At 74.6% G+C, this 111933-nt stretch carries 98 protein-coding genes and 2 riboswitches (1 of these 100 only partly in view); of the genes, 54 read left to right on the top strand and 44 right to left on the bottom strand.

Annotated elements, in window-relative coordinates; genetic code table 11:
* Positions 1–1644: the 3' portion of a transglycosylase domain-containing protein gene (locus tag ACIA8Q_RS14600; protein WP_396317240.1), read on the top strand. Its footprint begins 345 nt before the window's first position; 1644 of the gene's 1989 nt are visible here — the last part of the coding sequence; the start codon falls outside the window, past its left edge; the stop codon is at positions 1642–1644.
* A 111-nt stretch (positions 1645–1755) separates the two neighbouring features.
* Here ACIA8Q_RS14600 and ACIA8Q_RS14595 read toward each other — a convergent pair whose 3' ends face one another.
* On the bottom strand, positions 1756–3042 hold the full coding sequence (locus ACIA8Q_RS14595) for a hypothetical protein (RefSeq protein ID WP_396317239.1): 1287 nt from the start codon (positions 3040–3042) through the stop codon (positions 1756–1758).
* A 382-nt stretch (positions 3043–3424) separates the two neighbouring features.
* Between ACIA8Q_RS14595 and ACIA8Q_RS14590 the strand changes: the two genes are divergently transcribed.
* The 5 genes from ACIA8Q_RS14590 to ACIA8Q_RS14570 are packed head-to-tail and all read left to right on the top strand — an operon-like array spanning position 3425 to position 9311.
* Entirely contained in the window at positions 3425–4768 is a 1344-nt protein-coding gene (locus tag ACIA8Q_RS14590) for an extracellular solute-binding protein (protein WP_360214856.1), read from the top strand.
* Positions 4765–5709 carry a sugar ABC transporter permease gene (locus tag ACIA8Q_RS14585; RefSeq protein ID WP_360214853.1) on the top strand — a complete coding sequence of 315 codons (945 nt, stop codon included), beginning with the start codon at positions 4765–4767 and terminating at the stop codon, positions 5707–5709. Before ACIA8Q_RS14590 ends, ACIA8Q_RS14585 begins: the two co-directional genes overlap by 4 nt.
* Entirely contained in the window at positions 5706–6533 is an 828-nt protein-coding gene (locus ACIA8Q_RS14580) for a carbohydrate ABC transporter permease (protein ID WP_360214850.1), read from the top strand. The genes ACIA8Q_RS14585 and ACIA8Q_RS14580 overlap by 4 nt, the downstream gene beginning before the upstream one ends.
* Positions 6534–6535: 2 nt before the next feature.
* Positions 6536–8254: a glycoside hydrolase family 36 protein gene (locus tag ACIA8Q_RS14575; protein WP_396317238.1), complete on the top strand. Its 1719-nt coding sequence runs from the start codon at positions 6536–6538 to the stop codon at positions 8252–8254.
* 37 nt (positions 8255–8291) lie between these two features.
* Complete coding sequence (locus ACIA8Q_RS14570; RefSeq protein WP_360214844.1) at positions 8292–9311, top strand: LacI family DNA-binding transcriptional regulator; 1020 nt, start codon at positions 8292–8294, stop codon at positions 9309–9311.
* 16 nt (positions 9312–9327) lie between these two features.
* Here the strand turns inward: ACIA8Q_RS14570 and ACIA8Q_RS14565 are convergent, their stop codons facing one another.
* Positions 9328–10218, bottom strand: coding sequence for a DeoR/GlpR family DNA-binding transcription regulator (locus tag ACIA8Q_RS14565; protein ID WP_360214841.1), 891 nt, complete (start codon positions 10216–10218; stop codon positions 9328–9330).
* A 154-nt stretch (positions 10219–10372) separates the two neighbouring features.
* Between ACIA8Q_RS14565 and galT the strand changes: the two genes are divergently transcribed.
* Positions 10373–11473: a galactose-1-phosphate uridylyltransferase gene (gene galT, locus ACIA8Q_RS14560; protein WP_360214838.1), complete on the top strand. Its 1101-nt coding sequence runs from the start codon at positions 10373–10375 to the stop codon at positions 11471–11473.
* Between the two features lie 32 nt (positions 11474–11505).
* The gene (galK, locus tag ACIA8Q_RS14555; protein ID WP_396317272.1) at positions 11506–12681 is read left to right on the top strand and encodes a galactokinase; all 1176 of its coding nucleotides are present in this window, start codon (positions 11506–11508) and stop codon (positions 12679–12681) included.
* An 83-nt stretch (positions 12682–12764) separates the two neighbouring features.
* Here the strand turns inward: galK and ACIA8Q_RS14550 are convergent, their stop codons facing one another.
* Positions 12765–13427, bottom strand: coding sequence for an NAD(P)-binding domain-containing protein (locus ACIA8Q_RS14550; RefSeq protein WP_360214835.1), 663 nt, complete (start codon positions 13425–13427; stop codon positions 12765–12767).
* Between the two features lie 167 nt (positions 13428–13594).
* Between ACIA8Q_RS14550 and ACIA8Q_RS14545 the strand changes: the two genes are divergently transcribed.
* Together ACIA8Q_RS14545 and ACIA8Q_RS14540 are read left to right on the top strand one after the other, a co-directional pair.
* Complete coding sequence (locus tag ACIA8Q_RS14545) at positions 13595–14482, top strand: helix-turn-helix transcriptional regulator (protein WP_360214832.1); 888 nt, start codon at positions 13595–13597, stop codon at positions 14480–14482.
* A 165-nt stretch (positions 14483–14647) separates the two neighbouring features.
* Positions 14648–15967 (top strand): cytochrome P450, encoded by a 1320-nt coding sequence (locus ACIA8Q_RS14540; RefSeq protein ID WP_360214829.1) that lies wholly within the window; start codon positions 14648–14650, stop codon positions 15965–15967.
* Between the two features lie 81 nt (positions 15968–16048).
* On the opposite strand, the gene ACIA8Q_RS14535 is transcribed toward ACIA8Q_RS14540, so the two are convergent.
* Positions 16049–16462 (bottom strand): Fur family transcriptional regulator, encoded by a 414-nt coding sequence (locus tag ACIA8Q_RS14535; RefSeq protein ID WP_360214826.1) that lies wholly within the window; start codon positions 16460–16462, stop codon positions 16049–16051.
* A 188-nt stretch (positions 16463–16650) separates the two neighbouring features.
* Here ACIA8Q_RS14535 and katG point away from each other — a divergent pair, with 188 nt between their 5' ends.
* Positions 16651–18867: a catalase/peroxidase HPI gene (gene katG, locus ACIA8Q_RS14530; RefSeq protein WP_360214823.1), complete on the top strand. Its 2217-nt coding sequence runs from the start codon at positions 16651–16653 to the stop codon at positions 18865–18867.
* Positions 18868–19075: 208 nt separating this feature from the next.
* Here the strand turns inward: katG and ACIA8Q_RS14525 are convergent, their stop codons facing one another.
* On the bottom strand, positions 19076–19672 hold the full coding sequence (locus tag ACIA8Q_RS14525; protein ID WP_360214820.1) for a hypothetical protein: 597 nt from the start codon (positions 19670–19672) through the stop codon (positions 19076–19078).
* Positions 19673–20319: 647 nt separating this feature from the next.
* Here ACIA8Q_RS14525 and ACIA8Q_RS14520 point away from each other — a divergent pair.
* Positions 20320–22329: an ABC transporter ATP-binding protein gene (locus tag ACIA8Q_RS14520; protein WP_360214817.1), complete on the top strand. Its 2010-nt coding sequence runs from the start codon at positions 20320–20322 to the stop codon at positions 22327–22329.
* A gap of 14 nt (positions 22330–22343) precedes the next feature.
* On the top strand, positions 22344–22814 hold the full coding sequence (locus ACIA8Q_RS14515; RefSeq protein WP_360214814.1) for a DUF5990 family protein: 471 nt from the start codon (positions 22344–22346) through the stop codon (positions 22812–22814).
* A 136-nt stretch (positions 22815–22950) separates the two neighbouring features.
* Here the strand turns inward: ACIA8Q_RS14515 and ACIA8Q_RS14510 are convergent, their stop codons facing one another.
* Entirely contained in the window at positions 22951–25266 is a 2316-nt protein-coding gene (locus tag ACIA8Q_RS14510) for a M9 family metallopeptidase (RefSeq protein WP_360214811.1), read from the bottom strand.
* Between the two features lie 370 nt (positions 25267–25636).
* Here ACIA8Q_RS14510 and ACIA8Q_RS14505 point away from each other — a divergent pair, with 370 nt between their 5' ends.
* Together ACIA8Q_RS14505 and ACIA8Q_RS14500 are read left to right on the top strand one after the other, a co-directional pair.
* Positions 25637–26239, top strand: a complete 603-nt coding sequence (locus ACIA8Q_RS14505; RefSeq protein ID WP_360214808.1) for a superoxide dismutase — start codon at positions 25637–25639, stop codon at positions 26237–26239.
* A 211-nt stretch (positions 26240–26450) separates the two neighbouring features.
* Positions 26451–27296: a polysaccharide deacetylase family protein gene (locus ACIA8Q_RS14500; RefSeq protein WP_396317237.1), complete on the top strand. Its 846-nt coding sequence runs from the start codon at positions 26451–26453 to the stop codon at positions 27294–27296.
* Between the two features lie 109 nt (positions 27297–27405).
* Here the strand turns inward: ACIA8Q_RS14500 and ACIA8Q_RS14495 are convergent, their stop codons facing one another.
* Positions 27406–28587 (bottom strand): methyltransferase domain-containing protein, encoded by a 1182-nt coding sequence (locus ACIA8Q_RS14495; RefSeq protein WP_360214802.1) that lies wholly within the window; start codon positions 28585–28587, stop codon positions 27406–27408.
* Positions 28584–28757, bottom strand: coding sequence for a hypothetical protein (locus ACIA8Q_RS14490; RefSeq protein WP_360214799.1), 174 nt, complete (start codon positions 28755–28757; stop codon positions 28584–28586). Before ACIA8Q_RS14490 ends, ACIA8Q_RS14495 begins: the two co-directional genes overlap by 4 nt.
* A gap of 314 nt (positions 28758–29071) precedes the next feature.
* On the opposite strand from ACIA8Q_RS14490, the gene ACIA8Q_RS14485 reads away from it, so the two are divergent.
* Positions 29072–29923, top strand: a complete 852-nt coding sequence (locus ACIA8Q_RS14485; RefSeq protein ID WP_360214796.1) for a helix-turn-helix transcriptional regulator — start codon at positions 29072–29074, stop codon at positions 29921–29923.
* A 13-nt stretch (positions 29924–29936) separates the two neighbouring features.
* The gene (gene cyaB / locus ACIA8Q_RS14480) at positions 29937–30506 is read left to right on the top strand and encodes a class IV adenylate cyclase (RefSeq protein WP_396317236.1); all 570 of its coding nucleotides are present in this window, start codon (positions 29937–29939) and stop codon (positions 30504–30506) included.
* 97 nt (positions 30507–30603) lie between these two features.
* Here the strand turns inward: cyaB and ACIA8Q_RS14475 are convergent, their stop codons facing one another.
* From ACIA8Q_RS14475 to ACIA8Q_RS14460, 4 genes are read right to left on the bottom strand one after another with little or no spacing between them, the layout of a single operon-like run.
* A complete protein-coding gene (locus ACIA8Q_RS14475; protein ID WP_360214791.1) occupies positions 30604–31035 on the bottom strand; it encodes an SRPBCC family protein in 432 nt (143 codons plus the stop codon).
* A 3-nt stretch (positions 31036–31038) separates the two neighbouring features.
* On the bottom strand, positions 31039–32043 hold the full coding sequence (gene meaB / locus ACIA8Q_RS14470; protein WP_387899862.1) for a methylmalonyl Co-A mutase-associated GTPase MeaB: 1005 nt from the start codon (positions 32041–32043) through the stop codon (positions 31039–31041).
* Positions 32044–32055: 12 nt separating this feature from the next.
* Positions 32056–34263: a methylmalonyl-CoA mutase gene (gene scpA / locus ACIA8Q_RS14465; RefSeq protein ID WP_387899860.1), complete on the bottom strand. Its 2208-nt coding sequence runs from the start codon at positions 34261–34263 to the stop codon at positions 32056–32058.
* Positions 34260–36137: a methylmalonyl-CoA mutase subunit beta gene (locus tag ACIA8Q_RS14460; protein ID WP_360214782.1), complete on the bottom strand. Its 1878-nt coding sequence runs from the start codon at positions 36135–36137 to the stop codon at positions 34260–34262. Before ACIA8Q_RS14460 ends, scpA begins: the two co-directional genes overlap by 4 nt.
* Before the next feature lie 337 nt (positions 36138–36474).
* Here ACIA8Q_RS14460 and ACIA8Q_RS14455 point away from each other — a divergent pair, with 337 nt between their 5' ends.
* Positions 36475–37545 (top strand): NlpC/P60 family protein, encoded by a 1071-nt coding sequence (locus ACIA8Q_RS14455; protein WP_387899857.1) that lies wholly within the window; start codon positions 36475–36477, stop codon positions 37543–37545.
* Positions 37546–37653: 108 nt separating this feature from the next.
* Here the strand turns inward: ACIA8Q_RS14455 and ACIA8Q_RS14450 are convergent, their stop codons facing one another.
* The 4 genes from ACIA8Q_RS14450 to ACIA8Q_RS14435 all read right to left on the bottom strand — a co-directional run bounded on the left by ACIA8Q_RS14450 (position 37654) and on the right by ACIA8Q_RS14435 (position 42628).
* Positions 37654–38553 (bottom strand): M56 family metallopeptidase, encoded by a 900-nt coding sequence (locus ACIA8Q_RS14450; protein WP_360214776.1) that lies wholly within the window; start codon positions 38551–38553, stop codon positions 37654–37656.
* Positions 38550–38918, bottom strand: coding sequence for a BlaI/MecI/CopY family transcriptional regulator (locus ACIA8Q_RS14445; protein WP_360214927.1), 369 nt, complete (start codon positions 38916–38918; stop codon positions 38550–38552). Before ACIA8Q_RS14445 ends, ACIA8Q_RS14450 begins: the two co-directional genes overlap by 4 nt.
* A 186-nt stretch (positions 38919–39104) precedes the next feature.
* Complete coding sequence (locus tag ACIA8Q_RS14440) at positions 39105–41870, bottom strand: FtsX-like permease family protein (RefSeq protein ID WP_360214773.1); 2766 nt, start codon at positions 41868–41870, stop codon at positions 39105–39107.
* Positions 41867–42628, bottom strand: a complete 762-nt coding sequence (locus ACIA8Q_RS14435; RefSeq protein WP_387899851.1) for an ABC transporter ATP-binding protein — start codon at positions 42626–42628, stop codon at positions 41867–41869. Before ACIA8Q_RS14435 ends, ACIA8Q_RS14440 begins: the two co-directional genes overlap by 4 nt.
* A gap of 167 nt (positions 42629–42795) precedes the next feature.
* Positions 42796–42972, top strand: a riboswitch (M-box (ykoK) riboswitch).
* A gap of 355 nt (positions 42973–43327) precedes the next feature.
* Here ACIA8Q_RS14435 and ACIA8Q_RS14430 point away from each other — a divergent pair.
* From ACIA8Q_RS14430 to ACIA8Q_RS14420, 3 genes are all read left to right on the top strand, one after another.
* The gene (locus ACIA8Q_RS14430) at positions 43328–45001 is read left to right on the top strand and encodes an NRAMP family divalent metal transporter (protein ID WP_360214767.1); all 1674 of its coding nucleotides are present in this window, start codon (positions 43328–43330) and stop codon (positions 44999–45001) included.
* Between the two features lie 69 nt (positions 45002–45070).
* Positions 45071–45805, top strand: a complete 735-nt coding sequence (locus tag ACIA8Q_RS14425) for an MgtC/SapB family protein (protein WP_360214764.1) — start codon at positions 45071–45073, stop codon at positions 45803–45805.
* Between the two features lie 271 nt (positions 45806–46076).
* Positions 46077–46757: a YoaK family protein gene (locus ACIA8Q_RS14420; RefSeq protein WP_360208137.1), complete on the top strand. Its 681-nt coding sequence runs from the start codon at positions 46077–46079 to the stop codon at positions 46755–46757.
* Positions 46758–46819: 62 nt separating this feature from the next.
* On the opposite strand, the gene ACIA8Q_RS14415 is transcribed toward ACIA8Q_RS14420, so the two are convergent.
* A complete protein-coding gene (locus ACIA8Q_RS14415; RefSeq protein WP_360208135.1) occupies positions 46820–47479 on the bottom strand; it encodes a hypothetical protein in 660 nt (219 codons plus the stop codon).
* 433 nt (positions 47480–47912) lie between these two features.
* On the opposite strand from ACIA8Q_RS14415, the gene ACIA8Q_RS14410 reads away from it, so the two are divergent.
* From ACIA8Q_RS14410 to ACIA8Q_RS14400, 3 genes are read left to right on the top strand one after another with little or no spacing between them, the layout of a single operon-like run.
* Positions 47913–48437 carry a PadR family transcriptional regulator gene (locus ACIA8Q_RS14410; RefSeq protein WP_360208132.1) on the top strand — a complete coding sequence of 175 codons (525 nt, stop codon included), beginning with the start codon at positions 47913–47915 and terminating at the stop codon, positions 48435–48437.
* A complete protein-coding gene (locus ACIA8Q_RS14405) occupies positions 48434–49120 on the top strand; it encodes an ABC transporter ATP-binding protein (RefSeq protein ID WP_360208129.1) in 687 nt (228 codons plus the stop codon). Before ACIA8Q_RS14410 ends, ACIA8Q_RS14405 begins: the two co-directional genes overlap by 4 nt.
* A complete protein-coding gene (locus tag ACIA8Q_RS14400) occupies positions 49117–51351 on the top strand; it encodes an FtsX-like permease family protein (protein ID WP_360208126.1) in 2235 nt (744 codons plus the stop codon). Before ACIA8Q_RS14405 ends, ACIA8Q_RS14400 begins: the two co-directional genes overlap by 4 nt.
* 141 nt (positions 51352–51492) lie before the next feature.
* Here the strand turns inward: ACIA8Q_RS14400 and ACIA8Q_RS14395 are convergent, their stop codons facing one another.
* Together ACIA8Q_RS14395 and ACIA8Q_RS14390 are read right to left on the bottom strand one after the other, a co-directional pair.
* Complete coding sequence (locus ACIA8Q_RS14395) at positions 51493–51942, bottom strand: NUDIX domain-containing protein (protein WP_360208124.1); 450 nt, start codon at positions 51940–51942, stop codon at positions 51493–51495.
* Between the two features lie 20 nt (positions 51943–51962).
* A complete protein-coding gene (locus ACIA8Q_RS14390; RefSeq protein ID WP_387899845.1) occupies positions 51963–53471 on the bottom strand; it encodes an SDR family NAD(P)-dependent oxidoreductase in 1509 nt (502 codons plus the stop codon).
* Between the two features lie 279 nt (positions 53472–53750).
* On the opposite strand from ACIA8Q_RS14390, the gene ACIA8Q_RS14385 reads away from it, so the two are divergent.
* Complete coding sequence (locus ACIA8Q_RS14385; protein ID WP_360208121.1) at positions 53751–55190, top strand: GuaB1 family IMP dehydrogenase-related protein; 1440 nt, start codon at positions 53751–53753, stop codon at positions 55188–55190.
* A 103-nt stretch (positions 55191–55293) separates the two neighbouring features.
* On the opposite strand, the gene ACIA8Q_RS14380 is transcribed toward ACIA8Q_RS14385, so the two are convergent.
* Positions 55294–55683 carry a DUF3224 domain-containing protein gene (locus ACIA8Q_RS14380; RefSeq protein WP_360208119.1) on the bottom strand — a complete coding sequence of 130 codons (390 nt, stop codon included), beginning with the start codon at positions 55681–55683 and terminating at the stop codon, positions 55294–55296.
* A 98-nt stretch (positions 55684–55781) separates the two neighbouring features.
* Entirely contained in the window at positions 55782–56870 is a 1089-nt protein-coding gene (locus tag ACIA8Q_RS14375; RefSeq protein WP_360208117.1) for a PP2C family protein-serine/threonine phosphatase, read from the bottom strand.
* 132 nt (positions 56871–57002) lie between these two features.
* Between ACIA8Q_RS14375 and ACIA8Q_RS14370 the strand changes: the two genes are divergently transcribed.
* The 3 genes from ACIA8Q_RS14370 to ACIA8Q_RS14360 all read left to right on the top strand — a co-directional run bounded on the left by ACIA8Q_RS14370 (position 57003) and on the right by ACIA8Q_RS14360 (position 59904).
* Positions 57003–57962, top strand: a complete 960-nt coding sequence (locus ACIA8Q_RS14370) for a pseudouridine synthase (protein WP_396317235.1) — start codon at positions 57003–57005, stop codon at positions 57960–57962.
* 113 nt (positions 57963–58075) lie between these two features.
* The gene (locus ACIA8Q_RS14365; RefSeq protein ID WP_360208112.1) at positions 58076–58840 is read left to right on the top strand and encodes an SDR family NAD(P)-dependent oxidoreductase; all 765 of its coding nucleotides are present in this window, start codon (positions 58076–58078) and stop codon (positions 58838–58840) included.
* A complete protein-coding gene (locus ACIA8Q_RS14360; RefSeq protein ID WP_360208109.1) occupies positions 58837–59904 on the top strand; it encodes an S-adenosylmethionine:tRNA ribosyltransferase-isomerase in 1068 nt (355 codons plus the stop codon). The genes ACIA8Q_RS14365 and ACIA8Q_RS14360 overlap by 4 nt, the downstream gene beginning before the upstream one ends.
* Before the next feature lie 4 nt (positions 59905–59908).
* On the opposite strand, the gene ACIA8Q_RS14355 is transcribed toward ACIA8Q_RS14360, so the two are convergent.
* The 6 genes from ACIA8Q_RS14355 to ACIA8Q_RS14330 form a co-directional block, all read right to left on the bottom strand.
* Entirely contained in the window at positions 59909–60313 is a 405-nt protein-coding gene (locus ACIA8Q_RS14355) for a nuclear transport factor 2 family protein (RefSeq protein ID WP_360208107.1), read from the bottom strand.
* A gap of 198 nt (positions 60314–60511) precedes the next feature.
* Positions 60512–64192 (bottom strand): SpoIIE family protein phosphatase, encoded by a 3681-nt coding sequence (locus ACIA8Q_RS14350; protein ID WP_360208104.1) that lies wholly within the window; start codon positions 64190–64192, stop codon positions 60512–60514.
* 690 nt (positions 64193–64882) lie between these two features.
* Entirely contained in the window at positions 64883–66058 is a 1176-nt protein-coding gene (locus ACIA8Q_RS14345; protein WP_360208101.1) for an alpha/beta hydrolase, read from the bottom strand.
* A gap of 213 nt (positions 66059–66271) precedes the next feature.
* Positions 66272–67342, bottom strand: a complete 1071-nt coding sequence (locus ACIA8Q_RS14340) for a serine hydrolase domain-containing protein (RefSeq protein ID WP_360208098.1) — start codon at positions 67340–67342, stop codon at positions 66272–66274.
* Positions 67343–67645: 303 nt separating this feature from the next.
* Positions 67646–68737 (bottom strand): glycoside hydrolase family 19 protein, encoded by a 1092-nt coding sequence (locus ACIA8Q_RS14335; RefSeq protein ID WP_360208095.1) that lies wholly within the window; start codon positions 68735–68737, stop codon positions 67646–67648.
* A 333-nt stretch (positions 68738–69070) separates the two neighbouring features.
* A complete protein-coding gene (locus tag ACIA8Q_RS14330) occupies positions 69071–69496 on the bottom strand; it encodes an HIT family protein (protein WP_360208092.1) in 426 nt (141 codons plus the stop codon).
* A 169-nt stretch (positions 69497–69665) separates the two neighbouring features.
* Between ACIA8Q_RS14330 and ACIA8Q_RS14325 the strand changes: the two genes are divergently transcribed.
* Positions 69666–69854: a DUF1508 domain-containing protein gene (locus tag ACIA8Q_RS14325; RefSeq protein ID WP_360208089.1), complete on the top strand. Its 189-nt coding sequence runs from the start codon at positions 69666–69668 to the stop codon at positions 69852–69854.
* A gap of 214 nt (positions 69855–70068) precedes the next feature.
* Here ACIA8Q_RS14325 and ACIA8Q_RS14320 read toward each other — a convergent pair whose 3' ends face one another.
* Positions 70069–70764, bottom strand: coding sequence for an MSMEG_1061 family FMN-dependent PPOX-type flavoprotein (locus tag ACIA8Q_RS14320; RefSeq protein WP_360208086.1), 696 nt, complete (start codon positions 70762–70764; stop codon positions 70069–70071).
* Positions 70765–70930: 166 nt separating this feature from the next.
* Between ACIA8Q_RS14320 and ACIA8Q_RS14315 the strand changes: the two genes are divergently transcribed.
* Positions 70931–71245 carry an antibiotic biosynthesis monooxygenase gene (locus tag ACIA8Q_RS14315; RefSeq protein ID WP_360208083.1) on the top strand — a complete coding sequence of 105 codons (315 nt, stop codon included), beginning with the start codon at positions 70931–70933 and terminating at the stop codon, positions 71243–71245.
* Between the two features lie 144 nt (positions 71246–71389).
* Here ACIA8Q_RS14315 and ACIA8Q_RS14310 read toward each other — a convergent pair whose 3' ends face one another.
* Entirely contained in the window at positions 71390–71638 is a 249-nt protein-coding gene (locus tag ACIA8Q_RS14310; RefSeq protein ID WP_360208080.1) for an SCO4226 family nickel-binding protein, read from the bottom strand.
* 304 nt (positions 71639–71942) lie between these two features.
* Positions 71943–72070: riboswitch (FMN riboswitch) on the top strand.
* Positions 72071–72279: 209 nt separating this feature from the next.
* Between ACIA8Q_RS14310 and ACIA8Q_RS14305 the strand changes: the two genes are divergently transcribed.
* The 10 genes from ACIA8Q_RS14305 (at position 72280) to ACIA8Q_RS14260 (ending at position 81089) form a co-directional block, all read left to right on the top strand.
* Positions 72280–72942 carry a riboflavin synthase gene (locus tag ACIA8Q_RS14305; RefSeq protein WP_360208077.1) on the top strand — a complete coding sequence of 221 codons (663 nt, stop codon included), beginning with the start codon at positions 72280–72282 and terminating at the stop codon, positions 72940–72942.
* A 56-nt stretch (positions 72943–72998) separates the two neighbouring features.
* Entirely contained in the window at positions 72999–73586 is a 588-nt protein-coding gene (locus tag ACIA8Q_RS14300) for a nicotinamide mononucleotide transporter family protein (RefSeq protein WP_360208150.1), read from the top strand.
* Entirely contained in the window at positions 73583–74842 is a 1260-nt protein-coding gene (locus tag ACIA8Q_RS14295) for a bifunctional 3,4-dihydroxy-2-butanone-4-phosphate synthase/GTP cyclohydrolase II (protein ID WP_360208075.1), read from the top strand. Before ACIA8Q_RS14300 ends, ACIA8Q_RS14295 begins: the two co-directional genes overlap by 4 nt.
* 62 nt (positions 74843–74904) lie before the next feature.
* On the top strand, positions 74905–75378 hold the full coding sequence (gene ribH / locus ACIA8Q_RS14290) for a 6,7-dimethyl-8-ribityllumazine synthase (protein WP_360208072.1): 474 nt from the start codon (positions 74905–74907) through the stop codon (positions 75376–75378).
* Between the two features lie 159 nt (positions 75379–75537).
* Positions 75538–75810, top strand: coding sequence for a phosphoribosyl-ATP diphosphatase (locus ACIA8Q_RS14285; protein ID WP_030242547.1), 273 nt, complete (start codon positions 75538–75540; stop codon positions 75808–75810).
* 51 nt (positions 75811–75861) lie between these two features.
* The gene (gene hisG, locus ACIA8Q_RS14280) at positions 75862–76710 is read left to right on the top strand and encodes an ATP phosphoribosyltransferase (protein WP_360208070.1); all 849 of its coding nucleotides are present in this window, start codon (positions 75862–75864) and stop codon (positions 76708–76710) included.
* A 144-nt stretch (positions 76711–76854) separates the two neighbouring features.
* Positions 76855–77292, top strand: a complete 438-nt coding sequence (locus ACIA8Q_RS14275; protein WP_360208067.1) for a PH domain-containing protein — start codon at positions 76855–76857, stop codon at positions 77290–77292.
* 326 nt (positions 77293–77618) lie between these two features.
* Positions 77619–78962: a hemolysin family protein gene (locus ACIA8Q_RS14270; protein WP_360208064.1), complete on the top strand. Its 1344-nt coding sequence runs from the start codon at positions 77619–77621 to the stop codon at positions 78960–78962.
* Positions 78959–80005 carry a hemolysin family protein gene (locus ACIA8Q_RS14265; protein WP_360208062.1) on the top strand — a complete coding sequence of 349 codons (1047 nt, stop codon included), beginning with the start codon at positions 78959–78961 and terminating at the stop codon, positions 80003–80005. Before ACIA8Q_RS14270 ends, ACIA8Q_RS14265 begins: the two co-directional genes overlap by 4 nt.
* A gap of 97 nt (positions 80006–80102) precedes the next feature.
* Complete coding sequence (locus ACIA8Q_RS14260; protein ID WP_396317234.1) at positions 80103–81089, top strand: NAD-dependent epimerase/dehydratase family protein; 987 nt, start codon at positions 80103–80105, stop codon at positions 81087–81089.
* A gap of 121 nt (positions 81090–81210) precedes the next feature.
* Here the strand turns inward: ACIA8Q_RS14260 and ACIA8Q_RS14255 are convergent, their stop codons facing one another.
* Positions 81211–83238: an AAA family ATPase gene (locus ACIA8Q_RS14255; protein ID WP_396317271.1), complete on the bottom strand. Its 2028-nt coding sequence runs from the start codon at positions 83236–83238 to the stop codon at positions 81211–81213.
* Positions 83239–83646: 408 nt separating this feature from the next.
* Positions 83647–84225, bottom strand: coding sequence for a hypothetical protein (locus ACIA8Q_RS14250; RefSeq protein WP_360208146.1), 579 nt, complete (start codon positions 84223–84225; stop codon positions 83647–83649).
* Positions 84226–84490: 265 nt separating this feature from the next.
* On the opposite strand from ACIA8Q_RS14250, the gene ACIA8Q_RS14245 reads away from it, so the two are divergent.
* Complete coding sequence (locus ACIA8Q_RS14245; RefSeq protein ID WP_360208056.1) at positions 84491–85654, top strand: acyl-CoA dehydrogenase family protein; 1164 nt, start codon at positions 84491–84493, stop codon at positions 85652–85654.
* A 226-nt stretch (positions 85655–85880) separates the two neighbouring features.
* Here ACIA8Q_RS14245 and ACIA8Q_RS14240 read toward each other — a convergent pair whose 3' ends face one another.
* Complete coding sequence (locus ACIA8Q_RS14240) at positions 85881–86333, bottom strand: hypothetical protein (RefSeq protein ID WP_360208054.1); 453 nt, start codon at positions 86331–86333, stop codon at positions 85881–85883.
* 297 nt (positions 86334–86630) lie between these two features.
* Between ACIA8Q_RS14240 and ACIA8Q_RS14235 the strand changes: the two genes are divergently transcribed.
* The 5 genes from ACIA8Q_RS14235 (at position 86631) to fxsA (ending at position 91679) form a co-directional block, all read left to right on the top strand.
* Positions 86631–87071 (top strand): Lrp/AsnC family transcriptional regulator, encoded by a 441-nt coding sequence (locus ACIA8Q_RS14235; protein WP_030243361.1) that lies wholly within the window; start codon positions 86631–86633, stop codon positions 87069–87071.
* 31 nt (positions 87072–87102) lie between these two features.
* Positions 87103–88743 carry an amidohydrolase gene (locus tag ACIA8Q_RS14230; protein WP_396317233.1) on the top strand — a complete coding sequence of 547 codons (1641 nt, stop codon included), beginning with the start codon at positions 87103–87105 and terminating at the stop codon, positions 88741–88743.
* 48 nt (positions 88744–88791) lie between these two features.
* Positions 88792–89250 carry an N-acetyltransferase gene (locus ACIA8Q_RS14225; RefSeq protein WP_396317232.1) on the top strand — a complete coding sequence of 153 codons (459 nt, stop codon included), beginning with the start codon at positions 88792–88794 and terminating at the stop codon, positions 89248–89250.
* 154 nt (positions 89251–89404) lie between these two features.
* Positions 89405–91045 carry an apolipoprotein N-acyltransferase gene (lnt, locus tag ACIA8Q_RS14220; protein ID WP_387899811.1) on the top strand — a complete coding sequence of 547 codons (1641 nt, stop codon included), beginning with the start codon at positions 89405–89407 and terminating at the stop codon, positions 91043–91045.
* Between the two features lie 55 nt (positions 91046–91100).
* Positions 91101–91679: an FxsA family membrane protein gene (fxsA, locus tag ACIA8Q_RS14215; RefSeq protein ID WP_360208045.1), complete on the top strand. Its 579-nt coding sequence runs from the start codon at positions 91101–91103 to the stop codon at positions 91677–91679.
* 165 nt (positions 91680–91844) lie between these two features.
* Here fxsA and ACIA8Q_RS14210 read toward each other — a convergent pair whose 3' ends face one another.
* The 3 genes from ACIA8Q_RS14210 to ACIA8Q_RS14200 form a co-directional block, all read right to left on the bottom strand.
* Positions 91845–92219 (bottom strand): RNA polymerase-binding protein RbpA, encoded by a 375-nt coding sequence (locus ACIA8Q_RS14210; RefSeq protein WP_355365562.1) that lies wholly within the window; start codon positions 92217–92219, stop codon positions 91845–91847.
* Positions 92220–92495: 276 nt separating this feature from the next.
* The gene (locus ACIA8Q_RS14205; protein ID WP_387899809.1) at positions 92496–94112 is read right to left on the bottom strand and encodes a hypothetical protein; all 1617 of its coding nucleotides are present in this window, start codon (positions 94110–94112) and stop codon (positions 92496–92498) included.
* Positions 94113–94227: 115 nt separating this feature from the next.
* Positions 94228–94422, bottom strand: coding sequence for a hypothetical protein (locus ACIA8Q_RS14200; protein WP_360208039.1), 195 nt, complete (start codon positions 94420–94422; stop codon positions 94228–94230).
* Positions 94423–94806: 384 nt separating this feature from the next.
* Between ACIA8Q_RS14200 and ACIA8Q_RS14195 the strand changes: the two genes are divergently transcribed.
* From ACIA8Q_RS14195 to ACIA8Q_RS14185, 3 genes are read left to right on the top strand one after another with little or no spacing between them, the layout of a single operon-like run.
* Entirely contained in the window at positions 94807–95220 is a 414-nt protein-coding gene (locus ACIA8Q_RS14195) for an ankyrin repeat domain-containing protein (RefSeq protein WP_360208036.1), read from the top strand.
* Positions 95221–95244: 24 nt separating this feature from the next.
* Positions 95245–95757 (top strand): GNAT family N-acetyltransferase, encoded by a 513-nt coding sequence (locus ACIA8Q_RS14190; RefSeq protein ID WP_360208033.1) that lies wholly within the window; start codon positions 95245–95247, stop codon positions 95755–95757.
* A gap of 48 nt (positions 95758–95805) precedes the next feature.
* Positions 95806–96900 carry a serine hydrolase domain-containing protein gene (locus ACIA8Q_RS14185; protein WP_396317231.1) on the top strand — a complete coding sequence of 365 codons (1095 nt, stop codon included), beginning with the start codon at positions 95806–95808 and terminating at the stop codon, positions 96898–96900.
* Positions 96901–96928: 28 nt separating this feature from the next.
* Here ACIA8Q_RS14185 and ACIA8Q_RS14180 read toward each other — a convergent pair whose 3' ends face one another.
* The 3 genes from ACIA8Q_RS14180 to ACIA8Q_RS14170 form a co-directional block, all read right to left on the bottom strand.
* A complete protein-coding gene (locus tag ACIA8Q_RS14180) occupies positions 96929–97576 on the bottom strand; it encodes a vitamin K epoxide reductase family protein (protein ID WP_387899804.1) in 648 nt (215 codons plus the stop codon).
* 85 nt (positions 97577–97661) lie between these two features.
* Positions 97662–98480, bottom strand: a complete 819-nt coding sequence (locus ACIA8Q_RS14175) for a DsbA family protein (protein ID WP_387899803.1) — start codon at positions 98478–98480, stop codon at positions 97662–97664.
* A 137-nt stretch (positions 98481–98617) separates the two neighbouring features.
* The gene (locus tag ACIA8Q_RS14170; RefSeq protein WP_360208023.1) at positions 98618–99292 is read right to left on the bottom strand and encodes a hypothetical protein; all 675 of its coding nucleotides are present in this window, start codon (positions 99290–99292) and stop codon (positions 98618–98620) included.
* Positions 99293–99676: 384 nt separating this feature from the next.
* On the opposite strand from ACIA8Q_RS14170, the gene ACIA8Q_RS14165 reads away from it, so the two are divergent.
* Positions 99677–100564, top strand: a complete 888-nt coding sequence (locus ACIA8Q_RS14165) for a CHAD domain-containing protein (RefSeq protein WP_360208020.1) — start codon at positions 99677–99679, stop codon at positions 100562–100564.
* A gap of 172 nt (positions 100565–100736) precedes the next feature.
* Here ACIA8Q_RS14165 and ACIA8Q_RS14160 read toward each other — a convergent pair whose 3' ends face one another.
* Positions 100737–101522: a uracil-DNA glycosylase gene (locus ACIA8Q_RS14160; protein ID WP_396317230.1), complete on the bottom strand. Its 786-nt coding sequence runs from the start codon at positions 101520–101522 to the stop codon at positions 100737–100739.
* 148 nt (positions 101523–101670) lie between these two features.
* Here ACIA8Q_RS14160 and ACIA8Q_RS14155 point away from each other — a divergent pair, with 148 nt between their 5' ends.
* Both ACIA8Q_RS14155 and ACIA8Q_RS14150 read left to right on the top strand, forming a co-directional pair.
* Positions 101671–102660, top strand: a complete 990-nt coding sequence (locus ACIA8Q_RS14155; RefSeq protein WP_360208017.1) for a slipin family protein — start codon at positions 101671–101673, stop codon at positions 102658–102660.
* A 75-nt stretch (positions 102661–102735) separates the two neighbouring features.
* Entirely contained in the window at positions 102736–103191 is a 456-nt protein-coding gene (locus tag ACIA8Q_RS14150; protein ID WP_360208014.1) for a CBS domain-containing protein, read from the top strand.
* A gap of 43 nt (positions 103192–103234) precedes the next feature.
* Here ACIA8Q_RS14150 and ACIA8Q_RS14145 read toward each other — a convergent pair whose 3' ends face one another.
* Both ACIA8Q_RS14145 and ACIA8Q_RS14140 read right to left on the bottom strand, forming a co-directional pair.
* On the bottom strand, positions 103235–103645 hold the full coding sequence (locus tag ACIA8Q_RS14145; RefSeq protein ID WP_387899795.1) for a PaaI family thioesterase: 411 nt from the start codon (positions 103643–103645) through the stop codon (positions 103235–103237).
* 54 nt (positions 103646–103699) lie between these two features.
* On the bottom strand, positions 103700–106621 hold the full coding sequence (locus ACIA8Q_RS14140; protein WP_396317229.1) for an FAD-binding and (Fe-S)-binding domain-containing protein: 2922 nt from the start codon (positions 106619–106621) through the stop codon (positions 103700–103702).
* Positions 106622–106741: 120 nt separating this feature from the next.
* Between ACIA8Q_RS14140 and ACIA8Q_RS14135 the strand changes: the two genes are divergently transcribed.
* Complete coding sequence (locus ACIA8Q_RS14135) at positions 106742–107365, top strand: HIT family protein (RefSeq protein WP_396317228.1); 624 nt, start codon at positions 106742–106744, stop codon at positions 107363–107365.
* A gap of 98 nt (positions 107366–107463) precedes the next feature.
* Here the strand turns inward: ACIA8Q_RS14135 and ACIA8Q_RS14130 are convergent, their stop codons facing one another.
* The 3 genes from ACIA8Q_RS14130 to ACIA8Q_RS14120 all read right to left on the bottom strand — a co-directional run bounded on the left by ACIA8Q_RS14130 (position 107464) and on the right by ACIA8Q_RS14120 (position 110869).
* The gene (locus ACIA8Q_RS14130) at positions 107464–108477 is read right to left on the bottom strand and encodes a glycosyltransferase (protein ID WP_360208005.1); all 1014 of its coding nucleotides are present in this window, start codon (positions 108475–108477) and stop codon (positions 107464–107466) included.
* 239 nt (positions 108478–108716) lie between these two features.
* On the bottom strand, positions 108717–109400 hold the full coding sequence (locus ACIA8Q_RS14125; protein ID WP_396317227.1) for a transglycosylase SLT domain-containing protein: 684 nt from the start codon (positions 109398–109400) through the stop codon (positions 108717–108719).
* Between the two features lie 608 nt (positions 109401–110008).
* A complete protein-coding gene (locus ACIA8Q_RS14120; protein WP_360207999.1) occupies positions 110009–110869 on the bottom strand; it encodes an EI24 domain-containing protein in 861 nt (286 codons plus the stop codon).
* A 141-nt stretch (positions 110870–111010) separates the two neighbouring features.
* Between ACIA8Q_RS14120 and ACIA8Q_RS14115 the strand changes: the two genes are divergently transcribed.
* Entirely contained in the window at positions 111011–111811 is an 801-nt protein-coding gene (locus tag ACIA8Q_RS14115; RefSeq protein WP_360207997.1) for a serine protease, read from the top strand.
* Positions 111812–111933 lie beyond the last annotated feature (122 nt).

The raw sequence follows: 111933 nt of genomic DNA, 5'->3' as shown, positions 1-111933 counted from the left end.
ACCTTCTACGAGGATCCGGGGATCTCGCTCACCGGCATCGGCCGCGCGGTCGTGCAGATGGTCTCGGGCGGCGACACCCAGGGCGGCTCGACGATCACCCAGCAGTACGTCAAGAACATCTACCTGAACCAGCGCCAGGACGTGTCCCGCAAGGCGCGCGAGATGGTCATCGCGATCAAGCTGGACCACCGGATGAGCAAGCAGGACATCCTGGCCGGGTACCTGAACACCAGCTGGTTCGGGCGCGGCAGTTACGGCATCGAGCGGGCCGCGGCCGCGTACTACGGCAAGGACGTCTCGGAGCTCGATCCGAGCGAGGGGGCGTTCCTGGCCGCCGTGCTGAACGGGGCCGGGCAGTTCGATCCGGCGATCGGCGCGGACAACCGCCGCCGGGCCGAGGACAGGTGGTCCTGGATCCTGGACCGGATGGTCGAGGTCGGCCGGCTCTCCGCCGCCGAACGCGCCCGGTACACGGTCTTCCCCGAGCCGAGGCCGCAGCCGAGGGCGGCGGGGCTGAGCGGCCAGATCGGCTACCTGGTGGACATGGCCAGGAGCTACGCGGAGAGCCACGCCGACATCACCGCGGCCCAGTTCGACCTCGGCGGCCACCAGGTCTTCACCACTTTCGAGAAGCCGCGGGTCGATGCCCTGGCCGCGGCCGTGCAGGACGCCACCAGCGGCGTCGACCCCGGCCGCCGGGAGGCCGACCGGCTGCTGCGGGTCGGTGCTGCCTCGGTGGCCCTGGACGGGAGGATGGTCGCGCTGTACGGCGGCCCCGACTACCTCAAGCAGGGCTTCGACAACGCCAACGCCACGACGGTGCCGGTGGGTTCGGCCTTCACGCCGCTGGTGTACGCGGCGGGGCTCAGCCAGGGCGTGCAGCGCCGCCGGGGCGGCGCCCGCACCCCGGTGCTGCCCACGACGACCTACGACGGCGACAACGGCGTCAAGGTGATGACCCCGGAGGGGCCGTACTGGGGCAGCGACGGCAAGATCGTGAGGACCGTGAACGAGGGCGGCCGGGACTGGGGCACGGTGACCCTCAGGAACGCGGTGGAGCAGTCCGTCGACGGGCCGCTGGTGCAGCTCGGGATGGACGTCGGCCTGGAGCAGGTGCAGCGCACCGCCGTTGACCTGGGCCTGCTGCCGGGCAGCATGGGGGACTTGGTGCCGGCCTTCGCGGCCGGGAACTCCACCCCGAGCGCGATCCGGACCGCGGGCGCCTACACCGCCTTCGCCGGGGGCGGCAGCCGGACGGACCCGTACTCGGTGCTGCGGATCACCCGCAACGGCGAACCGCTCGCGCTGCGCCTGCCGGCGCCGGTGCGGGCGCTGCCCGCGGCCGCCGCGGGGGAGGTGGACGCGGCGCTCAAGGGCGCGGTGCGCACCGGGAGCGCCCGCCCGGCGGCGGAGGCCGGGCCCGACCTGGCCGGGAAGCCCGGCACCACGCCGGACCGCACCGCCGGGTGGTGGGTCGGTTACGACGGGCGGACGTCCACGGCGGTGACGGTCTTCCGGGCGGACCTGAAGGACATGAAGCTGCTCTCCCTGGAGGGGGTGGGCGGTGCCGCCCCGGACACCCCGGACTCCGTGCTGCCGGGCCGGATCTGGACCTCGTACACCAGGGCGACCGGCGGCCGGTAGGGCGGTGGTGACCGGCCGCGGCGGGCGGCGGTCCGGTGGCGCCCCCGCCGTCGCAGGCCCGTCGCGGGCCGTGGTGGCCGTGGCGCCGGCACCACGGCCACCACAGCGGGGTCAGCGGGTCGGCCGTGACCAGTCCCCGGGCTGCCCCGGGTCCAGCCGGCGCAGCTTGTCGAGCACCTTGGGGTCCTGGGCGTCCAGCCAGTCGGCGACCTCGCGGAAGGAGACGCAGCGGACGCCGTCGCGTCTGCAGACGCTCCTCATCACGTCCTCGACGGCCTGCATGTAGATGCCGCCGTTCCAGGTCTCGAAGTGGTTCCCGATGAAGAGCGGGGCCCGGCTGCCGTTGTAGACCCGTTCGAAGCCGCTGAGGTAGCTGTCCCTGGTCTCCTTCTCCCAGGCGGCGTACTTCCTGGGGTCGCCCTCGGAGGTGTTCCCGGACTGGCCGGCGAGGAAGTTGAAGTCCATCGAGAGGCCCTGGGCCGACCGGCCTGGGTAGGGCAGCAGCTGGAGCGGGAAGTTCCAGAGGCCCTCCTTCTTTCCGGGCCAGACCTGGAACTCGCCCGGTGAGCTGGCGTCGTACCGGAAACCCATGGCCTTCTCGGCCGGGAGCAGCGCCTGCTGACCCTCCAGGCAGGGGGCCCGGCCGCCGACGAGCTCCTTGGTGTAGTCGAAGGGCAGCGCCGGGAGGTTCTTGAGGCCGGTGTTGGTCTTCCAGTGGGTGACGAAGGAGACGGCCTGGTCGAGCTCGCTCCGCCACTCCTCGGTGGTCCAGTCCTTTCCGCCCTTGGCGTTGCAGAAGTGCCCGTTGAAGTGCGTGCCGATCTCGTTGCCCTCCTGCCAGGCGAGGCGCAGTTGCTCCAGGGTGTCCTTGATGTGGCCGTCGGTGGCGAAGTCGATGGAGGCGGTGCCGGGGTCGTGCCGCGGCGGGTGGTACAGGGTGCGCTTGGCCTTCGGCAGGGTGTAGATGCCGCTGAGGAAGAAGGTCATCCGGGCGTTGTTCTCCGCACCGAGCCTGCGGAAGCGGGAGAACAGGTGGTCGTCGCCCTCCAGGGCGCCGTCCCAGGAGAAGACCACGAACTGCGGGGGCTTCTCGCCGGGTTTCAGCTTCTCGGGCTTGAGCGGCCCGGGCTGGGGGCCGGTGTCGGAGGTGGAGCCGTCGCCGAGCACCCTGACCCGGCCGTCCCAGGCCGGTGTGGGGGCGGGTGGCCCGGACGGCGTGGCCGCTGCGGCCCCGGCGCCCCCGGCCGGGCCGTCCGCGGCAGAGGTTTCGGCCCCGGCGGTCTCGGCGGCCCCTGCCTCGGCGGGTCTGTCCTGCGGGCCGGAGCCGTCCGCGGCCAGGGAGAGGGCCGCGAGGACCCCCACCGCCAGCAGGGCGGCCACGCCACGGGCGGTCCGCACACTGTCCTCCGCTTCCCCGACGCCGCGGTCCCGAGTTCCTGCACCACGGGTTTGACGCTGCGTCAGCTGTAGTTCGAATACGTCGACCTGTCACTGATGAAGATCACCTGGGGCCTCGTTCGGGTTGTCAGGGGATTCGCCGGGGTCGGAGCGGGCGGATAACGGAACGGTTTCGGAGCCGGTTCTCCGCGTGCCGGGGTCTTGACGGCGCGGGGAGGGTGGGCGTTTGCTGTGACCCGCCCGTTCGAACCTGTTTGGTTCTGGTTTCTTTTGTGTGTTTGAACGTTCAAATCGAACCCGGGCTTCCGCGATGCCCTGAGCGGCCCCACCCATCCCCCTTCACTCCGCCCCCACCTCGTGCCACCCCGTCGAGAGGAATGCAATGTCACACCTTTCCCGTCGCGACCTGCTCCGCGCCTCGGGCGCGGGCCTGCTGGCCCTGGCCGCCGGCGGCACGCTCGCGGCCTGCGGCGACTCCGGCTCGGGCGGCGGCTCCGGCGGGGACGCCGAGACCGGCACGATCACCGTCTGGTCCTGGGCCACGGCCGCCGCCGCCCTGCGCGGGGTCGTCCCGGCCTTCGAGAAGGACAACCCGGGCATCAAGGTCGACGTCCAGGACATCGGCAACCCCGCCATCTGGGACAAGATCACCGTCGGCCTCGCGGCCGGCGGCCAGGGCCTCGGCGACGTCCTGCACATCGGCTGCGACTACCTCCCGGGATACCTGGAGAAGTTCCCCGGCGGCCTCGCCGACCTCTCCGCGTTCGGCGCCGACGCCCATCGCGACAAGTTCGCCAAGGGCCTGTGGCCGGTCGTCAGCGGCAAGGACGGCCACGCCTACGCGCTGCCCTGGGAGGTCAACCCGCTCGGCTTCTTCTACCGCAAGGACTACTTCGACAAGGCCGGCGTCGACCCGGCCACCCTCGCCACCTGGGACGACCTGATCGCGATCGCCGACCGGTTCAAGGCCGCCAACCCCGGCATCTCGCTGATCGGCATCAACAAGGCCGCCAACCCCAGCCCCGACCTGGACTTCCTGCAGTCCCTGATGCAGCTCCAGGGCGCCTTCTACTTCGACCTCCAGGGCAAGGTCACCCTCGGCTCCGAGCCCGACGTCCGCGCCCTGGCCACCCTCAAGCGCCTCGACGACGCGGGGCTGGTCGCCGACGCCCCCGGCGACCAGGGCTGGTCCACCCTGATGAAGGCCGGCAAGCTCGCCATCGCCCCGATGCCCGCCTGGGCCGCGCACTACCTGGAGACCAAGTTCGCCGACCAGAGCGGCAACTGGCGCCTCGCCAAGCCCCCGGCCGTCACCGCCGGCGGGAAGCGCACCGCCCTGGTCAACTCCACCCACCTGGCCGTCGCCGGCTCCAGCCCGCGCCGCCGCGCCGCCTGGAAGTTCGTCGAGTACGCGCTCACCCGCCCCGCCTCCGTCAACAGCATGTTCGACGCCGGCGGCGTCTTCCCCGCCCTCACCGAGGCCTACGGCGACCCGATGTACGCCAAGCCCAGCGCGTACTTCGGCGGCCAGCCGGTCCTGCGGACCTTCGCCGAGCTCGCCACCGACGGCGGCGACCCGACCAACTACTCCGGGGACTACGCCCGCGCCCTCAAGCTCGCCAGCGACGCCCAGACCAAGGTCTTCCTCAAGGGCGGCGACCCGGCGGCCGTCCTCCAGGACGCCGCCAAGCAGCTCGCCCAGCAGACCGGACGCGGCATCGCATGACCACCGCCACCCGACCCGCCGTCCCGACCCGGCCCGGCGCCCCGGCCGGGCCGGCCGCCGAGCGGGCCCACCGCCGGGCCCGGCGGCGGCGCACCGCCCTGCCGTACCTCCTGCTCGCCCCCGCCCTGATCGCCTTCGGGCTGTTCAAGGCCTACCCGATCGTCGACTCGCTGCTGCTGTCGTTCACCACCGGATCCGGCGCCGCCACCCGCGGCGCCGGCCTGGCCAACTACCGTCGGCTGCTGGACGACCCGCTGTTCTGGACGGCGCTGGGCAACACCGCGCAGATCCTCGTCGTCCAGGTGCCGCTGATGCTCGGGCTGGCCCTGCTGATGGCCGTCGGCATCAACTCCGTCCTGGTCCGCTGGCGGGCCGTCTGGCGGCTCGGCGTCTTCATGCCGGCCGTCACCGGCCTGGTCGCCACCGGCGTGATGTTCGCCTTCCTGCTCAACACCGACCACGGCGCGGTCAACTGGCTGCTGGACGCCGTCGGCCTGCCCACCGTCGACTGGCTCGGGCAGCCGTTCTGGGCCCGGATGTCCGTCGTCCTGGTGCTCACCTGGCACTACACCGGGTACAACGCGGTGATCTACCTGGCCGGCCTGCAGGGCATCCCCAGGGAGCTGTACGAGGCCGCGATGGTCGACGGCGCGGGCCCCGTCCGGCGCTTCACCGCCATCACCGTCCCGGCGCTGCGCCCGGTGCTGCTGTTCACCGTCGTGCTGTCCACCATCGGCACGCTCCAGCTCTTCGACGAGCCCTACGTGCTGACCGGCGGCGGGCCGGACAACGCGAGCCTGACCGTCTCCATGTACCTGTACCAGAACGGCTTCCGGTACTTCGACTTCGGCTACGCCTCCGCCATCGCCTACGCGCTCACCCTGCTGGTGTCGGTGCTCGGCGCGGTCCAGATGCGCCTGATGGGAGAGCGCGACAAGTGAAGTCCACGAAACTGCGGGGCTGGCCGCTGACCTTCCTGCTGGCGGGCGTCACCGGCCTGTCCGTCGGCCCGTTCTACTGGCTGGTGATCGCCACCACCCGCAAGGACTCCGAGATCTTCGACTGGCCGCCCAAGCTGCTGCCCGGCGGGGCCCTCGGCGACAACCTCGAACGCCTCCAGCACAAGATCGGCCTGCTCCGGGTCGTCGGCAACTCGCTGCTGGTCGCCGGCGTGCAGACCGCCGGTGCGCTGGTCGTCGCGCTGCTGGCCGGCTACGCCTTCGCCAAGTTCCGCTTCCGCGGGCGGAGCCTGCTCTTCGGGCTGCTGCTCTCCACCCTCGTGGTGCCCGAACAGGTCATGCTGGTCCCGCTGTTCAAGATGATGATGAGCTTCGGCCTGCTCGACTCCTACCAGGCGATCATCCTGCCCGGGCTCTGCGTGCCGTTCGCGATCTTCCTGATGCGGCAGTCCCTCACCAGCCTGCCCGACGAACTGCTGGACGCCGCCCGGGTCGACGGCGCGGGCGAGCTGCGGGTCCTGTGGAGCGTCGTCGTCCCGGTCATGCGGCCGGTGCTGGCGGCTCTGTCGATCTTCCTGTTCCTCGGCTCCTGGAACCAGTTCGTCTGGCCGCTGATCGCGCTGCGCAGCCCGGAGATGCACACCCTCCCGGTGGCCATCGCGACGCTCTACGGCAACAAGAGCACCACCGACTACGGCGCGATCCTCTCCGGCACCGCGCTGTCCACCCTGCCGATGATGGTCCTCTTCCTGGTCCTCCAGCGGCAGTTCATCTCCGGCCTGCTGGCCGGCGCCACGAAAGGCTGAGCATGACCGAGATCTGGGAACCGCACGCCCCCGCCGCGGCCGGCGGCCTGCGTCCGCTGCCCGCCCAGGGCCTGGACCTGCGGGTCAGCGGCGCGGCGACGGCCCGCGAGGTGGGCGACGGCATCCTCGAGGTGACCGCCGAGGGCGAGGGCGAGGTCCGGATCGAGTGGCGCCTGCCGTGCGTCGACGCCACCGCCTTCTGGACCCCGGAGCCGCGCGGCACCGGCTGGCTGCCCGCCGCCTGGAGCGCCCCGCGCCGCACCAGCCTGGCCAACGGCGCGCCGATCGCCGCCCTGATCGGCACCGGCGACGTGGCGCTCTGCGCCTTCGCCGCCGAGCGTGCCGACGTCCTGGCCGGCGCCGGAGTGCTCGAGGAGACCGGCGAGTTCCGGTTCTGGGCCCAGGCCGCCGGCCGGCTCACCGTCCGCATCGACACCTCGCGCCGCCACTTCGCCCGCTGCCTGGCCGGCCTCGCCGCCTGGTGGTGGACCGGCCGCGAGGCCGACATCCCGCCGGCCGCCCGCCGCCCCGCCTACTCCACCTGGTACTCGATGCACCAGGACGTCTCGCCGGAGGCGGTGGAGACGCAGGCCGCGCTCGGCAAGGAGCTCGGCATGGACGTCATCATCGTCGACGACGGGTGGATGACCGCCGACCGCACCCGCGGCTACGCGCACTGCGGGGACTGGGAGCCGGTCTCGCTGCCCGACACCGCCGCCCACGTGCGGCGCGTCCACGACCTCGGCGTGCAGTACCTGCTCTGGTACGCGCTGCCGTTCATCGGCAAGGACAGCGCCGCCTTCGAGCGGATCGGCGGGTACGCGCTCGCCGACGCCGCCCACATGGGCGCGATCGTCGCCGACCCGCGCCACCCGGAGGTCCGCGAGTTCCTGATCGGCCGGCTCGCCCGGGCCGTCGAGGAGTGGGGCATGGACGGGCTCAAGGTCGACTTCGTCGACTGGTTCGCCCGCGCCGACGCCCCGCCCGCCGGGCCCGGAGCGGACTGCGAGAGCGTCGACGAGGGCGTGGAGCGGCTGCTCGCCGGGATCCGCCGCCGGATCGCCGCGGTGAAGCCGGAGGCGATGATCGAGTACCGCCAGCCGTACGTCAGCCCCGACCTGTGGCCGTACGTCACCATGATCCGCGCCACCGACTGCCCGCTCAGCCCGCAGGAGAACCGCCAGCGCACCGTCGACGTGCGGCTCGCCGCCGGGCCCGTCCCGGTCCACGCCGACATGCTGATGTGGCACCCGGCCGAGCCGCCGGAGCAGATCGCCTGCCACCTGATCAACGTGCTGTTCTCGGTGCCGCAGGTGTCCGTCGACCTCGCGGCGCAGAGCACCGCCCAGCGCGAGGCGATCGCCTTCTGGCTCGGCGTCTTCCGCGAGCACGCGGGCACCCTGCAGCTCGGCGAACTGCGCCCGGCCCGGCCGGACCTCGGCTACCCGATGGTCACCGCCGTCGGCGGCGGCACCGTCGCGGTCGCCCGCTACGCCGCGCTGCCGGTGGACGTCTCCGGGGACGGCTGGCGCACCCTGCTGGTCGCCAACGCCGACGCCGACCCGGACGTCCGGCTCACCGGCGGCAGCGGGACGGCCGAGGCCACCGTGCAGGACGCCCGGGGGCGTATCGTCCGGCAGGGCGGGATCGACCTCGGCGGGGCGGGCGTCGTGCCCGTGCCGCGCGGTGGACTGCTGACCCTGCGCCGCCCGGCGGTCTGACCGACCGGCCGTCCGAGAAACCGTGCTGGGAGCTGCGATGCCCGAGGGAACCCGCCGACCGCGCCGCGGCGCCACCACGATCGAGGAGGTCGCGCGTGCGGCCGGGGTGTCCCGGCAGACCGTCTCCAACGCGCTCAACGCGCCCCAGCGGGTCCGCCCGGACACCCTGGAGCGGGTGCGCACGGCCGTCCGCGAGCTCGGCTACCAGCCCGACCAGTCGGCCCGGTCGCTGCGCAGCGGCGCCCGGCGCACCCTCGGCTACCTCGCCCCGGTGGACGACCCCCTCGACCCCAACCCGCTGATGGCCGGCTTCCTGGAGGCCCTGGTCGACGCGGCCGGGGCCCGGGGCCAGCGGGTGCTGCTGTTCCGCCCGGCCCCGGGCGGCACCGACCCGCTGGCCGCCATCGACGAACTGGTGGCGGCCCGTCAGGTCGACGGACTGGTCCTCGCCGACGTGCTGCGCGACGACCCCCGGATCGCGCACGCGGCCCGGGTCGGCGTCCCGTTCGTCGCCTTCGGACGGACCGGCCCGGGGGAACCGCAGCACTGGGTGGACATCGCCAACGACACGGCGACCGCCGCGGTGGTGCGCCACCTGGCGGGGCTGGGCCACCGGCGGATCGGCTACCTCGGCCGCGCCGAGGAGCTGCCGTGGATGGCCGCCCGGCGGGCCGGCTTCCTCGCCGAGGCGCGGCGGCTCGGCCTCTCCGCGGTGACGGCGGCGCGCCCGGACGTGGCGGCGGTGCGGGAGCTGCTGGGCGGGCGGGAGCGGCCGACGGCCTTCGTGGCGGGCAGCGACCTGCTGGCGCTGGACGTCTACGAGGCGGTGCGGGCCGAGGGGTTGGCGGTCGGGCCCGCCGGGGTGGCCGTCACCGGCTTCCACGACACGCCGCTCTGCCGGCACCTGCACCCCGCGCTCACCTCGGTGCGGCTGCCGCTGCGGGCGATCGCGGTCGCGCTGGTGGAGCGGCTGCTCGACCAGGTGCGGGGCGGCGGGGCGCCGGGGGAGGGGCTGGAGCTGCCGGCCGAGCTGGTGGTGCGGGCCAGCTCGGGGTGAGCGGCGACGGCGTCCGCTACGGGGTGCCCCGGCCGGCCTCGCCGCCGCCGGTGCCGGCACTGCCACCGGCAGCGGCAGCGGCAGCGCCACCGGCACCGCCCTCGCCGGAGGCTGCCACGATCAGCTCGCCGACCAGCCCGGCCGCCGCCGCCCGGTGCTCGGCCGGCAGCGCGTCGTCGGTGACCAGCACGTCCAGTTGGTCCAGTTCGGCGAAGGAGGCCAGGCCGACCGCGTTCCACTTGGTGTGGTCGGCCACCACGACCACCCGCCGGGCGGACTGCAGGAAGGTCCGGTTGGTCTCCGCCTCGGCGAGGTTCGGGGTGGTCAGCCCGGTCTCGGCGGACAGCCCGTGGCAGCCCAAGACCAGCACGTTGACGTGCAGGGAGCGGATCGCCTGGTCGGCGACCGGTCCGACCAGCGCGTCCGAGGGGGTGCGGACGCCGCCGGTGCGGATCACCGTGGCGGTGGCGGGCGTGCCGTCCTCGTCGGGCTGCTCCAGCAGCTCGGCGATCCGCAGCGAGTTGGTGACCACGGTGAGGCCCTCGACGGCGCGCAGGTGCCGGGCGACCGCGAAGGTGGTCGTCCCGGCCGCCAGTCCGACGGCCGAGCCGGGCGGCACCAGGGCGGCGGCGGCCCGGGCGATCGCCTCCTTGGCGGGCAGCTCCCAGTGCGCCTTGGTCTCGAACCCGGGCTCGCCGCTGGCCGGCGCCTCGATCCGCACCGCCCCGCCGTGCACCTTGTGCACCAGCCCGCGGCGGGCCAGCGCGTCCAGGTCGCGGCGGATCGTCATGTCGGACACCCCGAGGTCCCGGACGAGCTCGGTCACCCTGACACCGCCGCGCGCGCGGACCTGCTCCAGGATCAGCACGCGGCGCTGCCCGGCGAGCGGTTGGGCGCTGTCAGCCATCGGGGGGCCTCCTCGGGGTGGGGGTGGTCCGACCGGTCACGGTCACCGCCATCATGGCAGGCGCGGACGGCTTCCGGACAGCCAGGTCTGATGGATAATGTTGGATAATGTTGTTTCGTGTCGGATAGCTAGCCCGAAGAGAGGGACGAAGGCCATGGCCGGGACCCTGACCCAGCCCACCGCCAGGACCGTGACCACACTCGCGGACGGGCGGCAGCTGATCTACTACGACAGCGGGGAGGCCGTCCCCCGGGACGCCGTCGACCGCCGACCGCTCGACCCGCCCGCCCACGGCTCCGAGATCCGGCTCGACCCGGCCACCGGGGACTGGGTCACCATCGCCGCCCACCGCCAGGCCCGCACCTACCAGCCACCCGCCGAGGAGTGCCCGCTCTGCCCGTCCCGGGACGGCCGGCTCAGCGAGATCCCGGCCGAGGACTACCAGGTGGCCGTCTTCGAGAACCGCTTCCCCGCCCTGGCCGGGACGGCGGCACCGGTGCACCCGGCAGACGGGCCGTGGACCAGCGGCCCCGGCACCGGCCGCTGCGAGGTCGTCTGCTTCACCGCCGACCACGACGCCTCCTTCGCCGACCTCGACGAACGACGCGCCCGTCTCGTCCTCGACGCCTGGACCGACCGCACCGCCGAACTCGCCGCCCTGCCCGGCGTCCGGCAGGTCTACTGCTTCGAGAACCGCGGCGCCGAGATCGGCGTCACCCTCGCCCACCCGCACGGGCAGATCTACGCCTTCCCCTTCACCACCCCGCGCACCGAACGGATGGCCGCCCGCGCCGAGCGGCACCGCGCCGCCACCGGCCGCAACCTCTTCGAGGACCTCGTCGCCGCCGAACGCGCCGACGGCGCCCGGGTGGTGCTCACCGGCGAGCACTGGACGGCCTTCGTCCCCTACGCCGCCCGCTGGCCCTACGAGGTGCACCTCCACCCGCACCGCAGGGTGCCCGACCTCACCGCCCTCGACGAGGCGCAGCGCGCCGAGTTCCCCGGCCTGTACCTGGAGCTGCTGCGCCGCTTCGACCGCCTCTTCGGCGGCGGCCGCACCCCCTACATCTCCGCCTGGCACCAGGCCCCCGCCGGGCGGCGCGACGAACTCGCCCTGCACCTGGAGCTGTTCACCATCCGGCGCACCGCCGACAAGCTCAAGTACCTGGCCGGGGTCGAGTCCGGCATGGACGCCTTCGTCAACGACGTCACCCCCGAGGACGCGGCCCGACGGCTGCGGGAGGCCACCCCGTGAACACCGAGCACCCCGCGGACACCGCGAGCACCCTGGCGAGCACCGCGCACCCCGTGAACACCGCGCCGAACACCCCGCCGGCCACCTTCGAGGAGCTCTACGGCCACGCCCCCGAGGGCGAGTGGGCCGCCCCCGGCCGGGTCAACCTGATCGGTGAACACACCGACTACAACCTCGGGTTCGTCCTCCCGATCGCCCTCCCGCAGACCGTCCGCGCCCAGGCCCGGCGCCGCGCGGACGGCGTGCTGCGGCTCTGGTCCGCCCAGGGCGACGCCGCGGTCACCGAACTGCGGGTCGCCGACCTCGCCCCCGGCTCCGTCGCCGGCTGGGCGGCCTACCCGGCCGCCGTGGTGTGGACCCTGCGCGAGGCCGGGCACCCGGTCGACGGCGCCGACCTCCGGTTCGACGGCGACGTGCCCGGCGGCGCCGGCCTCTCCTCCTCGGCCGCCCTGGAGTGCGCCGTCGCGCTCGCCTGCAACGACCTGTACGGGCTCGGCCTCACCGCGCCCGAACTCGCCCTGCTCGCCCAGCGGGCCGAGAACGCGTTCGTCGGCGTCCCCTGCGGGGTCATGGACCAGACGGCCTCGATGTGCTGCCGCCCGGGCGCGGCCCTGCACCTGGACAGCCGGGACCTCGCCATGCGGCAGGTGCCGTTCGACCTCGCCGGCGCCGGACTCGCCCTGCTGGTGCTCGACACCCGGGTCAAGCACGACCTCGGCGACGGCGCCTACGCCGCGCTGCGGGCCGGCTGCGAACGGGCCGCCGCCCTGCTCGGCCTGCCCGCCCTGCGCGCGCTCGGGCCGGCCGACCTGCCGGGCGCCCTGGCCCGGCTCCCCGCGGAACTGCGGCCGCTGGTCCGGCACGTGGTCACCGAGAACGAGCGCGTCACGGCCGCCGTCGCCCACCTGGACGCCGGCGACCTCGCCGCGCTCGGCCCGATCCTCACCGCCGGACACGCCTCGCTGCGCGACGACTACCGGGTCTCCTGCCCGGAGACCGACCTCGCGGTCGAGGCCGCCGTCGCCGCCGGCGCCCACGGCGCGCGGATGACCGGCGGCGGCTTCGGCGGGTCCGTCATCGCCCTCGTCGACGAGGACGCCGCCGAGCACGTCGCCGCCGCCGTCACCGCCGCCTTCCGCGCCGCGGGACACCGGGCCCCGCGCACCCTGACCGCCGTCCCGGCGGAGGGGGCGCGCCGCCTCTCCTAGGGTCCGTCGGGCGCGGGTCGGGCGCGGGTCCGGGCGCGGGCCAGGCTCGGGTCCGGGCGCTCGGGTCCGCGCCCGGCCCCTGGTCAGGCGCGGTGCGCCGCCGGGCGCTCCGGGGAGGCCTCCGCGAGCGCCCGGGTCACGGCCGCCACCCCGGCGCGCAGCCCGTACACCGGGGTGCCCGGCTGCTGCCGCCAGGAGTCGTCGATGCCGCCCGCGTCGACGGTGTCGAAGCCCAGCTCCTCGATCAGCGAGCGCACCACGCGCTTGGCCGCCTCGTCGTCCGCGGCCACCGGGACGGCGAGGCGCTCCGGGTCACCCGCCGGGCGCGGGCGGTCCACGATGTCCTGCGCGTAGGTGCCGTTGAAGGCCTTCACCACCGGGTGGCCGAGCCGGCGCTCCGTCCACCGGCTCTCCGTCAGCCCGCCGTCCTCGATCTCGTCGATCCGGCCGTCGCGCTCCTTCGGGTAGTAGTTGCCGGTGTCGATCACCACGACGCCCTCGCCCAGCCCGCCCAGCAGCCCGGCGGGCAGGTCCGGCACGTTCTTCAGCGGCACCGTGACCACCACGACCTCCGCACCCTCGACGGCCTCGACGGCCGTGACGGCCTTCGCGCCGGTCTCCTCGACCAGGGCGCCGAGTGTCTCCGGGCCGCGCGAGTTCGCCACCGACACGTCGTGCCCCAGCGCCGTCAGCCGCCGGGTCAGGTTGCCGCCGATGTTGCCCGCGCCGATGATGCCGATCTTCATGGGAAGCCCCTCTTCACGCGTCGCTCCGTACCCGTCGCCCAGCCCCAACGACCGGCCGGCCGATCCGATTCCCGCCCCGGAGAGGCGTTCGCGGCCGCGCGGAGGCCCGGAACCTGGTCCTGGCAGGGCCAGGCACGGCGGCGCGCCGAGGGGCGAGAATCACCCGTATGAGCACCCTGAGCGAGTTCCTCCGCACCCGCCGCGGCCAGCTGCGCCCCGAGGACGTCGACCTGCCCGACTACGGCGGCCGCCGCCGGGTCGCCGGGCTGCGCCGCGAGGAGCTCGCCCACCTCGCAGGGGTCAGCGTCGACTACTACACCCGGCTCGAACAGGGCCGCGTCGGCAACCCGTCGGAGGCCGTCCTCGACGCCGTCGCCCGCGCCCTGCGCCTGGCCCCCGACGAGGCCGGCCACCTGCACCGCCTCGCCCGCCCCGCCGGCCGCACCGCCCGCCCCCGCCGCACCGCGCGCCAGCAGCCCCGGCCGTCCCTGCTGCGCCTGCTGGAGCAACTCGACCACACCCCGGCCCTGGTGATGGGCCACCGGATGGACGTGCTGGCCTGGAACCGCGCCGCCGTCGCCCTCCTCGGCGACTACGCCGCGCTCGCCCCCGAGGACCGCAACATCGCGCGGATCACCTTCCTCGACCCGGCCTCGCGCGAGCTCTACGCGAACTGGGAGACCTGCTCGCGCGAGAACGTCGCCTTCCTCCACCTGGAGGCCGGCCGCCGCCCCGACGACCCCGGGCTGGCCGAACTCGTCGGTCAACTCTCCCTCCGGAGCGAGGAGTTCCGGCGGCTGTGGGCGGAGCACCCGGTCGCCGACAAGACCTCCGGCCGGAAGGTCTTCCAGCACCCCGTGGTCGGGCCGCTGGACCTCGTCTACGACACCCTCCGCCCCGCCGACGACCCCGGCCAGGCCCTGATCACCTACACCGCCGACCCCGGCACCCCCTCCGACGACGCCCTGCGCCTCCTCCTCTCCTGGTCCGCCCACCCCCACCCCGAGTCGCCGGCCACCCGCGCGGCGCTGCCCGAGTCGCCGGGCCGGCCCTGAGCGGTGGTCCGGGGCCGCGCCACGCCGTGAGGCGGACGGTGCCGCGGCGTCAGGATCCCGCCGCCGCGGCGGAACCGGCGGTTGCACCGGCTGCACCGGACGTGCCGGACGGGTACCCGCGGCCACCCTGGCGCGGCGCCCCGGGCTGCCGTACCGTCCGTCCACGTGACCCTCGACCAGGCGCGGCAGGAACGGGTGAACCGGATCTTCCTGCCCGCCACCTACGCCGACGGCGTGCCGTACGGGCTGTTCCGGGAGCTGCGGGCCGAGGCGCCGGTCTGGTGGGTTGAGGAGCCCGCGGTCGGCGACTGGCCGGCCGGGCGCGGCTACTGGGCGGTGCTGCGGCACGCGGACGTGAAGCACGTGCTGCGCAGCCCCGAGCTGTACTCCTCCCACCTCGGCGCGACCCAGATCCGCGACCCGGACTCCCCGGCCGACCTGGACTTCGCCCGCGCCATGATGCTCAACCAGGACCCGCCCGACCACGCGCGGCTGCGCCGGATCGTCGCCGCCGCGTTCACCCCGCGCGCCGTGGCCGAGCTGGCCGAGGCCGTCGACGCCCGGGCCCGGGAGCTGGTCGAGGCCGTGCGACCGGCCGGCTCCGCGGACTTCGTCCGGCTCGCCGCCGACCTGCCGGTGTGGACCCTCGCCCGGGTGATGGGCGTGCCGGAACAGGACCGGGGGCTGCTGCTGGACTGGGCGAACCGGGTGATCGGCTACCAGGACGACGACTACGCGGGCTCCGGCACCACCGACCCGGCGGGGCTGACCGACCTCGGCCGCGCCGCCCTGGCGCACCGCCCCACCAGCCGGACCGCTCCGGACGGGCGCCCCGTCAACCCGCGCTCGCGGGCCGCCCTCGCCGACATGTTCGCCTACGCGCACGCCCTGGCCCGCCGCCCCCGGTCCGGCGGCGGCATCCTCGCCCGGACCCTCGCGGCGGGCCTGAGCGCGGCGGAGTTCGAGACGATGTTCTTCCTCTTCGCCGTCGCCGGGAACGAGACCGTCCGCAACGGCCTGCCCGGCGGCCTGCACGCGCTGCTCGCCGACCCGGACCAGTACCGACTGCTGTGCGAGCGGCCCGAAACGACGGGCTCGGCGGTGGAGGAGCTGCTCCGCTACTGGCCGCCGGTCATCGACTTCCGCCGGACGGCGACCCGGGACGTCGAGCTCGGCGGTCGGTCGATCCGCCGCGGGGACAAGGTGGTGGTCTACCACGCCTCCGCGAACCGGGACGAGGCGGTGTTCCCCGAACCGGACCGCCTCGACGTCACCCGCACCCCGAACGACCACGTCAGCTTCGGGTTCGGCCCGCACTTCTGCCCGGGCGCCCGACTGGCCCGCCTGCAGATGCGATCGGTGCTGCGTCACGTGGCCGAGCTGCTGCCCGGGCTGGAACCGGTGCCCGGGCGGCCGCCGCGACGGCTGGTCTCCAACTTCCAGAACGGTCTGAAGAGCCTGCCGGTCCGCTGGCCGGTCGGGTGACCGGCGGGCAGGCGGGCAGGCGGGCGGGACGGGCACGGGCCGGGTGCCGCCGGCCGGTCGCCGGGGGAGGGGTGCCGGGGGTCAGCCGGCGCAGGTCGGGCAGAGCCCCCGGTAGGTGACCTCGGCGTCGGAGACGGCGAAGCCGAAGCGCTGGTCGGCCGGGAGGTCGGCGAGCGGGTCGCCGACGGGGTGGACGTCGCGGATGGTGCCGCAGCGGGTGCAGACCAGGTGCTGGTGGGGGTGGTGGGCGTTGGGGTCGTAGCGCTTGGCGCGGCCGTCGGTGGCGACCTCGATGACCTCGCCGAGGGTGACCAGCTCGCCGAGGGTGTTGTACACGGTGGCCCGGGAGATCTCGGGCAGCCGCTCGGCGGCTCTGGCGTGCACCTCGTCGGCGGTCAGGTGAACGTGTTCGCCGTCCAGGACCTCCGCCACGACACGCCGCTGCGAGGTGAGTCGCCAGCCGCGCCCGCGCAGCCGCTCCAGCAGGTCACTCATATCGGTTCACCTATTCAGGTCAATGGGAAGACCGGATTTTACCAACCGTTGTCGGCTTCTCTCCGAATCCCGATCGGATATGGGTTTGGTGTCTTTCTTGACTTGGATTGCGTCCATCGTAGGATCGGCTCCGGCGATAGCCTAGGTAGCAGAAGACACCGTGATCCGCCTTGTAGGGAAGGATTCCCATGTCTGAGAACCACGATGCAGTCGTTGTCGACGCGAAGGCGGAGGGCTGCCCGGTGAACCACGGGCGGGCACTGCACCCGACCCAGGGCGGCGGGAACCGCCAGTGGTGGCCGGAACGGCTCAACCTGAAGATCCTCGCCAAGAACCCGGCCGTCGCGAACCCGCTCGGCGGGGACTTCGACTACGCCGCGGCGTTCAGCGCGCTCGACCTCCCGGCCGTCAAGCGGGACATCTCCGAGGTGCTCACCACGTCCAAGGACTGGTGGCCGGCGGACTACGGCAACTACGGCCCGTTCATGATCCGGATGGCCTGGCACAGCGCCGGCACCTACCGCATCCGCGACGGCCGCGGCGGTGCCGGCGGCGGCCAGCAGCGGTTCGCCCCGCTGAACAGCTGGCCCGACAACGCCAGCCTGGACAAGGCCCGCCGCCTGCTGTGGCCGGTGAAGAAGAAGTACGGCAGGAGCCTCTCCTGGGCCGACCTGATCGTCCTGGCCGGCAACGTGGCCCTGGAGGACATGGGCCTCACCACCTTCGGCTTCGGCGGCGGCCGCGTCGACGAGTGGGAGCCGGACGAGGACGTCTACTGGGGCCCGGAGACCACCTGGCTCGGCGACGAGCGCTACACCGGCGACCGCGAGCTGGAGAACCCGCTCGCCGCCGTCCAGATGGGCCTGATCTACGTCAACCCCGAGGGCCCCAACGGCAACCCGGACCCGATCGCCGCCGCCCGCGACATCCGCGAGACCTTCTACCGGATGGCGATGAACGACGAGGAGACCGTCGCGCTGATCGCCGGCGGCCACACCTTCGGCAAGACCCACGGCGCCGGCCCCGCGGACAACGTCGGCCCCGACCCCGAGGCCGCGCCGATCGAGCAGCAGGGCCTCGGCTGGAAGAGCTCCTACGGCACCGGCGTCGGCGGCGACGCCATCACCTCCGGCCTGGAGGGCGCCTGGACCGCCACCCCGACCACCTGGGACAACAGCTTCTTCGAGACGCTGTTCGGCTACGAGTGGGAGCTCACCAAGAGCCCCGCCGGCGCCCACCAGTGGAAGCCCAAGGACGGCGCCGGCGCGGGCACCGTCCCGGACGCGCACGACCCGGCCCGGCGGCACGCCCCGGTGATGCTCACCACCGACCTCTCGCTGCGCTTCGACCCGATCTACGAGCCGATCTCCCGGCGCTTCCTGGAGAACCCCGACCAGCTCGCCGACGCGTTCGCCCGCGCCTGGTACAAGCTCACCCACCGTGACATGGGCCCGGTGGTGCGCTACCTCGGCCCCGAGGTGCCGAGCGAGGTGCTGCTGTGGCAGGACCCGCTGCCGGCCGCCACCTACCAGGCGGTCGACGCCGCCGACGTCGCCGACCTCAAGCAGCGGATCGCCGCCACCGGCCTGTCGGTGGCCGAGCTGGTCTCCACCGCCTGGGCGGCCGCCTCCTCCTTCCGCAGCAGCGACAAGCGCGGCGGTGCCAACGGCGCCCGGATCCGGCTCCAGCCGCAGATCGGCTGGGAGGTCAACGAGCCCGACCGGCTGGCCGCGGTGCTGCGCACCCTGGAGGGCGTGCAGCAGGAGTTCAACGGACGGGCCGGGGCGAAGCAGGTCTCGCTGGCCGACCTGATCGTGCTGGCCGGCGCCGTCGGTGTCGAGCAGGCCGCCGAGGCGGCCGGCCACGCCGTCGAGGTGCCGTTCACCCCGGGCCGGGTGGACGCCACCCAGGAGCTCACCGACGTCGACTCCTTCGCCGCGCTGGAGCCCTCGGCCGACGGCTTCCGCAACTGGGTCGGCAAGGGCAACCGCCTGCCGGCCGAGTTCCTGCTCCTCGACAAGGCCAACCTGCTGAGCCTCAGCGCCCCCGAACTGACCGTGCTCGTCGGCGGTCTGCGGGTGCTGGGCGCCAACCACGGGCAGTCCGCGCTGGGCGTCCTCACCGACACCCCCGGGGCGCTGACGAACGACTTCTTCGTCAACCTGCTCGACCTGGACACCAGCTGGAAGGCCACGTCCGAGGACGCGCACACCTTCGAGGGCCGGGACGCGAGCGGCGCGGTCCGGTGGACCGGCAGCCGGGCCGACCTGGTCTTCGGCTCCAACTCCGAACTGCGCGCCGTCGCCGAGGTCTACGCGAGCGACGACGCCGGGGCGAAGTTCGTGACGGACTTCGTCGCGGCCTGGGCCAAGGTCATGGAGCTGGACCGGTTCGACCTGGTCTGATCGCGGTGGAGTGATCACGATCGGGTCTTGCCGGCCGGGTGATTCCGGCTGAGTGGTCACGGCCGGGTGGTCACAGCCCGGTGATCACGGCCGGGTGGTCACGGCCGTGGGTTCCCGCTCGACGCGGGACGGGGCCCGGGGGTTCGCCCCCGGGCCCCGTCGTGCGTCCGGGCGGCACGGCGGCGCGGCGGCGGGCCGGGGCGGGTGCTCAGGCGTCGTCGGCGGCCTTCCGCTCCCCGGCGGGCCCGTCCGGGGCCGCCGCCGTTCCGGTCTCCGCCGCGGCCTGCCCCTCCGCGGCCCGCTGTTCCTCGGCCCGTTGCTCCTCGGCCTTGTGCTGGGCGGCCCGGAGCTGCTCGGTGAAGGTCTGCGCGTCGATGCGCTCGACGGCGGCCCCGTGCCCGGCGGCCAGCTCGTCGGCCGGGCCGGGGGAGGCCTCCCGGAGCTCCAGGACGATCATGGCGCCGCCGTCCGGGACGCGCGGCGACAGCATGATCAGCCCGGCGCCGCCCTCCGTCGCGTAGTGCTCCTCGGCGGCGTTGCCGATCGCCGCGCCCGCGGCGAAGCCCAGCAGGACGCCGATCGGGCCGCCGAGCATCCCGACCAGGCCGCCGAGGACGCCGGACCCGACGGTCGTGACGCCCGCGCCCTTGGTGAAGGTGTCCCGGACCTCCAGCAGCCCGTCGGCGCTGCGCTCCAGGGCCGCCGCCTGTCGCAGGCCCGGCAGCCGCTGCGCCTCGTCGAAGGCCGGGCGCCACTCGTCGGCGCTCGGAAGGGTCAGCAGGACGACGTTGTGCTGGTCGCTCATCGCACTCCGTTCGGGCCGGGGCCGGGTGCGGCCACGGGGGTGTCCGGGTTCCCATCGTGACCCTCGGTGCCCGGCCCGGCCACAGGAGCGACGGGCGGCGGGGCCTGCCCGGCCGGGCCCGTTGAAACCAGGGGCCCGGCCGGGGCGCCCGCCACCGCCCGGATTCCGGACAGGTCTGGGCCACCGCCGGCGGCGTCCGGCGGTCCACCCGCCCCGGGCGCCCTCCTGACGGCTCCCGGCGATCGCCCGAGGCAGGGTGGCCGCCCGCGTCCGGAGAACCACGTCCGCCAAATGATCGGTACCGCCGGAACCTCCCGCCGCATCCGGTCGGCGGGATCAGCGGGCTCGTCCGGATGCCCCGGCACCCGGCCGCGCAGCCCCGGTGTCCGCGGACGCTTCCGGTGATCGGCCGCCACCAACTCGCCGTCGCCGACACGGAATCGCCCGGATCGAGTGAGACCGGCCGGGACACGCCGGGCGGCCCCGCGCACCGCTGCCAGGATCGGGGTCCGCACCGGCAGCCCGCCCCTTCGCAGAGTGCCCACCGGCACCGCTGCCGCCCCGCCACGCCCGTCCGGCGGTGAGGGCTGCCCGCGTGCGGATCCGCCGCGGCCACAGGCCGCCGTACCAGGGAGCAGGGAGCCACCGTGTCCGAGCAGTTCGTGAAACCCGCCGAACCCCGTACCGAAGCCCCGCCGGAGCACCGGCCCGAGGAGCACCCCGCGGAACAGCCGGACGAGCACCACGAGGAACACCACGAGGACCAGCACGAGGAGGAGCTGCGCCTGCGGTTCCCCGGCGACCGCCGGGCCCGGGCCGGCGCCTCGATGTCCGCCGGCGCGATGCTGCGCCGCCTGCCCCACCTGGTGCGTCGGGCGCTGGCGCTGGCCTGGTCGGCCGACCGGGTGTCGACCGTGCTGCTGCTGGTCTGCCAGGCCCTCGCGGGCGTGTTCGGTGCGCTCGCGCTGTACGCCACCACCGGCACCCTGGACGCGCTGCTGGTGGCGGGCCCGGTGGGGGAGCACCTGCGGGCGGCCGCGCCGTCGCTGCTGCTGCTGACCGCGTCCGCGGGGCTGCGCGCCGTGCTGGGGATCGCGGTGGTCGGCCTGTCCGGCCGGGTGTCGCCGCGGATCACCCGGGAGGCGGAGCTGGCGCTGATCGCCGCCGGGTGCGCGGCCGAGCTGAAGGCGTACGACGAGCCCGCGTACAACGAGCAGTGGGAGGCCGCCGACCGCGGCGCCTCGACCACGCCCGACCTGCTGTCGAACGCCCAGGACGTGATCGCCTCCACGGTCTCGCTGGCGGCCGCGGCCGGCGTCCTGGCGACCCTCCACCCCTGGCTGGTGCCGCTGCTGCTGCTCGGCTCGGTGCCGACCGGGGTGGCCGCCGTGAGGACCGCGCGGATCCACTACCTGGCCGCGGTGACCACCAACGAGGACCGCGGGGCGCTGCGCGTCTACCGCTGGTTCCTGGTCGACAAGACCCGTGCCGACCAAGTCCGTTCGGACCAGGTGACCCCGTTCCTGATGGCGAAGTACCGCCGGGCGGAGGCCAAGATCGTCGAGGCGACCGACCGGGCCACCCGGGAGGCGGCGAAGGTGTCACTGCTGGCCGCGCTCGGCACCGGGGCGGGCCACGCGCTGATCTGGGGCGCCCTGCTCTACCTGGTGGCGAGCGGGCGGATCGACCTGGCCGCCGCCGGAACGGCCACCTTCGCGCTGCGCACCGCGTCGTCCGGCCTGCAGGGCCTGGTCGGCAACGGCGCCCGGCTCTACCGGATGGGCCTCTACCTGGACGACTACTTCACCTTCCTGGACGAGGCCGGCGGCCACCGGATCCGGCGCGGCCGGCTGCTGCCCGGGGCGCCGCGGCTGGTCGAGGTCGTGGACCTCGGCCACGTCTACCCCGGCGAGCAGCAGGAGCCGGCGCTGCGCGGCGTCAGCATGACCCTGCGGGCCGGTGAGGTGGTCGCGGTGATCGGCCAGAACGGCAGCGGGAAGTCGACGTTGCTGAAGCTGCTCTCCGGCCTCTACCTGCCGCAGTCCGGCCGGATCAGCTGGGACGGCGTGCCGGTCGAGGAGCTGGACGCCGAGGGGATGTGGGCGCGGGTGGCCCGGGTGCCGCAGGAGTTCGCCCGCTGGCCGCTCGGGGCGGCCGAGAACATCCACCTGGGGCACCTCACCGACCGGCTGATGGCGGACGTGGAGCTGGCGGCGGCCCGGACCGGCTTCGACGAGGTGGTGTCCCGGCTGCGCTCGGGCTGGCGCACCCTGCTCGCCCAGGGCTGGTGGGGCGGGGCCGAGCTGTCCGGCGGCGGCTGGCAGCGCGCGGCCGTCGCCCGGGCGCTGTACCGCACGGTGCGCAGCCCGGGTCTGCTGATCCTGGACGAGCCGACCTCTGACCTGGACCCGCGCGCCGAGCACCGCATCCTGCACGCGCTGCGCGCCCTCGCCCCCGGGCGGATCACCCTCCTCGTCACCCACAACATCGCCAACGCGGCGGTGGCCGACCGGGTGATCGTGATGGACGCCGGCCGGATCGTGCAGACCGGCACCTGGGCCGAGCTGGCCGCCCGCCCGGACGGGCTGTTCCGCGAACTGCTGGACCTCCAGCGGGACCGCGCCGTCCCCGCCCAGCGGACCGGGGAGCCGGCGTGAGGGAGGATGGCGGTATGGAGCTGAGGATCGAGGCCACCGACCTGCCGGGGCGCGAGTGCGGCGCCACCCCGGGATTCCCGGGCTACCGCGACATCCACGTCGCCGTCCAACGCCGGGGGCGCCCGGCCGAGTTGCTCGACCTGCACCCCGGTGACGCGGCGCGCGCCGGCTGGTCGCTGGAGTGCGAGGCGAGGCCGCTGCCGGGCGGCGGGGCGGACATCACCGGTCGCTACGTCCAGGGCGGCCCCGGCGGCCGGTTCGTCTACCTCAACTGGGTGACCGGGGACGGCGACGGCTGGTCGCTGTTCCGTCGGGCGAAGCTGATGCTGGCGGCGGTCGACCGGGAGACGGTCGAGGCGGCCGTGGCGGGCGGCCTGCTGGTGGCCCGGCTGCGGCTGACGGACGCCAAGGGGCACCCGCTGTGCGCCGCGGTGCGTCCGCCGCTGGTGGCCTGGTCGGCGGGGGAGCGGCCGGCGGCGGACTGACGGCGCGACGCCGGAGGGCGGCGCCGACCGGCGGGGTGCCGACCGGCGGGTGCCGGAAAGCGGGTGCCGGACGGCAGGTGCCGGAAAGCGAGTGGGCCCCGCGTCGCCGCGGGGCCCACCCTTCGTGCGGTGAAGGTCAGTTGTACGTGGTGGTGACGGTCACGCCGCTGAAGCCCTGCTGCCCGTAGAGGCTGAAGTACACCCAGCCGGACGGCGGGTTGGCGACGGTGAGCGTCTCGCCGTTCCCGGCGTTGGTGGACCTGGCGAGGTTGGCGCCGGTGGTGGCCCATGCGCCGCCGTTGTAGTACAGGTCGGCGTTGCCGGTGCCGCCGGCGGTGGTGATGGTCAGCTGCTTCACCCCGGCCGGCAGGTACAGGAAGCTGTAGCTGTAGTTGCCGGTGGTGGCGGCGACGTTGTCCCGGCGGCAGTTCTTGTCGAACTGCCGGGTGTCGGCGGCGGTGCAGAGCGGGGCCTGGTTGGTAGGCAGCGAGCCGCAGTTGTCGACGGCGCAGGCCTTGAGCCAGGTGGCGAAGTCGGCGTCGTACGAGGTGCCGATGGTGTTCTTGAGGATGGCGCGGGCGCCGTTCCAGTCCCCGACGCGGTACTTGGCGAGCAGCGCGTCGACGTCCTGCGGGTGCGACTGGAGCATGTAACGGACCGCCAGGTAGCCCCAGTTGTAGATCCGGGTCGAGTCCGCGTTGTCGTAGGTGCTGTCGAACAGGGTGCTCAGCGCGTAGGTGCCCTTGCCGGCCTGGGCGACGGCGTCGTCGTAGTGGACGCCCCGGTAGCTGTACGAGACGTACTCGGCGAGGCCCTCGACCCACCAGATGGTGGGGGTGGTCATCCCGGCGTCGAAGTCGCCGTAGAAGTCGTAGCGGCCGTCGAGGTAGTGGGTGTACTCGTGGTTGAGGTTCCAGATCTGGAAGGACGGGCGCAGCCAGGACGCCTCGTGGGCGATGAAGCGGGCCTGGTTGCCGGCCGCGTCGGGCTTGCCCTCCTCGTACATGCCGCCGTTGTCGACCGCGATGTGGTACATCAGCCAGGCGTAGAGGCTGTAGTTGTAGTAGTCGTCGAAGACGACGACCTCGAGGCTGGTGTTGTTGTCGTTGGCGACCGGGCCGTTGTCCTTGACCACCTTGTGGAAGAACTGGTCCTGGTTGACGAGGCTGGTGCAGGTGTCGGCGAGCTGCTGCGCGGTCATGTCCTGGGCGCGGATGCGCAGGTTGGCGTTGCAGGTGTGGTCGACGGTCAGTACGAGCGGGACGAGCCGGGTCGGCAGGTCGCAGGTGCCGTAGTAGGCGCAGTTGCCGGCGTCCTTGTTCTCCGCGAACCAGACCAGGTTCATGGTGAGCGGACCGGTCGCCCCGACCAGCGGGTAGCGGTTGACCAGGTCCTTGACGATCGGCCGGCCCTGGGCCTTGAGCGCGTCGGTGACGAGCAGGTTGCCGATCTGGATGCCGATCGAGGTGACCAGGTCACCGCCGTTGAGCTGCGAGGCGTTGCGGGTGACGAACGAGGCCATGGTGGTGGCGAAGTCCGGGTCGGCCTGCAGCGCGGCGGTGAAGGCCGGCAGGTCGAAGCCGCGCGAGATGACGGTCTCGGTGTTGGCGACGGCGGTGGCCATCGAGCCGGTCCAGGTGCTGGTGTAGCCGGCCAGCAGACGCTTGACGACGCCGGTGTAGCGGGCGTTCTCCTGGGCGCTGTCGATCAGCGTGACGGCCTCGGCGAGGGTCTGGCCGTTGGCCTCGGTGACGTCCTTGCTGTGCGGGGCGGCGAAGAACCCGTCGAGGGCGCCGCGGATCGCGCCCTGCAGGGCGGTGCCGTACTGGCCGACGACGTCCGAGTGGTACCACTGGACGTAGTAGCCGGCGCGCAGGAACAGCACCAGCTGGCCGGCCGCGGTCGAGTCGTCCCCGGGGTAGCTCGGTGCGACGTCGCGCAGGGCGTTGGCGACGGTCACCATCTGGGCCTCGTTGAAGGCGCCCCTGGCGTCGTTGCCGGTCAGCGTGAACAGCGAGTTGACGCAGTCCAGGCTCGCGGCCTTGACCTGCTGGACCAGCGCGGCGCCGGAGGTGCCGGTGAAGGCGGAGACGTCGCAGCCGGTGCCGGCCGCGGCGGCCGAGAACTGCTTCGGCGCCTTGGCGGCGGTGCCCGTGCCGACGGCACTGCCCGCGCTCGGGGCCTTGGCCTTGCCCTGGGAGTCCGCCGCCAGCGGGCGGGGGTCCTTGGGCGTGTCGGGCGACTTGGGCACGGGGATCGCCTGCGGCGCGGCCGACGCGCCGGCGGCCTTGGTGGCCGTCCTGGCGGCCGCGGCCGGGGTGGTGACCGGCGTGGAGCCGCCACCGCCGGCCGCATGGGCCTGCGGTGCGAACAGGCCGAGTGCGAGGAAGAACGCGGCACCGAGCGCGGGCAGCTTGCGCGCCTGCGCCGTGGATATCCGGAAGGGACGCATCTGTGGGGGCCTCCGGGGCCGTTGAGGGTCGTCGTGTGGTTGGGGACACACGATCGCCTGATGTGTGACATGTAAAATGTCACAGGCTGGCGACCGGGGGAAGGCCCGGGTGTGAATTTCCGCCCGGCGAGACCGAACCGTTGCCGGGGCGGACGTGCCGTCAGGCCGGCCCCGGCGCCCGGGCGTCCCCTTCGTTCCGGTTCGGCCCCTGATGACCCGCGGGAACCCGGCGGCCTCCCGTGACGCCCCGTGACGTGAGGTGACGTGAGGAATAAGCAGGAGCCCATGCTTCGTTCCTGCAACTCATACGCAATAGTGTGGTGCCGGCACGATCACCACCGTTCAACCCGCCGAAAGGGGCCGTGTCCTGATGGGCACCTACTCGCTTCCCGACCTGCCGTACGACTACTCCGCACTCGAGCGGGCGATGTCGGCCGAGATCCTGGAGCTCCACCACTCCAAGCACCACGCCGCCTACGTCAAGGGCGCCAACGACACCCTGGAGCAGCTCGCCGAGGCGCGCGACAAGGACCAGCTCGGCGGCCTGGTCGGCCTGCAGAAGACCTTCGCCTTCCACCTGTCCGGCCACGTGCTGCACTCGCTGTTCTGGCAGAACCTCTCCCCGGAGGGCGGCGACCGCCCCGAGGGCGAGCTCGCCGACGCCATCACCGAGCACTTCGGCAGCTTCGAGGCCTTCAGGAAGCAGCTCACCACCGCCACCACCGGCGTCCAGGGCTCCGGCTGGGGCATCCTCTCCTGGGAGCCGCTCGGCAAGCGCCTGATCGTCGAGCAGGTCTACGACCACCACGGCAACGTCGGCCAGGGCACCACCCCGCTGCTCGCCTTCGACGCCTGGGAGCACGCGTACTACCTGCAGTACCGCAACGTCCGCCCCGACTACGTCACCCGCCTGTGGGACGTCGTCAACTGGCAGGACGTCTCGGCCCGCTTCGCGGCCGTCCAGGGCGCCTGACCCTCACCGGGTGAGCGGGAGGGCCCCGGACCGGTCGGGCGGTCCGGGGCCCTCCCCGTCGCCGGTGCCCGTCGCCCCGTCACCTGCCGTGGCCCCGTGGCCCGTCGTCGCCCTCCGTTCGCAACGACGGGCGAATCCGTGGAACCCCGCCGACCCGGCTCACGTCATCACCCTCGAAGAGTTCGCACACAGGCGGGGGATCGGTCGGACGATGGACGTCAAAGCGCGCATGCAGGACCTGAGCGGCAGTCGGGTGGCCGTCGCCGTGGCCGCCCTCGCCCTGACCGCCAGTGTCTGGGGGGTCGCGACCCTCACCGACTCGGACAGCGCACCCCGGCAGGACATCGCCCACGGACAGGGCTCCGCCGCCGGCGGCACCGGCGGGGACGGCTCCCACGGCGGGGACGGAGCCCAGGGCGGCGACGGCGGCACCCAGCAGGGCGGCATACCCGACGGCATAGCCCACGCCTCCGAGAGCGGAGGCAACGCCGTCAACATCACCATCGACGACGGCCCCGACCCCACCTGGACCCCGAAGGTCCTCGACGTGCTCAAGCGGCACGGCGTCAAGGCGACGTTCTGCATGATCGGCCCGCAGGCCAAGGCCCACCCCGACCTCGTCAAGCAGGTCGTCGCGGCCGGCCACCGGCTCTGCGACCACACCGTGGACCACGACACCTCCATGGACAAGAAGCCCGTCGCCTACCAGGAGAAGCAGATCCTGGACGCGAAGAAGATGATCGAGGACGCCGCGGGCGGCGCCAAGGTGCTCTACTACCGGGCTCCCGGCGGCTCGTTCACGCCCGACAGCCGGCGCATCGCCGCCGCGAACGGCCTGCGCCCGCTCGGCTGGAACGTCGACTCCAAGGACTTCGACAAGCCCGGCACCGCCACCATCGTCGCCACCGTCAAGAAGGAGATGCGCCTCGGCCCGACCGTCCTCTTCCACGACGGCGGCGGCGACCGCCAGCAGACCGTCGAAGCCCTCGACCAGGTCCTCACCTGGCTGAAGGACCAGGGCCGCCCCACCGGCTTCCCCGTCCAGTCCACCCCCTGAGACTCCGGCCTCCCCGCGGGAAGAGGCCGCACGGTCCGGCTTCATGGGGGCGTGCAGGCCTGCTGCGTTCGTGCAGCAGGCCTCGGATCACGCGGGGGCGTGCTGCCGCCTAGGGCAAGGGCCACGCGTTCTCCGGGTCGTCGAGCCAGGCGGTCTGACCCTCGGCCGTGACGGTCAGGCCCAGCCGGTCCGGCCCGGGGCGGCTGTTGTCGAGCCACCACGCGTGGGCCGTCTCGACCTCCTCCCACACCCGCCGCGGACCGTGCTGCCACACCGTGTACCGCTCGGTGTTCTGCGTGCCGTCCCAGTCGACGGCCGCCCAGGAATCGCCGCTCGTCGTGGACACCCAGAGGCGGGTGTCCACATCGTCGAGGTGCGGGTCGTGGTGCCAGGCGTACCAGAGGTCACCCAGGCGATGGCCGAGCGCGAACTGGGTCTCGAACGCGGAGTCGGCGACTGCCCAGGGGGAGAGGGCGGTCGTGCACTCATCCGGGACGTGCTCGTCCATGACCACGTCCCGGAAGAGGAACAGGTCGCGGCGTTGGGTACGCATCAGCATGAAGGCGCTGTCGGGAGTGAAGCGGCCCGTGGCGGTGCCGTGGTCCTCGACGGTGAGACGGAGCAGGCCGCCACAGATCCACGGGTTCTGCCAGGGCGCGAGCACCGCACCACCGGGCCTGGTCTGGGAGACCCAGGAGTACGGGATCCGCTCGACCGAGCAGGTGGCGATCACCCGGTCGTACGGGGCTTCGGGGACCCAGCCCAGGGTTCCGTCTCCGCAGACGACGGCCGGGGCATAGCCGGCCGTCTTGAGGTTGGAACGCGCGGCCTCCGCGACGGCGGGGTCGATCTCGACCGTGGTCACGTTCACGTCGCCCAGCCGGTGGGAGAGCAGCGCGGCGTTGAACCCGGTGCCGGCGCCGATCTCCAGGACCCGCATCCCGGGTGCGAGGTCGAGGAGTTCGAGCATCGTGAACACGATCGCCGGCGCCGAGGCAGAGGAGGACGGCAGGGCGTCGGTCAGGTCCGCCGGTTCTCGCCCGTCGTTGAGCTGTGTCACGACGGGCGCGTCCTCGTAGGCGGCCGCGAACCAGCGCTCCGGCTCCTGCTGACGGTCACAGGGGGTCAGGTCGTCGTCGATCCAGATCCGATCGGGGAGGAAGAGGTGGCGCGGCGTAGCCTCGGCAGCCCTGCGCCACTCGGGAGCCACCTCGTGCCCGAGGAAGTGGGTGACGGCCCGGAGCAGGCCGGACGTGCCGGCCTGCTCCGGGACGCTCCGGTCAGTGGTCACTTGCCCTTGCCGCCCGCCTTTCCGTGCTTGCCGGTCTTCGAACCGGACGAGGTGTCCGGGTTCGACGTGGCCGTGCCGAAGTCCTTCTTGCCCGCATGGCTCCCCTGGCCGCCGTCATTGGCGCCACTGCCGCCTCCGGAGCTCCCGCCCTTGCCGGTTCCCCATCCCATGGGTGCCTCCTACCTGATGGGCGTGACGGTCGTGGTCGTGGTGCTGCCGGCCCTGCCGCTGACCGGGAACACCGGCCCCGGTCCGGGCGGTGCCGGAGGCGAGGGCGGTTTGGGCGGGGGAGTGCTCATGACGATGCTCCTCTTGCTGACGCGGTCGATTGCCATGACCGATGCAGCGCCGGCGAGTTGGGTGCAGGGCGCCGAGAGGCGCTCGTGCAGCGGTCACTCCTCCAGGATCGGGTCACTGACCGTGAATGCCGATATCCAAGGGGTAATCTCACTCTGGGATGGATCGACCGACAGGGGCGCACCTCATGGGAACCGCACTCGAGCCGATCAGGCTGCCCGACCTGGCCTGGCAGAACGAGCAGGCGCGGCACGCACTGCGCGACCGCGACGTTGCCGCTCTGTTCCGCTACGTGCAGCACCACAGCGGGGCAAGTCAGGCTCGCCTGGCGGTCCAGGTGGGAATGACGCAAGGCCGGGTGAACGAGATCATCAACGGTCGCCGGCTGGTCACGAAGATGGAGGTCTTCGAGCGGATCGCCGACGGACTCAACCTCCCGGACGACGCGCGACGTCTCATGGGCCTGGCGCCGAGATCGGACCGTCGACGTGTTCCCGGAACGGCGTTCGACCTGGCCGCGTTTCCCGAAATCGTGCGCGTATACAGCGAACAGGCGTCGGCGACCGCCGAGATCCAGCAGGCGGCGAGGTCGGCAACCGAACTGGACGTCCTTGCCGTTCGCGGCCTCGGCCTCCTCGCCCTACGAGACTCCTTGCTGCGCCGACACCTGGGCGGCGACGGTGAGTCCGCGCCCCGCCTACGGGTATTGCTCCTGGATCCGGAGTCGCCGGCCGTTGCCGTTCGGGCGGCCGAGATCGGCGAGTCCACTGCCTCCCTCGTCGGAGGTATCCGGCTGGCAGAAGCCCGACTGCGGGAGCTCTCCCGGGTCGGGCGGGTCGAGCTGTACCGGTACTGCACCCTCCCGGTGTGGCGGACCATCAGGCTGGATCGCACGCTCTTCGTCGGATCGTTCGACGCGGATTGGGAAGGGCACGAGTCGGCAACCTATAAGGTGCTGCCCACCCCGCACGGTCCCCTCTACCGGGGTTGGCGTCGCCAGTTCGAGGTGATGGTGGACAGTGCCGAGCGCGTGTTCTGACGGAGGGAGCATCATGGCGATCGAGGCGGAGCTCAAGGCGGTCGTTCGCGACCCGGAGGGCGTGCTCGAGCAGCTGGAGGACCGCTATGGCGCGGGTCGGGCGGAGGTCTACCGCGACACGTACTACGACGTGCCGGACGGGAGCCTGATGGGGGCCGACCGCGAGCTGCGGATCCGTACGGTGCACAGCCCGGACGCCACGCGTACCGTGCTCACCTACAAGGGCGCCCGGGTGGACGAGGCCTCCGGGTCGAAGCCGGAGGCGGAGACCAGGGTCGAGGATGCCGACGCGATCCACGAGATCGTGCGGGGCCTGGGTTTCGTTCCGCGGATCGCCTTCGAGAAGCGGTGTCGCAACTACGGTTTCCGGCGTGACGGGCGCGGTCTGCTGGCCACCCTCGTCCGTGTACCGGAGCTGGACGGTGCGACGTTCATCGAGGTGGAGACGCTGGCTGCCGCGGAGGCGGACCTCGTGCCGGCGCTCGGTTCGGTCCGTGCCGTCCTGGCCGAACTAGGTATCGGGGAAGAGGACTTGACCAGCGAGTTGTACACGGATGCCGTTGCGGCGGCGAGGCCGGTCTGACCGCATGGTGCCGTGCCGCCCCGCCTCCCGCGGTCGGGGGGCGGGGCGGCACAAGGCTGTCCGGGAGTGCCCGGTCCGGTCCGGTGGCCTCCGCGGCCTACGGCTGCGGTCCTTGTGGCCACGGTGCCGTGACCTCCAGGGTGGCCTTCATGACCTGGGCGCCGCGGGCGACCCGGGGGCGGACCTGGTCGGCCAGCTCGTGCGGGAGGACGTCGGTGGTCCAGACGAGGCGGCAGCGGGCGTCGTCCTCGGGGACGACCTGGAAGGAGGCGTGGTGGTGGGTGAGGGGGAGGGTGAAGCCCTCGACGGCGGAGTACGCGAGGCGGCGCAGGTCGTCGTCGACGCTGACGATCAGCTCGCGGATGACCGTGCCGCCGGGCATGGTGAGGTGCCGTACGTCTCCCTCGACGCGGGTGTCGAGGACGTAGCCGGGGATAAGTCGCCGGTGGACGGCACCGACGTCCCGGACGGCGTCCCAGACCCGGTCCGCGGGGGCGTCGACCGGGACGTCCTGGACGATGGTGGCCACGTGCTACGCCTCCTGGTGCCCGGTGCCGAAGAAGCCGTCGAGGAGCTGCTGCGCGGCCAGTCCGGCCGGTAGGGTTCCGGCCCGGACTCGGGACTCCAACTCGGGTGCGAGGCGCTGCACTTCGGGGTGTTCGTGCAGCCGCGCGAAGAGCTGGTCGTGGACCATGGACCAGGTCCACTCGACCTGCTGCTCCCGCCGCTTCGCCGCCAGCGCGCCGGTGGCGTCCAGCACCTTGCGGTGCTGCTGCAGCCGTTCCCACAGCACGTCGAGGCCGGCGCCGTCGCGCCCGCTGCAGGTGAGGACGGGCGGGGTCCACGCGGCGTCCGGGGGCTGCAACAGCCTGAGGGCGCCGGAGAGTTCGCGGGCGGCGGCCTTGGCGTCGGTTTCGTGCGGGCCGTCGGCCTTGTTCACGGCGATGACGTCCGCGAGCTCCAGCACGCCCTTCTTGATGCCCTGCAGCTGGTCGCCGGTGCGGGCCAGGCTGAGCAGCAGGAAGGTGTCGACCATGCCCGCCACCGTCGTCTCGGACTGGCCGACGCCGACCGTCTCGATCAGCACCACGTCGTAGCCGGCGGCCTCCATGACCACCATGGACTCCCGGGTGGCCTTGGCGACGCCGCCGAGCGTCCCGGAGGTCGGCGAGGGACGCACGAAGGCGTGCGGGTCGACGGCGAGGCGTTCCATCCGGGTCTTGTCGCCGAGGATGGAGCCGCCGGTGCGGCTGGACGTCGGGTCGACGGCGAGGACCGCGACCCGGTGGCCCTGCCCGGTGAGCATGGTGCCGAAGGAGTCGATGAAGGTGGACTTGCCGACGCCGGGCACGCCGGTGATGCCGACCCGGACGGCTCCTCCCGCGTGCGGGAGGAGCCGCTGGAGCAGCTGCTGGGCGAGCGCCCGGTGGTCGGGCCGGCTGGACTCGACGAGGGTGACGGCGCGTGCGATCCAGGCGCGTGAGCCGTCCAGGACACCGTCGGCGTACTGGTCGAGGTCGATCGTCCGGGGTGGCATCGGGTCAGCGGCTCACAGTTCGTGGCCGAGGTCGGCCGCCAGCGACTTCAGCAGGTCGTAGGCGGCGTCGGGGATGACGGTGCCGGGCGGGAAGACGGCCGCCGCGCCGGCCTCGTACAGCGCGTCGAAGTCCTGCGGGGGGATGACCCCGCCGACGACGATGGTGATGTCCTCCCGGCCGGCCTCGGCGAGCGCGGTGCGCAGCGCGGGGACGAGGGTGAGGTGCCCGGCGGCCAGCGAGGAGACGCCGACGATGTGGACGTCGGCCTCGACGGCCTGGCGGGCGACCTCGTCCGGGGTCTGGAACAGCGGGCCGACGTCGACGGTGAAGCCGAGGTCGGCGAAGGCGGTGGCGATGACCTTCTGACCGCGGTCGTGCCCGTCCTGGCCCATCTTTGCGACCAGGATGCGCGGGCGGCGGCCCTCGGCGCGCTCGAACCGCTCGACGAGGTCGCGGGTGCGCTGGAGGGGGGCGGAGGGGCCGGCTTCGTCTCGGTACACACCGGAGATGGTACGGATCTGGCCGGAGTGGCGGCCGTACACCTTCTCGAGGGCGTCGGAGATCTCGCCGACGGTGGCCTTGGCGCGGGCGGCGTTGACGGCCAGGTGCAGCAGGTTGCCGTCGAGGGAGCCGCCGCGCTGCGGGCCGGCCTCGGCGGCGCGGGTCAGGGCGCGCAGCGCGTCCTGGGTGGCGGCCTCGTCGCGTTCCTCGCGGAGCCGCCGCAGCTTCTCGATCTGGCGGGCGCGCACCGAGGAGTTGTCGACCTTGAGGACCTCGATCTGCTCGTCGCTGTCGACCCGGTACTTGTTGACGCCGATGACGGGCTGGCGGCCGGAGTCGATGCGGGCCTGGGTGCGGGCGGCGGCCTCCTCGACGCGGAGCTTGGGGATGCCCGCGTCGATGGCCTTGGCCATGCCGCCGGCGGCCTCGACCTCCTGGATGTGCTCCCAGGCCCGGCGGGCCAGGTCGTGGGTGAGCTTCTCGACGTACGCGGAGCCGCCCCACGGGTCGATGACGCGGCAGGTGCCGGACTCCTGCTGGAGCAGCAGCTGGGTGTTGCGCGCGATGCGGGCGGAGAAGTCGGTGGGCAGCGCGAGCGCCTCGTCGAGGGCGTTGGTGTGCAGTGACTGGGTGTGCCCCTGGGTCGCGGCCATCGCCTCGACGCAGGTGCGGGTGACGTTGTTGAACACGTCCTGGGCGGTGAGCGACCAGCCGGAGGTCTGCGAGTGGGTGCGCAGGGACAGCGACTTGGCGTTCTTGGGGTCGAACTGCTTGACCAGCTTGGCCCAGAGCAGCCGGGCCGCGCGGAGCTTGGCGACCTCCATGAAGAAGTTCATGCCGATCGCCCAGAAGAACGACAGCCGCGGCGCGAAGGCGTCCACGTCCAGGCCGACGTCCAGGCCGGCGCGCAGGTACTCGACGCCGTCGGCCAGGGTGTAGGCGAGCTCCAGGTCGGCGGTGGCCCCGGCCTCCTGGATGTGGTAGCCGGAGATGGAGATCGAGTTGTACCGGGGCATCTTCTGCGAGGTGTACGCGAAGATGTCCGAGATGATCCGCATCGACGGCTGCGGCGGGTAGATGTAGGTGTTGCGGACCATGAACTCCTTGAGGATGTCGTTCTGGATGGTCCCGGCCAGCTTCTCGGGCGGTACGCCCTGTTCCTCGGCGGCCACGATGTACAGCGCGAGAACGGGCAGCACGGCGCCGTTCATGGTCATCGACACCGACATCCGGTCGAGCGGGATGCCGTCGAAGAGCTGGCGCATGTCGTAGATGGAGTCGATGGCGACGCCCGCCATGCCGACGTCGCCGGTGACGCGCGGGTGGTCGCTGTCGTAGCCGCGGTGGGTCGGCAGGTCGAAGGCGACGGAGAGGCCCTTCTGGCCGGCCGCGAGGTTGCGGCGGTAGAAGGCGTTGGACTCCTCGGCGGTGGAGAAGCCGGCGTACTGGCGGACGGTCCACGGCTGGTTGACGTACATGGTCGGGTAGGGCCCGCGCAGGTACGGGGCGACGCCCGGGTAGGTCTGCAGGAAGTCGAGCCCGTCGAGGTCGGCCGGGGTGTAGAGCGGCTTGACGCCGATGCCCTCGGGGGTGTCCCAGGTGAGCTCGTCGACGTCCTTGCCGGTGGACTGCCGCCAGGCGGCCTGCCACTGCTCGTCGGTGACGTCCGGGGCGGTGTCGCCGTCCAGCCCGATTCCGGTGAAGTCGGGGATCATCACGCCACCTTGCTCTCGTCGGTGATCTCGTTCAGCAGTCCGGTCAGCGTGGCGACGGCGTCGCCGCCCGCGAAGACGAAGTCGTCGACGCCGGCGGGGGCGGTGCCGGGCCGGCCGGCCAGCAGCACCCTGCGGGCGCCCGCCTCCCTGAGGGCGGCCGCGACGGCCTCGGCGTGTTCGCCGTACAGCGCGTCGCTGGAGCAGAGGCAGGCGACGGTGGCGCCGGAGGCGGTGAAGGCCGCGGCGAGGGCGGCCGGGTCGACGCCCTCGGCGGCGGTGGTCGCGATGCCGCCGGCCTGGAACAGGTTGGCGGCGAAGGTGGTGCGCGCGGTGTGGGCGGCGGCGGTGCCGATGGAGGCGAGGAACAGCGCGGGCCGGGTGCCGGTGGCGGCGAGGTGGGCGTCGGAGCGGTCCCGCAGGGCCTCGTAGGCCTCGGCGCGGCGCACCTGCGGCAAGCCGCCGCCGGGGGCGGCCGGGGCCGGGCGGCGGACCAGCGGCTGCTCGTCGAGGTGGGGGAACTCGCTGACGCCGGTGACGGGTTCGCGCCGCTTGGCGAGCTTGACGGAGCGCTGCGCCCAGGTCGCGGCGATCCGCTCGCCGACCAGGCCGGAGCCGAGCGCGGCCTGCTGGCCGCCGGCCTGCTCGATCTCCTGGAACCAGGCCCAGGCGGCCCGGGCGAGCTCCTCGCCGAGCTGTTCGACGTACCAGGAGCCGCCGGCCGGGTCGATCACCCGGGCCAGGTGGGACTCCTCCAGCAGGATCGACTGGGTGTTGCGAGCGATCCTGCGGGCGAAGGCGTCCGGCAGTCCGAGGGCGCTGTCGAAGGGCAGCACGGTGACGGCGTCGGCGCCGCCGACGCCGGCGGCGAGGCAGGCGACGGTGGTGCGCAGCATGTTCACCCACGGGTCGCGGGCGGTCATCATCACCCGGGAGGTGACGGCGTGCTGGCGCTGCGCGGAGGCCTCGGGGGAGGCGCCGGACACCTCGGCGACGCGGGCCCAGAGGCGGCGCGCGGCGCGGAACTTGGCGATGGTGAGGAACTGGTCGGCGTCGGCGGCGTAGCGGAACTCCAGCTGGCCGAGCGCCGCGTCGACGGACAGCCCGGCGGCGGTGAGCGCGCGCAGGTAGGCGACGCCGGTGGCGAGGGCGCAGCCGAGCTCCTGCGCGGGGGAGGCGCCGGCCTCGTGGTAGGGCAGGGCGTCGACGGTCAGCGCCCGCAGGCCGGGGTGGTCGGCGGCGCAGCGGGTGGCGAGGGCGGTGGCCTCGGCGAGCAGCGCGGCGGTGCGCCCGGTGTCGCCGGTGCGGGCCTGGAGGCCGAGCGGGTCGGCGCCGAGGTTGCCGGTGGCGGCGCCGGGGGAGACCTCGCGCTCCTGGTACAGGGTGAACAACTGCTCGGCGGCGGCGGTGAATTCGGGTCCGGCGTCGAGGACGACGGCGGCCAGGTCCAGGTACACGCCGGTGAGCGCCTCGGGCAGGGCGGTGACCGGGAGGGCGTCGCCGCCGATCTCCAGCCAGAGCGAGCCGACGCCGTTCTCGAGGTCGGCGAGGACGGCCTCGTTGGTGCGGGTGCGGTCCGGGTCGGCGTGCCGCTGGCGGACGTCCCAGCCGGAGACGGCGGAGCCCTGCGGCCGGCCGCCGCGCACGAAGGGCGCGAAGCCCGGGTAGCCGGGCTCGGCGGAGGTGTCGTCGGCGGTGTACAGCGGCCGGGCGCGCAGCCCGTCCGGGAGCTCGGTGGTGAGCGCCTGCTCGGCGGCGGGGCCGTCCGCGGGCTGTGCGCCGGACTTGCGCAGCACGCCCTCGACGAGCTGCTGCCACTGCTCACGGTGCGCGGCCGGGAACTCGGCGGCGAGGGGGAGCCCTTCGGGCGGGACCTTCATGTCCGCAGGTTAGCGCTCGTTCGCAGGCACGCAGGAGGGGCGACCCGTGTGACCTTTCCCTCGATTTAGCGGACCGTTAGCACTCCGGGCGGCGGGGAGTGCCGTAGCGGGTGGCACCCGAGGTCAGAGGTGGTGTCGCGGGTCGTGGGAGGGGGTCGGGGGCGGGGGTCGCGGAAGGGGGATTGCGGAACCCCGCGGGTCATCTATTAAGTTACTTCGAAGAAGGTGGGTGGGGAGCTCCTCCCCCGTGCGCCCCCGTGCGCCCCCGCCCGTCCTTCACCCTGCTCCGGCCGCTGCCGGGGCCGCGCCCTGACCCCCCTGAAGGAGCCCATCGCCCATGGGAAAGCGCCGCAAGCCCAGCCCTCCGAGCCGGGCACGCCTGGCGGTCCTCACGACGGCCGTGGCCGGCGGCGCGGTGTTCGGCGCCGGCACCGCCAACGCCGAGCCCACCCCCAGCCTCGCCTCCGTCAAGGAGCAGGTGGAGCAGCTCAACGAGGAGGCCGAGCAGGCCATCGAGCGCCACAACGGCTTCCAGGAGAAGCAGCAGAAGCTCCAGGGCGAGGCCAACCGGATCCAGGAGAAGGTGGCCCGCGGGCAGGAGGCGATGAACGAACTGCGCACCCGGCTCGGCGCGGTGGCCGCCGACCAGTACCGCAGCAACGGCATGGACCCGTCCTTCCAGCTGATGCTCGACTCGGACCCGGCGGGGTACCTGGAACGGGCCGCGGTGCAGAACCAGGTCGCCGGCTCCCAGGCCGACCTGCTGAAGCAGGCCCAGGGCGAGCAGCGCAAGCTCGACCAGGACCGCGCCGAGGCCACCGCCACCCTCGCCGCGCTCGACTCGGTCGGCGCCCAGCTGGCCGAGCAGAAGAAGGACATTCAGACCAAGCTGGCCGCGGCCCAGGCGATGCTCAACAAGCTCAGCGCCGAGGACCGCGCCAAGATCAACGCCCAGCAGTCCGCCGAGAAGGCCAAGGCCGAGGCCCAGCGGGCGGCCGCCACCGACCGCGCCTCCCGCTCCGCCGAGCGCCCCGACATGAACGCCCCGGCGCCGCCAGCCGGCGGCCGGGCCGCCGCCATCGTCCAGTTCGCCTCCGCCCAGCTCGGCAAGCCGTACGGCTGGGCCAAGAGCGGCCCCGCCAGCTTCGACTGCTCCGGGCTCACCAGCTCCGCCTACCGCGCGGCGGGCGTGACGATCTCCCGGACGTCCCAGGCGCAGTGGAACGACGGCCCGCACGTCGACCGCGCCAACCTCCAGCCCGGCGACCTGGTCTTCTTCTACAACGACCTGCACCACGTCGGCCTGTACATCGGCGACGGCAAGATGATCCACGCCCCGCGCACCGGCAAGAACATCGAGGTGCTGCCGATCTCCGCGATGCCGTACATGGGCGCCGTCCGGCCGTAGCCGGCCCGGCGGGTCCCGCCGGGCCGGGACACCGCGCGTCCCCAAGGCCCGTCGGGCCCCGAAGCCCGTCGGACCCCGAAGCCCGTCGGACGTCGGGCCCGTCGGTTCCTACGGATGCGGCGCGCAGGCCAGCAGGTAGGGCAGCAGCGGGGCCGCCAGCACGGCGGTGCGCCAGGCGAGCCGGTCGCGCCGGTGGGCCGGGCCGGGCCGGGCCAGCCGCTGGACCCGGGCCAGGACGCCGGTGGAGGCCACCGCCAGCGCGGCCTCCGGGGGCCCGGCGGACGTGGCCAGGACGCAGAGCGCGGAGGCCAGTTCGGTGCGGGACGCCCGCGCCAGCGCCGCGTCGTCGGCCGCCATCTCCAGCAGCAGCGCCACCTGCGCCCGCCCGAGCCGGGCCAGCGGCAGCCGGCCGAACAGCAGCGCGAAGGTGTCGGCCGGCAGCCGGAACAGGTGGTGGCGGCCCCGGAGGTGGCCGTGCTCGTGGGCCACGGCCGCCGCCAGCTGCCGCTCGTCGAGCAGGCGCAGCGCCCCGCGGGACAGCACCACGCGGGAGCGGCGGCCCGGCAGGCAGTAGACGGTGGGCCGGGCGTGCTCCAGCACCAGGGCGTCCCAGCGCCCGTCCCGGACGGCGACCACGTCCAGCAGCGCCCGGTGCCGCCGCCGCACCCGCCCGGCGCGCACCCCGACGGCCGCCACCACCGTGCCGGGCACGGCCCCGGCGGCGGCCAGCAGCCACCAGTCGTGGGTGTGCGGGAGGACGGGCCCGGTCGGCTCGGTGTGCGGGAAGAGGCCGACCAGACCGGCCGGCTCGCGGGCGAACGGCTCCACCGTGTGGTGCGCCGCGAGCAGCAGCGCGACCAGGAACGAGGCCATCAGCGCCAGCCAGAGCGCCGCCGCGGCGGTCGGCCGGGTCTGGAGCCGCGCCTGGAGCCGGGCGGAACGGGTGAGCCACCGGGGCAGCAGGGCCCCGGTCACGGCCAGGTGGAGGCCGAGCAGCGCCAGGGTCACGCGGTGCCCCGGTCCTTCACCTGCTCCAGCGCCGCCAGCAGGGCGGAGGCCTCGTCACCGCTGATCCCCTCGACGAAGTGCAGCAGTGCGCCGGCCCGGTCCGGGGTGGTCTCCAGGGCCTGGTGCATCAGCTGCGCGGTGTACGCCTCCCGGGTGCAGGCCGGCTCGTACACCCAGGCCCGGCCGACCTTGTCCCGGCGCAGCCAGCCCTTGGTGTGCAGGATGTCGGCCACCGTGGTGACGGTGGTGTACGCGACGGGGCGCTGCCGCTGCAGGTCGTCCACGACCTCGCGCACGGTGGCCGGCCGGCCCCAGGACCACAGCCGGTCCATGATCTCGGCCTCCAGATCGCCGAACCCGCGCAGCACCGCCGAGCCCTCCCTCGTCACCCGCGGACGCCTTCCGCCCGCCGAACCCGCCCATGGTACGGGCGCCCGGTGCGGGGCGCCCGCCGACTCCGGCGCACGGCAGCGGCGCGCGCCCGCCCCCGGCGGACGGGGACGGGCGCGCGGGGACGGACCGGAGGGGACGGCCGGCCGTTCAGCGGCCGGTCAGGAGAGCCGCCGGCCCAGCCGGACCCGCGACCGGGTGAGCAGCGCCGCGAGCAGCCCGGCCAGCACCGGCAGCACCAGGGTGATCAGCAGCAGCTGCCCCCACGGCGCGGTGATCAGCGCAGGCTTGGCGCCGACGCCGCTCGCCCGGGACTTCAGCAGCCCCACCGCCGGGACGAAGCCGTTGACCGCCCCGAGCAGCGCCCCCAGCAGGGCGATCAGGGCGCACTGCAGGCCGGCCAGGGTCCGCCGGATGCCGGGCGGTGCGCCGACGGCGGCCAGGGTGGCCTGGTCCTGCCGGGAGTCGGCGGCGGCCAGGCCGGTGGCGATCCCGGCGGCGCCGAGGACGACCAGGGCGGCGAAGCCGCCGAGCGCGAGGGTCTGGGCGTCACCCTTCGGCTGGTAGCCGCGTTCCACGTCCAGCTGGGCGGCGCGGTCCAGGCGGATCGCGGCGGCCTCGGCGCGCTGCTGCGCCTTGCGGTCCGGCGGGGTGGCGGGCAGCCAGAGCGAGCCGGTCGGTCGGGCGTCGAGTCCGAGGGCGGGCAGCGCGGAGGGGAGCACCAGGGCCTGGCCGTAGCGGGCGGCGTCCGGGGCGTCGACGAGGGTGGCGTCGACGGTGACCTCCTGGAGGTCCGGCTTGGGGATCTCGCCGGGCTTGAGCGGGGCGCCGCCGCCTCCGCGCAGCTCGAGCACGGCCTTGCCGTCGCCGGCCAGCAGCTCGGGCGCGAAGACGAGGACCCGGCCGGCGGCGAGGGCCCGTTCGGCGGCCGGGTCGTGGACGCCGAAGCGGGCGCGCAGCACGGTGGCGTCGCCGGCGGCCAGCCGCGGCGGGCCGGTGGGCGTGCGCTGCTGCCCGGTGTCCTTGAGCTGGACGAGGCTGGAGCAGTTCGGGCAGAACCGGTAGATCGCGTCGGCGAGGTCGGCGCGCGCGCCCAGCCCGGTCAGTTCGCGTTCCGTCTCGGAGCGCAGCCGGGCGAGCTGGTCGCCGTCGGCGACGGAGCTCAGCTGGACGGCGCCGTACGGGGCCTGCGGCCGGTAGTCGCGCCGGTTCTCGGCGTCGGTGCTGGTGGTGTAGACGCCGATGGCGACGGAGCCGGCCACGGCGGCCATCACCGCGGCGATCGCCGGGGCGGTGCGCGAGCGGTGCCGGGCCGAGTCGCGCAGGGCGAGCCGGGCGGTGAGCGGCATCCGCCGGGCGGCCCGGCCGACCAGCGCGACCAGCACCGGCGTGCAGGCGAGCAGGCCGAGTTCGGCCGTGACGGAGCCCGCCAGCACGGTGAGCGTGCGGGTGTCGTAGGTGCTGACCACGGGCAGGCCGCGCGGCACCGAGGCGGCGCCGTAGAGCGCCAGGGCCGCTCCGGCGGCGAGCATCAGCAGGCCGAGGACGGTGACCCGGCGATTCGGGGGGCGCACGGTGTCGCGGTCGGCGAGTCCGGCGGTGATGCTTCGGCGGGAGGCCTGGAGGGCGGGCAGCGCGGCGGCGAGGAGGGCGGTGGCGAGCCCGATCCCGGCGATGGCGAGCAGGTCCAGCGGCGGCGCCGCGAAGTGTCCGAAGCGGGAGCCCCCGATCCGCTCGATCCACGGGCGGAGCGCGGCGACCAGTCCGATGCCGGCGGCCACGCCGACCGCCGCGCCGACCAGTCCGAGGACGAGGCCGCCGCCGAGCACCACCGCGCCGACGTGCGACCGCCGGCCGCCGGCGGCGCCGAGCAGGGCGAGCTGACGGCGGGCGCGGCGGGCGCCGACCGCGAAGGCGGGCCCGGCGAGCAGGGCGACTTCGAGCAGTCCCATGCCGGTGACGGTGGCCACCACGACCTTGGTGGTGTTGCCGGCCGCGGCGTCGGCGGTGCGGTACGCGTCCCGGTAGTAGGGGACGGCGCCGCGCGGCGGCGGGTCGAGCGCGACCGAGCGGGCGGTGAGGGTGAGGCCGTGGGCGTTGAACTCCTGCACCTTCGCCCAGTCGAGGCGGGCCCCGGCCGGGAGGCGGACAAGCCAGGCGCCGGGCCCGGCGTCCCGCCGGTCGCCCCCCGGTGCTCCGGCGGCCGCCCCGGTGGGTTGCGCGGGCGGTGCGGCGGCGGCCAGCTGGTCGATCAACCCGCCGGGGAGGGCGACGAGTTCGACGCGGCCGAGGTCGCCCGGGTGCTCGACGACGCCGGTGATGGTGAGGGTCGTGCCGGGCAGCCCCTGGAGGGTGGTGGTGGCGCCGGTCGCGAGGCCTGCGCGGTCCAGGAAGGCCCGGGTGGCGGCGACCTCGCCCGGTGCGCTCGGGGCGCGGCCGCCGGTCAGGTCGAGCCGGCCGTGCCAGATCGGGTCGCTGAGGTCGGCTTCGGCGAGGAGGGTGCGGACCAGTCCCTCCGGCGAGGTCGCCCCGGTCTCCGGGCCGGAGCGCGCGGGGGTGAGGGTGCTGCCGGGCGGCAGCAGGGCGGTGGCCAGGGCCAGCGGGCCGGTGGTGGCGGCCCTCTGCTGTTCGGCGGTCGGTGCCGCGCCCTCGCGGGGTCCGACGGCGAGGCTGCCGTCCTCGGCGATCGGGGCCTGTTCGACGGTGCGGCCGGGGGAGTGGGCGGTGACCAGGGCGTCCGCGCCGCCCACCACCCGCTCGACCCGTTCGGCCGGGCTGAGCTGTCCGCTGCGGTGGACGACGTCGGCGCCGGTGACGCCGAGGACGGGCAGCGCGATCATGGCCGCGATCAGGGCGCTGCGGCCCTTGGCGCGGACGGCGTCGCGGCGGGCGATGCGCAGCGTGACCCGCCACGCGCCGAGCCTCATCGGGCCGCTCCCCGGACCTCGCGGCCGACCAGTGGCCGGACGTCGGAGCCGCGCACGGTGGTGGTGGCCTCGACCGCGCCGTCCCGGAGGTGGACGACGCGGTCGGCCCAGCCGGCGTAGCCCGCTTCGTGGGTGACCATCATGGCGGCGGCGCCGGCGTCGCAGCGGGCGCGCAGCACGGCGAGGACGGCCTCGCCGGTGGTGGAGTCGAGGGCGCCGGTGGGTTCGTCGGCGAGGACGAGGCGGCGGTCGCCGATCAGGGCGCGGGCGATGGCGACGCGCTGCTGCTGGCCGCCGGACATGTCGTCGGGGAAGCGGTCGGCGAGCTCGGGGATGCCGAGCTCCTCCAGGGCGGCGTGCGCCTCGCGGCGGGCGGCGCGGGCGGAGAGGCCGTCGAGTTCGCGGGGCAGCGAGACGTTCTCGGCGGCGGTGAGCGCCGGGATCAGGTTGTAGTCCTGGAAGACGTACCCGATGGAACGCCGCCGCAGGTCGGCGAGTCGGCGCCGGCCGAGGGTGCCGAGGGTGACCCCTTCGACGACCACCTGGCCGCTGCTGGGGGCGTCCAGGCCGCCGGCCAGGGTGAGCAGGGTCGACTTGCCGGAGCCGGACGGGCCCATGACGGCGACGAACTCGCCGGGTCGGACGGCGAGTTCGACGCCCCTGAGGGCGTGCACCTCGGCCGCGCCGCGGCCGTGCACCCGGGTGACGTCGGCCAGGTGCAGGACCGGCGCGGGACTGTTCGGATCGGTGTGGGACACACTTCCCCCTCGTGCGCTGTTCAGCGGAATATGTCGCTGAACTATATATGCCGGAGACGCGAGCGTGTAGGCGGTCCGGGTCGGTCAAGGTTCTACAAAGGTGTAAAAGTTCGGCCCCGGAACCGCCCCCGGGCCGCTGAAGAGGGGCTATGCTTGCCGAGGTTTGCAAGGCACCTCGTTCGGTGAGGCGTCTTCACGGACACAGGCCACTGACCCGACGACGTCGAGAGACGCCCAGGTTCAGGACAGGTCTTCCCGAGTTAAGGGTTGACCCCAAGTGGCTTCCGACCCGCCGGGCCGGACACGCCGTGGAGTGCCAAAGCTCTGACGAGTTGGGGTGTGCCGGTCCCGTCGCGGGCGCCGGTCCGCTCCTTGCCGTGTCGCGATGCGGCGCACGTACGGTGCGCCCCCGGCCGGGAGGAGGCGAGAGACATGGACTGCAGTAGTCCGGGCCACAGTCGCCCCCGCACCCGCATGCTCTCGATCACCTCCGGCACGCGCTGACCGACCCCCCTGTCGCACACCACCTCTGACGTTTCGTCAGGCGCCCGACCGCGCCCTGACGCAGGCGATCGGACGCACCGTCATGCCCGCACGGCCGCCGCCGCTCAGCGCCGCCGTGCGGTCCGGTGCCGTGCCCGCAGGGGCCCCGCCGCATGCCCCGGCCCGCCCCCGCGCAGGGGGCAGGGAGGACCCGTCATGACCGACACGATGCTCGACCCGACCGTCCCCACCGCCCGCACCGCCGTGCTCGACGACGCCCACACCGGCGACATCAAGGGCGCGCTCGGCACCATCCGACTCGACGACACCACCCCGCGCCACGCGCTCTCCGCCCGCTTCAGGACGCTGCTCGCCGTCATCGGCCCCGGCCTGATCGTGATGGTCGGCGACAACGACGCGGGCGCCTTCTCCACCTACGGGCAGGCCGGCCAGAACTACGGCACCCAGCTGCTGTGGACGCTGCTGCTGCTGGTCCCCGTGCTGTACGTCAACCAGGAGATGGTGCTGCGGCTCGGCGCCGTCACCGGGGTCGGCCACGCCCGGCTGATCCTGGAGCGCTTCGGGAGGTTCTGGGGCGCCTTCAGCGTCATCGACCTCTTCCTGCTGAACGCGCTGACCCTGGTCACCGAGTTCATCGGCGTCACCCTCGCGGCGGGCTACCTCGGTCTGCCGAAGGCGGCCTCGGTGGTGCTGGCCGCCGCCGTCATCATCGCCTCGGCCTTCACCGGCTCCTTCCAGCGCTTCGAGCGGGTCGCCGTCACCCTGTGCGCGGGCTCGCTGCTGCTGGTGCCGGTCTACTTCCTGGTCCACCCGAAGACCTCACAGATGGCGCACGACCTCACGGTGCCGGGCATGCCCGGGGGTTCGGGACAGCTCGCGGCCGTGATGCTGGTCATCATCTCCATCGTCGGCACCACCGTGGCCCCCTGGCAGCTGTTCTTCCAGCAGTCGTACGTCATCGACAAGCGGATCACCCCGCGGTTCATGACGTACGAGAAGGTCGACCTGTGGATCGGGATCGTCGTCGTGATCGTCGGCGCCGCCGCGATGATCGGCATCACCGCCGCGGCCTTCGCGGGCACCGACGGCGCGGGCGGGTTCTCCGACGCCGGTGCGGTGGCGCGCGGCATCGAGGCCAGGGCCGGCCACCTGGCGGGCGTGCTGTTCGCCGTCGCGCTGCTGGACGCCTCGATCATCGGCGCCTTCGCCGTCTCGCTCTCCACCGCCTACGCCATCGGCGACGTCTTCGGGATCCGGCACTCGCTGCACCGGGGCGTCAAGGGCGCCAAGGGCTTCTACGGCATCTACGCCGGGCTGGTCACCGTGGCCGCCGCGATCACCCTGCTGTCCACCGAGTACACCCAGGGCCTGATGACCCAGTTCGTCCAGGTGCTGGCCGGCGTCCTGCTGCCCTCCGCCACCGTGTTCCTGCTGCTGCTCTGCAACGACCGCGAGGTGCTCGGCCCCTGGGTCAACGGGCCGCGGACGAACGCCTTCACCTCGGCCGTGGTGGGCGTCCTGGTGATGCTGTCGCTGATCCTCACCGCCTCCGTGGTCTGGCCGGGCATCAGCTCGCGGGCGATCCTGTGGATCATGACGGGCTGCGGCGTGGCGGGCGTCCTCGTCGCCGGGTACGCCTTCGCCGCGGGCCGCCCGGCCGGCGCGGAGGGCCCGGCCGAGCGCACCGGCGGCCGGGGGCGCCCGGGGCCGGAGGCCAGGGGCGAGTGGCGGATGCCGCCGCTGGACACCCTGGCGAAGCCGGTGATGTCCACCACCCGCAAGGTCGGCATGGGCGCCCTGCGCGCCTACCTGCTGCTGGCGATGGTGATGGTCATCATCAAGATCGTCCAGACCGCCCTGGGTCACTGAGTCCAGACCGCCCCGGCGGGCGGGCAGCAGCCCGCGGCCCGTCCGCCCCCGAGCGAAGGAGGTGCCGTCGTGCACACCCTGACCACCGTCGACTTCCTGGTCCGGCTCGCCACCGGTATCGCCTGCGGCGCGCTGATCGGCATCGAACGCCAGTGGCGGGCCCGGATGGCCGGCCTGCGCACCAACGCCCTGGTCGCCGCCGGGGCGACCCTGTTCGTCCTGTACAGCGAGGCCGTCGTCGACGTCGGCAGCCCCACCCGGGTCGCCTCCTACGTCGTCTCGGGCATCGGGTTCCTCGGCGGCGGCGTCATCCTGCGCGACGGAGCCGGCGTCCGTGGCCTCAACACGGCGGCCACCCTGTGGTGTTCGGCGGCCGTCGGGGTGCTCGCCGCGGCCGGCAAGCTCGAACTGGCCGTCCTCGGCACCCTGGCCGTGCTCGCCGTCCACCTCGTCCTGCGCCCGGCCGGGCGGCTGCTCGACCGGGCGCCGCAGTCCGGCAGCGACCCGGACTCCACCAACCGGGCCACCGTCCACGTGGAGTGCGAGCGCACCTCGGAGACCCACATCCGCGCCCTGCTGCTGCAGGCCCTGGCCGCCTCCGGCCTCGCCCCCACCGGTCTGCGCGCCCGGCGCGCCGACCACGGGGAGGCCACCAGTCTGCGCGCCACCGTCGCCGTCACCGGACAGGTCGCCCCCGCCCTCGAACAGGTCGTCAGCCGGCTCTCCCTCGAACCCGGCGTCCGTGACCTGCACTGGCACCTGGAGGAGGAGCCCGACGACCCGGACCGCCCGGCGCTCGCCTAGGGCGCGTCTTTCGGATCACGCCAGGCGGTCGCCGCCGGGGCACGCACTCCCCCAGCCTTCGGCCGGGGGTACCCCCACGCCGGCTTCTCGTCAGTCGCCGATGCTCCGCATGGACTCCCTCCTCGGCGCCGCCGATGCACGCACCCCAACGACGCCCGCTGATCCGACGTGATCCGAAAGACGCGCCCTAGCACGAGCCCGGCGACCGGGACGGCCCGCGGAGCGGAGGTACCGTCACGCCAACGACCCAGCACCGACACCGGGAGGTCCGATGCCCACACCCGACCCCAGGCACGGACCGCTCGTGCCGATGCTGCTGGTGCTCACCCTCGTCACCGGCGTGGTGGACGCGGTCAGCTACCTCGAACTCGGGCACGTCTTCGTCGCCAACATGACCGGCAACGTGGTCTTCCTCGGCTTCGCCCTGGCCGGCGCCCCCGGACTCTCCGCCACCGCCTCGCTGGCCGCCCTCGGCGCCTTCCTGCTGGGCGCGCTGGCCGGCGGCCGCCTCGCGGAGCGGCTGCCCGGCCACCGCGGGCACCTACTGAGCACGGCGGTCACCGCGCAGGCGGTGCTCGTCGCGGCGGGCACCGTCCTGGCGGCCGTCGCCGGGCACGGCTCCGACCCGGTCCGCTACACCCTGATCGGCCTGCTCGGCTTCGCGATGGGCGGGCAGAACGCGGTGGTGCGCTCGCTCAAGGTGCCGGACCTGACCACCACGGTGCTCACCATGACCATCACCGCCCTCGCCGCCGACCGCACCGGGCCGCGCCGGCTGGCCTCCGCGGCCTGGATGTTCGCCGGTGCGCTGCTCGGCGCCGTGCTCGTCCTGCACACCGACGTCCCCGCCGCGCTGGCCCTGGCGGTGGCCCTCCTCGTCCTGGTCGCCGCGCTCACCCACCGGGCCGCCCGGCCGCACGCCGCGCCGCCCGGCTGGACCGACCCGCTCTGAGGCGCCGGCCCGGGCCGCATCAGGGCAGTTCGGGCCAGGTCGGGCCGAGTCATGGCGTCGGGTCAGTCGTCCTGGCGGTGGCCGGCGCGGCCGCTCCAGAGGGGTTCGAGGCGGGCCCAGTCGCGGCTCCAGGCCTCGTCGGTGCGGCGCTCCAGCGTGTGCAGGCGCAGCCGCAGGGCGAGGACGAGCAGGGCCAGCAGGGCGAGCAGGGCGCCGAGGCTGGTGCAGGCGGCCGAGACGGCGATCGCGGTGTGGTCGAGCGGGGGCCCGGTCGGCTCCCCGGCCCGGTCGACCCAGACGGGCAGCACCGACCCGGCGGTGGTCGCGCGCGGCGCCTGGACGGTCCCGGTGTGCGGGACGCCGTCGGGGGACGTCCAGCGGGCCTCGACGTCGACGCGGTCGTGGTGCCTGCCGCCGAAGCGGCTGCCGGAGACGGCGCGGTGGTCCTCGGGGACGCTCAGCACGACGGCGTCCACGACGCGCAGCAGCCCGCGGTCGGCGTCGGCCCGGGGAACGGCGGTCCGGTAGCCGACCAGGGCGCCGCCGGCGGTCAGCGCCAGGGCGAGCAGCGCCCCGAGGAGGGCGGCCAGCCAGGCGCGGGAGCGGGCCCGGTCGACGGGCCGGAGCAGGGGGTCGGTTCCGGCGCCGAGGGCCCACCGCAGCCGGCGGCCGGTTCGCCGCAGGGGCGAGGCGGGCCGGGCCGGGCGCGGTGAGTCGGGCACGGTGACGGCTCCTCAGTGGCGTCGGGGCGGAACGGCGGTGGCGCCCGCCGGAGTTCTTCACCCAATCTCCCCCGGTGGACGCCCGGGCACAAGAGTCGTGCGGGCTCGTACCACCGGGACCATCGGGACCACCGGCCCGGGCCCGCGCCGGACGGGCCGGGACCACCGGAGCGGTCGAGGGCCGCCCGCATCCGGGACGTTCGGCCCTCGGCAGCCGGTGCGCGTCCGGGGCAGGCTTGGTCCGGCCGCCCCCTCGTGCCGGGGCGCGGCCGGGTCCGGTCGACCGTGGGGGTGCCGGGCCGGGTGCGGTGCAGGGGTCGGACGTGGGGCCGCCTCCTGCCCGCCCGCACCCTCTCCTCGGTGTTTCCGCAGCTCATGGGCGTATTCTCGCCAGCTATACACTCGGAGTATACGCCTGGGGTATGGTCTCCCCATGAGTGTTCCTTTGACCCTGTTGGGGCTGCTGGAGCGAGAGCCGAGCCACGGCTACGACCTCAAGCGCGACTACGACGAGTTCTTCGGGCGGGGGAAGCCCCTGCCGTACGGTCAGGTGTACGCGACCCTCGGCCGGCTGGCCCGGGACGGCAAGGTGGTGGCCGGCGAGGCCGAGCCCGGCGACGGGCCCGAGCGCAAGCGCTACGTGATCACCGAGGCGGGGGTGACGGAGTTCGAGACCTGGCTCAAGGACCCGGTCGCACCCGAACCCACCCTGCAGAGCACGCTGTTCACCAAGGTGGTGCTGGCCCTGATGCTGGGCCGCGATGCCGAGGAGTACCTGGACACCCAGCGCGCCGCCCACCTGCGCCGGATGCGCGAACTCACCGAACTGCGCCGCAGCGGCGCCCTGGTGGACGCGCTGCTCGCCGACCACGGGCTGTTCCACCTTGAGGCGGACCTGCGCTGGATCGACCTCACCGCCGCCCGCCTGGACGCGCTCGCCGAGGCGGTGCGCCCGTGACCGCCGTGATCGAGGCCCGCGACGTCACCCTCGCCTTCGGCGAGACGCCCGCCCTGCGCGGGGCCAGCCTGTCCGTGGCGGCCGGCGAGGTGCTCGCCGTCATGGGCCCCAGCGGCTCGGGGAAGTCGACCTTACTGCACTGCCTGGCCGGCATCCTGGTGCCGGACGCGGGCGAGGTGCACTTCAACGGGCAGCGCCTGGACACCATGCCCGAGTCCCGACGCAGCGCCCTGCGCCGGGACGCGTTCGGCTTCGTCTTCCAGTTCGGCCAGCTCGTGCCGGAGTTGACGGCGGAGGAGAACGTCGCCCTGCCGCTGCTGCTGAACGGAGTGCGGCGGGCGTCCGCGCTGGCCGAGGCCCGGCCCTGGTTCGCCCGGCTCGGCCTGGACGGCATGGAGCAACGCCGCTCCGGTGAGCTGTCGGGCGGTCAGGCCCAGCGCGTCGCCCTGGCACGCGGCCTGGTGGCCCGTCCGCAGGTGCTGTTCGCCGACGAGCCGACCGGCGCGCTGGACTCGCTGACCGGCGAGCAGGTCATGGAGCTGATGGTCGACTCGGCCCGCGAGCAGGGCACCACCGTCATCCTGGTCACCCACGAGCCGCGGGTCGCCTCCTACGCCGACCGCGAGGCCGTCGTGCGCGACGGCCGGGCCCGGACGATCTCCGCCGGCGCGGTGGTCCGGTGATCCTCTTCTCGCTCCGCCTGGCCGTCAGCGGCGGCCGCGAGGCCGTCGCCCGCCTGGTCATGATCGCGGCCGCCGTGGCGATCGGCGTCGGCCTGCTGCTGTCCACGCTCGCCGGCGTCAACGCGATCGGCAAGGCCAACGAGCGCCAGCACTGGATGAACACCGGGACGAAGAGCCGCACCGACACCGCCCCGGTCGACCCGCTCTGGTGGTACGCCCACGACGACTACTACCAGGGCCGGAGGATCTTCGAGGTCGACGTCGCGGCCACCGGGCCCACCTCGCCCGTCCCGCCCGGCCTGGACCGGCTGCCGGCGCCCGGCGAGTACTACGCCTCACCCGCACTGGCGAAGCTGCTCCGCGGCGTCCCGGGCGTCCAGCTCGCGGACCGCCTCCCGGGCCGGTCGGCCGGCGTCCTGGGCGACGCCGCACTGCCCTCCCCGGACACCCTCACGGTCATCGTCGGGCGCACCGCCGAGGAGGTCGCGGCCGCGCCGCGGGCCACCCGGGTCACCACCATCGCCACCGGCGTCCCCGCCGAGTGCGACAGCGACTGCTACGGCGAGGGCGTGCGCGGCGACGCGATGACGCTGATCCTCTCCACGGTGGCGGGCGCGCTGATCTTCCCGGTGCTGATCTTCATCGGCACCGCGACCCGGCTGTCCGCCGCCACCCGCGAGCAGCGCTTCGCCGCGATGCGGCTGGTCGGCGCGACCCCCGGGCAGATCTCGGTGGTCTCGGCGGTCGAGTCCACGGTGGCCTCGGTGATCGGCACCGCCGCCGGCTTCGGCCTCTCCTACGCGCTGCGCCCGCTGGTGGCTGCCGTGCCCTTCACGGGGGACCGCTTCTTCGCCGGCGACCTCGGGCTGGGCGCGCCGCAGGCCCTCGGGGTGGCCCTGGGCGTGCCCGTCGCCGCGGCGCTGGCCGCCCGGCTCGCCCTGCGCCGGGTCACCATCTCGCCGCTGGGCGTCTCCCGGCGGGTGACGCCGAAGCCGCCGCGGGCCTGGCGGCTCGTCCCGCTGGCGCTCGGCCTGGTCGAGCTCGGGGTCTTCGTGGGCCACCGGCCGGCCACCACCAACGGGCAGACCGCCGCCTACCTCACCGGCTTCCTGCTGGTGATGCTCGGGCTGGTGGTCGCCGGACCGTGGCTGACCATGGCCGCCGCCCGGGCAGTGGCCCGGCGCACCAGCCGCCCGGCCGCGCTGATCGCGGTGCGCCGGCTCGCGGACGACCCGAAGGCCGGGTTCCGCTCGGTGGCGGGCCTGGTGCTGGCCCTGTTCGTCACCACGGCGACGGTCTGCATCATCGGCACCATCAACGACAACCGCGGCGCTCTGAGCGGCGATCCGAAGACCCGCGCCTCGGTCGTCCACACCTCCCGGGACATCCTGGACCCGCAGGCGATCGACCGGGTCTCCGACGGCCTGCTGGCGGACGCCCGGGCCGTCCCCGGCTTCCGCGGGCTCGCACTGGCGCACACCAACCCGACCGGGGTCGGCCGGGACCCGTCGGACCCGCCCCGCTTCGCACCGGCGCTGGTGCTCTGCTCGGAGCTGGCGCAGGTGCCGGTGCTCGGCCACTGCGCCCCCGGGGCGAGCGTCGCGGCCGTCCCGGTGTTCCAGTTCGTCAGCCTGCACGCGGCGGCCGAGGAGCAGGAGTGGCCGGCCGTGCCGGTCCCCGCGGAGGAGGTCGCCGGGCTGCCGGTGAAGATGATCTACGCGACCACCGACGGCTCGTCCGCCGCGATGGAGCAGCTGCGCACCCTCTTCACCAGGGCCTATCCGACCTTCCAGGCCCGGATGGTCCAGGACTGGGGCACCGCCTTCCAGAAGGAGCTCGCCGGTTGGCGCCAGCTGGCCGACGTGGTGCTGCTGACCACCCTGCCGATCGCCGGCTGCAGCCTCGCGGTCAGCGTGGTGGCCGGACTCTCCGACCGCCGCCGGCCGTTCGCGATGCTGCGGCTGACCGGAGCCCCGCTGGGGCTGCTGCAACGGGTGATCGGCCTGGAGAGCGCGCTGCCGCTGCTGCTGGTGTCGGGGGTGGCCATCGGGACGGGCTTCGCGGCGGCGGCCATGTTCCTCAAGTCGCAGATGGAGTACGACCTGGTGTCGCCGGGCGCGGTCTACTACGGGCTGACGGCCTTCGGGCTGGTCGCCTCGCTGGGGATCATCGCCTCGACGCTGCCGTTGCTGAAGCGGATCACCGGGCCCGAGGCGGCCCGCAACGGCTGACGGCCGCCACGGCCGGGGTCGTCCCCGCGACGGCTGACCCGCCGTGGGCGGACCACGCCCCCGCGACGGCCGGTGCCCCGGGACCACAGGGGAGTCCCGGGGCACCGGCGCGTCCCGTGCCCGGACGGCCGCGGCGCGCCGTCAGCCGACCGGGTAGCCGTGCGTCCCCGGGCGGCGGGTGACGCCGGCGCCCGGCAGCCAGCTGTCCAGCACCAGCCCGGACGGGTAGAACATCGGCTCCGGCAGGGCGTCCACCGGGAAGCGCTCCCAGCCGCCGCAGGCGTGCGGCTCGGTGACGACGGCCTCGGCCAGGCTCGGCGGCGCCAGCACGGCGGCGGTCAGCCGGGGCCGGCCGAGCTCGTGGTCGAGCAGCAGAGCGAGCACCCGCATCTCCCCGGCGGCCAGCACGATGCCGGTCTCCTCGGCGAGCTCCCGCGCCGCGGTCTCCTCGAAGGACTCGCCCGGATCGACCTTCCCGCCCGGAAGGCTCCAGGTGGGCGGTTCACCGGCGGTGGTCCGACGGCCGATCAGGACCCGGCCGTCGCCGGTGGGCACGATGATCCCGGCGCCGAGCAGCGGTGCGTGGGTCAACTCGCGTTCTCCTTCGGTGGTCACCAGTTGGAGCGGTCGTAGTCCTTGAGGAAGCAGCCGTACAGGTCCTCGCCCTGCTCACCGCGGACGATCGGGTCGTACACCCGGGCGGCGCCGTCGACCAGGTCGAGCGGGGCGTGGAAGCCCTCGTCGGCGAGACGCATCTTGTCCGGGTGCGGCCGCTCGTCGGTGATCCAGCCGGTGTCGACGGCGGTCATCAGGATGCCGTCGGCCTCGAACATCTCCTGCGCGCTGGTGCGGGTGAGCATGTTGAGCGCGGCCTTGGCCATGTTGGTGTGCGGGTGGCCGGCGCCCTTGTAGCCGCGGTGGAACACGCCCTCCATCGCGGAGACGTTGACCACGTACTTGCGGCGCGAGGCCGAGGCGGCCATCGCCGGACGCAGCCGGCTGATCAGGATGAACGGCGCGGTGGAGTTGCAGAGCTGCACCTCCAGCAGCTCGATCGGGCCGACCTCGCTGACGGTCTGCACCCAGCTGTTGGTGGGTGCGAGGTCGGGCACCAGGCCGCCGGCGTCGATCGCGGTGCCGGCCGCGATCCGGTCGGGCGTCGCCGAGCCGGTGACCAGGGCCAGCGAGGTGACGTCCTCGGCGGCCATCCGCCGGTCGTCCTCGCCCGCCTGGTGGGGGAGCGCGGGCAGGTCGACGCTGCCGCTGCCGAACCGCCCGATGGTGGTGGACTGCGGCAGTTCGCCGGCCGGCAGCGGCGCGGACTCGGCGGCGATCAGCTCGCGGTAGGACTCCGGCGGGCGCCGGACGGTCTGCGCGGCGTTGTTGATCAGGATGTCCAGCGGGCCGTCCGCGGCGACCTCGTCGGCGAGCGCCAGGACCTGGGCCGGGTCGCGCAGGTCGATGCCGACGACCTTGAGGCGGTGGATCCAGTCGGCGCTGTCCGGCATCGCGGTGAAGCGGCGGATCGCGTCGTTGGGGAAGCGCGTGGTGATGGTGGTGTGGGCGCCGTCGCGCAGCAGCATCAGCGCGATGTACATCCCGATCTTGGCCCGGCCGCCGGTGAGCAGCGCGCGCTTGCCGGTGAGGTCGGCCCGGGCGTCCCGGTGGGCCCGGTTCTTCGCCGCGCAGGGCTGGCACAGGTTGTGGTAGAACGCGTCGACCTCGACGTACCGGCCCTTGCAGGTGTAGCAGGAGCGGGGCCGCTCGAGGATGCCGGCGATCTCGGTGGTGGTGGCCGTGGTCAGACCGAAGGCGCCGGCGGTCTCGTCGTCGATCCGGGTGGGGGCGCCGGTGGCGGTGCGGGCGGTCACCGCACGGTCGTTGGCGGTCTTGCGGGCCCGGGTCTCCTGGCGGCGGCGCTGCTTGAGGGTGCGGAACACCCCGCCGACGGCCTGGCGGACGGTGATCGCGTCCGGGTGGTCGACGTGCAGTCCGTCGAGCTCGGCGAGCACGTCCAGGCAGAGCCGCAGGCGCTCGGGGTCGAGGCCGGGACCGTAGTCGATCTCCTCCTCGGTGTCCGTGCCGCCCTGGTCCTGCTCGATGTCCACGCCCGCCGTCATGCCTGTCGCCGCTTCCCGATCGCCTCGCCGTTACCGCGTGAATGCTACGGGAGTGGCCCCGGCCGGGGCGAAAGGCCGATCTTTTGGATGATCCTCCATGTCTACGCGCGGAGCTTTGATCATGGTTTGTGCACAGCGCCAGCAATCGCCCCCGAACTGGCTTTTGCCCCCACCGTCCCGGAGAATCGAACGTTGGGTGCGGGGCGCCCGAGTGCGCCCCGCGGCACCGCCGCAACCGCACCCGAGGTGTAATTTCTCCCAGCCAGAGAGCCCCCCTTCATGCGCTTCCTGAACGACCTCAAGCCCTCGTACGACCTCACGTACGACGACGTCTTCATGGTCCCCAGCCGTTCCGCCGTGGGCTCCCGGCAGGGCGTCGACCTCTCCTCCAACGACGGCACCGGCACCACCATCCCGCTCGTCGTCGCCAACATGACCGCCATCGCCGGCCGCCGGATGGCCGAGACCGTCGCCCGCCGCGGCGGCCTGGTCGCCATCCCGCAGGACATCCCGACCGAGGTCATCGCCGAGGTCGTCTCCTGGGTCAAGCAGCGCCACCTGGTCTTCGACACCCCCATCACCCTCGCCCCCGGCGCCACCGTCGCGGAGGCGCTGTCGCTGCTGCCCAAGCGCGCGCACGGCGCCCTCGTGGTCGTCGAGGACGGCCGCCCGGTCGGCGTCGTCAGCGACTCCGACTGCCAGGGCGTGGACCGCTTCACCAGCCTCGCCGACATCATGTCCCGCGACCTGCTGCTGCTGGCCGAGGACGTCGACCCGCGCGCCGCCTTCGAGAAGCTCACCGAGGCGCACCGCAAGCTCGCCCCCGTCGTCGACGGCGACGGCCGGCTGGTCGGCATCCTGACCCGCAAGGGCGCGCTGCGCGCCACCCTCTACACCCCGGCCGTGGACGCCGCCGGCAAGCTGCGGATCGCCGCCACCGTCGGCATCAACGGCGACGTCGCCGGCAAGGCCAAGGCCCTGATCGAGGCCGGCGCCGACGTGCTGGTGGTCGACACCGCGCACGGCCACCAGGAGTCGATGATCAGCGCGCTCCGCGCCGTCCGCGGCCTGGACCCGCAGATCCCGATCGTGGCCGGCAACGTCGTCTCCGCCGCCGGTGTCCGCGACCTCGTCGAGGCCGGTGCCGACATCCTCAAGGTCGGCGTCGGCCCGGGCGCCATGTGCACCACCCGGATGATGACCGGCGTCGGCCGCCCGCAGTTCTCCGCCGTCCTGGAGTGCGCCGCCGAGGCCCGCCGCCTCGGCAAGCACGTCTGGGCCGACGGTGGCGTGCGCCACCCGCGCGACGTCGCCATGGCGCTGGCCGCCGGTGCCTCCAACGTGATGATCGGCTCCTGGTTCGCCGGCACCTACGAGTCCCCGGGCGACCTCCAGACCTCCGCCGACGGCCGCCAGTACAAGGAGAGCTTCGGCATGGCCTCGGCCCGCGCCGTCAGCAACCGCACGGCCCAGGACTCCTCCTACGACCGCGCCCGCAAGGCGCTGTTCGAGGAGGGCATCTCGCACTCCCGGATGTTCCTGGACCCGGCCCGCCCCGGCGTCGAGGACCTGATCGACTCGATCATCGCCGGCGTGCGCAGCTCTTGCACCTACGCGGGCGCGAACAGCCTCGAGGACTTCCACGAGAAGGCGATCATCGGCGTCCAGAGCGCTGCCGGCTACGCCGAGGGCAAGCCGCTGCACTCCAGCTGGGCCTGATCGACCGACCACCCCGCCCGCGGCCGGCCGACCCCGTACCCCCGGGGCCGGCCGGTCGCGGCCGTTCGCCGCCGGCGCCCGGGCCGGGCCGTCCTGCTGCCGGTCAGCCCAGCTCGTAGTCCAGGACGTAGCGGTGGGTGCCGTCCTCGGCGACCGTCAGGTGGAACTCCCCGGTCAGACCGGCCAGCTCGCCCGCACCCGTGCCCGGCACCACCCGGATCGTCGTGCCGCCGGTGTCCCACGCCGAGTGCTGCAGGACGAACGAGCCCTTCCGCCCGTCCAGCTCGCCCGTCACGTGCTCCACCGCGACGTACGAGGCCGGGGCGCCCGACGGCCCCCCGACCGAGAGCATCCGCACCTCGCTGCCGCCCGACAGGCCACCCGTGAACGCCTTGGCGATCCGGATCCGGCCGAAGGCGGCCCCCTCCCGCTCCTCCGTCTCGACCGGCTCGAACGCCGTCACCTCGAACGACCCGCTGGCCCTGCCACCCATGGCACCGTCCCCTCGACGATCCGTCCCGCCCGGCACCCCGCCGGCCGTGCACCGAGCCTTGCACACGGCACTGACAGCGCCGCCCCTCACGCCGCCCCTCACGTCTCCCAGCGGATCGCGAGCAGTGCCGCGTCGTCGGTCAGACCGGCGGCACCGACCCACTCCCCGACGTCCGCGAGCAGTCCGTCCAGCAGGTCGGCCGGGCTCCCCGCGGGCAGCCCCGGCAGCCGGTCCTCCAAGGGGTAGAAGACGCCCCCGGCGCCCCGCGCCTCCGTCACCCCGTCGGTGTGCAGCAACAACAGGTCCCCCGGGCGGGCCTCGAACCGGCCCGCGGGGTACCCGCCGCCGGTCAGTCCCAGCAGCCCCAGCGGCGGCGCGGCCGCCGGCGGCGCCAGCGCGCTCACCCGGCCCTCCCGGCGCAGCAGCGGCGGCGGATGGCCGCAGTTCACCAGAGCGACCGGCTCCCGCCCCGGCGGCACCGACAGCAGCAGCGCGGTGGCGAAGCGCCCCTCCCCGGGGCGGGCGGCCAGCGCGGCGTCCAGCCGCTCGGCGAGCCGCCCGAGATCGGCCTCGGTGCGGGCCGCCTCGCGGAACACCCCCAGCACGTCCGCCGCCGTCTCCACCGCCGGCAGGCCGTGCCCCTGCACGTCCCCGAGCAGGATCCGCACCCCGTGCCGGGTCTCCACCAGGGCGTAGAGGTCCCCGCCGATCCGAGCCTCGGCGGCCGCGGCGACGTAGCGCACGGCGACCCGCAACGGCCCGATCCGCTCCGGCGGCGGGCGCAGCAGGGCGCGCTGCGCCGCCTCCGCCACCGTGCGGACCTGGAAGAGCTCCCGCTCCCGCGCCGCCACCAGCACCACGTTGGCGGCGCTGGCCAGCGTCGCGGCGAGGACGGTGATCAGTGCGGTGAGGTGGACCTCGGTCGGCAGCTCGGTGTTGGTGGTCTCCAGCAGCCCGACGGCCACCACCGCCAGCCCGCCCGCCGCCAGCGGCACCCGGGCACTGCGGGTGGTCGCCCCCGCCAGCACCGGCGCCACCGCCAGCACGGGGGACAGCGTCGTCCCCGGCCCGCTGACCAGATCGGCCACCACGGCGGCGACCAGCAGCAGGAACGCGCAGAGCAACAGCAGCCGGGTGCGCCGCGGCAGGTGCAGCGGCGGCATCCCGTCCGGCCCGTCGGCGCGCACGTGTCCTCCCGGTTGGAAAGGGCCCCACCCGGCTGGAAAGGGCCCCACCGTCCACTCTCTCCGGGCTCCCCACGGGCGGCACCTCGGGCCGGCCGGGGCCGCCCGGACCCGCCGACTAGGCTGGGCCCCGAGATGAGACGCAAGAGCCGCCGCCCGGCCTCCCCCCTCCCGCAGCGCCGCGGCGTCGACCCGGTGCACCTGCGGCTGCCGCTGGAAGGCCCCTGGCCGACCGTCCGCGACTACCTGCTCGAACGGCTCGCCGCGGTCGGCGCCGAGCGGATCGACACGGCGCTGCGGGGCCGGGAGATCGTCGGCGCGGACGGACCGGTCGCCCCCGACGAGCCGTTCCGGCCCGGCACCCACCTGTGGTTCTACCGCGACCTCCCGGACGAGGCCCCGGTCCCGTTCGAGCTGGCCGTGCTGCACCGGGACGAGCACCTGGTCGTCGTCGACAAGCCGCACTTCCTGGCCACCACGCCGCGCGGCCGGCACGTCGTCGAGACCGCGCTGTCCCGGCTGCGGCACGACCTCGACCTGCCCGAGCTCAGCCCCGCGCACCGGCTCGACCGGCTCACCGCCGGCCTGGCCGTGTTCGTGGTGCGGCCCGCCGACCGCGGCGCCTACCAGACGCTGTTCCGCGACCGGCTGGTCCACAAGGAGTACCGGGCCGTCGCCCCGTACGACCCCGAGCTGGACCTGCCGCGCACCGTGCGCAGCCACATCCTCAAGGAGCGCGGCGTGATCGCGGCCCGCGAGCTCGACGCGCCCCCGAACAGCGAGAGCCGGATCGACCTGCCGGAGCACCGCGACGGCCTCGGCCACTACCGCCTGCGGCCGCTGAGCGGACGCACCCACCAGCTGCGACTGCACATGAGCGGGCTCGGGGTGCCGATCCTCGGCGACCCGGTCTACCCGGTGGTGCTGCCCGAACCGGCCCCGGACGACTTCCGCCGCCCGCTCCAACTGCTCGCCTCGGCCGTCGAGTTCACCGACCCGCTCACCGGCCGGGAGCACCGCTTCGAGACCCGCCGCACGCTCGCCGCCTGGACCGACCCGCACCACTGGCAGGACGGCTCCCCGAGCGGGGCCTGAGACCGGCCCCGGGCCGCGTCCGTCCGGCGGCCAGGGTCTAGGGCCAACGGAGGAGCGGGTCCCGGTTCCGGCGGCCGATCCGGCCGGGGCCCCGGCGGGGCGAGGGTGGGGGCATGAACGCAGCACAGCACACCGCTCCCGACCCCGCCCCCACGTCCGCCCCCGTCGCCGTGGTCACCGGGGCCTCCCGCGGCCTCGGCCTCGCCCTCGCCCGGGCCCTCGCCGCGGACGGCTGGCAGCTGGTGGTCACCGCCCGCGGCGAGGCCGAACTCGCCGCCGCCGCGGCGGACCTGGCCGCCGTCACCGAGGTCGTCGCCCTCCCCGGCTCGGTCGTCGACGACGACCACCGCGCCCGCCTGGCCGAGGCCGCCGCGGGGCTCGGCGGCGCCGACCTCCTGATCAACAACGCCGGTACGCTCAACGGCGCGAGCACCCCCGGCGCCGACCCGCTGCCCCGGCTGGCCGACTTCCCGCTGCCCGACCTGCTGGAGGCCTTCGAGGTCAACGCGCTCGCCCCGATCGCCCTCACCCAGCTGCTCCTGCCGCAGCTGCGCGCCCGCGCCGGCGCCGTGCTCAACATCAGCTCGGACGCCGCCGTGGTGGCCTACCCCGGCTGGGGCGGCTACGGCGCCGGCAAGGCGGCGCTCGACCTCGCCACCGCCGTACTCGCCCGGGAGGAGCCGCAGTTGCGGGTCTGGGCGGTGGATCCGGGCAGCATGCGCACCCGGATGTTCCAGGAGGCCAGCCCCGGCGAGGACATCTCCGGCGAGCCGCTGCCCGAGGACGTGGCGCCCGTGCTGCTCGGCCTGCTGCGCGACGGCGCCGCCTCCGGCCGCTACCGCGCCGCGGACCTGGCGGCCGCCCGGGGCGGGCGATGACCACCCTCGCGGAGGTGCGGCTCGACGTCGCCGTTCCGCCCGAACTCTCCGCCCGCGCACCGGCGGAGGCGCGCGGCGGGGCGCGGGACGGGGTGCGGATGCTGGTCGGCCGGCGCGACCGGGGGAGCGTCGAGCACCACCGCTTCACCGACCTGCCCGGGGTGCTGCGCCCCGGCGACCTGCTGGTGGTCAACAACTCGGCCACCCTCCCGGCGGCGCTGCCAGGTCGGCTGCCGGACGGCACGGCGGTCGCCCTGCACCTGTCCTCCGCGCAGCCCGACGAACGCGGCGGCCACCTGGTCGAGTTGCGCCGGGCGATGCCGGGCCGGGCGGCCGCCTACTACCCGCCGGCGGAGACCCCGGCCCGCCCCGGACTGCGGATCACCCTGCCCGCGGGCGGCGTGGCCGAGCTGACCGGGCCCTTCACGGCCCGGCTCTGGTACGCCCGACTCGTGCTCCCCGCCCCGCTGCCGGACTACCTCGACCGGCACGGCCGGGCGATCCGCTACGGCTACGTGGACCGCGACTGGCCGATCGAGGCCTACCAGACGGTCTTCGCCACCGTCCCCGGCAGCAGCGAGATGCCCAGTGCGGCACGTCCGTTCAGCGCCGAGGTGGTGGCCCGGCTGGCCGGGCGCGGGGTGCTGCTCGCGCCCGTCACCCTGCACACCGGGGTGGCCTCGCCGGAGGCCCACGAGGCGCCGTACGCCGAGTGGTTCCACGTCCCGGCGGCCACCGCCGGCCTGGTGGGGCACGTCCGGTCGGGCGGCGGGCGGGTGATCGCGGTCGGGACCACGGTGGTGCGGGCCCTGGAGTCGGCCGCCGGGCCGGACGGCACCGTCCGGGAGGCTGACGGCTGGACGGAGCTGGTGATCACCCCGGATCGCGGCGTCCGGGCCGTCGACGGCCTGCTCACCGGCTGGCACGAGCCCCGCGCGTCGCACCTGCTGATGCTGGCCGCCGTCGCCGGCCGCCCGCTGCTGGCCGCCTGCTACCGGGAGGCCGTCCGGGAGCGGTACCTGTGGCACGAGTTCGGCGACGTGAACCTGCTGCTGCCCGACTGACCGCTCAGGCGAGCAGGGTCTGCGTGACGTGGTGGGTGTCCAGGTACTCGCGGACCTCGGTGATCAGGCCGTCCTCCACGGTGAACACGCCCAGGCAGCGGTTCCGGTACGCGGAGCCGTTGGCGGCGGTGCCTTCGGTGGTCCACTCGGCGACCGCCTGCGGGCCGTCGGCCAGCACGTTGGTCAGGGTGATCCGGGGCAGGCCGTCGGGGGCGAACAGGGTGCCGACCTGGCCGAGGAAGTCGCCGAAGATCTCCTTCTTGCCGCGCCAGACGCGGGACAGGGCGAGGCCGCCCGGGTAGGCCCAGGTGGCGTCCTCGGCGAACAGGGCGATGGCGGCCTCGCGCTCACCCGCGGCGATCAGGGTGACGTAGGCGGTGACGACGGTGCGGGCGTCGGTCTGCTGCACGGTGGCTCCTCGGGTCGGTCCGGTGGGTGCGGCGGGTCCGGCGGGTCCGGTCGGTTCGGTCGGGGGCCGTCCCGCCGTGGCACCAGGAAAGCCCTCCGGCGCCCGAACCGGCCAACAACCGCCCCGCCGGGGCGACAACCGGTGGTTGTCATCGCAGTCTGTCGGCCTGCCCGCCCGGACCGGCCCGAAAGGCGCGCCCTAGGCCGACGCGCCGCCCGGGGGCAGCTCCAGCTCGAACCAGACCACCTTGCCGTCCCCGGTCCGGCGACTGCCCCAGCGGTGCGCGAGCTCGTTGACCAGGTGGATGCCCCGCCCGCCCTCGTCCTCGGCGCGGGCGCGGCGGATCCGGGGCCCCTCGCCCTCCTGGTCGGCGACCTCCACGGTGAGCGACCGGTTGCAGAACAGCCGCAGCTGGGTGGGTGATCCGGCGTGCACCAGGGCGTTGGTGATCAGCTCGCTGGTGAGCAGCTCCGCCCAGTCGGCCAGCGGGCCGAGGCCCCACTCGGTGAGCGTCTCGCGGGTGAAGCGGCGCGAGTGCGCGACCATGGCGAGGTCCCCGGTGAGCTGGAGGGTGGCGATCCGGTCGGCGCCGGTCGGCCGGACCTGCGCCATGAGGACGGCGATGTCGTCCTCGCTGGGGTGGCCGGTGAGTTCGGCCAGCACGGCGTCACAGGTCTGCTCCAGCGAACGGCGCCGGTTGGCGACGGTCCGGCAGAGCAGCTGCACCCCCTCGTCGAGGTCGCGGCCCCGGCGTTCCACCAGCCCGTCGGTGTAGAGCGCCAGGATGGCCTCCTCGGGGAGGATGAACTCCACGCTCTCGAACGGGACTCCGCCCACGCCCAGCGGTACGCCCGGTGGCAGCTCGACCAGGTGCGCCCGCCCGTGCGCGTCGGCCACCACCGGTGGCAGGTGCCCGGCGCAGGCGGCCGTGCAGCGGCGGTCCACCGGGTCGTAGACCACGCAGACGCAGGTCGCGAACTGGCCCTCGCCGATCGCCGTGGTGGCCTCGTCCAACCGGTGCAGGACCCGTGACGGGTCCAGTTCGAGGGTGATCAGCGTCCGCGCCACCGTACGGAGTTGGCCCATCGTGGCAGCGGCCCGGATGCCGTGGCCCATCACGTCGCCGACCACCAGGGCGACCCGCCCGGAGGACAGCGGGACGACGTCGAACCAGTCGCCGCCGACCTCGCTGACCACGCTGCTCGGCAGGTAGCGGTAGGCGATCTCCAGGCCGAGGGTGCGGTGGATCTCCTGCGGCAGCAGGCTGCGCTGCAGGGTCAGCGCGGTGTCCCGCTCCCGGCGGTAGAGCCGCCCGTTGTCGATCGCCAGCGCGGTGCGGGCGACCAGCTCCTCGGCCAGCGAGCGGTCCGCCGGGCCGAACGGCAGCGGGTTGTGGGTCCGGACGAACTCCGCGCCGCCCAGCACGAGTCCGCGCGCCACCAGCGGCACCATGAGGTACGAGTGCACCCCGGCGTCCAGCCCGGGCTGCACCCGGTCCGGGGCGGCCACGATCCGGCGCAGCTCCTCCTCGGTCACCTGGGAGACCAGGATCGAACGCCGGGAGCGCAGGCTCTGCGCGTACACCTGGGCGGACTGCGAGGTCCCGCCGACCTCGTCGGCCGCCGCCGTCATCGTGCCGTCCGGGGCCGACTCGCCGACCGCCACCGCCCGCATCAGCACCGAACCGTCCTCCGGGACGGGCCCCGGCTCGTCCCCGCCGAGCACCGCGTCGCGCAGGTCGACGGTGACGAAGTCGGCGAAGCGCGGGATCACCACCTCCACCAACTCCTGGGCGGTGCGGTGCAGATCGAGCGTGGTGCCGATCCGGTTGCTGGCCTCGTTGAGCAGCGACAGCCGCTGCTGCGCGGCCCACGCCTCGTCCAGCGCCCGCTGCCGGGCGTCCGCCGCGTCGCGCTCCCGGGTGAACAGCAGCGCGTTGTCGATCGACACCGCGGCCCGCACCGCCAACTCCCCGGCCAGGGCCAGGTCGTCGTCCTCGTACGGGCGCTCCACCAGCGTCCGGTAGAACCCCGCCACGCCGACCGGAGTACCGCGCGCGATCAGCGGGACCACCATGAAGGAACGCACGTTCTGCTCCCGCACCGCCGCCGTGCGCACCGGGTCGTCGGCGAACCAGGCCAGCCCGTCCGCGTCCATCCGCGGCACCAGCACCGGCTTGCGGTGCGCCAGGCTCCACGCGTACGGCGAACTGGGCAGGAAGCGGTGCACCCCGCCGGTGCGGGCGATCGGCTGCAGCGTCGAACCGTGCACCGAGTGGAAGGCCATCCGGCGCAGCATCGCCGACCCGTCCGCCGGGGCGCGGGCCTCGCGCTCGCCGCGGACGAGGTCCTCCAGCACCTCCACCACCACCGTGTCGGCCAGCCGCGGCGTCGCCACCTCGGCCAGCTCCATCGCCGTCTGGGCGAGATCGAGCGTGGTCCCGATCCGGGTGGACGCCACGTTGACCAGTGCCAGGCGCTCCTGGGCGGCCTTCGCCTCGCGCAACGCCTGCTGCCGGGCCAGCACGGTCTGGTGCTGGCGCAGGTACAACCGGGCGTTGTCGATCGCCACCGCCGCCCGCGACGCCAGCTCGTCGCCGAGGGTGATGTCCGCCTCCGCGAAGGACTCCCGTTCGCCGCGCCGCGAGTACACCACCATGCCGAGCGTGGTGCCGCGGGCCACCAGCGGGGTGATCCGAACCGAGCGCGGCCGGTCCCCCAGGTAGGCCTGGCGGCGGCTCTCCGAGATGGCCTCGCTCAGCAGGGGCAGCTCCCAGGACGGCACCACCACCGTCCGGCCGGTGTCCATCGCCCGGGCGTACGGGGAGTCGGCCGGCAGCTCGTACAGCGCATCCACCGGCAGCGCCTCCGCCGGGTACAGCGGGTCGGTGGTGGCCAGCGCCAGCCGGCGCACCAGCTTCGGCGCGTCCGGCTCGGGCGGCTCGACGTTGCGCCCCGCGACCAGCGCCTCCAGCGCGAACACCCCGCTGATGTCGGCGACCCTCGGCACCATCGCATCGGCCAGCTCCCGGGCGGTCTGCCGCAGGTCCAGCGTGGTGCCGATGGAGGCCGTCGCGTCGACCAGCAGGGCCAGCCGCTCCTGGGCCCGCGCCGCCCGGGCGTCGGCGCGGAAGCGCTCGGTGATGTCGATGACGGTCGAGCTGACGCCCAGCACCCGCCCGCCCGGCTCCTCCAGCCGGAAGTACGAGGCCGACCACGCGTGGTCGTGCTGCGGGTCACTGGGGGTGCGGCCGTGCGAGCGGGTGTCCACGACCGGCCGGCCGGTCTCCAGGACCTTCCGCATCACCGCCTCGGCCTCCGCACCGTTGATCCCCGGCAGGATCTCGGTGAGCCGGTGGCCCAGGTGCTCGCCGGCGGGCAGGCCGTTGGCCCTCGCCAGCGCCTCGTTCAGCCGGACGAACCGTAGTTCGGTGTCGTACACGCCCATGCCCACCGGGGACTGCGTGAAGAACCCGTCGAGCACGGCCAGGTCCGCCTGGATCCGGCGCAGCGTCGTCACGTCCGAGGCGACGGCCAGCACCAGCGGGCGGCCGTCCGGCCCGGTGATCGGATGGGTGCGGAACTCCAGGTTCACCGCGTGCCCGTCCCGGTGCCGGACCGGGAACACACCGGACCAGGCCCGGCCGTCCAGGATCTGCTGGAACAGCGCCAGGACCTCGGGCCGCTGGTCGTCGGAGGCCAGCAACTGCGCGGCCTTCTCGCCGATCGCCTGCGTGGGGGAGTAGCCGAGGAGTGCCTCGGCGTCGCCGCTCCAGTGCAGGATCCGCCCGTCGGCCTCGATCAGGGCCGTCGCGATCGGCACCATCAGCAGGGCGTCCTGCCGCGGATCCCCTCGGTGCTGCTCGTTCTCGTTCACCATGGCCAGAGAACCGTCCGGAGATCGTTTCAGCCAGCTCTGCCATCTTCGCACGCAGCCCCCGCGCCCCGCTCACCGTGCACCAGCCCGCCCGATGCGCTACCGCCCCACGCCGTGCCACGGAAAGTCGACCCAGCCGACGTCCCCCGCACCAGCTCACCACCGCCGGGCCACCCCACCCCGCCGGGCGCGGCCGGCCGCGACGGCGCAGGAAGTCGAAGCGGCCGACTTCCTGCGCGCCGGCCCGCCGCAGCTGGTCCGTGCACCAACGGCTAGGCCAGCTCCGTCCCCCCACCGGGCGATCAGCCACACTGTGCCGGGCGTGGTCGGGCGTGATGGCGCTGGAAGTCGACGTGGCCGACTTCCTGCGCGCTGGCCCCGCCGTAGCTGGTCCGTGCGCCAACGGCTAGGCCGGCTCCGTCCCCCCACCGGGCGATCAGCCACACTGTGCCGGGCGTGGTCGGGCGTGATGGCGCTGGAAGTCGACGTGGCCGACTTCCCGTGCGGTAGCCCGCCGCAGCCAGGCCACCCCACCCCCGCCGGGCAGGGCCCGTCGATTCCACAGCCCCGAAGGCCCACGCCCGCCGGGCGCGGCGAGAAGCGGCGGCGCAGGAAGTCGACGTGGCCGACTTCCTGCGCGGTGGGTTCATCGTCGGTGACCCGGGTGGGGAGCTCGCCGCGGACGAGGGCGGGTCAGGGGTGGAAGGTGACCTCGGGGGCGGAGGTGGTGGGGCCGTCGAGGACGGGTTGCGGCTTGTCCTTCAGCTGCAGGTCGAAGAAGGCCGCCACGTAGGAGCGGGTGAGCTCGACGCCGCGTTGCGCGGACATCGTCGTGCCGGGCGGGACGGGCAGGTGGTAGGGCTCGGCGAACAGCGGGTTGTCGGTGAAGGTGCCGTGGTTGGAGCCCTCGAAGGTGAGCCAGCGCTTCCAGCCGTCGAGCCGGGCCCAGCTGGTCGTCCAGGTCGGGTCCTCGGTGCCGGGCAGCGGGTGGCCGATCATCAGGAAGGGCTTCCCGTTCAGCCCGGACTCGGGGACCGTGAGGTCCATGGTGCCGTCGAGGTTCACACCGGCCCGGATCCGGTCGTCGGTCAGCAGGGCCGGGACGGCTGCGGCGCCGCCGAGCGAGTGCCCGGCCATGCCGATCCGGTCCTCGTCGATCATGCGGGCGTAGCGCCAGGCCGGGTGGGGGTGGGAGGTCAGCTGGTCGACGACGAAGGAGACGTCCTTGGCGCGGCTCGCGGACACCGCCTCCGCGCCGCCGAAGTCGTCGAGGTGGCCGCAGACGACGCAGGTGAGCGTGCTGCCGTCGGGGAAGGTGGTCCCGGTGTTCTCGTAGGTGTGGTCGACGGAGGCGACGACGTACCCGCGGCTGGCCAGGTCCTCGGCCAGGCTGGTCAGTTCGCTGCGCGGCATGGTGAAGCCGGGGGAGAGCACGACCAGCGGGAACCGGCCGTGCTGCGGGCGGGCGCCGGACTCCGCCCAGGTGCGGGCCCCGGTCACGGCCTCGACCGGGATGACGTTGCCCGGGACCTTCTCGGCCAGCAGCAGCCGGGCGGCCTCCGGCGTCATGTACGGTGCGGGGCCGCCCGTCCCCGCCTTGGCGGGGTAGTACATCGACACCATCAGCTGGCGCGGCCCGGCGGACGGGACCCACGGGTCGGGCCGGTCCTGGTCCACCAGGTGCAGGACCTCCCGCCCGACCGCGTTGGGACCGGTGGGCCGCGGCAGGTCGACCCGGATCGCGGGCGTGGCGGCGGAGGGGGAGGCGGTGGTGGGCGAGGGCGCGGCCAGGGCGGGCGCGGCGGCGACGGAGAGCGGCAGGGCAAGCAGGAGGGCTGCCGCGGCGGAGGTTCGACGGAGTCGGCTCATGTCTTCGACCGTAGGCTTCCGGCACGGCATCTGACGTCGCCTCAGGGGCGTAGGGGTGGCTCCGGAGACGGTGGCGGCGGTCGCTCCGGGGCACCTCCGTGGGGACCCCTAGGGGGTACGGGCCTCGCACCGCACGACCTCCCGCGATGGCACGGCCCCACGGCCCCACGGCCCCACGACCGCAAGCCCGCAGGCCCCCGTGCCCCCACGGCCTCACGCCGCCGCGAATTCGTTCTGCAGCGTGCGCAGCAGGGCCGTCCCGGCCGCGTCGACCGAGCGGCGGGTGTTGGCGAGGACCACCACGCCGACCTGCTTCTCCGGATCGAAGGCGACGAACGAGCGGAAGCCGCCCGTCTCCCCGTTGTGCCAGATCTGCAGGTGTCCGCCCTGCTGGGTGTGCAGGCGGTGGCCGAGCCACCCCAGGTGCATCCAGGCGAACGGGTTGACGCGGTGTCGGGTCTCCCGGGTGAGGGTGATCGCGGGCGACAGCGGCGCGTCCGGCTCGTGTTCGGCGGCCAGCTGGGCCCGCAGGAGTATCGCGAGGTCGGCGGCGGTGGAGCGGAGCCCGCCCATGCCGGGGATGTCCGCGAGGTCCCAGTGGGGCACCGGACGGGCGCCGGCGGTGTGCCCGTGCGCCATCCGCTCCGCCTGGGCTGCGTTCGGGTGCAGGCAGGTGTCCACCAGGCCCAGCGGCGTGCAGACCTCACGCGTCACCAGCTCCTCGTAGCCGGTGCCGGCCCGGTGGGCGAGGGCGAGCCCGAGCAGTCCGGCGCCGAGGTTGGAGTAGCGGAAGGCGCGCCCCGGGTCGGCCCGCAGCCTCGTCCGGGCGAGGCCGTCGAGGACGTGTGCCGCGGTGCAGTGGGCGTACGGATCGGGCTTGTTGGGCCTGAGCAGGGCCGTCGCCGTCATGCCCCGGGGCAGGCGGGGGAGCCCCGAGGTGTGGGTGGCGAGGTGTCGGAGGGTGATGGGTGTATCGCCCCTGCTCGGCACGGTGGCGCCGCCGGGCCGGGCGTCGGCGAGGACCTCCGCGAGCGGTGCGTCGAGTTCGACGGAGCCGTCGAGCACCAGCCGTGCGAGGACGATCGAGGTGAACACCTTGGTGACGGAACCGATTTCGAAGAGGGTGCGCGGCCCGGGCACGCCGCCGCCCGGGCTCGTCCGCCCGGCGCCGTGGATCTGCACGGCGCCGCCGGCCAGCCCGGCGACCACCGTGCCGACCTGCTGGCCGGCGAGCCGGTCGGCGGTCTGCTGGACGAGGTGGTCGAGGCGGGCGAGTTCGTTCATGGTGGTGAGCCTAGAGCGTCGCGACCAGCGAAATCGTCCGCCGGAACGACGATTTCCACCGGTCCCGACTGCTCCTCCAGGCGTACGCCCCACTACGCTCCGCACGGTACGCACCACGCAGGTCGGTACGCACCTCGAAGCACCGTCCAGCGCCACGAAGCGCAATGCGGCACCACGAAGCGCAACGAAGCGCAACGCGGCACCGGGAAGCGCCACGCAGCGCGACGCGGCACCCGGAAGCGCCGCGCCGCGCCACGGCACCCCGCCCGGGCGGAGCGGGACGCCCGCCCGGGCGACGGCCCGTCAGCAGCTCAGGTTGCCCCCGGGAACGGTGCCGAGGATCTGCGTGAAGCTCTGGTAGAGGCTGATCCGGTGCTGCATCTGCGCGGTGTTGTTGCCGTTGCACTCCAGCGAGCCGTTGATGCTGCGGATCGTCTCACCGAAGCCGGCGCCGTTGACCATGGCGTTGTGCGCGGTCATGGTGCCGGGCCCGTTCTGGGTGTTCCAGTACCAGAGACCGGTCTTCCAGGCCACGGCCGGGTCGGTCTGCACCAGGTTCGGGTTGTGCAGCAGGTCGATCCCGAGCGCGTCGCCGGCGGCCTTGTAGTTGAAGTTCCAGCTCAGCTGGATCGGCCCGCGGCCGTAGTACGCGGCCTGCCCGGCCGGGCACCCGTAGGGCTGCGAGGTGTCGCAGTAGTGGGGGTAGTTGGCGGTGTTCTGCTCGACCACGTAGACCAGTCCGCCGGTCTCGTGACTGACGTTGGCGAGGAACGCGGCGGCTTCCTGCCGGCGGACGGTGTCGCTGCCGGTGGCCGCGAAGCCGGGGTAGGCGCCGAGCGCGTCGACCAGCCCCTGGTAGGTGTAGAAGGCGTTCCGGCTCGGGAACATCTGGTTGAACTGGGCCTGGCTGACGGGGAATCCGCCCGGGTTGGGGGTCGGGGTCGGGTCGGGCGTCGTGCCGCAGGCGTACGGCTCCCAGTACCAGGTGCTGATGACCGGGTCGTAGCCCGGGTTGTCGTGGGTCGCGCGGTAGTAACCGCCGTTGGTGTAGCGGACGATCGCGCCGGTGGTGTAGGTGCGGCCGGCGACCCAGTCGGGGTAGCTGCAGGTGCCGGGGGTGGGCGTCGGCGTGGGCGTCGGGTCGGTGGACCCGCCGCAGCCGCCCTGGTCGGCCCAGACGCCGGAGCCGCCGGCGCTCGGGGGCTCGTTCTGGGTCCACCACTTGGCGGTCCAGTTGTGCCCGTTGTACGAGACGGACGCGCCGCCGGTGTACACGGCGGTCGCGTTCCACGGCGTGCCGCAGGCGGCCGCGCTGGCGGAGGCGGGGAGGAGCACCGCGACCGCCAGCGCCGTGACCACGGCGCAGAGCAGTGCGAGCAGGCGTTTCGTTGACACGTCATCACCCCTTGTGCGGTGGGGGCCGCACGTCGTCGGGACAGGGACCTGAGCGGGGCTGGGAGCCTGGCCCCGGGTGGGGGCGCGTCGTGGGGGACGGCCGACCGGGGTGTGGGCCGGTACGGGGCCGACACCGACTCAAGCGGAGTGGTCTATACCTGTCAAGAGGGTCGGTGAAAGCGGCTCAGTGTGGGCGGGGAACGGCACCGTCCGCGCCGCCCACGAACCACCCCGGCCCCGACCGCCCCGAACCCCCCACCGGCGCCCCGCCGGTCTCCCAGCCCCCACCAACCCCCCACCAACCCGCCCCGACGCCCTACCTGCCCCCGCCCCTCACTCCTCGAGCGCCGCCCGCAGCCGGGCCGCGACCTCCGCCGCCGCCGCCTCGTCCGGGTACGTCCCGCGCGGCCAGAAGAACCCGCGCAGCCCGTCCTTCGGATTGCGCGGCACCACGTGGACGTGCAGGTGCGGCACGGACTGGCTGATCCGGTTGTTCGCCGCCACGAAGCTGCCCGCCGCGCCGAGCCCCCGCTCCACCGCGGCCGCGATCCGCTGGACCCGGAGGAAGAACGGCCCCACCTCGGCGGCCGGCAGGTCCGCGAGGGTGCCGTGGTGGGCGCGCGGCACCACCAGCACGTGGCCGGGGAAGAGCGGCCGCCGGTCCAGGAAGGCGACCGCCGCCTCGTCGTCCAGCACCAGGTGGGCGGGCGCCCCGCCCGCCACCACCGCGCAGAAGACGCAGTCCGTCCGTCCGTCCATCCGTCCATTCAAGCCAGCGGCGGCGGGACGGGCACCCCCGGGAACGGGCCCGTGCCCCGCGTCACCCGTCCGGCCCCGGACGGGGTGCGGCGGCCGGGCGGCGGGGCGCACCGTGCTGGAGGGGGCCGACCAACGTGCGCACTGCGCGCCCCAGGAGGAGGTGGCCCGGATGGCGGGCAAGTTCGAGGTCTACGAGGACGCCGGCGGCAAGTACCGGTTCCGGCTCAAGGCGGGCAACGGCGAGATCGTCGCCACCGGCCAGGGCTACTCCAGCAAGGAGGCCGCCCACAAGGGCGTGGAGGCCGTCCAGCGGGCGGCGGACGGGGCGCCGGTGGTGGACCTCCCCAGGGCCGCCTGAGCGGCCGCCTGAGCGGGGCCGGACCCACGGTCGTGCACGGCGCGGGTGAGCGCCGACCGCGCGCCCACCGTGCCGAACACGGCCGGGGGCCGGTCCACCCGGACCGGCCCCCACCGTGCCGACTGCTCCCGGGCGCCACTCGTAACACCCGGCGCGGGTGGTCGGGCACTCACGTCCAGCGGGCGCCGAGCGGGAGCCCACCGGCAGCGGGCGCTCACTCGTAGCGGTAGAGCAGCGCCTCCCGCTCGTTCTGCTCGATCATCTCGATGGTCAGCGAGTCGTCCCGCAGGTGCGAGAGCGTGACCTCGGCCGAGGTCGGCTGGGCGTCCTTGGCCAGCCAGTTCTCCGGCTTCCAGGCCGAGCCGCGCAGGAGGGCCTTCGGGCAGTGCGCGTACACCTCCTCGACGGCGACCACGATCGCGCTGCGCGGGGGCTTGCCGACGGCGACCAGCCGGCTCAGCAGCTCCGGGTCGGTGGAGACGCAGGCCCGCCCGTTGACGCGCAGCGTGGTCTCCCGGCCGGGCACGACGAAGAGCAGCCCGACCCGGCCGTTCTCGAGGATGTTGTGCAGGGTGTCCAAGCGCTTGTTGCCGGTGGCGTCCGGAATGGCCAGGGTGTACTCGTCGAGGACGGAGACCAGGCCGGCCGGCCCGCCGCGCGGTGAGACGTCGCAGCGCCCGGCGGCGTCGGAGCTGGCCACGAACACCAGCGAGGAGCAGGCGATCAGCTGCCGCGCGACGTCGTGCAGCCGGTCCACCTGCTTGCGCCGGGCGTGGTCGCCGGGCTGCTCGTAGACCTCCCGCAACTGGTCCGGGTCGGTCAGGGCCGTGGCGCTCAGCGCGGCGAACAGGCTGCCCGGCGTGCCCGGGGCGGCGGTTGACGGACTGGCAGCTTCCGGTGTGGTGGTCATACCGCGAATCTAGTCCAGGCCCGAACGGTCACCTCGGGCCGGTCCTGGTGCCGGCTTTCGCAAATACCGGCCGTCCACCCCTCCCCACCAGCGGTTCCACCCGGATAATGGGGGCCAGGGGCGCCCGCTCCCGGGGCGCCGGGGCTGCCGCTCGGAGGTGGTGGTCGTGATCGTCAGGATCTGGGCCGGGCAGGTCATGGCCGGCCACGTCGAGGAGTTCTGCGCGCTGCTGACCTCGCAGGTGATCCCGCAGCTCGGGCGGACCGACGGCTGCCTGGGCGGCGAGCTGTTGCGCTCGGTCACCGAGGACGGGCACCGGGTGCTCGTGGTGAGCCGCTGGCGCGACGAGGATGCCCTGCGGGGCTACGCCGGGCCGATGTGGCGGATCCGGCCGGTGTGGGCGGAGGGCGAGCTGCGCTACCTCGCGCACCCGCCGGTGGTCAGCCACTTCACGCCGATCGCCGCACCCGCCGCGCCCTGAACCGCCGCACCCGCCACGCCCCGGATCACCGCAAGCGCAAAGCGCACCCGCCAGGCCAGGCCCTGCGCGGACCCCGTGAGTCCCCCGAGCCCCCGGGAGCCACCAGGGCTCAAGCCCCGGAGGCCACCCCGGGCGGCGCAGCCGTCACACCTCGAGCGGCACCGGGTGGATCTCGTCCGCCGGGTGCCCCGTGCGGGTGTGGATCCGCTGCACGGCTTCCCGGGACGGGGCCTCGGAGAGGCAGTACACCGTGCCCGATTCGGGATCGGCCCACGCCTGCTCGAACTGCACGCCCTCCTCGCCCTGGATCGCCAGGTCGGCCGCGTGCGCCTGCCTGAGCATGTCCGCGGTGATCCCGGACATCCCGTGGTGGACGTCCATGAACTTCGCCATCGCCCTCGCCTCCGTACCTTCGCTTCACGGGCGCGTGCCCGTCCGCGGCGTTCGCGTGCAGGACGTTCCCGTCGGCGGGCGGCCGGGCCTTACCACCAGCCTGGCCCCGGCCGCCCGGCTCCGCCACCAGACGGCCCCACCCGCCGCAGCCCGTCGCCCCGCCCCACCCCACCCCACCCCCCGCCGCCACCGCGTAGCACCCCGGCGCACATTCCCCGCACCCGCGTGAAACAGACCACAGCGGACGGCTCTCCCTGGCCTTGCGTACGGCGTGGCACAATGACGGCATCAAGCAGTGACGTTCAGCGCACTCCGGGGTCGGTGAAAATCCGAACCGGCGGTTACAGTCCGCGACCCGTCCGCAGCCAGCGGCCGGTTGACCAGGTGAAATTCCTGGACCGACGGTTAAAGTCCGGATGGGAGGCGTGCGCGGGCGGACGTAGAGCGGTACCCGTGGTCCCCCGGTGGACCACGGTCAGGTGGACGGCGGGAGCGGTGTCTCCCGTGCCGGGCGAGCGATCTCCCGGCGGTCCCGGCACCCCCGGCGACGGGTCGTGCCGTCGGCCCGTGCGCCGCTGCCCGTCCGTGTCATCTCCCTCTGCCGCCCCGGAGTCCGCGCCCCAAGCGCGAGGAGAACCCGGGTGTTCACCGGCATCATCGAAGAGCTCGGCGAGGTCGTGTCGATCGAGGAGATCGGCGACTCCTCGCGGATCCGCCTGCGCGGCCCGGTGGTCTGTTCGGACGCGCACCACGGCGACTCCATCGCGGTCAACGGCGTCTGCCTGACCGTCGTCGACAGCCCCGAGGAACTGGCGGCCGCCGGCGGCGAGTTCAGCGCCGACGTGATGGCCGAGACGCTGCACCGCTCCAGCCTCGGCGAGCTGAAGCCCGGGTCCCGGGTGAACCTGGAGCGCGCCATGGCGCTCGGCGCCCGGCTCGGCGGACACCTCGTCCAGGGCCACGTCGACGCGACCGGGCGGCTGCTGTCCCGCGAGCCCGGTGAGCGCGACGCCGCGGGCGAGCTGCGCTGGGAGGTGCTGCGCTTCTCGCTCCCCGACAGCATCTCCCGCTACCTGGTCGAGAAGGGCTCGATCACGGTCGACGGCGTCAGCCTCACCGTGGTCGAGGCGGCCCGGGACAGCTTCACCGTCAGCCTGATCCCCGCCACCCTCGCGCTGACCACGCTGGGCGCCAAGGCCGTCGGCGAGAGCGTCAACCTCGAGGTGGACGTCCTCGCCAAGTACGTGGAGCGGCTGCTCGACTCCCGCACCCTCCCCCCGACCATCGCCGGGGAGTCCGAGTGAGCTGGCTCAGCGGAGAAGCGTTCACCGTCCTCGGCGAGCACGTGAAGTGGGCCGACATGTTCGGCAACCTGCTCGGGCTGTCCGCGCTCGCGCTCGGCTGGCGCCGTTCGGTGTGGAGCTGGCCGGTCCAGCTCCTGTCCGGCGCCGTGCTGATCACCGCCTACCTCGGCGGCCACGTCCCCGGTCTGATCGGCAAGCAGCTGATCGTGGTCGTCACCGCCGCCTGGGGCTGGACCCAGTGGCGGCGGGGGCGCCGGGACACCGGCACGATCGCCGTCCGGTTCGCCACCTGGCCCGAGCGGGCCGCCCTGGTGGCCGGCACGGCGGCCGGCACCGTCGGTCTGGCCCTGCTGTTCCAGTCCTACCCCAGCCTGTCCTGGAGCCCGTGGTCGGACGCCTACATCTTCGTCGGCACGCTGGCCGCGATGGTGGCCCAGGCCCGCGGCTGGCTGGAGTTCTGGTTCGCCTGGATCGCCGTCGACGTGGTCGGCGTCCCGCTCGCCTTCAACAGCGGCTACTCCTTCTCCGGACTCACCTACTCGATCTACTTCGTCCTGGTGCTGCTCGGCCTGCGCTCCTGGTGGCTGAGCACCCGTGAGCCGCGCGTCCAGTCCGCCACCGTCCCGCAGGGAGTCACGGCATGACCGAGAACCAGACCGACGGCCTCGAACTCGTCCTCGACCCGGTCGAGCGGGCGATCGCCGACATCGCGCTCGGCCGCGCCGTGATCGTGGTCGACGACGAGGACCGCGAGAACGAGGGCGACATCGTCTTCGCCGCCTCCGCGGCCACCCCCGAGCTGATGGCCTTCACCATCCGCTACAGCTCCGGCGTGATCTGCACCCCGATGACGGGGGAGGAGCTGGACCGCCTCAAGCTCCCGCCGATGACGCAGGTCAACGAGGACCGCAAGGGCACCGCCTACGCCGTCTCGGTGGACGCCCGGGACGGGGTGGACACCGGCATCTCCGCCGCCGACCGCGCCCGCACCGTCCGGCTGCTGGCCTCCTCCGGCACCGAGCCGGGCGACCTGACCCGCCCCGGGCACGTCTTCCCGCTGCGCGCGGTCGAGGGCGGCGTGCTGGTGCGGCCGGGCCACACCGAGGCCGCCGTCGACCTGGCCCGGCTCGCCGGGCTGGCGCCGGCCGGCGCGATCGCCGAGGTGGTCAACGACGACGGCACGATGGCCCGGCTGCCCGAACTGGTGGCCTTCGCCCGCGAGCACGGCCTCGCGATCATCTCCATCGAGGACCTGATCGCCTACCGGCGCCGCACCGAGCTGCACGTCGACCGGGCCGCCACCACCGCCCTGCCCACCGTCCACGGCGAGTTCACCGCGGTCGGGTACCGGGGCACCATCGACGGCGTCGAGCACATCGCGCTGGTGGCCGGCGGCCTGGGCGCCGACGGCCGGCTGCCCGAGGACGAGGACGTCCTGGTCCGGGTCCACTCCGAGTGCCTGACGGGTGACGTCTTCGGCTCGCTGCGCTGCGACTGCGGCCCCCAGCTGGAGGCCTCCCTGGAGCGGGTCGCCGAGGCCGGCCGCGGCGTGGTGCTCTACCTGCGCGGCCACGAGGGCCGCGGCATCGGCCTGGCGCACAAGCTGCGCGCCTACGAGCTCCAGGAGCAGGGGCGCGACACCGTCGACGCCAACCTCGACCTCGGACTGCCGGCCGACGCCCGGGACTACAGCATCGCGGCGCAGATGCTGGTGGACCTCGGGGTCCGCTCGCTCACCCTGCTCACCAACAACCCGGACAAGCTGACCGCGCTCACCGAGCACGGCCTGAAGGTCAAGGGGCGCGAGGCGGTCGAGATCGCGCCGGGTGAGCACAACCTGCGCTACCTGCGCACCAAGCGCGACCGGATGGGCCACGACCTGCCCGGCCTCGGCTCCTGAACTCCCCCCGCCCCACAGCGACACCACGACACCACGAACCACGACGGACAGGAAGTACCCCCATGAGCGGCCACGGAGCCCCCGAGCTGACCATCGACGGCGTCGCCGACCTCAAGGTCGCGGTCATCGCCGCGCAGTGGCACGACCAGGTGATGAACGGCCTGCTGGACGGCGCCCACCGGGCGCTCAAGGAGCTGGGCATCGCCGAGCCGACCGTACTGCGCGTCCCCGGCACCTTCGAACTGCCGGTCGCCGCCAAGCGCCTCGCCGACCGCGGCTACGACGCCGTGATCGCGCTCGGCGTCGTGATCCGCGGCGGCACCCCGCACTTCGACTACGTCTGCCAGGCGGCCACCGCCGGCCTCACCCAGGTCAGCGTCGACACCGGTGTCCCGGTCGGGTTCGGCGTGCTGACCTGCGACAACGAGGAGCAGGCGCTCGACCGCGCGGGCCTGCCGGGCTCCGCCGAGGACAAGGGGCACGAGGCCGTCACCGCGGCCGTCGCCACCGCCGCGGTGCTGCGCGCCGCGCTCTGACCGCAGCGCTCCGGCGGCCGCGCCGGAGCGACCGCGCCACCACCGGCGCCCCCGCACGACCTGCGCGCCGACCCCCCGGACCGTGGACGTCCACCGGACTGTCCACGGTCCGGGACCGTTTACCGCCCGTCAGCCCGCACGCCGTATGGTGAGTCCATCATGGCTTCGAAGACATTCGAGGAGCTCTTCGCCGAGCTCCAGCAGAAGGCCGCCACCGGCGACCCCTCGTCCTCCCGCACCGCGCAGCTCGTCCAGCAGGGCGTCCATGCGATCGGCAAGAAGGTCGTCGAGGAGGCCGCCGAGGTCTGGATGGCCGCCGAGTTCCAGTCGGACGAGCAGACGGCCGAGGAGGTCTCCCAGCTGCTCTACCACCTTCAGGTGATGATGATCGCCCGTGGGCTGACGCTCGACGACGTCTACAAGTACCTCTGAGACCGGCCCGGAACCGCACACCCCTCCCAACAGGTAAGGAACCAACCTCCCATGCTGCGCATCGCCGTCCCCAACAAGGGTTCTCTCTCGGGTCCCGCGGCGGAGATGCTCCATGAGGCCGGCTACCGCCAGCGGAAGGACCCCAAGGAGCTCGTCCTCGTCGACCCGAACAACGAGGTGGAGTTCTTCTTCCTGCGCCCGCGCGACATCGCCGTCTACGTCGGCTCCGGCCGGCTGGACGTCGGCATCACCGGCCGCGACCTGCTGCTCGACTCGCACTCCAACGCCGAGGAGGTGCTCGCCCTCGGCTTCGCCGGGTCGACCTTCCGATTCGCCCGCCCCGAGGGCGTCGACGTCGAGGACGTGAAGGGCCTGGAGGGCCTGCGGATCGCCACCTCCTACACCGGCCTGGTCGAGCAGCACCTGGCCGACCACGGCGTGAAGGCGACCGTCACCAAGCTGGACGGCGCGGTGGAGACCGCGGTCCAGCTCGGCGTCGCCGACGTGATCGCCGACGTCGTGGAGACCGGCACCAGCCTGCGCAACGCCGGCCTGGAGGTCTTCGGCGAGCCGATCCTGATCTCGGACGCCGTGGTGATCCGGCCCAAGGGCGCGGGCGACGACCCGGCGGTGGAGCAGTTCCTGCGCCGCCTCCAGGGCGTGCTGGTGGCCCGCCGCTACGTGCTGATGGACTACGACATCCGTGCCGAGAAGGTCGGCGCCGCCGTGGCGCTCACCCCGGGCCTGGAGTCGCCGACCGTCTCCCCGCTGCACACCGAGGGCTGGGTCGCGGTGCGGTCGATGGTGCTCCGCAAGGAGGCGCAGCAGATCATGGACGACCTCTGGGGCATCGGCGCCCGCGCCATCCTGGTCACCAACATCCACGCCTGCCGCCTCTGACCTGCCGGTCGTCACCGGGGTAAGACACGGTTGAATGGGGCGGGGGCGCCGAGCGGCGCCCCCGCCCCATCGCTGCGAGCACCCCGGAACGGCCGGACGGCCCGCCGCAGTCGAACCGCCCGAAGCACCCACCGGAGATCCCCCGTGTCCACGCCGCCCGTCGAGTTCCCCGTCACCTGGGCGCCGCGCCGCACCCGCGCCGTGCTGCTGCCGGTCTGCGCCCTGCTGGTGGTGCTGTTCGCCGCGATGGCCGTGCTGCTGCCGGCGAACTGGCAGCTCAACGACCGGATCATGATGGTGTCCAGCGGCGTGCTGTTCGCGGCCGTCGGCCTGATGCTGGCCCGCCCGCGGGTCCGCGCCGACGCGCAGGGCGTGACGGTGGTCAACTTCGTCCGCAGTCGCCGGCTCGCCTGGGCGGAGATCGTCCGGGTCAACTTCCGCCAGGGTGACCCGTGGGCCACCCTCGACCTGGCCGACGGCACCTCGCTGGCCGTGGTCGGCATCCAGTCCGGGGTCGGCAAGGCCCAGGCCATCGCGGACGCCCGCGCCCTGCGCGACCTGGTCGAGCAGCACGCCGCCTGAGCGACGCGAGGGGACGGGGGTCCGTCCGGCCCTCCACCCCGCGGTCCCTCCACCCCGATCGGCTCCCGTCCCGGCCGGCTCCCGGCCGGCTCCCGTCCGCCCCCGTCCGGCCCTCGACCGGAGCGCCACCCGGCCTGGGATTCCGGGGCAGGTGCGTCCGAACACCCTTCCTACCGTCGCCCGGGTATGGTCTACGCTGGTAAAAGCGGGGCAAAGTCCCCGCCCTTTCCGACCCGACCTGAGGAGTGACACCCCCCCTCGATGGACGATCCGTCCGGTAGTACCCACGCCGTCGACCTTCCCCCGAGCGGAAGGCAGGCGGCACTGTGATCACCGCCTGGCTGCTGTTGCTCGCAGCCCTCCTGCTGATCCTCGCCAACGGCCTCTTCGTGGCGGCCGAGTTCGCCTTCGTGACCGTCGAACGCGGTGCGGTGGAACGTTCCGCCGGGAGCGGCGACGCCAAGTCCGCCCGCGTCTCCCGGGCCCTGCGGCACCTCTCCTTCGAGCTCTCCGGCGCCCAGCTCGGCATCACCGTCACCTCGCTGGTGGTCGGCATGCTCGCCGAGCCGGCGCTGTCGACCCTGCTCGGCCCGGTCATGACCGGCATCGGCGTGCCCGAGTCGGCCGCCCGCGGCACCGCCGTGATCGTCGGCATGGTGCTGGCCACCGTCGTGCAGATGGTGATCGGCGAGCTGGTCCCGAAGAACTGGGCGATCTCCCGCCCGCTCCAGGTGGCCCGCGCGGTCGCCGCCCCGCACATGGCCTTCTCCTTCGTCTGCCGCCCGCTGATCAGCTTCCTCAACGGGGCGGCCGACCGGACGGTGCGCGCCTTCGGCGTCGAGCCGCAGGAGGAGCTGGACCACGCCCGCACCCCGGCCGAACTGGTCTCGCTGGCCCGCCACTCGGCCAAGGCCGGCGCGATAGACGAGGAGTCGGCGACCCTGTTCGTCCGCACCCTCGGCCTGGGCGAGCTCACCGCGGAGTCCGTGATGACCCCGCGGGTCGACGTCGCCGCCCTGCAGCGCGACGCCACCGCCTCCGACGTGGTCAACCTGACCCGCGCCACCGGCCTGTCCCGCTTCCCGGTCTACGCCGACAGCCTGGACGAGGTCACCGGCATCGTGACGCTCAAGGACGCGCTGGCCGTCCCGGCCGCCCGGCGCGGCCTGGTCCGGGTGGCCGAGCTGGCCTCGGCGCCGCTGCTGGTGCCCGAGACGCTGCCCGCCGAGCGGCTGCTCGACCGGCTGCGCCGCCTTCAGCCGATGGCCATCGTGGTCGACGAGTACGGCGGCACCGCCGGTGTCGTCACCGTCGAGGACATCGTCGAGGAGATCGTCGGCGAGGTGCAGGACGAGCACGACCCCGCGGACCGCCCCGAGCTGTTCCCGCTGCCCCCGGTGGACGGCCTGCCGGTCTGGGAGGCCGACGGCCGCGCCCGGATCGACCAGCTGGAGGCCATCGGCCTGAACGCCCCCGACGGCCCGTACGAGACCCTGGCCGGCCTGGTCGCCGACCTGCTCGGCAAGCTGCCCGCGGTGGGTGAGCAGGCGGTGCTGCCGGGCTGGCGCTTCACCGTGACGGGTGTCGACCGGCACCGCACCAGCCAGGTCCGGGTGGAGCGCACCAGCGCTCCGTCCGTGTTCGACGACAACGACGGGGACGACCGATGACCGCGCTCCAACTGGCCGTCGCCGTCCTGCTGCTGCTGGGCAACGCCTTCTTCGTCGGCGCCGAGTTCGCCGTGGTGTCGGTGCGCCGCAGCCAGATCGAACCGCTCGCCGAGGCGGGCCACAAGCGCGCCCGCACGGTGCTGCACGCCCTGTCCAACGTGTCCGCGATGCTGGCCGCGGCCCAGCTCGGCATCACCGTCTGCTCGCTGGGCCTCGGTGCGCTCGCCGAGCCGACCATCGCGAGCCTGCTGGAGGGTCCGTTCCACGCGATCGGCGTCCCCTCCGGCCTGATGCACCCGCTCTCCTACGGGATCTCGCTCGCCGTCGTGGTCTTCCTCCACATGGTGATGGGCGAGATGGTGCCGAAGAACATGGCGATGGCCGGCCCGGAGAAGGCCGCGCTCTGGCTCGGCCCGCCGCTGGACCGGCTGGCGCGCTGGCTCGCCCCGGTCATCCGGATGCTGAACTCGCTGGCCAACGGCGTGCTGAAGCTGTTCCGGGTCGAGGCCAGGGACGAGGTCGAGTCGGTGTTCACCACCGAGCAGCTGATGTACCTGCTGGTCGACTCCCGGGACGCGGGCCTGCTCGACGAGGGCCGCCAGGAGCGCCTGGAGGACGCCCTGGAGCTGGGCCACCGCCCGGTCACCGAGGTACTGCTCAAGCCCGAGCAGCTGGTCACGGTGGACACCAAGGTGACCGCCGCCGAGGTCGAGGAGCTGGCGCTGCGCACCGGCTTCTCGCGCTTCCCGGTCACCGACGGCGACCCGGCCGGCCACGGCTACCTGGGCTACCTGCACCTCAAGGACATCCTCGACGTGGACGACCCGTCCGCGCCGGTCCCGGCCCGCCTGTGGCGCCCGATCACGGTGCTGCGCGGCAGCCTCCCGCTGGACGACGCGCTGGGCGCGATGCGCAGGGCGACCTGCCACCTGGCCGCCGTGCTGGACCAGGACGGGCGCACGCTCGGCGTGGTCACGCTGGAGGACGTGCTGGAGGAGCTGGTGGGCGAGATGCACGACCCCGACCACCGCTCCGCCGCCTGAGGTTCCCGGTTCCGCCGACGGCGTGTCCGCCGTCGGCGATTCTGCCCAGAGCAGGGAGCCGTTCCCATGCCGGCCACCCCGGGGCAGGGTGGTCGGCATGAGGCTTCTGCTGCTGGGTGGAACGAAGTTCGTCGGACGGGCCGTCGCCGAGGAGGAGCTGGCCAGGGGCTGGGAGGTGACGGCCCTCAACCGCGGCACGCGGCCCGCGCCCGAGGGCGTGCGGGTGGTGCGGGGCGACCGCACCGCCGAGGGCGGGCTCGCGGCGCTGGCCGCGGGGGAGTGGGACGCGGTGGTGGACACCTGGTCCTGGGCCCCGGCGGCGGTGCGCGACAGCGCCCGCCTGCTGAACGGCCGGGTGGGGCACTACGCCTACGTCTCCAGCCGCTCCGTGTACGCCTACCCGTCGGGGGCCGGGGCGGACGAGTCGGCGGGGGTCGTCGAGGCCTCCCCGGACGCCGGGGAGGGGACGCCGTACGCCGAGGCCAAACGCGGTGCCGAGCTGGCCCTGGAGGCGGAGTTCGGCGGGAGCGCCCTGCTCGCCCGGGCCGGGCTGATCCTCGGCCCGTACGAGGACGTCGGCCGGCTGCCCTGGTGGCTGAACCGGATTGCCCGCGGCGGCCCGGTGCTCGCCCCCGGTCCGCGTGACCTCGCCCTGCAGTACGTCGACGCCCGCGACCTGGCGAGCTGGACCCTGGACGCCGCGGCGGCCCGGCTCGGCGGGGCCTACAACGTGGTCAGCCCGGCCGGGCACACCACGATGGGCGGGCTGCTGGAGGCCTGCGTGCGGGCCACCGGCTCGGACGCGCGGCTGCGCTGGACCGACCCCGAGCGCATCCTGGCGGCCGGGGTGGAACCGTGGACGGAGCTGCCGGTCTGGCTGGCGCCCGGGGAGCTGTACGACTTCCTGCACGGCGCGTCGGTGGAGCGGGCGGTGGCGGCCGGGCTGCGCTGCCGCCCGGTGGCCGAGACGGTCGAGGACACCTGGGCCTGGCTGCGGTCGCTCGGCGGCGGTGCCCCGCAGCGCGCCGACCGCCCGAAGGTCGGGCTGGACCCGGAGCGCGAGGCGGCGCTGCTGCAGGGCTGAGCCCCGGCCCCGGGAGCCGGGTCCGGCCGCGGGGAACCCCTCTCGGCCCCGGGGCCGATAGCACCCCCGGGAGCCGTGGACCGGCCGCGCGGAGCCGGGGCCCGGCAACGCGGAGCAGGTCTCAGCCGCGGCCGTCGATCAGCTCCCCGTAGGCCTGGACGAGGTCGGGCAGCCGCAGGGTCGCCAGGTCCTCGCGGCCCGGCGGCTCGCGCAGCAGCGAGAGCCGCAGGTCGCGGTAGGCGCAGGACTTCTCGTACAGGGTGCGGATGAACCGGCCGTTGCCCAGTTCGTCGATCCAGCCCTCGCGGACCACGTGGGTGCAGATGCTGGCGAGCTCCTCGGCCGCGTCCTCGTCCCAGCCGTCGCCGTCCCGGCCGGCCAGGGCCGCGCCGATCGCGGTCAGTTCGCTCGGGCGGTAGCTGGGGAAGTCCACCCGGGTGGTGAACCGGGAGTTGAGGCCGGGGTTGGTGGCCAGCAGCCGGTTCATGCCCTCGGGGTAGCCGGCCAGGATCACCACCAGCCGGTCGCGGTTGTCCTCGGCGCGCTTCAGCAGCACCTGGAGCGCCTCGTCGCCGTAGGCGTCGCCCTTGGTGTAGCCGGAGTTGGAGAGGCTGTAGGCCTCGTCGATGAACAGCACGCCGTCCAGGGCGGAGTCGATCAGCTCGTTCGCCTTGACCGCGGTCTGTCCGAGGAACTCGCCCACCAGGTCGGCCCGTTGGGCCTCGACCAGGTGGTCGCCGGAGAGCAGCCCGAGGGCGTGGAAGACCCGGCCGAGGATCCGGGCCACGGTGGTCTTGCCGGTGCCGGAGGGCCCGGAGAAGACGAAGTGGCGCTTGGGCGGCTGGACGGGCAGGCCCTGCGCGGCCCGGAGCCGGGACATCCGCAGCTGCGCGGACAGCGCCCGGACCTGGCGCTTGACCGGCTCCAGGCCCACCATCAGCGCGAGTTCGGCCAGTGCGGCGTCCAACTCGTGTTCGTCGTCGACCGGTTGGGCGGCCGTCGGGGAGGCCGCCCGCGGCTGGGCCTCGGCGTGGACCGGGAGCGGCGCCTGGGCGGCGGAGCCGGCCGGCGCCCCGGACCGCTCGCCGGCCGCCTGCGGTGCGGCGCCCGTCGGCGGGCCGTCGCTCCGGGGCGGGCCGTCCCCGAAGCCCGTCCCGCCGGTGAAGGCCGGCCCCTCGGTGTACGCGGTGGCCCCCTCGGGGTACCCGGCCGGGTCGGGGTACCCGGACTCCCCGGACTCCGCGGCGAGGTCGGCCGGGTCGGCGAAGCCCGTGAACCCGGTGGCGCCGTCGTCGAAGCCGCCGGCCCCGGCGTACCCCGTGCCGTCCTGGAACTCCGCCCCCTCCGGCCCGAGTTCCTCGATCCCGGCGGATCTGCCGCCGGCCGGCGGGCCGCCGGTCAGCAGGCCGTCCGCGAGGCCGTCGGTGAGTCCGTCCGCGAGGCCGTCCTCCGCCGCGATCGCGGCCAGCCGGGCCGCGGTGTCCATGAACACCGGGTCGGCCCGGTGCACCGCCCGGTAGAGCGGCAGTGCGGCGGCACTGCGCCCGGCCCCCTCGTAGGCCCGGGCCAGCCAGTACCGCAGCTCCTTGCGCTGCGGCTGCTCCGAGCGGCAGCGGGCCAGCGAGGCGGCCAGCGGGGCCTGGGCCTGGGCGCACATGTCCAGCCGGACGCGGGCCATGCCGGCGAACAGGCCGGCCTCGATGCCGAGCAGCGGGTCGTCCAGCAGCCGGTCGGTGTCCCGGATCAGCTGTTCCCAGTCCTTCAGCAGGTAGGAGCGGCAGGCGTAGAGGAACTGGGCGGACGGGTCCTCGCTGGGGGCCGGGCACTGCTCCAGCGCGCGGTCCAGCTCGGCCAGGTGCCGGCCGTCCAGCCAGTGCGAGGCGTGGGCCAGGGCCAGGTCGCGGGCGTCCTCCAGGACGGGCTGCACCCACCAGCCGAGCCAGTACCAGGAGCTCAGTGAGCGTCGGTGCCGGCGGCGCTGTTCGCCGAACCGTTTCTGGTTGCGGTACATGGCCAGCAGTGCGGCCGAGGTGTCGCTGCGCAGCGCGTGCAGGCCGAGCCAGGCGTCGGCCATCCCCGGATCCAGCCGGACGGCCGCACGGAACTCCTCCTCGGCGCGCGCGTACGCGCCGGCCGTGTAGGCGTCCATGGCACGCAGCCAGGCGCGGTCGGCGAGCAGGTCCGGGCCGCCCGCGTTGCTGTCGGAACTGTCCACCGTCGTCACTCACGCCCCCCGCGGTGTGGCCCGGGGCTCGGTGGCGGTCGCCTTCGCGCTGCCGGGCCGGTGGTCGGATGCCCCCGGGCGCATATGCGCCTGCCAGGAATCGTACCGGGGCGGAGCTGATCCGGAAGGGTGCCGCACGGGGTCAAATGCGATCGCGCGCGCGGCCGTTGAGCGGGTGCGGGCTCGTTCCGGCGGTGGGGGAGCGGGATTCGGAAGGGGACCGGACGGCGCCCCCGACTCACGGGGGAACAAGCCGGGGGCGCCGGGTCCGAGGCGGCCGGAACATCCCGTTCCGGCAGCTGAGGAGAACCTAAGTCCTGGCGATACCGCAGGTCAAGGGCTTGTTGAAGGTTCACCGACGGTGCCCGGCGTGATTCGTCCGGTCACCCCGTCGACCTTCGTCGCCGCGTGCGGGCGGCTCGGGTCCGCGGCGAAATGCGCCGATTCGGCCCGGGCCCAGTCCGCCCAGAAATCGGCCAGTTCCGGACCGTCCCGCCGCTCGCCCCGGAGGCGGGCCGCACCGGCGTCCAGCTCCATCCAGATCACCCGGGCCAGCCACGGCCGCACCGCCCGCCGTCCGGCCCCGACGCCCTCCACCAGCACCACCGGGGCGGCCGGCACCGGGGCCGTCCCCTCGAAGCGGCGCAGCGTCCAGTCGTACACCCGGTACGCGGCGCCCCGGCCCGCCGCCAGCGGTTCCAGCACCTGCTCGCGCAGCCGCTCCGTCCAGCCGAACGGCTCGGCGTGGGTGGCCAGGTCGTCGAGGTGGACCACCGGCGCCCCGTCGAGCGCCGCGGACAGCCGCCCGGCGAAGGTGGTCTTGCCGGAGCCCGCGTGCCCGTCCACCGCGACCAGCCGCACCGGGCCGCAGGACGGCGGCAGTGCGCGCAGCTCCGCCGCGAGGGCGCCCATCGCGGGGCCGTACTCGGGCGGGACGGCGGAGGCGGGGGTTCCGGAAGCAGCCACAACGGCAACCCTACGGTGCCGTAGCCAACCACTCCGGCCAGTTCCACCAGACCGATCGTGACGGAGCCGCCGGTTTCCGGCATACTTCGCAGCGCCCCGCCTGTGAACGGCCGTTCACCGCAATCCGGTGCCGGTCGGGCCGACCTGCCACACCCGCGCCGGACCCGCCACACCACGGTCCCGGCGCCCGATCGAGGAGGCGACCGCCGCCATGACCCCGTCCCCCGCGAAAGCCGTGGAGCGCCAGCTGCCCAGCGAGGAGGCCCGCGAGCTGCTGAGCCTCACCCGGGACCTGGTCCAGCGGGAGCTGCAGCCCCGCGCTGCCGAGGACGAGGCCGCCGGGCGCTTCCCGCGGGAGGTCTTCCGCACCCTCGGCGAGGCCGGCCTGCTCTCCCTCCCGTACGACGAGAAGTACGGCGGCGGCGAGCAGCCCTACGAGGTGTACCTGCAGGTGCTGGAGGAGCTCGCGGCCGGCTGGCTCGCCGTCGGCCTCGGCGTGAGCGTGCACACCCTCTCCTGCCACGCGCTGGCCGGCTTCGGCACCGAGGAGCAGCGCGCGCAGTGGCTGCCCGGGATACTCTCCGGCGAACAGCTCGGGGCCTACTGCCTCTCCGAGCCGCAGTCCGGCTCGGACGCCGCCGCGCTGCGCACCCGCGCCGACCTCGACGGCGACGCCTACGTGGTCAACGGCACCAAGGCGTGGATCACGCACGGCGGTCAGGCGGACTTCTACAGCGCCCTGGTGCGCACCGGCGGCGAGGGCCCCAAGGGCATCAGCTGCCTGCTGCTCCCCGGCGACGTGCAGGGCCTGTCGGCCGCGCCGCCGGAGCACAAGATGGGCATGAAGTCCTCGCCCACCGCGCAGCTGCACTTCGACGGCGCCCGGGTGCCGCGGGAGCGGCTGATCGGCGAGGAGGGCCAGGGCTTCCAGATCGCCCTCGCCGCGCTCGACTCCGGCCGCCTCGGCATCGCCGCCTGTGCGGTCGGCGTCGCGCAGGCCGCGCTCGACCTCGCGGTGGACTACGCGCGCACCCGCCGCCAGTTCGGCCGCCCGATCGCGGACTTCCAGGGCCTGTCCTTCATGCTCGCCGACATGGCCACCCAGATCGAGGCCGGGCGCGCGCTCTACCTGTCCGCCGCCCGACTGCGGGACGCGGGCCGGCCGTTCTCCAAGGAGGCGGCGATGGCGAAGCTGTTCTGCACCGACGCCGCGATGCGGGTGACCACCGACGCCGTCCAGGTCCTCGGCGGCTACGGCTACACCCAGGACTTCCCGGCCGAGCGCTACATGCGCGAGGCGAAGGTGCTGCAGATCGTCGAGGGCACCAACCAGATCCAGCGCCTAGTGATCGGCCGCCACCTCACCAAGGGCTGACCTCCCGCGAACCGCGGGCCTGCCTCCCGAACCGCGGGCCTGCCTCCCGAACCGCCGGCCTGCCTCCCGAACCGCCGGCCCGCCCCCCGAACCGCCGGCCGGCCCGCCGAACCGGGGCCGGCCCGGCGGGACCGAGGGCTGACCTCCCGAACGGCCTCCGGCCGTCACTCCAGGGTGCGGAGTGACGGCCGGAGGCGTGTCCGGGCCGGGGCCGGGCCCCGGCGGGTCAGCGGCGGACGAGGCGGCGGCGCTGCTCGGGGATCACCGGGGTGACGGCGGCGGTGCGCACCGGCCGGTGCGCCACCGCGTGCGAGAACGGCTGGGTGCGCCAGTCGAGTTCGGTGGGGAGCGCGAACAGTGCGGCCAGGCCGGTCGGTTGGGCGTCGTCCGGGGTCTCCACCTCGGCCAGGTCGTCGGTCGGCGTGCCCGAACCCGGGCAGAGCGCGGGGGCGAAGGGGTTCCAGGCCGTTGGCAGCAGCGCGTGCTGCGGCAGCCGCTCCTCGTCGGCCACCAGGGCGATCGGGCGGCGGCACTCGGGGCAGTGCACCCGGAAGATGTCCCAGGTGTCGGCCTCGCCCGGGTCGACGCCCGGCGCGAGGTCGTGATCGACCGCGAGGTCGTCGCGGCCGGTCGTATCGTCGGTCTCGTCGGCGCCCAGGGCACGCTGGTCAGTCGGCATGAGGATCCCCCTCGGATCGGGCCCGGCGTGGTCGCCCGGGGCCACAACCAGCACTTCCCTGTGATCCGGGCTCATAACCCTGCGGTCAGGTGCACCGTGATGCACCGGGTGTGTCCTTGGCCACATCGGACGCCACATTCACCCGGCATGTGCCGTGCGGACACCCGCCGTCGCCCCGGCCGCCCACCGGATCGCCCCCGTGCGCCCTTGACCGGAAGCCGGGGGCGCGCCCCGGGCCGGGGCGTTGCGTGACGCCGCGTGCGCCCCCCGTGCCCCGACCGGGTAGGTTTGCGCACTGTGGAAGACCTCGACCAACGCATCGTCCAGCTGCTCCTCGAGGACGGCCGGATGAGCTACACGGACCTGGGCAAGGCCACCGGCCTGTCCACCTCGGCGGTGCACCAGCGGGTGCGCCGCCTGGAACAGCGCGGGGTGATCCGCGGGTACACCGCGATCATCGACCCGGACTCCGTCGACCTCGCGCTGACCGCGTTCATCTCGGTCAAGCCCTTCGACCCGAGCGCCCCGGACGACACCCCCGAACGGCTGGCCGGCCTCCCGGAGATCGAGGCCTGCCACAGCGTCGCCGGTGACGAGAACTACATCCTCAAGGTCCGCGTCGGTGCCCCCGGCGACCTGGAGGACCTGCTCGCCCGCATCCGCAGCGCGGCCGGCGTCTCCACCCGCACCACCGTCGTGCTCTCCACCCCCTACGAGGCCCGACCCCCGAAGCTCTGAGGGCGAACCCCGCGGGTGCAGACTTGGCGGCATGACCGAACGCACCCTCCCCCCGCGCCCGTCCTCGGGCCGGAGCGGCCCACGAACCGTCCTGCTGCGCGGCGGCGCCGTCTACAGCCCCGCCGACCCCTTCGCCACCGCGATGCTCGTCGAGGGCGAGCACGTCGCCTGGGTCGGCAGCGACGGCGCCGCCGAGGCGTACGCCGCGACGGCCGACGAGATCGTCGAGCTGGACGGCGCCCTGGTCACCCCCGCCTTCGTCGACGCCCACGTGCACGCCACCGCCACCGGCCTGGCGCTCACCGGCCTCGACCTCACCGGCAGCCCCTCGCTGGCCGCCGCCCTCGCCGCCGTCACCGCCTTCGTCGAGGAGCGGGGCGAAGCCGACGGGGTGCTGCTCGGCCACGGCTGGGACGAGACCGGCTGGCCCGAGGGCCGCCCGCCCACGCTCGCCGAACTCGACGCGGCCGCCCGCGGCGCCGCGCTCTACCTCTCCCGCACCGACGTGCACTCCGCGCTCGCCACCACCGCGCTGCGCGCGCTCACCACCGGCCTGGCCGAGTGCGCCGGGTACGCGGCGGAGGGCCCGCTCACCAAGGACGCCCACCACGCCGTGCGGCAGACCGCGCTGGCCCGCCTGACGCCCTCGCAGCGGCGCCGGGCCCAGCGGGCCACCCTCGCCAGGGCCGCCGAACTCGGCATCGGCGCGCTGCACGAGTGCGCCGGCCCGCAGATCTCCTCGGAGGCGGACCTGAGCGCCCTGCTGGCCCTGGCCGCCGAGGGCGACGGTCCCGAAGTGTTCGGCTACTGGGGAGAGTTGGGCGGCGTCGAGACGGCCGCTCGGCTCGGCGCGGTGGGTGCCGGCGGCGACCTCTTCGTGGACGGCGCGCTCGGCTCGCACACCGCCTGCATGCACACCCCGTACGCGGACGCCGAGCACACCGGCACCGCCTACCTGACCGCCGAGCAGGTCGCCGACCACGTGGCGGCCTGCACCGAGGCGGGGATCCAGGCCGGCTTCCACGCCATCGGCGACGCGGCCGTGGCCGCCGTCGTCGACGGCGTCCGGGCGGCCGGCGAGCGGGTCGGCGCGGCCCGGGTCAGGGCCCTGCGCCACCGGGTCGAGCACGCCGAGGCGCTGGACGACAAGAGCATCGCGGCCTTCGCCGAGCTCGGCCTGACCGCCTCCGTCCAGCCCGCCTTCGACGCCGCCTGGGGCGGCCCGGAGGGCATGTACGTCCGGCGCCTCGGCGCCGAGCGGGCCGCCGCGCTCAACCCCTTCGCCGCCCTGCTGCGGGCCGGCGTCCCGCTGGCGTTCGGCTCGGACGCGCCGGTCACCCCGCTCGACCCCTGGGGCACCGTCCGCGCCGCGGCCTTCCACCGCACCCCGGAGCACCGGATCTCCGTCCGCGCCGCCTTCACGGCGCACACCCGCGGCGGCTGGCGCGCGATCGGCCGCGACCAGGACGGCGTGCTCGTGCCCGGGGCCGTCGCCAGCTACGCGATCTGGGCCGCCGACGAGCTGGTCGTGCAGGCCCCGGACTCCCGGGTGGCCGGCTGGTCCACCGATCCGCGCTCCGGCACCCCCGGCCTGCCCGACCTCACCCCCGGGCGCCCGCTGCCGGCCTGCCTGCGCACCGTCGTCCGCGGCCGCACCGTCCACCGGGCCTGAAATCCCCCCGGGCCGGTGGTTCGGAAGCCGGCCCCTAGGTTGGCCGGTATGACGACCGACCCACTGGTGCCCGCCGACTTCACCGTCCCGCGCGAGCTGCTCGCCCCGGAGTTCCGCCTGGAGCCCCTGGGCGAGCAGCACAACGCCTCCGACCACGCCGCCTGGACGGGCAGCATCGCGCACATCCGGGCCACCCCCGGCTTCGCCGGCCGCCGTTGGCCGCCCGTCACCGGGATGACCCTCGAACGGAACCTCGCCGACCTGCGCCGGCACGCGGCCGACTTCGCCGCCCGGACCGGCTTCGCCTACACCGTCCTGGAGCCGGACCGGGACGAGGTGATCGGCTGCGTCTACGTCTGCCGGGACCGCGAGGACCCGGCGGTCGTGAACGTCAGTTCCTGGGTCCGGGCCGACCGGGCCCACCTGGACGCCCCGCTGCACCGCGCCGTGTCCGCCTGGCTCGCCGGCCGGTGGCCGCTCGGCCCGATCCGCTACGCCGCCCGCTGACCAGCGGGCCCGGGGCCCGGGGCAGGGGGCGCGGGGCCGCCCCCGGGCCGCCGGTCGCCCATCACCCTGACCTCACGCTTCCCTGGCGTTCCGGGGTACCTTCTTCGGACAGCGTCCGAACAGCAACACGCAGGAAGATGGTGCGCCGGTGGCCATGCCCGTCACCCAGGAGCGGTCCGGGGCCGCACCCGAGCCGGCCGAGCCGGCGCCCGCGCCCGGCCGGGTCACCCGCGCGCTCGCCCGGGTCCGCGCCGGGCTGCCCCGCACCGGCCTGGCCGCGCTGGCCGGACTGCTGCTGGCGCTCGCCTTCCCGCCCTTCGACCTGTGGCCGCTCTCGCTGCTGGGCGTCGCCGCGCTCTCGCTGCTCACCCGCGGCCGCACCGCCCGCCAGGCGGCCTGGACGGGCTTCGCCTTCGGCCTGCCGTTCTTCCTGATGCTGCTCAGCTGGCTGCGGGTGGTCGGCTGGGACGCGACGGTCGGCCTGTCGGTCGTGGAGGCGCTGTTCCTCGCCGTGCTCGGCAGCGGGCTGGCACTGACCTCCCGGCTGCCGGCCTGGCCGCTGTGGGCGGCCTGCCTGTGGATCACCCAGGAGTGGGCCCGGGACCGGCTGCCGCTCGGCGGCTTCCCGTGGGGGCGGCTGGCCTTCGCGAACACGGCGACCCCGTACACCCCGCTGGCCGCGCTCGGCGGCGCCCCGCTGGTGACCTTCGCGGTCGCCCTCTCCGGCGCCCTCCTGGCCTGGGCGGCGCTGCGCCTGCGCGGGCCGGGCCGGGCCCCGAAGGCGGCCGCGCTGGCGGCGCTGGGCGCGGTGGCCGCGCTGCTGGCCGGCTACCTGGTGCCGGTGCCGACCGCGGCGGCCGACACCGTGAAGGTCGCCATCGTGCAGGGCAACGTGCCCAACCCGGGCATGGACTTCCTCGGCCGACCGATGATGGTCCTGAACAACCACGCGGTGGCCACCGAGCGCCTCGCCGCGGACATCAGGGCCGGCAGGGTCGAGCGCCCGGACATCGTGATCTGGCCGGAGAACTCCTCCGACCTGGACCCGTTCAGCGACCCGCTCGCCTACCAGCGGATCGACCAGGCGGTGAAGACCGTCGGCGTGCCCACCCTGGTCGGCACCCTGGTGGACGGCCCGGACGCCCAGCACGTCCAGAACGAGGGCATCGTGTGGGACCCGAAGACCGGCCCGGGCGCCTCCTACACCAAGCAGCACCCCGTCCCGTTCGGCGAGTACGTGCCGTTCCGCGCCCAGCTGATGAAGGTGATCACCCGCCTCCAGCGGGTCGCCCGGGACTTCTACCCCGGCGACCACAACGGCGTGATGCAGCTCGGCCCGGCCCGGATCGGCGACGTGATCTGCTTCGAGGTCGCCTACGACGAGATCGTCCGGGACACCGTGGACAGCGGCGCCCGCGTCCTGGTCGTCCAGACCAACAACGCGACCTACGCCAGGACCGGCCAGCCGGAGCAGCAGCTCGCGATGAGCCGGCTGCGCGCCGTCGAGCACGGGCGGGCCGTGCTGATCGCCGCGACCAGCGGCATCAGCGCGGTGATCTCCCCGGACGGCACGGTGCAGCAGCGCACCGAGGAGCTGACGCCGGCCGAGCTGTCGGCGACGGTCCCGCTGCGCGACGGCACCACGGTGGCGGACCGGGTCGGTGCCGCGCCGGAGTGGACGCTGGCCGTCGCGGGCCTGCTGGCCTGCGGCGCGGGCGTACTGGTCGGGCGCCGCCGCAGGGCCGCCGCCGGAACACCGGCCGCGACGGATTCGTTGGACCAGGTGGTGCCGTAGCCGGCCCGGACCTCCCGTGCGGCGCGCAGAGCACCGCCTGGAGTGGATCCGTACCGTGACCGAGCAAGCCGCCCCCACCCGTCCGGCCCCGCGCGGAAGGCTCCGCCGGCTGCTGCCGTTGCTGATCACCGCCTGGCTGGTGCTGGAGATCTGGCTGCTGGTCCAAGTGGGCTCGTGGCTGGGCGGATTCGTCGTGCTGCTGCTGCTCGTCGCGGGCGCGCTGATCGGCGGCTCGCTGATCAAGCGGGCCGGGCTGAAGGCGCTGTCCGCGGCGATCGAGCAGAGCAAGGACCCGAAGTCCCAGCAGCCGCAGACCGGGACGAGCATGACGGTGCTGGCCGGCGTGCTGCTGATCGTCCCGGGCTTCCTGTCGGACGCGCTGGCGCTGACCCTGCTCTTCCCGCCGACCAGGGCGCTGTGGCGGGCGGCCGGCCGCCGGGTGGCCGACAAGGCCCTGCGCAGCACCGCCGCCGCCGGGTCCGCCCCGTTCGCGGACGCGATGCGGCTGCAGGAGCAGCTGCGCATCCACCGCCCGGACGGCAAGGTGATCCAGGGCGAGGTGGTGGAGCCGGGCGCCGCTCCGCGGGACCAGCAGGGCCCGGACACCACCTACCGGCCGCCGATCGCCGGCTGATCCGATCCTCCCCCTCCGCCCCCTCCGCTCCTCCAGCCCGAACGGCCGCGCCCGGCGGGCCGTCCGGCGGCCGGGCGGCCCGCCCCGGGCGGGGCCGGAGGACGCGAAAGGGACCCTGGTGACCAGGGTCCCTTTTCGCGTCCTCCCGCCGTGGCGGGAGAGAGATCAGGCGCTCTTGCGGGTGTCCCGCGGATGCACCGCGAGGTTCATCCCGCCGGAGCGGAGCACGGCCAGCCGTTCGGCCAGCACCTCCTCCAACTCCTCGCGCGTCCGGCGCTCCATCAGCATGTCCCAATGGGTGCGCGTGGGTTTGACCTTCTTCTCCTCCGGCTCGTCGCCGTCGAGAAGTGCTGCCTCCTGGCCACAGAAGCGACATTCCCAGGTCGCGGGGATCTCCGCCTCGACCGAGAAAGGAACCTCGAATCGGTGTCCGTTCTGACATGCGTACTCGACGGTCTGGCGGGGAGCCAGATCGATACCGCGGTCGGTCTCGTAGCTAGTGGCCCCGAGTCGCGTGCCGCGGAGAGCTCGCTCGCTCATGAATCGTGCCTCCCGGGCTTATGGCCCACAGGACTAGTGGTCGCTGTTCTTCGTCGTTCGGTCAACGCTCGGCTTCCGACGAAGATTCCCGTCCCGGGACATGCGTCGTCTGTCGTGCCGCCCCTGTTTGTACCCACCGGCGCCCGATTTGTCACATCTGGCCGCGGATATCACCCCAGGTGTCACCTATTTCACATCTGGTGATCGGTCGGCCTTTCCACCACGAGCGTACCGGGACGGGATTCGACGCCCGTCGCCGCCCCCGTCCCCGGGCGGTTACGAGATCGGACGGGAACGGATCATCGGTTCGTCCTTGCCGAGGGCGACCGGCAGGGTGAGCGGCGATCCGTCGGCCCGCAGGGCCGTCGGCGGGTGCTCCGGCCGGGGCGGCAGGTCGGCGGCGGCCTCGGTCCGGGTGTCGCGGTGCGGCAGCAGGGCGATCACCGCGTCCCGCAGCGGGGCCGGGGCCTCGTCGTCGAGCGGGTCGACGGTGGTGGGCACCTGGAGCCGGACGGGCGCGCCGTTGCCGATCCGGGCGTAGCCGCGGCCGACCGGGGCGTGCGCGGCGGGCACGATGTCGAGCGGGGCGCCGAGCGCGGCGTGGCCCTCCTCGGGGCCGGCGGGGCCGAGCACCACCCGGGCCCGGGTGGTGGCCCGCACGGTCGGGGTGATCCGGTCCCGGGCCTCGAGGTCGTCGGCGATGACCACGGTGACCCGGGCGGCGCGGCCGTGCCGCAGCGGCAGTTCGAGCAGGTCCTGCGGGTCCGGCCGGCCCTCGGCGTGGGCGAGCTCGCTCAGCTCGGTCGGGTGGTCCAGCAGCAGCCAGAGCGGCCGGGTGACGTCCTCGGGCGGGGCGGTGCCGGCGTGCCGGGAGGCGTTCAGCGCGGCGAGCCGGCGGTCGGTCTCCTGCACGGCCCACTCCAGGGCGGCGAGTGCGCCGTGCAGGCTGGTCTCCACCGTGTGCACGCCGGGCCGGTTGACCAGGCAGGCGTGCTCGCCGGTGCCCGCGCCGTCGATGACCACCAGGTCGGCGTACGGCAGGGCCTGGAGCGCGACGGAGCGGATCAGGCTGGAGGTGCCGTAGCCGGTGACGCCGAGCGCCAGCAGGTGCGGCTCGGCCGAACGGGGGCCGGTGCGCCAGACCACCGGCGGCTGCTGGGCGATCGCGCCGCCCCGGGAGACCGGGATGGTGCGGGCGGTGCCGTCCTCGTCGGTGAAGCCGAGCACGATCTCGCCGGGGGCGGCCACGAAGCGCTGGGCGACGATGTCGGTGGGCAGCGGGGTGAGCGCGGCGATCCGCAGCCGGTTGGACTCCTCGTCCCAGTCGAAGCGGTACTCCCGGGCCCGGCCGGCCTTGCCCTGGACGACCTGCTCGATCCGGGCCCGGGCGGTGGGCTCGGTGTCGGTGAAGTACGCCGGGTAGCCCAGCTCCAGCCGGGAGAGCCGGCCCTCGGCGTCGAACTCCCAGGAGCCGAAGGCGTCCTTGTAGCTGCCCTCGAAGTGGTACAGCGGGTTGGCGTCCTCGGGGCCGCACAGGTAGGGGGTGAGCGCCGCGTAGAGCGCGCCGAGCTTGACGTCGGCGACGTCCGGGGCGGCCGGTGCCGGGGCCGCCTTGGGGGCCCGGCCGGCCCAGGCGGCGCTGGCCATCAGGGCGATCAGCGCGAACAGCAGGCCGTGCGGCAGCAGGTAGACGCCGACCGCCATGGCGGCGACCAGGAACAGCGTCGGGCCGCGGCGCTCCTTGGGGGTGGTCTGCCAGCGGTCCTTGGTCCAGCCGGCGTGGTGGCGCAGTCCGCGGCCGATCACGGAGAGCGGGGCGAACATGTCGGAGGCGTGGTCCCCGGCGGTCCGGGCGATCTCGCGACCCTTGCTGAGGTGGCGGTTGAGCGGCATTCCTTGACTCCCCGGGCGGGTGGGACGGGTGGGGTGGCGGGGGCGGGGCCGGTGGTACGACGGGGCCCGGGGCGGTGGGATCCGCGCCCGGGCCCGTACGGGGGAGTGACGCGCCCTAGAACCTCAGGCCGCCGAGCAGGCTCGCCAGGCTGGCGCCGCCCGCGGTGATGCTCGGGGCGATCGAGGAGCCGGCGATGTAGAAGCCGAGGAGGGCGCAGACGATGGCGTGGGAGACCTTTAGTCCGTCCCTGCGGAAGAACAGGAAGGCGATGGTGCCGAACAGGACGATGCCGGAAATCGAGAGGATCACGCTCTGCTCCTCGGGGAGGGGGACAGGGACGGTGTCACGGAAAGTGCCTTAATCGTGACAAAAAGTAATAGATGATGGAACGGGGCAAATGGGTGGTTTCCCGCCCCGATACCGTCCTGGAGTCCGGACGGAGGTATGCGAACCGGCCCGGGTGGGGCCGTATCCGCGCCGTTTCGGCGCGGCGAGGCATTCCCGCCGCGGGGGGCGGGGGTTTCCCGGCGGTCGGGGAAGTTCGCCCGAACGGCCCCGGAGCGTTCCGGCACACGTGTCGCACCGGCCGGGCGCCGTCCGGAATCCGGACGCACGCTGGCCCGCGCCGCCGCCCGGCCGCTACGGTGCGGTACGCGCAGCACCCTCCACCCGCAGACCGGAAAGGCCGCCGCCATGACCGACGCTCACCAGCAGCCCGCCGACGCCCCCGACGCCGAGGTGATCGCGCTCGCCGGGAAGCTCTTCGACGCGGCCCGGGCCGGCGAGACCGACACCCTGGCCGCCTACGTCGACGCCGGCGCGCCCGCCGACCTCACCAACGACCGCGGCGACACCCTGCTGATGCTCGCCGCCTACCACGGCCACGCCGCCACCGTGGAAGCCCTGCTGCAGCGCGGCGCCGACCCGAACCTCGCCAACGACCGCGGTCAGACCCCGCTCGCCGGCGCCGTCTTCAAGGGCGCCGAGGACGTGCTGACCGTCCTGCTCGCCGGCGGTGCCGACCCGGCCGCCGGCACTCCGAACGCGCTCGACACCGCCCGGATGTTCGGCAAGGACGACCTGGTCGCCCGGTTCGAGGCCCGCTGACTCCCCGCCGTAGGCTCTTTCCTCATGAAGAGCACCACCGCGGCGGCGGACACCGTCGAGTTCCGCGTCACCGGCTACGCCCACCCCGATGCCCAGGCCCTCTCGGCGGAGGTCCAGCAGGAGTACGTCCGCCGCTACGGCGACCCCGACGAGACCGTGATGCACGCCGAGGACTTCGAGGCGCCGTCCGGACTGTTCCTGATCGCCTACCTGGGGGGCCGGCCGGTCGCCTGCGGCGGCTGGCGGGCCAAGCAGGCCGGGCCGGACGGGGTGCGCGACGGTGACGCGGAGATCAAGCGGATGTTCGTGATCCCGGCCGCCCGCGGCCGCGGCCTGGCCCGGGCGGTGCTGCGCCACCTGGAGCGGACCGCCGTCGAGGCCGGGCTCACCCGGGCCATCCTGGAGACCGGCACCGAGCAGCCGGAGGCCGTGGCGCTGTACGAGTCCGAGGGGTACGCGGCGATCCGGAAGTTCGGCATCTACCGCGAACACCCGATGAGCATCTGCCTCGGCAAGGAACTGTCCGCGACGGCCTGATCCGCCCGCCCGCCGGGTAGGCTCCCCCGACACCTCCGAGGGGGACGGATGAGCCACCGAGCACCCGGAGCCGAGCGGCTCCCCGCCCTGGCCGCGCCCGGCGGGGAGCTCGACCGGCTGGTCGCCGACGGCGCCCGCACCGTCGGCGCCGGCGCCGTGTGGGCCGTCGGCGACGCCCGAGGCCGGATCGGCGGCGGCGCCCACGGCGTGCTCGGCCGGGGCCGGCACGCCCGGCTCGCGGCCGGCCCGGACACCCGGTACGACCTCGCCAGCCTCACCAAGGTCGTCGCGCTCTGGCCCTGTGCCGGGGCGCTGTGGCAGGCCGGCCGGCTCCCGCTCGACGAGCCCCTCGGCCGGTGGTGGCCGCCTGCCGCCGGGCACCCCGTCGGCGTGGTGACGGTACGTCAACTCCTCGCCCACACCGCGGGAATGCTCCCGTACACCGGCTTCGAGCAGCGCTACGGACGCGACCTCGCGGCGATCCGGGCCGGGGTGATCGCCGCCCCGCTGCACCGCCCGCCCGGGACGGCCGTCGAGTACACCGACCGCGCCGCCGTGCTGCTCGGCCACCTCGTCGAGGACCTCGGCGGCGCCCCGCTCGACCGGCTCGCCGACCGCCAGGTCTGGCGGCCGCTCGGCATGACCGACACCCGGTACGGGCCGCTCGACCCCGCCGAGGCCGACCGCACCGCACCCACCGAGTACGACGAGCGGACCGGGGCCCACCTGTGCGGCGTCGTCCACGACCCCTCCGCGCGACTGCTCGGCGGGGTCTCCGGAAACGCCGGGGCCTTCTCCACCGCCCGCGACCTCGCCCGCTTCCTCACCGCGGTGCTCGCCCCGCCGGCCGGGCCGCCCTGGGGCGAACCCTGGATCGCCGAGTCGCTGCGCGAGCAGACCGGGGGCCTCGCGCCCGCCCGCGGCCTGTCCTGGCTGTACGCCCCCGGCACGGAGCCGGCCGAGGGCACCTTCGTCCACTACGGCTTCACCGGCACCGGCCTCTGGGTCTCCCGGCGGCTCGGCCGCTGGGCGCTGCTGCTCACCAACAAGGTGCACTACGACCGCGGGATCCAGCCGCTCACCGACCTGCGCAACGCCTACCGCCGGGCGGTGTTCGGCCAGGGTTCCCCGAGCACGCCCTGACCGGGCACCGCCGCCGGGCGGCGCACCGTCAGAGGAGCGTGCTCCAGTAGTACCAGAAGCGGTTGAGGACCAGCAGCGCGATCACCGCCGCCCACAGCACCGGCAGCGCCCAGTGGTAGCGCGCGGCCTCCCGCACCACCGGCCGCAGCCGGGGGCCGACCGGGATCACACCGGTCCGCAGGTTGTGCAGCGTCGTGTACCAGAACAGCGTCACCACCGTCGCCCACACCACCATGCAGTACGGGCACAGCGCGCCGATCTCGTACAGCGCCTGGTCCACCAGCCAGTGCACGAACACCACGCCCAGCAGGGTGCCGGCGTGCAGGCCCAGCCAGAACCACCGCCGGTACGCGGCACCGGCCAGCAGCCCCGCTCCGATCGCCGCCAGCGCGCCGAAGGCGGCCAGCCCGAGCAGCGGATTGGGGAAGCCGAGGACCTCCGCCTGTTCGGTGCGCATCACCGAGCCGCAGCTGATCACCGGATTGAGGTTGCAACTGGGGACGTAGGAGGGGTTCTCGAGGATGCGGAGCTTGTCGAAGGTCAGGACGGCCGAGGCGGCCAGCCCGACCAGGGAACCGAGGAACAGCAGCAGGGAGAACGCCCGGCCCGCGCCGACCGGGGCCCGGTCGGCGGCGGGGGCGGGGCGGGGCGGGTGCACGGGGGTCGCGGCGGTCATGGTGGCAGCACACTCCGGTGGCTGGGAGGAGCCGGCCCGGCCGGGGTTCGGCCGGGCCGGTGGTGCCCTGCGTGGCAGACGTGCCTCAGAGGCCGGCGGCCTGCCGCACCTGCGCGGTGAACTGCTCCGGCGTGACGGTGGCCTTGCCGCTGAACAGGCTGATCGGCTTGCCGTCCACCGTCACCGTGGGGGTGCCGGTGACCCCGCTGTCGTTGAACGCGTCCGCGACCTTCGCCGCCCACGGCGCGTAGGTGCGGTCGGTGACCGCCTTCACGAAGGCGTCCGTCTTCAGGCCGGGCACCCTGCCGGCCAGGTCGAGGATGCGGTCGACGTCACCGAAGCCGTCCTCGCGCTCGTCGGGCTGGTTTGCGTAGAGCACGTCGTGGAACTGCTTGAACTTGTCCACGCCCTCGTTCAGCGCGGCCCCGGCCGCGGCCAGCGCCGTGCGCGAGCCCTTGCCGCCGAGGTTCTTGTCCAGGAAGGCCGCCAGGTGGAACTCCACCTTGACCGAGCCGTCCTCGGTCAGCTTCTTGACCGTCTCGCCGTTCGCCGCCTCGAAGTGCTTGCACACCGGGCAGCGGAAGTCCTCGTACACCGCCATGGTGTGCGGGGCGTCGGCCTTGCCGTAGGTGATCACCGTGCCGTCCGGGCCGGAGGCGTTCGCCGGCACGACCAGCTCGGTCGGCGCGGGCGCACCGGCCGCGGCCGGCTTCCCGTCCTTGCCGGACGCCGAGCCGATCGCCAGCGCGGTACCGCCCGCGAGGGCCAGCACGACGACGGCCGAGACGGCCACCACGATCCGCTGGCGGCGCTTCGCGGCCAGCTGCTCGACGCGCTGCGCCTCCTGGATGCGCTCACGGGCACTGATGCGCTTGGCCTGCTGCTTGCTGGGGGCCTGAGCCATGGGAAGTCAACTCCTGTACGCGGCGCGCGAGGGCGCGCGGGAAGCCGCACCTGGTGCGGCGTGATCGATGGACGCGGGAGTCGTGCGCACTGCCTGCGGGCGTACCGGGGCCGGGGACCGGCCGGGGTGACGGAGGATCAGCAGGCAGGCGCGAGGACCGGCGGGCCACGCCGGGGAGCCGGGCTCAGGACCACGTCCTCGCGGCGCGGCCGCGGGCGGTCCGACACCGGCAGCGGCACCCGCAGCACCGGCCGGGCCGGGGCCGGGACCAGCAGCAGGACCAGGGCGCGCAGCGGGCGGCCCAGCGACTGGCGCAGCGCACGCAGCGCCCGGACCAGCCCGGACAGGGCCGCGTCGCCCAGCCGCAGCCAGGCCGCGGCCGCCAGGGCGATCACCAGGTGCGCCAGCAGGAGCAGCAGTTGGGTCGCCGCCGGCGCCAACTGCCCGGCGTGGCCCAGCGGGCCGCCCAGCAGCGAGCCGTCCACCGACCCGCCGCCACAGACGATCAGGTTCACGCCGCGCGCGGGCACGTGCTCGGACAGGATCGGCCCACAGCCGGTCTGCCCGAGGTTGAAGGTCGTGTTCAGCAGCAGCTCGACCGGCACCATCACGACGGTGATGTGCAGCAGCCGCCGCTCCCCGCCGGCCAGTGCGGCCGCGACCAGGAAGACGACGGCGGTCGCGGCGGCCACCAGGGTGAGCGGCAGCGGGCGACCGGTGATGACGACCTGGCCCAGCGCGGACAGCGGCACGGCGAGCGCGGTGAACACCGCGGCCCGCAGGGCCCTGGTCGCACGGGTGGAGGTCGTCACGCCCGGAGTATGTCACGACGCTTACACCCGGCACGAGGGCGCGTACCCGGTCGGCGGGCGCCCGTTGCCCCTCGGAGGCCGCCCGTTCACCGCCCTGAGGGCCCTTCAGCGCAGGTACCGGGGGCGCTCTCGGCGTGCGCGGGGGGGCGGGGCGTAGTGCCCCGCCGCGTGAACGAACTGACCTTCCGGGGTCGGGACCGGTTCCGCCCGCCCCGCTCGCACGTTCTCGCGGTACGGGGTTCCCAGACCGTTCCCGAGACCCCGCCCGGGCCGCCGCGCCCCGGCGGCCCCGGCAGCCCCGCCCGGCCCGTGCGGCCCGGCACCGCGCCGTCGCGTTCAGTAGCCTGGAAGGCGTTCCCGAGTCCGGCGAGGGGGTGAGCGCGCATGGCCCGTTCCCAGGCCACCGCGGGCCAGGTCCTGCTGGCCCGCGTCGAGGCCCAGGCGGCGGTGCTGGCCGGCCTCGACGGCGCCGTCCGGGCGGACCGGCCCGACGCCGTGCACCGGATGCGGGTCGCCTGCCGGCGGCTGCGCAGCGCCCTGCGGACCTTCCGCCGGCTCCTCGCACCCGGCTCCGCCGACCACCTGGTCGCCGAACTGCGCTGGCTGGCGGCCGCCCTCGGCCGGGCGCGGGACCACGAGGTGCTCGTCGAGCGGCTGGCCGCCCAGGCCCGCGAACTGCCCGCCGAGTGCCGGCCCGAGCGGGTCGCGGCCGAGCTGGAACGGTGGGGGCGGGCCGAGTACCGGCGGATCCGGCCGGAGGTGGTCGCCGCGCTCGACGACCCGCGCCGCCGGGGCCTCGCCGACGCCCTCGACGCCTTCCTCGCCGACCCCCCGCTGCGCGGCCGGGCCGCACGCGCGGCGGTGCCCGAACTCGCCCGGATCGCCGGGCGCGAGCAGCGGCGCACCGGCCGGCGGGTCGAGGCGGCCCTCGCCGCCGGGTCGGCGCCCGCCGAGGAGCGCGACCGGGCCCTGCACGAGGCCCGCAAGGCCGCCAAGCGTGCCCGCTACGCCGGGGAGACCGCCGCCCCGGCCGTCGGGGCGGCGGCCGAGCGGTACACGGAGCGGATGAAGGCCGTCCAGGAGGTCCTCGGCGAGCACCAGGACGCGGTGGTGGCCGCCGCGGCCCTGGCTCGGCAGGCCGGGAGCAGCACCGAGCCCTTCGGGTACGGGGCGCTCTACGGGCGGCAGCTGTCGGCGGAGGCGAGCGCCCGGGGCCGGCTGCCGCAGGCGTGGGCGAGGGCCTCGCGCCGGTGGCTGGCCCGCTTCGGCTGACGGCGCCGCGCTCGGGCTGACACCGGCCCGCTTCGGCGGCCTGGCTGCTGAGCGGCCGCGCCTCGTACGTCGCCGGCGTGACGCTCCCGGTGGACGGCGGCACCACGGCCACCCGGCGGTTCGACTCAGGGCCGCCCCCGCGGTGCCGCACGGGGGTCGGCACCGCGGGGGCTCAGGGCTCCCGGGCTTGCGGGTCGAGCCCGGCGGACTCGGCGGCCGTGCGGAGCAGGGCGCGGAGCATCGGGGTGGTGAGCCGGCCGGTGTTGGTGTTGCGCGGGCTGACGTGGTAGCAGCCGAACAGCTGGAGGGCGGGGCCGCCGTCGGCGGCGGGCAGGGTGACGTGGGAGGCGTGGCCGAAGACCGGCCGGGGGCGGGGGACGAGCCAGCCGGCCGCGGCGAGGGCGGGCAGCAGGGCCTGCCAGGCGAAGCCGCCGAGGGCGACGACCGTCCGTACGGTGGGGCGCAGCAGTTCGAGTTCGCGGGTGATCCAGGGCCGGCAGGTGTCGCGCTCGCCGGTGCTGGGCTTGTTGTCGGGCGGGGCGCAGCGGACCGGGTCGGTGATCCGGACGCCGTGCAGGCGCAGCCCGTCGCCGTGCCGGACGGACTCGGCGCGGTTGGCGAGCCCGAGGTCGTGGAGGGCGGCGTAGAGGAGGTCGCCGGAGGGGTCTCCGGTGAAGATCCGGCCGGTGCGGTTGGCGCCGTGGGCGGCGGGGGCGAGGCCGACCAGGAGGAGCGGGGCGTCGGGCGGTCCGAAGCCGGGGATCGGGCGGGCCCAGTAGTCCCAGTCCTGGTAGGCGCGGCGTTTGGTGCGGGCGGTCTCCTCGCGCCAGGCGACCAGGCGCGGGCAGGCCCGGCAGTCGGTGACGACGCGGTCCAGCACTTTGAGGTCGGCGGCGCGGGCGGCCGCCTCGGCGGGGTGCCGGGGGTGGCCGGGGTCGTCGGCGGGGGACTGCGGCATGGACAGGATCCTAGGGAGTGGGGCCGGGGGCGGAGGTTCGTTCCGGCTTTGACCGGGCAGGCGTAGCGTGGAAGCAGCTGCTCCGGCGGCCTCCGGCCGGGCCGGGCGGGCCGGCGCGAGGAGGCCGCGGAGCCGCGAGGAGGCCGCGATGATCGTCGATGCGGTGCTGGGGGCGATCGGGGGGCTGGTGGGGCTGGGGGCGATCTGGGCTGCGTTCAGCATCCGCGTCGTCCAGCAGTTCCAGAAGGGTGTGGTGTTCCGGTTCGGCAAGGTGCGCCGGGAGGTCCGGGAGCCCGGGCTGGTGGCGCTGATGCCGATCGCGGACCGGCTGCGCAAGGTGAACGTGCAGATCGTGACGATGCCGATCCCGGCGCAGGAGGGCATCACCCGGGACAACGTGACCGTCCGGGTGGACGCGGTGGTCTACTTCCGGGTCGAGGACCCGGTGAAGGCGACGGTCAACGTGCAGGACTACAACTTCGCGATCTCCCAGGTCGCGCAGACCTCGCTGCGGTCGATCATCGGCAAGAGCGAGCTGGACGACCTGCTGGCCAACCGCGAGCCGATCAACCAGGGGCTGGAGTTGATGATCGACAGCCCCGCGCTCGGGTGGGGCATCCAGATCGACCGGGTGGAGATCAAGGACGTCGCCCTGCCGGAGTCGATGAAGCGCTCGATCGCCCGGCAGGCGGAGGCCGAGCGCGAGCGGCGGGCCCGGATCATCACCGCCGACGGCGAGTTCCAGGCCTCGGCCAGGCTGTCGGAGGCGGCGGCGGTGATGAGCCAGACCCCGGCGGCGCTGCAACTGCGTCTGCTGCAGACCGTGGTGGAGGTGGCGGCGGAGAAGAACTCGACGCTGGTGCTGCCGTTCCCGGTGGAGCTGCTGCGCTTCCTGGACAGCGCCGCGGAGAGCCAGCAGCTGGCGGTGCTGTCGGCCGCCGCGGCCGCGGCCGGGGCGAAGGCCGCGGAGGAGGTCGCCGAGGAGCGCGACCTGGGGCCGGACGCGGGCCTCGGCGGAAAGCTCGAACCGGAGCCCGAGCGTCACGAACTGCCGCCGCTGGAGGAGCTGTTGGAGCACTCGCCGCTGGAGGACGCGGAGTCCCCGGACGGGCACGGGGATCCGGACGCGCGGGTCTGACCGGTGCCCGGTGGCGTCCGTCGCGGGCCGGGACCACGATGGACGAGGGGCTGGAAGCCAGCCAGGAGGCGGACCATGACCAGAGCCAGCGACATCATGCACCCGGGCGCGGAGTGCATCCGCGAGCACGAGACCCTCGCCGCCGCCGCCCGGATCATGCGGGAACGGGACGTCGGTGCCCTGCCCATCTGCGGGGAGAAGGACAAGCTGCTGGGGATCGTGACCGACCGCGACATCGTGCTGCGCTGCATCGCGGAGGGCCGCGACCCGGAGCAGGTGACGGCCGGCGAGCTGGCCATGGGCCGGCCGATGACGGTGGAGGCGGACGAGGACACCGAGCAGGTGCTGCGGGTGATGGAGCAGTACCGGGTGCGCCGGCTGCCGGTGATCAACCACCCGGAGCACAAGCTGGTCGGCATGATCAGTGAGGCCGACATCGCCCGGGGGATGCCGCAGGCCCGGGTGGCGGAGTTCGTGTCGGCGGTCTGCTCGGAGGAGCCGCCGGTGGTGGCGCAGCTGTCCCAGGGCTGAGCCGGCCAGGGCGCGGCCCGGCCCGTGACCGGGGCCGCGCCGCTCAGGCCAGGGCGTACACCGCGGTGGCGTGCGCGGCCGGCTCCTCGGCGCCCTCGGCGGTGAGGGTGACGTCGAGGAAGGCGATCCGCCGGCCGAGCTTGGTCACCCGGGCGTGGACCAGGACGTCCTGCCCGGTGACGGCGCGCTGGAAGGTGGTGGACTGCTGGACGGTGGTCATCGGACCGAAACCGCCGCGGGCCGCCGACACCGCGATCACGCTCGCCGTGTCCGCGGCGGCCATCAGCGCCTGACCGGACATCCCGCCGCCCTCCCGCGCGAGCTGCTCGGACCAGGGCAGCCGCAGCACGGCGTGCCGTTCCCCGGCGCCGGCGACCGACAGCCCGAGGGCCTGGACCCAGGGGGCGAAGTTGTCGGCCAGGATCTTGTCCGCCTCGGCGGTGGTGAGGGTCATCCCGCCATTGTGGCAAGCCCGGTGGCGCCGTGTCAGGCCTCTGCGCGTGGGCGGTCAGCGCGGCGCCCCGCCGGCCTGCTCCCGCAGGGCCCGGGCGATCAGCTCGGCCAGGTGCAGGGCCTGCCGGCCCTGGGCGAGCTGGGCGATCTGGGTGCGGCAGCTGAAGCCGTCCGCCAGTACCACCGTGTCGGGGCCGGCGGCCCGCAGCTCGGGGAGCAGGACGCGTTCGGCGATCGCCTCGGACACCTCGAAGTGGCCCTGTTCGAAGCCGAAGTTGCCGGCCAGGCCGCAGCAGCCGGAGTCCAGCACGCGGTTGTGCAGGCCGAGCCGGGCCTCGACCCGGCGGTCGGCGGCGCTGCCGAGGACGGCGTGCTGGTGGCAGTGGGTCTGGGTGACGGCCTCCAGCGGGACGCGGGGGAGCGGGGCGTCGGGGGCGTGTTCGTCGAGGAACTCGGCGAAGGTGCGGGTGCGTCCGGCGAGCGGCCGGCCGTCCGGGCCGAGCAGTCGGGGCAGGTCCTCGCGCAGGGTGGCGGTGCAGCTCGGGTCCAGGCCGACCACCGGGGTGTCGGCGGGCAGCCCGGCGGCGTCGAGGGCCCGCAGGCTGCGCCGCAGCACCCGGCGGGCGGTGCCGAGCTGGCCGGTGGAGTACCAGGTGAGCCCGCAGCAGACCGGGCCGGCGGGCAGCCGGACGTCGAAGCCGAGGTGCTCCAGGACCTCGACGGCGGAGCGCGCCACGCCCGGTTGCAGGTGGTCGGAGAAGGTGTCGGGCCAGAGCAGCACGGGCCGGGCGCCGGCCGGGGCCGGGTGGGCGGCGCGGTGGCGGCGGTACCAGCGGGTGAAGGTCTCCGGCGGGAGGACGGGCAGCACGCGGCGCCGGTCGATCCCGGCGAGCCGCTTGAGCGCTCCGGCGGCGGGGGAGCGGGCGAGGGTGTTGGCGGCGCCGGGGGCGAGGGCGGCGGCCCGCAGCCAGAGCGGCAGCCACCCCATGGAGTAGTGGGCGAGCGGGCGCGGCCGGTGCCGGTAGTGCTGGTACAGGAACTCCGTCCGGTAGGTCGCCATGTCGACGTGGACCGGGCAGTCGCTCGCGCAGCCCTTGCAGCCGAGGCAGAGGTCGAGCGCCTCGCGGACCTCGGCGGAGCGCCAGCCGTCGCGGATCGCCGCGTCCGCCCGCTCGGTGCCGCGCAGGAGTTCGGCGAGCAGCCGGGCCCGGCCGCGGGTGGAGTGCCGCTCCTCGCCGGTGGCCATGTAGCTGGGGCACATGACGCCGGTGGTCGGGTCCACGCACTTGGCGACGCCGACGCAGCGGTGCACGGCGGTGGTGAGGCTGCCGCCGTCCTGCTCGTACGGGAGGGCGAGGGGGAGCGGGCGGTGCGGGGCGGCGACGAAGCGCAGGTCGGCGTCGAGCGGCCGCGGGTCGACCAGGGCGCCCGGGTTGAGCAGGTTCTCCGGGTCCCAGATCCGTTTGAACGCGCGGAACAGGTCGATGATCCCGGGCGGGTACATCCGGGGCAGCAGTTCGGCGCGGGCCTGGCCGTCGCCGTGCTCGCCGGAGAGCGAGCCGCCGAAGGACACCGCGAGGTCGGCGGCCTGCTCCAGGAACTCGCGGAAGACCAGGACGCCGGTCGGTTCGGTGAGCGGGAAGTCGATCCGCAGGTGCACGCAGCCGTCGCCGAAGTGCCCGTACGGGACGCCGCGCAGGCCGTGCCGGCGGAGCAGGGCGCGCAGCCCGCGCAGGTAGTCGCCGAGCCGCTCGGGCGGGACGGCGGAGTCCTCCCAGCCGGGCCAGGCCTCGCCGCCGCCGGGCAGCCGGGTGACGATGCCGGCGCCGGCCTCCCGGACGGCCCAGAGCTGGCGCTGTTCGACGGGGTCGGTGACCAGGGCGACGGCGGCGGTGCGTTCGCGGCGCACCGCGTCGGCGAGCCGGCGGGCGGCCCGGTAGGCCTCGACCGGGGTGTCGCCGCCGGTCTCCAGGAACAGCCAGCACTCGCCGGCGGGCAGCCGGTCCAGGGCGGGCGGCCGGGGGCCGGCGGCGAGCAGTGCGGCGATCAGGTCGGCGGACATGCCCTCGGCGGTCAGCGGGCCGAGCGGCAGCAGTGCGGGGACGGCGTCGGCGGCGGCCCCCTCGTCGGGGTAGCCGGCCACCACGAGGGCACGGGCGGGCGGCTCCTCGACCAGCCTGACGGTGGCGCCGAGCAGCAGTGCGCAGGTGCCCTCGGTGCCGGTGAGCGCGCGGGCCAGGTCGTGGCCGCGTTCGGGCAGCAGGGCGTCGAGCGGGTACCCGGAGGTGCGGCGGGGCAGCTCGGGCATCCCCCGGCGGATGGTGGCGAGGTTGGCGTCGGTGAAGTCCTGGAGCTCCCGGTGGAGTTCGCCGGCCCGCCCGGGCAGCTCGCGCAGTGCGGCGCGCTCCCGCGGGCCGAGCGGGCCGCCGACGGTCAGCTCGGTGCCGTCCGCGAGGAGCAGGTCCAGCCGTTCGACGTTGTCCGCGGTGCGTCCCCAGGCGAGCGAGTGCGCGCCGCAGGAGTCGTTGCCGATCATGCCGCCGAGGGTGCAGCGGCTGTGCGTGGACGGGTCGGGGCCGAAGCGCAGCCCGTGCGGCCGGGCGGCGCGCTGCAGGTCGTCCAGGACGGTGCCCGGCTGGACGCGGGCGGTGCGGGCGTCCGGGTCGACGTCGAGCACCGCGCCGAGGTGGCGGCGGAAGTCCAGCACGACCGCGCCCGGCCCGATCGCCTGCCCGCCGATGCTGGTGCCCGCGCCGCGCGGCACCACCGGCACGCCGTGGCGGCGGCAGAGCGCGAGGGCGGTGCGGACGTCGTCGAGATCGGCGGGTTTGACCACGCCGAGCGGCAGGTGCCGGTAGTTCGAGGCGTCGTGGCTGTAGACGGTCCGTTCGGCGGCGCCGAAGCGGACCTCGCCGCGCAGGACGGCGGCCAGCTCGCGGGCCAGCTCCGCCCCGGGGGCGGTGGACGGACGGCTCACCAGGGACCTCCCGGGCGGGTGCGGCGACGGCTCCGCCGATCATGGCAGCCGCGCGGCCGCAGGGACACCGGCCACCCCGGCCTTCCGCCGACGGGGTGTCATGTGGCAGGCTCGGCGGCCATGATCACCGAACCCGCGGACGGCGGCTCCGGCGCCGACGAGTACCTCGCCCGGCTGCCGATCGGCGAGCGCCCGCCGCTGCCGGTGGACGGCGCGCAGACCTGGGACATCTTCCCGTTCGAGGGCGAGCTGCAGGTCCGCACCCTGGCGGCGCCGGAACGGCCCGAGCCGCCCCGGCACGGCGAGGAGGGGCCGGAGACCTGCCGCGAGTGCGCCCGCCCGGACTCGGAGTTCCTCTGGACGGACGAGCACTGGCGGCTGGGGACCACCGAGTCGCCCTCCGGGCTGCCCGCCGTGGTGCTGCTGTGGCCGCGCGCCCACCACGACCTGTTCGACCTGCCCGCCGAGCAGGCGGCGCAGCTGGGCCCGCTGCTCCAGCGGGTCGAACGGGCCCTGCGCTCGCTGGACGGGGTCGCCCGGGTGCACGTCAACCGCTGGGGCGACGGCGCCGCGCACCTGCACCTGTGGCTGATCGCCCGCCCCGAGGGACTGCTGCAGCTGCGCGGCTCGACGCTCTCGCTCTGGATGGACGTGCTGCCGCCGCTCCCGGAGCGGATGTGGGCCGCGAACGCCCACCGGATCGCCGCCGCGATGGCCGCGGACGGCGGCACCGCCCACGTCTGAGCCCGGCCGCGTCTGAGCCCGCCGGCGTCCGGGCCCGGCCGCGTCCGGGCCTGCCCGTCCCGGGCCCGGCTGCCCCGGCGCCGGTCCCGGTGGCCGGGTCAGGAGCGGCGGCCGGAGCCGGTGAGCGTGCCGCGGGCGATGTGGGAGAGCTTGGCCACCTCGAACGCCGGGTAGGCGCCGCCGGCCAGCAGCGAGAACTTGATGCCCTCGCGGCCGCCCGGGCGGCGGTGGCCGGGCGGCTGGAAGCGGCGGTGGTGCTCGGCGGCCCGGTGGAAGAACTGCGGCCGCTCGGCGCGGGTGACGCAGCCGGCGAGGTCGAAGACGAACAGGTAGTGCCGGATCATCCGGACGAACAGGGCGTCCCGCACCGCGTACAGGTGCGGCTGGTCCTCCAGCAGCGCGAAGCTGTGCTCGTACTGGTCGAAGAGGTCGAAGACGCTGCTGCCGGGGGAGCCGGTGGGGTGGACGGTCTCGCGGCGGCGCAGCTGGACGCACTCGCGCGGCAGCACGGCGACCTTGCGGGCACCGAGCAGTGCGGCGTGCACGACCGGGATCTCCTCGTAGCGGCCGTCGGGGAAGGCCAGCCGGAGGTCCTCCCAGTGGCTGCGGCGGATCAGCCGGTCCCAGACCAGCGGCGGCGCACCGAACAGCGCCGGCTGGTCGAAGGGCGCGAACACGTCCGGGCCGGCCTCGGCCAGCAGGGCCTCGGCGCCGCCGGGCCAGTCGCGGTCCTTGTGCCGACGGGAGTGGCCGAACAGCAGGAGGTCGACGGGGCCGGTCTGCTGGAGCCGGTCGGCGAGGGTCTGCAGCGCGTCCCTGGGCAGCAGGTGGTCGGCGTCGAGGAACAGCAGGTAGTCGCCGGCCGCCCGCGCCGCCCCCGCGTTCCGGCTCACCCCGACCCCGACCGCCGCGTTGAGGTGCAGCACCGAGAGCCGCGGGTGCCGGGCCGCGTACGCGTCGGCGAGCTCGACCGCGCTGTCGGGCGAGCGGTCGGCGACGACGATCACCTCCAGGTCGCGCAGGGACTGCGCGAGCAGCGAGTCCAGGCAGTCGGCGAGCTGTTTGTGCTGGTCGTAGGCGGGCACCACGACGCTGATCAAGGGTGAGGGCATGACGCCGGAGCGTAAGAGGGCAGGCGAACCGTGGCAAAGCCCTGACGGTCCGTGATTCACCGCATTGCATGGCAAAACGTACGCCCGTGCGCCATATCTTCACGTGGCCTTCCGGACGCGTCCACGTCAGGCGTCCGGGTGCGTCCACGTCAGGCCGGGAGCACCCCCGGGCCCGCGACGCGGGTGCGACGCGGGCCCGGGGGTGCTCGGTGCCGTGGGTGCCCGGCGCCGGGGGGCGATCAGTACCAGTGGTGCTTCTGCCAGAACGACCAGGCGCCGCAGGGGCTGCCGTAGCGGGAGTTCATGTAGTCCAGGCCCCACTTGATCTGGGTGGCCGGGTTGGTGCGCCAGTCGGAGCCGGCCGAGGCCATCTTGGAGCCGGGCAGGGCCTGGACCAGGCCGTAGGCGCCGGAGGAGGCGTTGACGGCGAGCGGGTTCCAGCTGCTCTCGCGGAACACGATGTTGCTGAAGCACTGCAGCTGGCCGGCCGGGACGATCTGCGCGGCGATCTGCTGCGGGGTGCCGGAGTAGCCGGAGAGGCTCTGGCGCTGCTGGGAGCGGGAGGCGGCCGCGTCGGCGTCGGCCTTGGCCTTGGCGTCCGCCTGGGCCTTCGCCTCGGCCTCGGCCTGCGCCCGGGCGGCGGCCTGGGCCTGGGCCTGGGCCTGGGCGGCCGCGGCGGCGTCCGCGTCGGCCTGCGCCTGGGCGGCCTGCTGGGTCTGGGCGGTCTGGGCGGCGGCAGCGGTGCCGGCCTCGGCCTGGTCGGTGACCGGCTTGCCGTCCACCGAGACCGCGGCCACCGGGGCGGCGGCCTCGGCCTTGTCGCCGACCTGCGGGATGGCGAGTGAGGCGGTGGCGGCGCTCGCCACGACGAGGGTGGCGACACCGGTGATCAGCGAGTTGCGGCGGGCATGGCTGAGCTGCATGCGGACGAGATCCTCTTCCGTCGGGGGCCGTGCCGGTGGCACTGGGCGCGGGGCATCGCACGGGCGCCCGGATGAGCGGGGCCCGCGCGGCCGTCCGGGACGGCCGTGGCGCCCCGGCGGAACTGGCGGGGCGGGCGGGCTGCGCGGCGGTCGGGCCGGCCGCGCTGCCTGGCGACGGGCCATTCTTGACAGGGTCGGCGGTGAGTGGCAAAGCCGTGGGCTACTACGGTGGATCGTGGCCGCCGGGCGGCCGTGACGGTGAGCGGCCGAGGCATTTGGGTGATTTGCCCGATTTGTGAAATTCGTTGCCCGGGGTGGCCTCCGGCGACGGATCGCGAGGGCGGCAGGGGCGGTGGCCTGCGTTCTTCGGGGTCACCCGGACCCCGGCGGACGGGATGCCGCCCCGGTCCGGGCGGTCACGCACCGTCGCGTCCGGGGGTGTCCACTATCGGGGGCAGTAGAGGGCGGAACGCCTGTGGGCGGCTTCACACGGGCGACGGGCCGAGGTGGGCACAGGGTGACCGGGCGGTCACCGGTTCGGGAGCCCGCCCCCGCGACCACCGTCACCGGTTCGGGAGCCCGCCCCCGGCGCCCGGGCGGTCGCCGGTTCAGGAACCCGCGTACGGGTTCCCGGGGACGGGCTGCGGCCGCTCGGCCGGGGCGGGCGGTACGGGCGGTGCGGCCTGGGCGGCCGGGCCGTGCTCCTCGCCCTCCCCGTCCGCCGGGGCCGGCTCCGCCGGGACGAGGTCCCGCGCCAGCAGGGTGGCGCCCGCGACCGCCCCCGGCATGGCGAGCACCGTCACCAGCGGGACCAGGAAGGCCAGGATCAGCGGGGTGCCGAAGCCCAGCGCCAGCCCGAGCCGGGCGCGCAGCAGCCGGATCCGCTCGCGCTGCGGGACGCCGCGCCGCTGCAGGGCGACGGCCGTCAGCTCGACGGTCAGGAAGAAGCCCGACACCAGGAAGCCGAGGGCGGGCACCACCGTCTGGCCCACCACCGGGATGAACCCGCAGGCGAACAGCACCACGCCGAACGCCGCGACCCGGAGCAGCACGGTCACGCTGTCCGCCACCGCGGTGACCAGCTCGCGCCAGAGCGGGACCTCGGGCGGGGTGGGTGCGCCGCCCTCGGACTCGTCGACCGCGGCGCAGAGCGCCTCGTAGAAGGGCTGGCCGACCAGCAGGGTGACGGCGGTGAAGGTCAGCAGGGAGAGCAGCAGCCCGCCGCCGAAGACGACGGCCGCCAGCGCGTCGCGCAGCAGCGCCTGCCAGGGGGATCCCCAGTGGTCGGCGAACGGGGTGGCCCAGGCGGCCAGGTCGGTGGACCAGGCGCCGAGGAGGACGAGCGCGACGGCGTACCCGACCAGTGCGAGCAGGGCGGGAATCATCCCGATCCCCCACCACCGGCCGTGTCGGCCGACCCACTTCTGGCCCCCGACCAGGTACGTCATCCCCGCCGCAAGATCTCGCATGGGCGATCACCTTAGGGCTTCCCGGCCCGGAACCCCGCATTGCCGTGTTCCTGCCAGATCGGACCGGCAGGCTCCACCCCCTCCTGCCGCGCCGCCGGCCGGGCGACCCTCGTGCTCCCCGACCTGTCTTGGAGGAGCCTGATGAAGCGTCAGTTCGGCAGAATCCTAACCCTGTTCACGGCCGCGATACTCGGGGTCGGCGCATCGGTGCTGCCCGCCGCGGCCGCGCCCGCACCCTCTCCCACGCCCTCGCCGAGCGTCGTCGGCGGCACCCGGGCGTCGCAGGGCGAGTTCCCGTTCGTGGTGCGGCTCTCGATGGGCTGTGGCGGCGCGCTCTACACCCCGCAGATCGTGCTCACCGCCGCCCACTGCGTCGACGGCACCGGCAGCGACTCGAGCATCACCGCGACGGCCGGCGTGGTCGACCTGCGAGGCAGCGGCGCCGTCAAGGTGCGCTCCACGTACGTCTACCAGTCGCCCGCCTTCACCGGCGCCGAGAACGGCGACGACTGGGCGCTGATCAAGCTGGCCTCGCCCGTCACCGGCGGTTCGGTGAGCACGCTGCCGATCGCCACCTCGACCGCCTACGACAACGGCACCTTCACCATCATGGGCTGGGGCGCGGCGACCGAGGGCGGGTCGCAGCAGCGGTACCTGCTCAAGGCCACCGTGCCGTTCGTCGACGACGCCACCTGCGCCCAGGCCTACCCGGGTCTGAACACCGGGGCCTCGCTGTGCGCCGGGTACGTCGCCAAGGGCGGCGTGGACACCTGCCAGGGCGACTCCGGCGGCCCGATGGTGCGCCGGGACGCGGCCGGGCGCTGGGTCCAGGTCGGCATCGTCAGCTGGGGCAACGGCTGCGCCCGGGCGGGCTACCCGGGGATCTACACCCAGGTGAGCACCTACGCGGCGGACATCGCCGCGGCGGCGGCCTCGCTCTGACGGCACGCGGCCGGGGGGGCGGGGGGGGGGGGGCCCCCCCCGCCGCCCCCCCCGGGCCGCCCCCCGCCGGGGGGCCGCCCCCCCCCGGCCCCCCCCCGCCCGGCCCCCCCCCCCCCGGGCCC

This window comes from Kitasatospora sp. NPDC051705, assembly GCF_044453265.1.
Classification (GTDB): domain Bacteria; phylum Actinomycetota; class Actinomycetes; order Streptomycetales; family Streptomycetaceae; genus Kitasatospora.
Note: the sequence above shows the minus strand (reverse complement) of the source record. Positions and strands in the feature narration are given on the sequence as shown.

Excerpts from the sequence above, each read along its gene's own strand:
- ACIA8Q_RS14300 (WP_360208150.1), top strand. The coding sequence starts at position 72,999 with ATGTTCGGCAACCTGCTCGGGCTGTCCGCGCTCGCGCTCGGCTGGCGC.
- ACIA8Q_RS14365 (WP_360208112.1), top strand. The coding sequence starts at position 58,076 with ATGAACGCAGCACAGCACACCGCTCCCGACCCCGCCCCCACGTCCGCC.
- ribH (WP_360208072.1), top strand. The coding sequence starts at position 74,905 with ATGAGCGGCCACGGAGCCCCCGAGCTGACCATCGACGGCGTCGCCGAC.
- ACIA8Q_RS14325 (WP_360208089.1), top strand. The coding sequence starts at position 69,666 with ATGGCGGGCAAGTTCGAGGTCTACGAGGACGCCGGCGGCAAGTACCGG.
- ACIA8Q_RS14460 (WP_360214782.1), bottom strand. The coding sequence starts at position 36,137 with ATGAAGGTCCCGCCCGAAGGGCTCCCCCTCGCCGCCGAGTTCCCGGCC.
- ACIA8Q_RS14190 (WP_360208033.1), top strand. The coding sequence starts at position 95,245 with ATGAAGAGCACCACCGCGGCGGCGGACACCGTCGAGTTCCGCGTCACC.
- ACIA8Q_RS14250 (WP_360208146.1), bottom strand. The coding sequence starts at position 84,225 with ATGGGCGCCCTCGCGGCGGAGCTGCGCGCACTGCCGCCGTCCTGCGGC.
- ACIA8Q_RS14180 (WP_387899804.1), bottom strand. The coding sequence starts at position 97,576 with ATGACCGCCGCGACCCCCGTGCACCCGCCCCGCCCCGCCCCCGCCGCC.
- ACIA8Q_RS14255 (WP_396317271.1), bottom strand. The coding sequence starts at position 83,238 with ATGGACGCCTACACGGCCGGCGCGTACGCGCGCGCCGAGGAGGAGTTC.
- ACIA8Q_RS14285 (WP_030242547.1), top strand. The coding sequence starts at position 75,538 with ATGGCTTCGAAGACATTCGAGGAGCTCTTCGCCGAGCTCCAGCAGAAG.
- ACIA8Q_RS14295 (WP_360208075.1), top strand. The coding sequence starts at position 73,583 with ATGACCGAGAACCAGACCGACGGCCTCGAACTCGTCCTCGACCCGGTC.
- ACIA8Q_RS14225 (WP_396317232.1), top strand. The coding sequence starts at position 88,792 with ATGACGACCGACCCACTGGTGCCCGCCGACTTCACCGTCCCGCGCGAG.
- ACIA8Q_RS14420 (WP_360208137.1), top strand. The coding sequence starts at position 46,077 with ATGCCCACACCCGACCCCAGGCACGGACCGCTCGTGCCGATGCTGCTG.
- ACIA8Q_RS14330 (WP_360208092.1), bottom strand. The coding sequence starts at position 69,496 with ATGGACGGACGGACGGACTGCGTCTTCTGCGCGGTGGTGGCGGGCGGG.
- ACIA8Q_RS14385 (WP_360208121.1), top strand. The coding sequence starts at position 53,751 with ATGCGCTTCCTGAACGACCTCAAGCCCTCGTACGACCTCACGTACGAC.
- ACIA8Q_RS14565 (WP_360214841.1), bottom strand. The coding sequence starts at position 10,218 with ATGGCTGACAGCGCCCAACCGCTCGCCGGGCAGCGCCGCGTGCTGATC.
- ACIA8Q_RS14205 (WP_387899809.1), bottom strand. The coding sequence starts at position 94,112 with ATGCCGCTCAACCGCCACCTCAGCAAGGGTCGCGAGATCGCCCGGACC.
- ACIA8Q_RS14485 (WP_360214796.1), top strand. The coding sequence starts at position 29,072 with ATGGGAACCGCACTCGAGCCGATCAGGCTGCCCGACCTGGCCTGGCAG.
- ACIA8Q_RS14185 (WP_396317231.1), top strand. The coding sequence starts at position 95,806 with ATGAGCCACCGAGCACCCGGAGCCGAGCGGCTCCCCGCCCTGGCCGCG.
- ACIA8Q_RS14525 (WP_360214820.1), bottom strand. The coding sequence starts at position 19,672 with ATGAGCGACCAGCACAACGTCGTCCTGCTGACCCTTCCGAGCGCCGAC.
- ACIA8Q_RS14535 (WP_360214826.1), bottom strand. The coding sequence starts at position 16,462 with ATGAGTGACCTGCTGGAGCGGCTGCGCGGGCGCGGCTGGCGACTCACC.
- ACIA8Q_RS14380 (WP_360208119.1), bottom strand. The coding sequence starts at position 55,683 with ATGGGTGGCAGGGCCAGCGGGTCGTTCGAGGTGACGGCGTTCGAGCCG.
- meaB (WP_387899862.1), bottom strand. The coding sequence starts at position 32,043 with ATGCCACCCCGGACGATCGACCTCGACCAGTACGCCGACGGTGTCCTG.
- katG (WP_360214823.1), top strand. The coding sequence starts at position 16,651 with ATGTCTGAGAACCACGATGCAGTCGTTGTCGACGCGAAGGCGGAGGGC.
- ACIA8Q_RS14320 (WP_360208086.1), bottom strand. The coding sequence starts at position 70,764 with ATGACCACCACACCGGAAGCTGCCAGTCCGTCAACCGCCGCCCCGGGC.
- ACIA8Q_RS14500 (WP_396317237.1), top strand. The coding sequence starts at position 26,451 with ATGGACGTCAAAGCGCGCATGCAGGACCTGAGCGGCAGTCGGGTGGCC.
- ACIA8Q_RS14390 (WP_387899845.1), bottom strand. The coding sequence starts at position 53,471 with ATGACGGCGGGCGTGGACATCGAGCAGGACCAGGGCGGCACGGACACC.
- ACIA8Q_RS14150 (WP_360208014.1), top strand. The coding sequence starts at position 102,736 with ATGACCAGAGCCAGCGACATCATGCACCCGGGCGCGGAGTGCATCCGC.
- ACIA8Q_RS14245 (WP_360208056.1), top strand. The coding sequence starts at position 84,491 with ATGACCCCGTCCCCCGCGAAAGCCGTGGAGCGCCAGCTGCCCAGCGAG.
- ACIA8Q_RS14430 (WP_360214767.1), top strand. The coding sequence starts at position 43,328 with ATGACCGACACGATGCTCGACCCGACCGTCCCCACCGCCCGCACCGCC.
- ACIA8Q_RS14145 (WP_387899795.1), bottom strand. The coding sequence starts at position 103,645 with ATGACCCTCACCACCGCCGAGGCGGACAAGATCCTGGCCGACAACTTC.
- ACIA8Q_RS14130 (WP_360208005.1), bottom strand. The coding sequence starts at position 108,477 with ATGCCCTCACCCTTGATCAGCGTCGTGGTGCCCGCCTACGACCAGCAC.
- ACIA8Q_RS14515 (WP_360214814.1), top strand. The coding sequence starts at position 22,344 with ATGGAGCTGAGGATCGAGGCCACCGACCTGCCGGGGCGCGAGTGCGGC.
- ACIA8Q_RS14455 (WP_387899857.1), top strand. The coding sequence starts at position 36,475 with ATGGGAAAGCGCCGCAAGCCCAGCCCTCCGAGCCGGGCACGCCTGGCG.
- ACIA8Q_RS14265 (WP_360208062.1), top strand. The coding sequence starts at position 78,959 with ATGACCGCGCTCCAACTGGCCGTCGCCGTCCTGCTGCTGCTGGGCAAC.
- ACIA8Q_RS14585 (WP_360214853.1), top strand. The coding sequence starts at position 4,765 with ATGACCACCGCCACCCGACCCGCCGTCCCGACCCGGCCCGGCGCCCCG.
- ACIA8Q_RS14340 (WP_360208098.1), bottom strand. The coding sequence starts at position 67,342 with ATGAACGAACTCGCCCGCCTCGACCACCTCGTCCAGCAGACCGCCGAC.
- ACIA8Q_RS14490 (WP_360214799.1), bottom strand. The coding sequence starts at position 28,757 with ATGGGATGGGGAACCGGCAAGGGCGGGAGCTCCGGAGGCGGCAGTGGC.
- lnt (WP_387899811.1), top strand. The coding sequence starts at position 89,405 with ATGCCCGTCACCCAGGAGCGGTCCGGGGCCGCACCCGAGCCGGCCGAG.
- ACIA8Q_RS14440 (WP_360214773.1), bottom strand. The coding sequence starts at position 41,870 with ATGAGGCTCGGCGCGTGGCGGGTCACGCTGCGCATCGCCCGCCGCGAC.
- ACIA8Q_RS14410 (WP_360208132.1), top strand. The coding sequence starts at position 47,913 with ATGAGTGTTCCTTTGACCCTGTTGGGGCTGCTGGAGCGAGAGCCGAGC.
- ACIA8Q_RS14360 (WP_360208109.1), top strand. The coding sequence starts at position 58,837 with ATGACCACCCTCGCGGAGGTGCGGCTCGACGTCGCCGTTCCGCCCGAA.
- ACIA8Q_RS14175 (WP_387899803.1), bottom strand. The coding sequence starts at position 98,480 with ATGGCTCAGGCCCCCAGCAAGCAGCAGGCCAAGCGCATCAGTGCCCGT.
- ACIA8Q_RS14125 (WP_396317227.1), bottom strand. The coding sequence starts at position 109,400 with ATGCAGCTCAGCCATGCCCGCCGCAACTCGCTGATCACCGGTGTCGCC.
- cyaB (WP_396317236.1), top strand. The coding sequence starts at position 29,937 with ATGGCGATCGAGGCGGAGCTCAAGGCGGTCGTTCGCGACCCGGAGGGC.
- ACIA8Q_RS14590 (WP_360214856.1), top strand. The coding sequence starts at position 3,425 with ATGTCACACCTTTCCCGTCGCGACCTGCTCCGCGCCTCGGGCGCGGGC.
- ACIA8Q_RS14115 (WP_360207997.1), top strand. The coding sequence starts at position 111,011 with ATGAAGCGTCAGTTCGGCAGAATCCTAACCCTGTTCACGGCCGCGATA.
- ACIA8Q_RS14345 (WP_360208101.1), bottom strand. The coding sequence starts at position 66,058 with ATGAGCCGACTCCGTCGAACCTCCGCCGCGGCAGCCCTCCTGCTTGCC.
- ACIA8Q_RS14210 (WP_355365562.1), bottom strand. The coding sequence starts at position 92,219 with ATGAGCGAGCGAGCTCTCCGCGGCACGCGACTCGGGGCCACTAGCTAC.
- ACIA8Q_RS14550 (WP_360214835.1), bottom strand. The coding sequence starts at position 13,427 with ATGAAGATCGGCATCATCGGCGCGGGCAACATCGGCGGCAACCTGACC.
- ACIA8Q_RS14570 (WP_360214844.1), top strand. The coding sequence starts at position 8,292 with ATGCCCGAGGGAACCCGCCGACCGCGCCGCGGCGCCACCACGATCGAG.
- ACIA8Q_RS14260 (WP_396317234.1), top strand. The coding sequence starts at position 80,103 with ATGAGGCTTCTGCTGCTGGGTGGAACGAAGTTCGTCGGACGGGCCGTC.
- ACIA8Q_RS14155 (WP_360208017.1), top strand. The coding sequence starts at position 101,671 with ATGATCGTCGATGCGGTGCTGGGGGCGATCGGGGGGCTGGTGGGGCTG.
- ACIA8Q_RS14310 (WP_360208080.1), bottom strand. The coding sequence starts at position 71,638 with ATGGCGAAGTTCATGGACGTCCACCACGGGATGTCCGGGATCACCGCG.
- ACIA8Q_RS14505 (WP_360214808.1), top strand. The coding sequence starts at position 25,637 with ATGGGCACCTACTCGCTTCCCGACCTGCCGTACGACTACTCCGCACTC.
- ACIA8Q_RS14195 (WP_360208036.1), top strand. The coding sequence starts at position 94,807 with ATGACCGACGCTCACCAGCAGCCCGCCGACGCCCCCGACGCCGAGGTG.
- hisG (WP_360208070.1), top strand. The coding sequence starts at position 75,862 with ATGCTGCGCATCGCCGTCCCCAACAAGGGTTCTCTCTCGGGTCCCGCG.
- ACIA8Q_RS14510 (WP_360214811.1), bottom strand. The coding sequence starts at position 25,266 with ATGCGTCCCTTCCGGATATCCACGGCGCAGGCGCGCAAGCTGCCCGCG.
- ACIA8Q_RS14120 (WP_360207999.1), bottom strand. The coding sequence starts at position 110,869 with ATGCGAGATCTTGCGGCGGGGATGACGTACCTGGTCGGGGGCCAGAAG.
- ACIA8Q_RS14370 (WP_396317235.1), top strand. The coding sequence starts at position 57,003 with ATGAGACGCAAGAGCCGCCGCCCGGCCTCCCCCCTCCCGCAGCGCCGC.
- ACIA8Q_RS14240 (WP_360208054.1), bottom strand. The coding sequence starts at position 86,333 with ATGCCGACTGACCAGCGTGCCCTGGGCGCCGACGAGACCGACGATACG.
- ACIA8Q_RS14160 (WP_396317230.1), bottom strand. The coding sequence starts at position 101,522 with ATGCCGCAGTCCCCCGCCGACGACCCCGGCCACCCCCGGCACCCCGCC.
- ACIA8Q_RS14350 (WP_360208104.1), bottom strand. The coding sequence starts at position 64,192 with ATGGTGAACGAGAACGAGCAGCACCGAGGGGATCCGCGGCAGGACGCC.
- ACIA8Q_RS14230 (WP_396317233.1), top strand. The coding sequence starts at position 87,103 with ATGACCGAACGCACCCTCCCCCCGCGCCCGTCCTCGGGCCGGAGCGGC.
- ACIA8Q_RS14575 (WP_396317238.1), top strand. The coding sequence starts at position 6,536 with ATGACCGAGATCTGGGAACCGCACGCCCCCGCCGCGGCCGGCGGCCTG.
- ACIA8Q_RS14135 (WP_396317228.1), top strand. The coding sequence starts at position 106,742 with ATGATCACCGAACCCGCGGACGGCGGCTCCGGCGCCGACGAGTACCTC.
- ACIA8Q_RS14545 (WP_360214832.1), top strand. The coding sequence starts at position 13,595 with ATGAGCACCCTGAGCGAGTTCCTCCGCACCCGCCGCGGCCAGCTGCGC.
- ACIA8Q_RS14165 (WP_360208020.1), top strand. The coding sequence starts at position 99,677 with ATGGCCCGTTCCCAGGCCACCGCGGGCCAGGTCCTGCTGGCCCGCGTC.
- galT (WP_360214838.1), top strand. The coding sequence starts at position 10,373 with ATGGCCGGGACCCTGACCCAGCCCACCGCCAGGACCGTGACCACACTC.